Origin of the sequence: Paraflavisolibacter caeni (genome assembly GCF_025628885.1) — a bacterium.
Taxonomy (GTDB): domain Bacteria; phylum Bacteroidota; class Bacteroidia; order Chitinophagales; family Chitinophagaceae; genus Flavisolibacter; species Flavisolibacter caeni.
Genome location: NZ_JAOTIF010000001.1, coordinates 115343 through 230685, shown reverse-complemented (window position 1 = coordinate 230685; position 115343 = coordinate 115343). Strand labels below are relative to the sequence as shown.

General features: G+C 41.2%; 107 protein-coding genes and 2 tRNA genes (1 of these 109 cut by a window edge). 57 read left to right on the top strand and 52 right to left on the bottom strand.

The window, feature by feature from the left end; genetic code table 11:
* The 7 genes from ileS to OCK74_RS00975 form a co-directional block, all read right to left on the bottom strand.
* Window positions 1-1238, bottom strand: the start of a protein-coding gene (gene ileS / locus OCK74_RS01005) for an isoleucine--tRNA ligase (protein ID WP_279295111.1). Its footprint begins 2110 nt before the window's first position; only the first 1238 of its 3348 coding nucleotides appear in the window; it begins with the start codon at window positions 1236-1238; its stop codon lies off the left edge, out of view.
* A gap of 416 nt (window positions 1239-1654) precedes the next feature.
* On the bottom strand, window positions 1655-2383 hold the full coding sequence (locus OCK74_RS01000) for a DUF3826 domain-containing protein (protein ID WP_279295110.1): 729 nt from the start codon (window positions 2381-2383) through the stop codon (window positions 1655-1657).
* 452 nt (window positions 2384-2835) lie between these two features.
* Window positions 2836-3024, bottom strand: coding sequence for a hypothetical protein (locus OCK74_RS00995; RefSeq protein ID WP_279295109.1), 189 nt, complete (start codon window positions 3022-3024; stop codon window positions 2836-2838).
* Window positions 3025-3105: 81 nt separating this feature from the next.
* Window positions 3106-3789 carry a hypothetical protein gene (locus OCK74_RS00990; protein WP_279295108.1) on the bottom strand — a complete coding sequence of 228 codons (684 nt, stop codon included), beginning with the start codon at window positions 3787-3789 and terminating at the stop codon, window positions 3106-3108.
* Between the two features lie 35 nt (window positions 3790-3824).
* Window positions 3825-4196: a GntR family transcriptional regulator gene (locus OCK74_RS00985; RefSeq protein ID WP_279295107.1), complete on the bottom strand. Its 372-nt coding sequence runs from the start codon at window positions 4194-4196 to the stop codon at window positions 3825-3827.
* Window positions 4197-4224: 28 nt separating this feature from the next.
* Window positions 4225-5079 (bottom strand): hypothetical protein, encoded by an 855-nt coding sequence (locus OCK74_RS00980; protein ID WP_279295106.1) that lies wholly within the window; start codon window positions 5077-5079, stop codon window positions 4225-4227.
* Window positions 5063-5923: an ABC transporter ATP-binding protein gene (locus OCK74_RS00975; protein WP_279295105.1), complete on the bottom strand. Its 861-nt coding sequence runs from the start codon at window positions 5921-5923 to the stop codon at window positions 5063-5065. The genes OCK74_RS00980 and OCK74_RS00975 overlap by 17 nt, the downstream gene beginning before the upstream one ends.
* 395 nt (window positions 5924-6318) lie before the next feature.
* On the opposite strand from OCK74_RS00975, the gene OCK74_RS00970 reads away from it, so the two are divergent.
* Window positions 6319-8268 carry a S9 family peptidase gene (locus OCK74_RS00970; RefSeq protein ID WP_279295104.1) on the top strand — a complete coding sequence of 650 codons (1950 nt, stop codon included), beginning with the start codon at window positions 6319-6321 and terminating at the stop codon, window positions 8266-8268.
* A gap of 60 nt (window positions 8269-8328) precedes the next feature.
* Here the strand turns inward: OCK74_RS00970 and OCK74_RS00965 are convergent, their stop codons facing one another.
* Window positions 8329-8877 (bottom strand): CopD family protein, encoded by a 549-nt coding sequence (locus OCK74_RS00965; RefSeq protein WP_279295103.1) that lies wholly within the window; start codon window positions 8875-8877, stop codon window positions 8329-8331.
* A gap of 55 nt (window positions 8878-8932) precedes the next feature.
* The gene (gene hemH, locus OCK74_RS00960; RefSeq protein ID WP_279295102.1) at window positions 8933-9976 is read right to left on the bottom strand and encodes a ferrochelatase; all 1044 of its coding nucleotides are present in this window, start codon (window positions 9974-9976) and stop codon (window positions 8933-8935) included.
* 191 nt (window positions 9977-10167) lie between these two features.
* Here hemH and hemA point away from each other — a divergent pair, with 191 nt between their 5' ends.
* The 8 genes from hemA to hemL all read left to right on the top strand — a co-directional run bounded on the left by hemA (window position 10168) and on the right by hemL (window position 18479).
* Window positions 10168-11403, top strand: coding sequence for a glutamyl-tRNA reductase (gene hemA, locus OCK74_RS00955; protein ID WP_279295101.1), 1236 nt, complete (start codon window positions 10168-10170; stop codon window positions 11401-11403).
* A complete protein-coding gene (locus OCK74_RS00950) occupies window positions 11403-12392 on the top strand; it encodes a hydroxymethylbilane synthase (RefSeq protein WP_279295100.1) in 990 nt (329 codons plus the stop codon). The genes hemA and OCK74_RS00950 overlap by 1 nt, the downstream gene beginning before the upstream one ends.
* Before the next feature lie 10 nt (window positions 12393-12402).
* Window positions 12403-13077 carry a uroporphyrinogen-III synthase gene (locus OCK74_RS00945; protein ID WP_279295099.1) on the top strand — a complete coding sequence of 225 codons (675 nt, stop codon included), beginning with the start codon at window positions 12403-12405 and terminating at the stop codon, window positions 13075-13077.
* 70 nt (window positions 13078-13147) lie between these two features.
* A complete protein-coding gene (gene hemE / locus OCK74_RS00940; RefSeq protein WP_279295098.1) occupies window positions 13148-14179 on the top strand; it encodes a uroporphyrinogen decarboxylase in 1032 nt (343 codons plus the stop codon).
* Between the two features lie 2 nt (window positions 14180-14181).
* Entirely contained in the window at window positions 14182-15177 is a 996-nt protein-coding gene (locus tag OCK74_RS00935; protein WP_279295097.1) for an alpha/beta fold hydrolase, read from the top strand.
* 2 nt (window positions 15178-15179) lie between these two features.
* A complete protein-coding gene (gene hemF / locus OCK74_RS00930; protein ID WP_279295096.1) occupies window positions 15180-16109 on the top strand; it encodes an oxygen-dependent coproporphyrinogen oxidase in 930 nt (309 codons plus the stop codon).
* 89 nt (window positions 16110-16198) lie between these two features.
* Window positions 16199-17173, top strand: coding sequence for a porphobilinogen synthase (gene hemB, locus OCK74_RS00925; RefSeq protein WP_279295095.1), 975 nt, complete (start codon window positions 16199-16201; stop codon window positions 17171-17173).
* A gap of 25 nt (window positions 17174-17198) precedes the next feature.
* On the top strand, window positions 17199-18479 hold the full coding sequence (gene hemL, locus OCK74_RS00920) for a glutamate-1-semialdehyde 2,1-aminomutase (RefSeq protein WP_279295094.1): 1281 nt from the start codon (window positions 17199-17201) through the stop codon (window positions 18477-18479).
* A gap of 31 nt (window positions 18480-18510) precedes the next feature.
* Here the strand turns inward: hemL and OCK74_RS00915 are convergent, their stop codons facing one another.
* Window positions 18511-19128 (bottom strand): hypothetical protein, encoded by a 618-nt coding sequence (locus OCK74_RS00915; RefSeq protein ID WP_279295093.1) that lies wholly within the window; start codon window positions 19126-19128, stop codon window positions 18511-18513.
* Window positions 19129-19248: 120 nt separating this feature from the next.
* Window positions 19249-20205 carry a helix-turn-helix domain-containing protein gene (locus OCK74_RS00910; protein ID WP_279295092.1) on the bottom strand — a complete coding sequence of 319 codons (957 nt, stop codon included), beginning with the start codon at window positions 20203-20205 and terminating at the stop codon, window positions 19249-19251.
* Window positions 20206-20343: 138 nt separating this feature from the next.
* On the opposite strand from OCK74_RS00910, the gene OCK74_RS00905 reads away from it, so the two are divergent.
* The 3 genes from OCK74_RS00905 to OCK74_RS00895 are packed head-to-tail and all read left to right on the top strand — an operon-like array spanning window position 20344 to window position 23205.
* A complete protein-coding gene (locus OCK74_RS00905; RefSeq protein WP_279295091.1) occupies window positions 20344-21768 on the top strand; it encodes a bifunctional UDP-3-O-[3-hydroxymyristoyl] N-acetylglucosamine deacetylase/3-hydroxyacyl-ACP dehydratase in 1425 nt (474 codons plus the stop codon).
* Window positions 21765-22562 carry an acyl-ACP--UDP-N-acetylglucosamine O-acyltransferase gene (gene lpxA, locus OCK74_RS00900; protein ID WP_279295090.1) on the top strand — a complete coding sequence of 266 codons (798 nt, stop codon included), beginning with the start codon at window positions 21765-21767 and terminating at the stop codon, window positions 22560-22562. The genes OCK74_RS00905 and lpxA overlap by 4 nt, the downstream gene beginning before the upstream one ends.
* Window positions 22552-23205 carry an ABC transporter ATP-binding protein gene (locus tag OCK74_RS00895; RefSeq protein WP_279295089.1) on the top strand — a complete coding sequence of 218 codons (654 nt, stop codon included), beginning with the start codon at window positions 22552-22554 and terminating at the stop codon, window positions 23203-23205. Before lpxA ends, OCK74_RS00895 begins: the two co-directional genes overlap by 11 nt.
* Here OCK74_RS00895 and OCK74_RS00890 read toward each other — a convergent pair.
* Window positions 23162-23656: a MarR family winged helix-turn-helix transcriptional regulator gene (locus tag OCK74_RS00890; RefSeq protein WP_279295088.1), complete on the bottom strand. Its 495-nt coding sequence runs from the start codon at window positions 23654-23656 to the stop codon at window positions 23162-23164. The genes OCK74_RS00895 and OCK74_RS00890 overlap by 44 nt on opposite strands.
* 88 nt (window positions 23657-23744) lie before the next feature.
* Between OCK74_RS00890 and OCK74_RS00885 the strand changes: the two genes are divergently transcribed.
* The 3 genes from OCK74_RS00885 to OCK74_RS00875 are packed head-to-tail and all read left to right on the top strand — an operon-like array spanning window position 23745 to window position 27749.
* Window positions 23745-24800, top strand: coding sequence for an HlyD family secretion protein (locus OCK74_RS00885; RefSeq protein ID WP_279295087.1), 1056 nt, complete (start codon window positions 23745-23747; stop codon window positions 24798-24800).
* 9 nt (window positions 24801-24809) lie between these two features.
* A complete protein-coding gene (locus OCK74_RS00880) occupies window positions 24810-26393 on the top strand; it encodes a DHA2 family efflux MFS transporter permease subunit (RefSeq protein ID WP_279295086.1) in 1584 nt (527 codons plus the stop codon).
* 57 nt (window positions 26394-26450) lie between these two features.
* A complete protein-coding gene (locus OCK74_RS00875) occupies window positions 26451-27749 on the top strand; it encodes a TolC family protein (RefSeq protein ID WP_279295085.1) in 1299 nt (432 codons plus the stop codon).
* Between the two features lie 62 nt (window positions 27750-27811).
* Here OCK74_RS00875 and OCK74_RS00870 read toward each other — a convergent pair whose 3' ends face one another.
* Window positions 27812-29026, bottom strand: a complete 1215-nt coding sequence (locus OCK74_RS00870) for an alanine dehydrogenase (protein WP_279295084.1) — start codon at window positions 29024-29026, stop codon at window positions 27812-27814.
* 43 nt (window positions 29027-29069) lie between these two features.
* Window positions 29070-29513 (bottom strand): tRNA (adenosine(37)-N6)-threonylcarbamoyltransferase complex ATPase subunit type 1 TsaE, encoded by a 444-nt coding sequence (gene tsaE, locus OCK74_RS00865; protein WP_279295083.1) that lies wholly within the window; start codon window positions 29511-29513, stop codon window positions 29070-29072.
* A gap of 114 nt (window positions 29514-29627) precedes the next feature.
* Between tsaE and OCK74_RS00860 the strand changes: the two genes are divergently transcribed.
* Window positions 29628-31745: a heavy metal translocating P-type ATPase gene (locus OCK74_RS00860; RefSeq protein ID WP_279295082.1), complete on the top strand. Its 2118-nt coding sequence runs from the start codon at window positions 29628-29630 to the stop codon at window positions 31743-31745.
* 69 nt (window positions 31746-31814) lie between these two features.
* Window positions 31815-33716: a RecQ family ATP-dependent DNA helicase gene (locus tag OCK74_RS00855; RefSeq protein ID WP_279295081.1), complete on the top strand. Its 1902-nt coding sequence runs from the start codon at window positions 31815-31817 to the stop codon at window positions 33714-33716.
* 59 nt (window positions 33717-33775) lie between these two features.
* Here OCK74_RS00855 and OCK74_RS00850 read toward each other — a convergent pair whose 3' ends face one another.
* Genes OCK74_RS00850 through OCK74_RS00835 form a run of 4 tightly spaced genes read right to left on the bottom strand, consistent with a single transcriptional unit; the run spans window position 33776 to window position 41727 of the window.
* Window positions 33776-35128, bottom strand: coding sequence for a DUF4302 domain-containing protein (locus OCK74_RS00850; protein WP_279295080.1), 1353 nt, complete (start codon window positions 35126-35128; stop codon window positions 33776-33778).
* 48 nt (window positions 35129-35176) lie between these two features.
* Entirely contained in the window at window positions 35177-36517 is a 1341-nt protein-coding gene (locus tag OCK74_RS00845; RefSeq protein ID WP_279295079.1) for a zinc-binding metallopeptidase, read from the bottom strand.
* A 34-nt stretch (window positions 36518-36551) separates the two neighbouring features.
* Entirely contained in the window at window positions 36552-38018 is a 1467-nt protein-coding gene (locus OCK74_RS00840) for a RagB/SusD family nutrient uptake outer membrane protein (protein ID WP_279295078.1), read from the bottom strand.
* 16 nt (window positions 38019-38034) lie between these two features.
* On the bottom strand, window positions 38035-41727 hold the full coding sequence (locus tag OCK74_RS00835; RefSeq protein ID WP_279295077.1) for a SusC/RagA family TonB-linked outer membrane protein: 3693 nt from the start codon (window positions 41725-41727) through the stop codon (window positions 38035-38037).
* Window positions 41728-42209: 482 nt separating this feature from the next.
* Between OCK74_RS00835 and OCK74_RS00830 the strand changes: the two genes are divergently transcribed.
* The gene (locus OCK74_RS00830; protein WP_279295076.1) at window positions 42210-42374 is read left to right on the top strand and encodes a hypothetical protein; all 165 of its coding nucleotides are present in this window, start codon (window positions 42210-42212) and stop codon (window positions 42372-42374) included.
* A 469-nt stretch (window positions 42375-42843) separates the two neighbouring features.
* Here the strand turns inward: OCK74_RS00830 and OCK74_RS00825 are convergent, their stop codons facing one another.
* The gene (locus OCK74_RS00825; protein ID WP_279295075.1) at window positions 42844-43368 is read right to left on the bottom strand and encodes a hypothetical protein; all 525 of its coding nucleotides are present in this window, start codon (window positions 43366-43368) and stop codon (window positions 42844-42846) included.
* Window positions 43369-43564: 196 nt separating this feature from the next.
* Here OCK74_RS00825 and OCK74_RS00820 point away from each other — a divergent pair, with 196 nt between their 5' ends.
* Window positions 43565-44077, top strand: coding sequence for a hypothetical protein (locus OCK74_RS00820; RefSeq protein WP_279295074.1), 513 nt, complete (start codon window positions 43565-43567; stop codon window positions 44075-44077).
* A gap of 34 nt (window positions 44078-44111) precedes the next feature.
* On the opposite strand, the gene OCK74_RS00815 is transcribed toward OCK74_RS00820, so the two are convergent.
* Window positions 44112-46733, bottom strand: coding sequence for an MGH1-like glycoside hydrolase domain-containing protein (locus tag OCK74_RS00815; protein WP_279295073.1), 2622 nt, complete (start codon window positions 46731-46733; stop codon window positions 44112-44114).
* Window positions 46734-47167: 434 nt separating this feature from the next.
* Here OCK74_RS00815 and OCK74_RS00810 point away from each other — a divergent pair, with 434 nt between their 5' ends.
* A complete protein-coding gene (locus OCK74_RS00810) occupies window positions 47168-49297 on the top strand; it encodes a DUF5060 domain-containing protein (RefSeq protein WP_279295072.1) in 2130 nt (709 codons plus the stop codon).
* A gap of 38 nt (window positions 49298-49335) precedes the next feature.
* Here the strand turns inward: OCK74_RS00810 and OCK74_RS00805 are convergent, their stop codons facing one another.
* Entirely contained in the window at window positions 49336-49647 is a 312-nt protein-coding gene (locus tag OCK74_RS00805; RefSeq protein WP_279295071.1) for an HPF/RaiA family ribosome-associated protein, read from the bottom strand.
* Window positions 49648-49849: 202 nt separating this feature from the next.
* On the opposite strand from OCK74_RS00805, the gene OCK74_RS00800 reads away from it, so the two are divergent.
* Entirely contained in the window at window positions 49850-51631 is a 1782-nt protein-coding gene (locus OCK74_RS00800) for an AMP-dependent synthetase/ligase (RefSeq protein ID WP_279295070.1), read from the top strand.
* Window positions 51632-51668: 37 nt separating this feature from the next.
* Here OCK74_RS00800 and OCK74_RS00795 read toward each other — a convergent pair whose 3' ends face one another.
* The 6 genes from OCK74_RS00795 to OCK74_RS00770 form a co-directional block, all read right to left on the bottom strand.
* Window positions 51669-51860 carry a hypothetical protein gene (locus OCK74_RS00795; RefSeq protein ID WP_279295069.1) on the bottom strand — a complete coding sequence of 64 codons (192 nt, stop codon included), beginning with the start codon at window positions 51858-51860 and terminating at the stop codon, window positions 51669-51671.
* Between the two features lie 109 nt (window positions 51861-51969).
* Window positions 51970-52287, bottom strand: coding sequence for a hypothetical protein (locus OCK74_RS00790; RefSeq protein WP_279295068.1), 318 nt, complete (start codon window positions 52285-52287; stop codon window positions 51970-51972).
* A 396-nt stretch (window positions 52288-52683) separates the two neighbouring features.
* Window positions 52684-52920: a hypothetical protein gene (locus OCK74_RS00785; protein WP_279295067.1), complete on the bottom strand. Its 237-nt coding sequence runs from the start codon at window positions 52918-52920 to the stop codon at window positions 52684-52686.
* Between the two features lie 136 nt (window positions 52921-53056).
* On the bottom strand, window positions 53057-55435 hold the full coding sequence (locus OCK74_RS00780; protein ID WP_279295066.1) for a PAS domain-containing protein: 2379 nt from the start codon (window positions 55433-55435) through the stop codon (window positions 53057-53059).
* Window positions 55436-55575: 140 nt separating this feature from the next.
* Complete coding sequence (locus OCK74_RS00775) at window positions 55576-55998, bottom strand: OsmC family protein (RefSeq protein ID WP_279295065.1); 423 nt, start codon at window positions 55996-55998, stop codon at window positions 55576-55578.
* Window positions 55999-56122: 124 nt separating this feature from the next.
* Window positions 56123-57151 (bottom strand): asparaginase, encoded by a 1029-nt coding sequence (locus OCK74_RS00770; RefSeq protein WP_279295064.1) that lies wholly within the window; start codon window positions 57149-57151, stop codon window positions 56123-56125.
* A gap of 152 nt (window positions 57152-57303) precedes the next feature.
* Here OCK74_RS00770 and OCK74_RS00765 point away from each other — a divergent pair, with 152 nt between their 5' ends.
* Window positions 57304-57570, top strand: coding sequence for a hypothetical protein (locus tag OCK74_RS00765; RefSeq protein ID WP_279295063.1), 267 nt, complete (start codon window positions 57304-57306; stop codon window positions 57568-57570).
* Between the two features lie 27 nt (window positions 57571-57597).
* Here OCK74_RS00765 and OCK74_RS00760 read toward each other — a convergent pair whose 3' ends face one another.
* Both OCK74_RS00760 and OCK74_RS00755 read right to left on the bottom strand, forming a co-directional pair.
* Entirely contained in the window at window positions 57598-58530 is a 933-nt protein-coding gene (locus tag OCK74_RS00760) for a YihY/virulence factor BrkB family protein (protein ID WP_279295062.1), read from the bottom strand.
* Between the two features lie 357 nt (window positions 58531-58887).
* Window positions 58888-59043 (bottom strand): hypothetical protein, encoded by a 156-nt coding sequence (locus tag OCK74_RS00755; protein ID WP_279295061.1) that lies wholly within the window; start codon window positions 59041-59043, stop codon window positions 58888-58890.
* A 130-nt stretch (window positions 59044-59173) separates the two neighbouring features.
* Between OCK74_RS00755 and OCK74_RS00750 the strand changes: the two genes are divergently transcribed.
* Window positions 59174-59692, top strand: coding sequence for a thermonuclease family protein (locus tag OCK74_RS00750; protein ID WP_279295060.1), 519 nt, complete (start codon window positions 59174-59176; stop codon window positions 59690-59692).
* Window positions 59693-59734: 42 nt separating this feature from the next.
* Here OCK74_RS00750 and OCK74_RS00745 read toward each other — a convergent pair whose 3' ends face one another.
* Window positions 59735-60985, bottom strand: a complete 1251-nt coding sequence (locus tag OCK74_RS00745) for a DEAD/DEAH box helicase (RefSeq protein ID WP_279295059.1) — start codon at window positions 60983-60985, stop codon at window positions 59735-59737.
* 502 nt (window positions 60986-61487) lie between these two features.
* On the opposite strand from OCK74_RS00745, the gene OCK74_RS00740 reads away from it, so the two are divergent.
* The 4 genes from OCK74_RS00740 (at window position 61488) to OCK74_RS00725 (ending at window position 70549) form a co-directional block, all read left to right on the top strand.
* Window positions 61488-62258, top strand: coding sequence for a DUF3108 domain-containing protein (locus OCK74_RS00740; RefSeq protein WP_279295058.1), 771 nt, complete (start codon window positions 61488-61490; stop codon window positions 62256-62258).
* 652 nt (window positions 62259-62910) lie between these two features.
* Complete coding sequence (locus OCK74_RS00735) at window positions 62911-67893, top strand: S8 family serine peptidase (RefSeq protein ID WP_279295057.1); 4983 nt, start codon at window positions 62911-62913, stop codon at window positions 67891-67893.
* A gap of 51 nt (window positions 67894-67944) precedes the next feature.
* Window positions 67945-69936 carry an adenylate/guanylate cyclase domain-containing protein gene (locus OCK74_RS00730; RefSeq protein ID WP_279295056.1) on the top strand — a complete coding sequence of 664 codons (1992 nt, stop codon included), beginning with the start codon at window positions 67945-67947 and terminating at the stop codon, window positions 69934-69936.
* Window positions 69937-70012: 76 nt separating this feature from the next.
* Entirely contained in the window at window positions 70013-70549 is a 537-nt protein-coding gene (locus OCK74_RS00725; protein WP_279295055.1) for a GNAT family N-acetyltransferase, read from the top strand.
* On the opposite strand, the gene OCK74_RS00720 is transcribed toward OCK74_RS00725, so the two are convergent.
* Window positions 70546-71040 carry a VOC family protein gene (locus tag OCK74_RS00720; protein ID WP_279295054.1) on the bottom strand — a complete coding sequence of 165 codons (495 nt, stop codon included), beginning with the start codon at window positions 71038-71040 and terminating at the stop codon, window positions 70546-70548. The genes OCK74_RS00725 and OCK74_RS00720 overlap by 4 nt on opposite strands.
* Window positions 71041-71113: 73 nt before the next feature.
* Here OCK74_RS00720 and OCK74_RS00715 point away from each other — a divergent pair, with 73 nt between their 5' ends.
* From OCK74_RS00715 to OCK74_RS00635, 17 genes are all read left to right on the top strand, one after another.
* Window positions 71114-71692, top strand: coding sequence for a Crp/Fnr family transcriptional regulator (locus OCK74_RS00715; protein ID WP_279295053.1), 579 nt, complete (start codon window positions 71114-71116; stop codon window positions 71690-71692).
* Between the two features lie 146 nt (window positions 71693-71838).
* Window positions 71839-72501 (top strand): NADPH-dependent F420 reductase, encoded by a 663-nt coding sequence (locus tag OCK74_RS00710; protein ID WP_279295052.1) that lies wholly within the window; start codon window positions 71839-71841, stop codon window positions 72499-72501.
* Between the two features lie 6 nt (window positions 72502-72507).
* Window positions 72508-73389 (top strand): 4,5-DOPA-extradiol-dioxygenase, encoded by an 882-nt coding sequence (ygiD, locus tag OCK74_RS00705; RefSeq protein WP_279295051.1) that lies wholly within the window; start codon window positions 72508-72510, stop codon window positions 73387-73389.
* A gap of 36 nt (window positions 73390-73425) precedes the next feature.
* A complete protein-coding gene (locus OCK74_RS00700) occupies window positions 73426-74283 on the top strand; it encodes a pirin family protein (RefSeq protein WP_279295050.1) in 858 nt (285 codons plus the stop codon).
* Window positions 74284-74347: 64 nt separating this feature from the next.
* The gene (locus OCK74_RS00695; RefSeq protein WP_279295049.1) at window positions 74348-75301 is read left to right on the top strand and encodes a ring-cleaving dioxygenase; all 954 of its coding nucleotides are present in this window, start codon (window positions 74348-74350) and stop codon (window positions 75299-75301) included.
* Window position 75302: 1 nt separating this feature from the next.
* Window positions 75303-75938: an alpha/beta hydrolase gene (locus OCK74_RS00690; RefSeq protein ID WP_279295048.1), complete on the top strand. Its 636-nt coding sequence runs from the start codon at window positions 75303-75305 to the stop codon at window positions 75936-75938.
* 180 nt (window positions 75939-76118) lie between these two features.
* On the top strand, window positions 76119-76556 hold the full coding sequence (locus tag OCK74_RS00685) for a DUF983 domain-containing protein (RefSeq protein WP_341483170.1): 438 nt from the start codon (window positions 76119-76121) through the stop codon (window positions 76554-76556).
* A gap of 86 nt (window positions 76557-76642) precedes the next feature.
* Window positions 76643-77539, top strand: coding sequence for a LysR family transcriptional regulator (locus tag OCK74_RS00680; protein ID WP_279295047.1), 897 nt, complete (start codon window positions 76643-76645; stop codon window positions 77537-77539).
* Window positions 77540-77636: 97 nt separating this feature from the next.
* On the top strand, window positions 77637-78470 hold the full coding sequence (cobA, locus tag OCK74_RS00675) for a uroporphyrinogen-III C-methyltransferase (RefSeq protein WP_279295046.1): 834 nt from the start codon (window positions 77637-77639) through the stop codon (window positions 78468-78470).
* 59 nt (window positions 78471-78529) lie between these two features.
* Window positions 78530-80227, top strand: a complete 1698-nt coding sequence (locus OCK74_RS00670) for a diflavin oxidoreductase (RefSeq protein ID WP_279295045.1) — start codon at window positions 78530-78532, stop codon at window positions 80225-80227.
* A 92-nt stretch (window positions 80228-80319) separates the two neighbouring features.
* Window positions 80320-80958 (top strand): peroxiredoxin, encoded by a 639-nt coding sequence (locus OCK74_RS00665; protein ID WP_279295044.1) that lies wholly within the window; start codon window positions 80320-80322, stop codon window positions 80956-80958.
* A gap of 83 nt (window positions 80959-81041) precedes the next feature.
* Window positions 81042-82715, top strand: a complete 1674-nt coding sequence (locus tag OCK74_RS00660; protein ID WP_279295043.1) for an NADPH-dependent assimilatory sulfite reductase hemoprotein subunit — start codon at window positions 81042-81044, stop codon at window positions 82713-82715.
* Window positions 82716-82862: 147 nt separating this feature from the next.
* The gene (locus OCK74_RS00655) at window positions 82863-84230 is read left to right on the top strand and encodes a cytochrome ubiquinol oxidase subunit I (protein ID WP_279295042.1); all 1368 of its coding nucleotides are present in this window, start codon (window positions 82863-82865) and stop codon (window positions 84228-84230) included.
* A gap of 10 nt (window positions 84231-84240) precedes the next feature.
* Window positions 84241-85275: a cytochrome d ubiquinol oxidase subunit II gene (gene cydB / locus OCK74_RS00650; protein ID WP_279295041.1), complete on the top strand. Its 1035-nt coding sequence runs from the start codon at window positions 84241-84243 to the stop codon at window positions 85273-85275.
* A gap of 48 nt (window positions 85276-85323) precedes the next feature.
* Window positions 85324-85809, top strand: coding sequence for a GNAT family N-acetyltransferase (locus OCK74_RS00645; RefSeq protein ID WP_279295040.1), 486 nt, complete (start codon window positions 85324-85326; stop codon window positions 85807-85809).
* Between the two features lie 39 nt (window positions 85810-85848).
* Complete coding sequence (locus OCK74_RS00640; RefSeq protein WP_279295039.1) at window positions 85849-86409, top strand: AraC family transcriptional regulator; 561 nt, start codon at window positions 85849-85851, stop codon at window positions 86407-86409.
* Window positions 86410-86588: 179 nt separating this feature from the next.
* Window positions 86589-88994: a heavy metal translocating P-type ATPase gene (locus OCK74_RS00635; RefSeq protein ID WP_279295038.1), complete on the top strand. Its 2406-nt coding sequence runs from the start codon at window positions 86589-86591 to the stop codon at window positions 88992-88994.
* 24 nt (window positions 88995-89018) lie between these two features.
* Here the strand turns inward: OCK74_RS00635 and namA are convergent, their stop codons facing one another.
* The 4 genes from namA to OCK74_RS00615 form a co-directional block, all read right to left on the bottom strand.
* On the bottom strand, window positions 89019-90089 hold the full coding sequence (gene namA, locus OCK74_RS00630; RefSeq protein WP_279295037.1) for an NADPH dehydrogenase NamA: 1071 nt from the start codon (window positions 90087-90089) through the stop codon (window positions 89019-89021).
* A 48-nt stretch (window positions 90090-90137) separates the two neighbouring features.
* Complete coding sequence (locus OCK74_RS00625; RefSeq protein ID WP_279295036.1) at window positions 90138-91097, bottom strand: DUF1259 domain-containing protein; 960 nt, start codon at window positions 91095-91097, stop codon at window positions 90138-90140.
* Between the two features lie 165 nt (window positions 91098-91262).
* Window positions 91263-91424, bottom strand: coding sequence for a hypothetical protein (locus tag OCK74_RS00620; RefSeq protein ID WP_279295035.1), 162 nt, complete (start codon window positions 91422-91424; stop codon window positions 91263-91265).
* 363 nt (window positions 91425-91787) lie between these two features.
* On the bottom strand, window positions 91788-92063 hold the full coding sequence (locus OCK74_RS00615; protein ID WP_279295034.1) for a hypothetical protein: 276 nt from the start codon (window positions 92061-92063) through the stop codon (window positions 91788-91790).
* 279 nt (window positions 92064-92342) lie between these two features.
* On the opposite strand from OCK74_RS00615, the gene OCK74_RS00610 reads away from it, so the two are divergent.
* From OCK74_RS00610 to OCK74_RS00585, 6 genes are all read left to right on the top strand, one after another.
* Window positions 92343-92885: an RNA polymerase sigma factor gene (locus OCK74_RS00610; RefSeq protein WP_279295033.1), complete on the top strand. Its 543-nt coding sequence runs from the start codon at window positions 92343-92345 to the stop codon at window positions 92883-92885.
* A 9-nt stretch (window positions 92886-92894) separates the two neighbouring features.
* Window positions 92895-93227: a hypothetical protein gene (locus OCK74_RS00605; protein ID WP_279295032.1), complete on the top strand. Its 333-nt coding sequence runs from the start codon at window positions 92895-92897 to the stop codon at window positions 93225-93227.
* 156 nt (window positions 93228-93383) lie between these two features.
* Complete coding sequence (locus OCK74_RS00600; protein ID WP_279295031.1) at window positions 93384-93662, top strand: hypothetical protein; 279 nt, start codon at window positions 93384-93386, stop codon at window positions 93660-93662.
* Window positions 93663-93681: 19 nt separating this feature from the next.
* Window positions 93682-93897 (top strand): hypothetical protein, encoded by a 216-nt coding sequence (locus OCK74_RS00595; protein ID WP_279295030.1) that lies wholly within the window; start codon window positions 93682-93684, stop codon window positions 93895-93897.
* A gap of 20 nt (window positions 93898-93917) precedes the next feature.
* Complete coding sequence (locus tag OCK74_RS00590) at window positions 93918-94292, top strand: Hsp20/alpha crystallin family protein (protein ID WP_279295029.1); 375 nt, start codon at window positions 93918-93920, stop codon at window positions 94290-94292.
* A 108-nt stretch (window positions 94293-94400) separates the two neighbouring features.
* Window positions 94401-94859, top strand: coding sequence for a hypothetical protein (locus tag OCK74_RS00585; RefSeq protein WP_279295028.1), 459 nt, complete (start codon window positions 94401-94403; stop codon window positions 94857-94859).
* 32 nt (window positions 94860-94891) lie between these two features.
* Here the strand turns inward: OCK74_RS00585 and OCK74_RS00580 are convergent, their stop codons facing one another.
* From OCK74_RS00580 to OCK74_RS00570, 3 genes are all read right to left on the bottom strand, one after another.
* The gene (locus OCK74_RS00580) at window positions 94892-95257 is read right to left on the bottom strand and encodes a hypothetical protein (protein ID WP_279295027.1); all 366 of its coding nucleotides are present in this window, start codon (window positions 95255-95257) and stop codon (window positions 94892-94894) included.
* A 107-nt stretch (window positions 95258-95364) separates the two neighbouring features.
* A tRNA-Arg gene (locus tag OCK74_RS00575) sits at window positions 95365-95436 on the bottom strand.
* Window positions 95437-95594: 158 nt separating this feature from the next.
* Window positions 95595-96272 carry a sigma-70 family RNA polymerase sigma factor gene (locus OCK74_RS00570; protein ID WP_279295026.1) on the bottom strand — a complete coding sequence of 226 codons (678 nt, stop codon included), beginning with the start codon at window positions 96270-96272 and terminating at the stop codon, window positions 95595-95597.
* A gap of 208 nt (window positions 96273-96480) precedes the next feature.
* On the opposite strand from OCK74_RS00570, the gene OCK74_RS00565 reads away from it, so the two are divergent.
* The 4 genes from OCK74_RS00565 (at window position 96481) to OCK74_RS00550 (ending at window position 103569) form a co-directional block, all read left to right on the top strand.
* Window positions 96481-96903, top strand: a complete 423-nt coding sequence (locus OCK74_RS00565) for a hypothetical protein (RefSeq protein ID WP_279295025.1) — start codon at window positions 96481-96483, stop codon at window positions 96901-96903.
* A 1514-nt stretch (window positions 96904-98417) separates the two neighbouring features.
* The gene (locus tag OCK74_RS00560; protein ID WP_279295024.1) at window positions 98418-98900 is read left to right on the top strand and encodes a carboxypeptidase-like regulatory domain-containing protein; all 483 of its coding nucleotides are present in this window, start codon (window positions 98418-98420) and stop codon (window positions 98898-98900) included.
* Window positions 98854-101820: a SusC/RagA family TonB-linked outer membrane protein gene (locus OCK74_RS00555; RefSeq protein ID WP_279295023.1), complete on the top strand. Its 2967-nt coding sequence runs from the start codon at window positions 98854-98856 to the stop codon at window positions 101818-101820. Before OCK74_RS00560 ends, OCK74_RS00555 begins: the two co-directional genes overlap by 47 nt.
* A 156-nt stretch (window positions 101821-101976) precedes the next feature.
* Complete coding sequence (locus tag OCK74_RS00550; RefSeq protein ID WP_279295022.1) at window positions 101977-103569, top strand: SusD/RagB family nutrient-binding outer membrane lipoprotein; 1593 nt, start codon at window positions 101977-101979, stop codon at window positions 103567-103569.
* A gap of 359 nt (window positions 103570-103928) precedes the next feature.
* Here OCK74_RS00550 and OCK74_RS00545 read toward each other — a convergent pair whose 3' ends face one another.
* From OCK74_RS00545 to OCK74_RS00525, 5 genes are all read right to left on the bottom strand, one after another.
* Window positions 103929-104348 (bottom strand): ester cyclase, encoded by a 420-nt coding sequence (locus tag OCK74_RS00545; protein WP_279295021.1) that lies wholly within the window; start codon window positions 104346-104348, stop codon window positions 103929-103931.
* Between the two features lie 57 nt (window positions 104349-104405).
* Complete coding sequence (locus OCK74_RS00540) at window positions 104406-105239, bottom strand: SDR family oxidoreductase (protein ID WP_279295020.1); 834 nt, start codon at window positions 105237-105239, stop codon at window positions 104406-104408.
* Window positions 105240-105249: 10 nt separating this feature from the next.
* The gene (locus OCK74_RS00535; protein ID WP_279295019.1) at window positions 105250-106248 is read right to left on the bottom strand and encodes an alpha/beta hydrolase; all 999 of its coding nucleotides are present in this window, start codon (window positions 106246-106248) and stop codon (window positions 105250-105252) included.
* An 86-nt stretch (window positions 106249-106334) separates the two neighbouring features.
* Window positions 106335-107213: a helix-turn-helix domain-containing protein gene (locus OCK74_RS00530; RefSeq protein ID WP_279295018.1), complete on the bottom strand. Its 879-nt coding sequence runs from the start codon at window positions 107211-107213 to the stop codon at window positions 106335-106337.
* Between the two features lie 203 nt (window positions 107214-107416).
* Window positions 107417-107488 (bottom strand) — tRNA-Arg (locus OCK74_RS00525).
* A 142-nt stretch (window positions 107489-107630) separates the two neighbouring features.
* Here OCK74_RS00525 and OCK74_RS00520 point away from each other — a divergent pair.
* Window positions 107631-108284 (top strand): tetratricopeptide repeat protein, encoded by a 654-nt coding sequence (locus OCK74_RS00520; RefSeq protein WP_279295017.1) that lies wholly within the window; start codon window positions 107631-107633, stop codon window positions 108282-108284.
* A gap of 52 nt (window positions 108285-108336) precedes the next feature.
* On the opposite strand, the gene OCK74_RS00515 is transcribed toward OCK74_RS00520, so the two are convergent.
* The 4 genes from OCK74_RS00515 to OCK74_RS00500 form a co-directional block, all read right to left on the bottom strand.
* Window positions 108337-108819, bottom strand: coding sequence for an SRPBCC family protein (locus OCK74_RS00515; RefSeq protein WP_279295016.1), 483 nt, complete (start codon window positions 108817-108819; stop codon window positions 108337-108339).
* Window positions 108820-108995: 176 nt separating this feature from the next.
* On the bottom strand, window positions 108996-109496 hold the full coding sequence (locus OCK74_RS00510) for a glycine zipper domain-containing protein (RefSeq protein WP_279295015.1): 501 nt from the start codon (window positions 109494-109496) through the stop codon (window positions 108996-108998).
* 168 nt (window positions 109497-109664) lie between these two features.
* Entirely contained in the window at window positions 109665-110060 is a 396-nt protein-coding gene (locus OCK74_RS00505) for an ion channel (RefSeq protein WP_279295729.1), read from the bottom strand.
* Window positions 110061-110289: 229 nt separating this feature from the next.
* Window positions 110290-110970: a DUF4197 domain-containing protein gene (locus tag OCK74_RS00500; protein ID WP_279295014.1), complete on the bottom strand. Its 681-nt coding sequence runs from the start codon at window positions 110968-110970 to the stop codon at window positions 110290-110292.
* Window positions 110971-111026: 56 nt separating this feature from the next.
* On the opposite strand from OCK74_RS00500, the gene OCK74_RS00495 reads away from it, so the two are divergent.
* The gene (locus OCK74_RS00495; RefSeq protein WP_279295013.1) at window positions 111027-111191 is read left to right on the top strand and encodes a hypothetical protein; all 165 of its coding nucleotides are present in this window, start codon (window positions 111027-111029) and stop codon (window positions 111189-111191) included.
* 39 nt (window positions 111192-111230) lie between these two features.
* Window positions 111231-111443, top strand: a complete 213-nt coding sequence (locus tag OCK74_RS00490; RefSeq protein ID WP_279295012.1) for a hypothetical protein — start codon at window positions 111231-111233, stop codon at window positions 111441-111443.
* Window positions 111444-111716: 273 nt separating this feature from the next.
* On the opposite strand, the gene OCK74_RS00485 is transcribed toward OCK74_RS00490, so the two are convergent.
* From OCK74_RS00485 to OCK74_RS00465, 5 genes are all read right to left on the bottom strand, one after another.
* Window positions 111717-112244, bottom strand: a complete 528-nt coding sequence (locus OCK74_RS00485) for an RNA recognition motif domain-containing protein (protein WP_279295011.1) — start codon at window positions 112242-112244, stop codon at window positions 111717-111719.
* Window positions 112245-112471: 227 nt separating this feature from the next.
* Window positions 112472-112951 carry a hypothetical protein gene (locus OCK74_RS00480; protein WP_279295010.1) on the bottom strand — a complete coding sequence of 160 codons (480 nt, stop codon included), beginning with the start codon at window positions 112949-112951 and terminating at the stop codon, window positions 112472-112474.
* 170 nt (window positions 112952-113121) lie between these two features.
* On the bottom strand, window positions 113122-114072 hold the full coding sequence (locus OCK74_RS00475) for an NmrA/HSCARG family protein (protein ID WP_279295009.1): 951 nt from the start codon (window positions 114070-114072) through the stop codon (window positions 113122-113124).
* Between the two features lie 244 nt (window positions 114073-114316).
* The gene (locus OCK74_RS00470) at window positions 114317-114535 is read right to left on the bottom strand and encodes a hypothetical protein (protein ID WP_279295008.1); all 219 of its coding nucleotides are present in this window, start codon (window positions 114533-114535) and stop codon (window positions 114317-114319) included.
* A 33-nt stretch (window positions 114536-114568) separates the two neighbouring features.
* Window positions 114569-115330, bottom strand: coding sequence for an SDR family NAD(P)-dependent oxidoreductase (locus OCK74_RS00465; RefSeq protein ID WP_279295007.1), 762 nt, complete (start codon window positions 115328-115330; stop codon window positions 114569-114571).
* Between the last annotated feature and the right edge of the window lie 13 nt (window positions 115331-115343).

The window sequence follows — 115343 nt, the reverse complement described above, 5'->3', positions numbered from 1 at the left end:
TCTTTATAATCTTTTATATAGCGTTTGCTGAATTCGCCCAGGCCATCCACGAACTTTCCTTCGCGGTCTACCAAGGTTAAAATACCAATATTGAATTTCTTACCTACCTTAAAGTCATCCGCACCAAAGGCTGGAGCTGTATGCACGATACCAGTACCATCTTCGGTAGTCACGAAGTCGCCCAGCAACACCCGGAAAGGTTTAGCATCAGGCGTTACTGCCTTGATGGCTTCCAAAGAATTGGCCTCATATGGAAGTAATTGCTCATATTCCAGACCTTCCAGATCTTTTCCTTTGAATTCAGCCAGGATTGTCCAGGGCAGGTGTTTTGTTCCTTCAGTATATCCTTCAAAATCACCATTCTCTTCTTCGGGCTTAAAGTACTTGCCCAGGAGCGCTTTGGCTAATACAAGATTTACAGGAAGGTGGGTATAGGGGTTGAAGGTTTTCACCAAGACGTAGTCAATGTTGGAACCTACTGTCAGACCGAGGTTAGAAGGAAGGGTCCAAGGAGTGGTCGTCCAGGCGAGGAAGAATACTTCCGTGGTTGGAGCCGCATCGAAAAGGAACTTGCTCTTTTCGTTTTGCACCACCTTAAACATGGCAATGGCGCTGGTATCCTTTACCATTTTGTAGGTACCGGGCTGGTTGAGCTCGTGAGAGCTTAAACCTGTACCAGCGGCGGGTGAATAGGGCTGGATTGAGACGCTTTTATACAGCAATTCCTTTTGGTAGAGCTGTTTCAGGCACCACCACAGGCTTTCAATATATTCATTGGTAAAAGTAATATAGGGATCTTTCAGGTCGACCCAGTAACCCATTTTGGTGGTCAGGTCGTCCCACTTGTCCTTATAGCGCAAAACGGCTTCGCGGCATTTCTGGTTGTATTCTGCCACGGAGATCTTTTTGCCAATATCCTCTTTGGTAATGCCTAATTCCTTTTCTACTCCAAGCTCTACAGGTAAGCCATGGGTATCCCAACCGCCTTTGCGCTGTACTTTGAAGCCGCTCATGGTTTTATAGCGGCATACGAGATCCTTCAGGGTGCGGGAAATGACGTGGTGGATGCCCGGCATACCATTGGCGCTGGGGGGACCTTCGTAAAAGACGAAAGGCTGGGCGTCCTGACGGATTTCAATACTTTTTTCAAAAGCGTTTTCGCTCTCCCATTTTTGGAGGATCTCTTTTTCAATGGAAGGCAGGTTAAGATGCTTAAACTCTTTATAGCGATTGGCCATAAGGCAGATGACTTAAATTAAAAATGTTTGCAAAGGTACGAAATGGAGTTCACAAGTTGGGGGAGAGTAAGGCAGCTATGGCTTAGATACGCCTTAGGTACGGAGTGGATACGGAGTATATATGGAGTATCTAGGGAGTATGTACGGAGGATGTTTACTATAACTCTACTATAAGTTTACTATAACTTTACTGTAAGTTTTCTATAAGATTACTATAAGGTATAGGCTTGGAATGACGAATGGGGTAGAAAAGATGATAGAGGGTAGATGATAGAGGGGATTTCGGAGGTGGGATTTCGGATTTCGGGATTTTGAGGTTTGGGGTTGTGAAGGAGTTTTAGGGATTAACAAAAAGGCTGCTTTGTAATATAAGAGCAGCCTGTTCGTAAACTTTTATACAATAATTATTAGATGTGCTATTGAGCCGGTTTAGCGGCAGCTTTTTCGGCGGCCTTTTTGGCTTTTACAGCATCTGTATAAGCTTTATACATTTCTCTCCAATTACGGCCGTGTGTGTTGAAATACTGCTCGCACTGGGTTTTATAGATTTCAAAGATGGCTGAAATCTGATTCATGTTTTTGAAGTCAATTGCTTGTTCGCGAGCCAGTTTCAGGTTAGTCAAAACAAAAGCCTCTTCTTCAGGCGTCATGTTTGGCACAATAGCCTGATAGCCCTTCAATGTGAAAGCCACTTTGCCGACGGTGTATTTATCAAGAATAACTTCTACCTGCTCTTCGGAGAGGTCTTTGCGCAGACCAGCCATCAGGTCCTGGTGAACAGATTGAGGCATGGCTGAATTTGCGATGATCTGCCTATCCAATTCGCTCAGACGTTTACCTGTCACTGGATTAATACCAGCGGGAACAGTTGTAATAAGATGTTCGTTGTGCCAGTCGCGGATGGTTTTTAAATGAGTCGCAATCAGTGTCTTCAGGCGGTCTTCTTTTGAAACATCGTTCAGGTTGAGGGAAGACACCCACTCTGCAGCTTTCTTTTCCTGATCCACATCTGACTTTGCTTTGGCTTCAGCACTCATTGTAGAGATGGCCGCGGCCTGTGTTTGTGCATGGGCAGAAAAGGACATCGTAGTTGCCAACAATAAAACTGTACAGATCAAGCCGGGCTTCTTTGCATATTTTCTCATATAAAGCAAGATTTGAAACCTAAAGTACTTCAAGGCAGTCAATCAGCTTGATCCTCAGGTATATATTACATTATGTTGGTAAGATTTTACCAAATGGAGTAAGGTTAAGCGCTTTGAAAACAATGTCTTGTTGTTACAATCAATGATAGTGCATTGAGATGTAGGCTCATATTGACATTGCTATAAACATTGATTAATTTGGCAATGAATTAATTGAGATCAATAAAAAAAGCGATCTAGTAATTCTTATTTGCACAGTTGATTCAAATAAGCCAGTTTGGACAAGCCAGATAAAGGCCCGTTTCACTGATTCTGCCCTAAAAAATTCAAGACCCAATAATGAAGTGTGTCAAGTGTTGATTTAGGAAGAAGCCTATGAAAAACACCTTTTTATTATTTAAAATGAGATGATGAAGCAACAACCAGAGGATCATTTTATGTTTAACCGAACCTTAATCTCTCTCGGTTAATGCCTCTTTTCGCTGTTGTTCCAAGTCAGCTTCTTTCTGCTTGCGATCATCATTATTTTCTGCAGTTTGAGGCAATCCCGGAGTGCCATCGCGATTTACTTTTACGAATGCGCGATCTGTATTTTTCAGAGGTGCATCTTGTTCCTTCAGACGGTCTTTATTATTTTCCATAGTATTTTTTGAAAACAAGGATAAATTTTTATGCCAGTATAGGTTATAGTTGATTAGAGATACAATTAAATATAAACCACATCATTTCTGTTGCCTGGAGATACTGCTGCCTGAAAAGGACACCTGTGAAGACCGGTCATTCTTCAAATCCAAATGGCCAATCGTACAATTATGCAGATTCAGCCGGGAGTTCTCCAGCGAAATTTCAGCCCCAGAGGCTTCAACTTCACTCAACGAGATCTCTGAATTATTTCTGGCTGTGATTTGTAAACGATTATAGTAGACCTTTCCCTGGGCAGAATGGGGACGGGCATAAACACTGGAACTGTCTAACTCCAGGAAAAACGATGGAATAAAAGTACTGTCATTATCGTAGTTAAGGGACAGGCCTGAATTCGTAGCCCTTACCCTGGCATTTGGGTTTATATGCAATTGAACTATTCCCTCGAACTCGTTACTATGTGCAGGGGCAGAAATAAATAAACTATCTCCTCTCTGTACAAATTTGACTTTAAAATTTTCGTCTTTTCTTTTTGCGAGTTGTAAACTTGCCGAGTCTGAGCTATAAAGGGAAATATGGACGACATTCTCCAAAAACACGTAATCAACATTATGAAGTTGAAATACCCTTTTATCCCATTCTTTTGAATATTCTAAATTAAAATCTCCGGTTTTGTATTTGATGTATACGGCAGCGTACAGGCCACCCCAAAGGAGCAAGGCAGTTATAAAAGCTCCAAGCAGAATCTTATTACTTGTTTTCATTAGGAAAACTTTTTAGATTTAATGAGATTAATAATTCATGAGAAGTTTTGTAACACATAGTTCTCATATTCCTGTTTTAATTCTTCTATATTCATGTTCAGCAAGTAGAGGTTTCTGAACAATAGCGGCAGTTCTTTTTGCATGAATTCTTTTTTACGGTATTGAAGCGCTTGCTGTACCGCGTTGGATGAAACAAAAAGACCGATCCCCCGTTGGTTGTAAATAATTTCCTGCTGTTGCAAAAAATCGTAAGTGCGCATTACTGTATTGGGATTGACCTCCAGTTGCATGGCCAACTCACGCACAGAAGGAATGCGTTCTTCCACCATCCATTGCTGCAACAGGATCTTCTCACAGACATAATCTGCAATTTGTAAGTATATAGAACCAGATTCCCTGAATTGCATAATTGTGATTTTAAATGAAGGGAAAGACTTAAATTTCTTTTTCTTTAAGACTGAAATAAGTGGCGCACCATAAAATGGGAGGCACAGTATATCTGAAAAAAGATAGATACATTGTTGAATGCCATACAGGTAGTCGTACCTCATTTGCGCCACCTGGAGGCAGTGGTATCTCATCTATGCCACCTGTGTAAAGATGATATACCTGCATATCAACTGAAAAACGGCCACTTAGGATGTGCTCACTGAAATACGCTCCCCCTGAAAGAAAGAAAAAATATATAAGGACCAAAGCAATGGCTGTTTTAAGAAAGCTGTATCTCCTAAAATAAACTGTACCCAACAGGAAAGCCGATTGTATGACCAGGAAGGCTCGTATGAACAAAGATGCTTCATTGAGAGGATCATGATCCCGCACAAAAACATTAATTACTTTTGATGGGGTATAATTTAAGCCTAATGATTCAAAATTATTGGCATTGAATATATTGGCAAGAAAGTTCATGGTCGTATTCACAAAATAAAAGGACAGGGTGAACACAACAAAATAGAGAACAATTCCGAACAAGAGGCCGCACAACAACTTTTCCAATACCGATGCAGGCATCAAGAGGTAATTGATACCTCTAGACCTAGACCCCAATTCGCTGAAGAACTGACTGGCATAAATAGAACCCGCCAAAAGCAGGCTGATGAAATAGGTCCGTACCTGAAAGTCGGCCCCGAAATTATGATACCTCTTCTCTTCAAACAGCATTTGATACACAAACCATAAAAATAGCAGCCCGATAAAGGCAATGATGGATAATGAATACCGTTTTTTATTGTCAACCCAGTGTTTACTAACCAATAAAGCGAAGCGCTGAAAATTAAATACCTGATTCATGAAGTTGGTTTAAAGGATTAAAAACATCTTTGATCATGTCGCCGTTGACCATAATGGCCTTGTAAAGGAGTTCGAGGTCGAGCTTGCTTTCTTCCCCGCTTTCATTGCGGCTGACCATGGCATTTCCACGAAGAGAAGGCTCTACATAAAAAGCTTCCCTTGTTTCGCTTTCATCAAATGAAACATGGAAGGACAGTTTTTTGGAAATTTCCTCTATGTCCTTGTCAAACAATATTTTCCCCTCATCAATAATCGTAATGCGGTCAATAAGGTTTTCCAGATCCTTTACCTGGTGAGTGGAGATAATCATGCAACGTTCTTCGTCCAAGGCCTCTGCCAGCACTTTGCGGAAACGGCTTTTGCTCATAATATCCAGGCCATTTGATGGCTCGTCCATCAATACATAACGGGCATTGGTAGCAAGAGCGAAAGCAATCATCACCTTCTTTTTTTGTCCATAGCTCATACCCTGTAAAGTACTCCCCTGCGGAACGTCGAAATCTGCGCAATACTTCTCGAACTGCTCATGGCTGAACCGGGAATAAAACGGCGCATGATGCTTTAAAAATTTACGGATCGGCATATCGGGCAGGTGAAATTCTTCCGGCAATAGGAAAACATCCTGCAGGAAGCTGGGCAGTCTCTGTACAGGTATGTTTGTATCAACCGTTATCTTGCCATTTTGCGGATACAATAATCCTGCAATGATGCGCAGGAGGGTAGACTTGCCAGCCCCATTTTTCCCCAGCAAGCCATAAATGTGACCGGGCGAAAAATCGAGGTAAAGTCCATTAAATACTTGCTTCTTTTTGTAGCTAAAGTGAAGATCATGTAGTCGAATCATATTTAGTGTTTTGGTGTATTACTACAATAGTACACCGCTAATATATAAAGAGAACCGGAAAAACCAAAAGTTTTTTTAGAAAGACAATAAAAGATTCTACCAAACCCCAACTGCCCCCTAGTCCGAATAAGGCTGAGAATACCTTAATCCTTTAATTCTCCTAAATACTCATTTAGATTCTAACATTAGGATGAACGGTTACATTTTTTTATTTTAATTCTTTAACTTGTTTGTACAATTCAATTACCAATTGAAAATGCCGAAGCCATCCTTTTCCTAGTTAAAAACTACACTACCAGCTTACAATGAGGAGGTTTTCAAACCAATCCCTCTCTTTAATGTTGCTGGTGCTTCCCTGAATCTTCACACTTTTCCCTTATATAAACTTTAATGATATGAAACCATTACTTGCGATCGCTGTCTTATTGTTATGCTTACCGGGATTTACACAGACCAAAACTGCCAAATCCCGCCCGGTAAAGCAATATACCATTGAACAGTTTTATAAGAATACAAATTATGGTGGCGGAGCTTTTTCGACTGATGACCAAAAGCTACTTGTAAACAGCAATGAAAGCGGTATTTACAATGCATATGAAATCAATATTGCCACGGGCGAGAAAAAGGTATTAACGAAATCAACCAAGGAATCTGTTTTTGTAAATGACTATGTACCGGGCACGAATGATATTATTTATAGTGCAGATAAAGGGGGCAATGAAAACGACCATCTTTATCTACTCAAAAGCGACGGTACAGTCAAAGATCTCACACCCGGTGAGAAAGAAAAAGCTTTTTTTGGAGGTTGGAGCCGCGATCGTAAATGGCTTTATTACTTATCCAACAAAAGAGACCCCAAGTTTTTTGACTTCTATAAGATGGATGTAGCTACCTGGACGCCAACGCTTATTTATCAAAATGAAAAGGGCTTTGATGTGAGTGGCATTTCTGATAATGAACGCTACCTGGCACTAGTACAGCCTGTCACCACTACTTTTTCCAACTTATTTCTTTACGACCAGCAGACAAAGCAAATGACGAAACTGAATAGTGACGACAAAGAAAGCAACAACTCCCCCGCACAGTTTTCCATGGATAATCAATCGCTATATTATATTACCGATGCAGATAATGAATTTCAATATGTGGTGCGGTATGATATTGCTTCAGGACAAAGGGAAAAGGTCTTTGAATCTAAGTGGGATGTTATGTACATGTACACATCTTTTAATGAAAAATACCGTGTAATTGGTGTTAATGAAGATGGCCGCAATAAACTTTACCTGTTTGATCATAAGACCGGTAAAGAAGTAGAATTTCCTAAAGTAACCGGTGGCGACATCAAGTCTGTGAATATTTCCCAAAGTGAAAATAAAATGCGCCTCACCATTGGCGATTCTAAGTCTCCCAATAATTTATATGTATATGATTTCGGCACAAAGGAATTAAAGAGACTTACCAATTCATTGAACCCAGAAATCAACCCTGACGACCTTGTGAATGCGGAGGTAGTGCATTATACATCATTTGACGAACTGGAAATACCGGCCATTTTTTACAAGCCACACCAGGCTAGTTCCAGTTCTAAAGTTCCGGCTATTGTTATGGTGCATGGTGGTCCAGGTGGCCAGGCCAGGATCGGATACTTTTCCCTGATACAATTCCTTGTAAACCATGGTTATGCGGTGTTGGATGTTAACAACAGGGGCAGCAGCGGCTATGGAAAAACATTCTTCAAAATGGATAACCGAAACCATGGTGATAAAGACCTGAAAGATGTAGTTTGGGGTAAAAAGTATCTTGCCTCCCTACCCTATATTGATGCCAACAAGATCGGTATCATGGGAGGCTCATATGGCGGTTATATGACGCTGGCAGCTTTGACTTTTCACCCTGACGAATTTGTAACTGGCGTTGACCTTTTTGGTGTAGCGAACTGGCTACGTACTTTAAAAGAAATACCTCCTTACTGGGAATCGTTCAAAAAAGCTTTGTATGAAGAAATAGGCGATCCCAACACGGCTGATACAGTCCGATTGAAACAGTATTCACCATTACTCCATGCATCCAATATCAAAAAGCCATTGCTTGTATTGCAAGGAGCCAATGATCCGCGGGTACTTCAAATTGAAAGCGATGAAATAGTAGCGAAGGTGCGGAAGAACAAAGTGCCGGTTGAATATATTGTATTTCCTGATGAAGGACATGGATTTGTAAAGAAAGAAAATGAGATCAAAGGCTATGGGCAGATATTGACGTTTTTGGACAAGTACTTAAAGGGAGCCAATAATAAGGGCGCTTATAATAATGGCCAGGCGAAGTCTAATGAGAAAAAGCCTATGTAATATGCATGCTTACATTATTGCTGCAATAAAAAGGGATGCCAAGTTGTTTGGCATCCCTTTTTATTGGCCATGGCTATGAGTAGTTTCTTTATTTCTGATCTGTTTATAGATCTTAATTGCACTCATTAAAACTATAATGAAGCCAACCAGTCCTACGAGCCCCCACACAAGGCTAATGCTTTGTTTTACAGTTGCCAGCATGACAATGGCGATGAGGAATATGGTTGCAACTTCATTCCAGATACGGAGTTGTTGGGAAGTGTATTTGAAAATTCCTTTTGCTTGCTGTTTGTAAATGGTATGGAGGGTGAAGTGGTAAATATACAGGCCAAGTACAAAAGCCAGTTTTACCAACAACCATTCAGGGATAAAGCCTAACATGATCCACACCCATGGTCCAAAAACGAGAGTCAATATGGCTGATGGCCAGGTGATGCCCAACCACAAACGTTGGATCATAATGGAAAACTGTTTTTGAAGGATAGATCGTTCTGGTTCATTCTTTTCCTGCGCTTCGGTATTATAAATAAACAGGCGAACAATATAAAATATCCCGGCAAACCAGGTGACGACGAAAATAATGTGTAGTGCTTTAATATAGAGATACATGGTGGTGAATGATCAGTAAATCAATAATTAGTAATATTTAATAATTCTTTCTATTTTATTTCAACACCATCTCTTTGTTTCCCTGTGCGTATTCTTTAATCCACTTTGCCAGGGCGCTGACCCAGAGTGGGTGGACATTCAGGCAGGGGATCATTTCGAAGCTTTCACCTCCGGCATGTAAAAAGGTTTCTTTGCCTTCTTCGGCTATTTCTTCCAAAGTTTCCAAGCAGTCGCTCACGAAGGCGGGGCATACTACTAATACTCTTTTCACACCTTCTTTAGGTAATGCTTCCAGGCGTGCAGCTGTATAGGGTTGCAGCCAGGGATCGCGGCCAAGGCGTGACTGGAATGAAAAGCCCCATTTCTCTTTAGGGATTTGCAGACGCTCTGTCACTATTTTGGTTGTTTGCCAGCACTGATGGCGGTAACAATATTCATGTGCGGGCGAGGGTGTATCGCAACAATTTTCTACTTTGAGGCAATGCTTTCCGGTAATATCTCCTTTATATATATGCCGCTCCGGCACACCATGGTAAGAAAATAATATTTGATCGAAAGGCTGATCCAGGTAAGGCCGGATGCTTTCGCAAAGTGCATTTATATAATCAGGATGATCGTAATAAGGTTTAATTGTAGTGAGCCTGAATTTATAGCCACCCTTCTTATACTGCTCTTTAGCATATTCGACAGCCGTTTCGTAACTGCTCATTGCGTAGTGGGGATATAAAGGTACCAGGATCACTTCTTCCAGGTCGGGATTTTTTACCAGTAGTTCATCGAAAGCAGCTTTAGGAGAAGGATTGCCATAACGCATTGCAATCACTACTGGTTCCTCAATTTCTTTAGCCAATGCGTTTCTCAAATCTTTGCTGATCACAATCAATGGAGATCCTTTATCAGTCCAGATAGATTTATAGGCTTCGGCTGATTTTGGCGCGCGAGAAGGAATAATGATTCCTTTCACCAATAAAGCCCGCAGCAACCAAGGTTTATCAATTACCCTTTCGTCCATTAAAAATTCATCAAGATATCTTTTTACATCTTTCACTTCAGTAGAATCCGGTGAACCCAGATTCATTAAAACTACAGCTCGCTTCATGACAGAAATTTGAGAGAGCAAATGTAAATAGGCAGCGCCAACTGTGTATCGAAAGTGGTTGAATCGATCCAAATCAATTTCCAATATGACAAAAGTCAGTCACTTAAATGACACAGCAATGACAGAACTTTTTCACTCTTACGAGACCCTAGGGGTACTTTTGCAGTACGATTCTGATCTATTTATACTGAATGGAAACCAATTATCACAAGAACATATCTAATTTTTTTATAGCAGGAATCAATTACAAGAAATCTGACGCTTCTGTGAGGGGCCAATTTGCAATTGGCAACGAGCAATATGCCCAAGTTTTAGAATTGGCCAGCACTAAAGGGTTAAATGAACTTTTCATTCTATCCACCTGCAACCGCACTGAGATTTACGGCTTTGCTTACAACAGCAACCAGTTGATAGATGTATTGTGCTCACAAACTGCCGGCGATGCGGATACTTTCCATAAAATGGCTTACATCAAAAATGGCGCTGAAGCTATTGAACACCTTTTCAATGTAGGAGCAGGCCTGGACTCACAGATACTTGGAGATTATGAAATTGTGGGCCAGATGAAGATCGCAGCAAAGTTTGCCAAAGAACATGGCTTTATTGGTGCATTTACAGAGCGTTTGGTTAATTCGGTTTTACAATCTTCCAAGCTTATTAAAAATAATACAGAGTTAAGTGGCGGTACGGTTTCGGTTTCCTTTGCCGCAGTTCAGTACATCAGAAGCAACGTAAAAAATATCCGTAAGAAAAATATACTCTTGCTGGGTGTAGGCAAAATTGGCCGTAATACCTGCAAGAACCTGGTAGACTACCTGGAAACCAAAAATATTACACTGATCAACCGTACTGAAGAAAAAGCACAGGAACTAGCCACAGAATTAGGTCTGAAGCATGCGCCGATCGAGGCACTTGAAGAAGAAATTAAAAAAGCTGATATCATTTTGGTTGCTACCAACTCTTCAGAACCCACCATATTACATCAACATGTAAAAGACTGTGGTCAAAAACTGATCATCGATCTTTCTATTCCTTATAATGTAGAAGAAGCCGCTCAACTCCTTCCCAATGTTCAACTGGTAAATGTGGATGAACTCTCAAGGCTGAAGGATGAAACGCTGCGTAAACGGGAAGCCGAAGTACCTAAAGCGAAAGCGATCATCTCTGAATTAATGATGGAGTTCAAGGATTGGCACGAAATGCGCCGCCACGTTCCCCTGTTGAAAACAGCGAAACTGAAGCTGAAAGAAATTCACAAACATCCACAATTTGAAGCGGCCTCCATTTGCTGCAGTAAAGAAGCAGATATCCGTATTCAAAGAATCATTAACGAAATGGCTTCTAAAATTCGCGTGCAGAACCAAGGCGCCTGTCACTACTTTGAAGCTATCAACAACTTTATGGCCATTGGTGCCGTACATACATAATGAAGATTTTACGTATTGGAACAAGAGAAAGCCAGTTGGCTGTATGGCAAGCTACATTGGTGCAAACGCTTTTAAAGAATGCCGGAGTGTCTTCAGAACTGGTTTTCATCAAAAGCGAAGGGGATATTGACACTGTTACACCTCTTTATGAATTAGGCGTTCAGGGTGTTTTCACCAAAACCCTTGACGCAGCCCTGCTCAACGACCGTGTTGATATTGCTGTACACTCCATGAAGGACGTGCCAACACAACTTGCCAAAGGTATTCGCCAGGCCTCTGTGCTTAAAAGAGCTTCCTATAAAGATATATTTGTTTATAAAGACCCCGCTGACCTGGAAAGGCTAGGTTATGCGAATGGTAAATGGTCCATGATGAATAGTGCGTCTCCAACTAATAGCGCATTGACTAGTGACGATTTACCATTCACTATCGGAACGTCCTCTATTAGACGTATAGCCCAATGGCTCAACCGATATCCGGGCCACAGGATTGAAAACCTCCGTGGTAATGTAAATACCCGTCTGCGAAAAGTTGCGGAAAGTAACTGGAACGGAGCTGTATTTGCGGCCGCAGGAGTTGAACGTATAGAATTGCGGCCGCAAAACTCTGTAGACCTTGACTGGATGCTACCAGCTCCGGCCCAGGGCGCCATCATGGTTGTTTGCCGTGAAGACGATTCATTTTCATTTGAAGCCTGCCAGCCTTTCAACGATGAGGCGACTGCTTTATGTGCTAAAATCGAGCGCGATTTCTTAAGGACTCTTATGGGAGGCTGTTCCACACCTATCAGCGCCCTTGCTACAACCAGCAATGGTTCAGTCACGTTCAAAGGAAATATCATCAGTCCAGACGGTAAGCAGAAAGTAGAAATAGAAAAAGCATGTGCTACTTCTGATGCTGGCACTTTGGGAATTTTGGCAGCAAATGAGCTGCTCAGTGAACCATCTGGTGCCAAAATTGTCCAGGATATCCGCAATGCCAAGAAATAATCTGAACATATTGAGTACCCGCCCACTGGATGCACAACTTATAAAGGAAGCTGCATTAATGGGAGTTTCCATAGAATGCCAGTCATTTATTGAAACCCAGCCTATTGTTTCGCAGGACCAGCAGCTTTTGATCAAAGAACTGGCACGCACCCCCTTAACAGTGGTCATTACCAGTATGAATGCAGTTGAAGCGATCAAAGACCATACAGGAACAGAGATAAACTGGGAAATATACTCTATAGGCAATACAACACGTCAGCTTATAGAAAGTGTATGGGGTACTGGTAAAGTAAAGGGAACAGCAGAAAATGCTTCCGCTCTTGCGGATGTAATTATATATAGAGGTGTAAAAGAAGTTGTGTTCTTTTGTGGCGAACAAAGAAGAGAAGAGTTGCCTTTAAAATTAAAAGAGCAGGGGATCAGTATTAAAGAAATGGTTGTTTATCGCACCATTGAGACAGCAAAGCCTGTTTCTAAAAAGTATGACGGTGTTCTATTTTTTAGTCCTAGTGCTGTAAACAGTTTTTTTTCATATAACCAACCGGCTTCGTGTGGTGTGGCATTTGCGATTGGCAGTACAACCGCCTCTGCTTTAAAGGCAAAAGGCTGCGACAGCATTGTTTCTGCCGATACCCCTGGTAAAGAGGATTTGGTGAAGAAAATGCTGGCTTATTTCCGTTTTTAGAAAATCGATCAATAATTCCACTATAGATCCTTCAATGGTTTAAAGTCTTTGAAGGAGAAAAAAATTACCAATGAGCAATTTAAAAAATGATTTACTGCTTCGTGCGCTAAGGAAAGAAAAAGTAGAACGCCCTCCTGTTTGGATGATGCGCCAGGCTGGCCGTTACTTACCTGATTATATCAAATTGAGGAATCAATATGATTTCTTTACGCGTGTGCAGACGCCTGAACTAGCAACAGAGATTACCCTTCAACCTGTGGACCAGGTAGGTGTAGATGCAGCTATCATTTTTTCTGATATCCTGGTAATTCCACAAGCATTAGGTGTAGAGGTATTGCTTGAAGAAGGTAAAGGTCCAGTGTTGCCTAAAACCATTAAAACCCAAAAGGATATTAATGAGTTGCAGGTTGATGGAGCAGCAGATCGTTTACATTATGTGATGGATGCTCTTTCACTCACCAAGAAAGAATTGAACGGGCGAGTGCCACTAATTGGTTTTGCCGGCGCTCCTTGGACAATTCTCTGTTATATGATCGAGGGTAAGGGCAGCAAAACATGGGAGAAAGCCAAACAATTTGCGTTTACCGAACCTGAGCTAGCACACCAACTGCTTCAAAAAATTACTGATGCTACTATTAGTTATCTGCAAGCACAGGTAAAAGCCGGTGCAGATACCGTGCAGGTATTTGATAGTTGGGCAGGATCGCTTAGTCCTGAAGATTTTAAAACATTTGCACAACCTTACCTGCTGCAAATTGCAGATGCTGTAAAAGACCATGCGCCTGTGATCTTATTTCCGAAAGGCAGCTGGTATGCTTTAAAAGACCTGAGCGAAAGTAGCGCATCGGGCATTGGCCTGGACTGGTCGGTGACTCCCCAGATGGCAAGGGAAATGACGGGCAAAAGGATCACCTTACAAGGTAATTTCGATCCTGCTAAACTACTAGCGCCTATCCCTGTAATCAAGAAAGCTGTCAAGGAGATGATCGATGGCTTTGGCGCACAAGCCTATATTGCCAATTTAGGTCACGGCATTACGCCTAATGTTCCTGTTGATCACGCCAAGGCATTTGTGGAAGCGGTGAAGGAATGGAAGGAATAATTATGAAGAGGTGTCTGGCTATATTATTTGCAGGCTTGTTTTTAGGGATCAGCACGTTTGCACAGCTACGCCCGTTAGGATTGGAACTGGAAAACTTCTCTTATCCCTTCCCTGTACACTATATTCATTTACATATTCAAAAGCAAAATTTAAAGATGGCCTATATGGATGTGCAACCAGCACAGCCGAATGGGCAGACAGTTTTGCTTTTTCACGGTAAGAACTTTTCCGGCGCTTATTGGGACAGCACGGCAAAAGCACTTTTGGCCAACGGGTACCGCGTGATCATGCCGGACCAGATAGGATTTGGAAAATCATCCAAGCCTGCCATGTTGCAATATTCCTTTGCTCTTTTAGCTGACAATACCAAAAAACTATTGGATAGTCTACAAGTAAGAAAAGTGAATGTGCTCGGTCATTCAATGGGCGGCATGCTGGCAGTAAGGTTTACATTGATGTTCCCGGACATGGTGGAAAAGTTGATCCTTGAAAATCCTATAGGACTTGAGGATTATAAAACAAAGGTCCCCTACCAATCAGTTGATATGGTTTACCAAGGAGAGCTGAAGCAAAGCTTTGAAAAGATAAAAGCCTATCAAACCGAAAATTATTATGGAGGCAACTGGAAACCACAATATGAAAAGTGGGTAAACATGCTGGCCGGGTGGACACTCAACCCGCAATATCCTATCATTGCATGGAATGCAGCACTTACAACAGATATGATCATCAATCAGCCCGTTGTATATGAGCTGGACCGGATCACGGCTCCTACCCTACTCATTATTGGCCAGCGAGACCGTACTGCTTTGGGTAAAAACCTGGTTTCTGAAGAAGTCAGGAAAACAATGGGCAACTACCCGGAACTAGGAAAGAAAACACACGAACGTATTAAAAATTCAAGGCTTGTGGAGATTGATCATATTGGTCATCTGCCTCATATTGAAAATTTCAGTGCCTTTATCAAGCCACTATTAGATTTTCTCAAGCAATCATAAATATGAATTCAACAGAAAAGAGTTTACTTAAAGACCGTTTTCATCAATATATTTTGCAGTTGCAAAACTCAATTTGTACTGCACTTGAAAAAGTAGATGGGAAAGCGAAATTTGAAGAAGATCAATGGATACGTGAAGAAGGCGGTGGTGGAATCACCCGTATTATAACTGACGGGGCCGTATTTGAAAAAGGGGGTGTCAACACCTCTGCCGTATTTGGCAAACTTCCTGAAGCAATGCAGCAGGCGTTCAAAGTACCCGATAGTCATTTTTTTGCCTGTGGTTTGTCATTAGTAATTCACCCGGTTAATCCCTTTGTTCCCACTGTTCATGCTAACTGGAGATATTTTGAATTGTACGATACCAAAGATAATAAAATAGACTGCTGGTTTGGCGGCGGTTCAGACTTAACTCCTTATTATTTATTGGAAGAGGATGCGGTTCATTTTCATTCTACACTTAAGAATGCAATAGATCCATTCGGGGCAGATTTGTATCCAAAATATAAAAAACAGTGTGATGAGTATTTTGTGAACAAGCACCGTAATAATGAAAGGCGTGGCATTGGAGGCGTATTTTATGATTACCTACGCCCGGAAAATGATACGGAGGCTGAACGATTATTTGAATTTCAGCAGTCTAATGGAAATGCCTTTATACCAGCTTACGCGCCTATAGCAGAAAAAAGGAAGTTAACGTCTTATGGAACCAGGCAAAAGGAATGGCAGGAAATCAGGAGGGGGCGCTATGTAGAGTTCAACCTGATCCACGACCGGGGTACTTTGTTTGGTTTGAAGACCAATGGCAGGATAGAAAGTATTTTAATGAGTTTGCCAATGACTGCGCGCTGGTATTATAATTACCAGCCTGAAGCAGGCAGCGAGGAAGATAAATTGTTGCAGGTGTGCTTGCATCCCAGGGATTGGGTGTGAAATAAATCAGTACCCAATTAAAGGAATTAGGAAATTTGGCATCTGAATACCATTTCAAAATCACAATATCTCAAAATCAGAAATTCAAGATGTACTTACAAAGAAGAAATAGAATACTTAGGACAAACCCGTCTATCAGAAGCCTGGTAGCAGAAACTATATTAACTCCCAACGACTTTGTAGCTCCTTTATTTATTGATGAAGGTGAAAATGTAACTACTGAAATCGCCTCCATGCCAAATTACTTTCGCAGGTCAGTTGACTTAACTGTGAAAGAAGTAAAGGAACTCTGGAGTATGGGTATTAAGAGCGTTTTATTATTTATTAAATGTAAAGATGAGCTGAAAGATAATGAAGGTACGGAGGCAGTGAATCCTGACGGATTGATGCAACGCAGCATTAAAGCCATCAAGGATGCTGTTCCAGAAATGATCGTTATGACGGATGTGGCATTAGATCCCTTTTCCTCATATGGTCATGATGGCATTGTAAAAGATGGTGAAATTGTCAATGATCCCACTGTAGAGGTTCTGGCACAAATGAGCGTGAGTCATGCCCAGGCCGGAGCGGATATTGTTGCTCCCAGCGATATGATGGATGGCCGCATCGCTGCTATTCGTAATGCGCTGGAACAAAGTGGTTTTAGCAAAACCGGCATCATGTCCTATAGCGCTAAGTACGCCTCTTGTTTTTATGGTCCATTCCGTGATGCACTGGATTCAGCCCCGGGCTTTGGAGACAAGAAGACTTACCAGATGGACTATGCCAACCGCATTGAAGCCATCAAGGAGACTTTAATGGATGTAGAGGAAGGCGCGGATATTGTAATGGTAAAGCCTGCTATGGCGTACCTGGATATCATTCGTGAGGTAAAAAATGCAGTGACGGTGCCTGTAAGCGCCTACCATGTTAGTGGTGAGTACGCCATGATCAAGGCAGCTGCAAAAATGGGATGGCTGAATGAGGAAAAGGCCATTATAGAAAGCCTGACCTCAATCAAAAGAGCAGGCGCTGATTTAATTGCCACCTATTTTGCCAAAGATGCTGTTCGTTTAATTGGATAGTATAATAAACCCAACCAACTGATTTATGAAAATTTCAAAAAGCCAGGAATTATTTGAGCGAGCAAAGCAAAGCATACCGGGCGGTGTGAACTCGCCGGTGAGAGCGTTCAAAAGCGTAGGCGGCACGCCGATTTTTATACAAAGAGCAAAAGGAGCTTATTTATATGATGAGGATGGCAACCGCTATATAGATTATATCAACTCATGGGGACCGATGATCCTGGGCCACGCCCATGACTCGGTGGTGAAAGCCATTAAAGAAAAGGTCCAATATTCCACTTCTTTTGGCGCTCCTACAGAATTGGAAATTGAAATGGCCGAACTGGTCAAAAGCATGGCTCCCAATATTGACCTGATCCGTATGGTGAGCAGCGGTACTGAAGCCTGTATGAGTGCCATTCGCCTGGCCAGGGGCTATACAGGGAGGAATAAGATCATCAAGTTTGAAGGTTGCTACCATGGTCATGCTGATTCCTTCCTGGTAAAAGCTGGCAGTGGTGTAGCGACTTTTAATATTCAGACTGTTCCCGGAGTTACCGGCGGTGTTGCATCAGATACATTAACGGCCCCTTACAATAACCTGGATGCTGTCCAAAAACTGGTTGAAGAAAATAAAAATCAAATTGCGGCCATCATTATTGAGCCGGTTGCCGGCAATATGGGTTGTATTCTTCCTCAGCCAGGCTTCCTTGAGGGATTGCGTCTACTTTGCACCCAGGAAGATATTGTATTCATTTTTGATGAAGTGATGACCGGCTTTCGCCTTGCCCCGGGTGGTGCCCAGCAACGCCTGCAAGTAAATGCCGACCTTGTGACTTACGGAAAGGTGATTGGGGCGGGCATGCCTGTAGGAGCTTTTGGTGGGAAAAGAGCCATCATGGAGCACATTGCGCCATTGGGTAATGTTTACCAGGCTGGTACATTGAGTGGAAATCCCCTAGCTATGGTAGCAGGCTATGACTTGCTTACTGAGCTCAACAATCATCCATCTATTTACCAGGAACTGGATGAAAAAGCCATTTACCTGAAGGCAGGGCTGGATAATGTTCTTCGTGAAAGCGGTGTTCCTTATGTTATAAACCAACTTGGGTCTATGCTGAGTGTACACTTTAGCGAGCAGCCCGTCATTGACTTTGCGACAGCATCAGCTGCCGACAATTCTCTTTTCAGTAAATTCTTTCATCATATGCTCAGTAATGGCATTTACCTGCCGCCATCAGCTTTTGAAAGCTGGTTCCTGAGTAATGCTCTTACTTATGATGATCTGAATGAGACTATAGAAGTAGCGAGGAAATTCTTTTCTTAAAAACAATGCCGCTCGTTGAGCGGCATTGTTTTTAATGCAAAAAGTAACTTACAATTCCCACCAATATCAATACGATACCACTTATGCGTTTTTCATTATGCTCTATGAATTCTGCACTTAACAGGTTGGCTCCTTTATAACCCAGGTTTACCAGAAGCAAGATGCCTGAAATACTCACAACTGCATATACAACTGCCATTCCCATAACTACCCCCATACCATATACGCCAGCAGTTAGAAAAAGGCTCTCCACTTCAAGGCAGGGAGAAAGAAACATCATTACAATAAAGATCAGAATCCATTTTCTTTTAGATCTTTTATATGCAGCTACATCCTGCTGACCGCTATGGTGATGATGTGGAAGATTTACAGAAAAATAGATCAAACCAAATACTATAAGCAGGATTGAAGATGTAACATGAATGATTTGTCCATAATCCGACTCCAGTTCATTGCCGATATACCCAAGTACAAGCCCGAGTGCTACTGTGCCCAGTACATGTGCCAAAGCAGCCAGGAAAGTAATGCTGGTCACGTCTTTTGCCTTCCATTTCTCGGCACGGGCGACGGCAACCAGCGGCAGCCAATGGTTAGGAATGAGGGCATGGATGATTGCTAAGAATAAGGTACCAGCTAAAACGCTAAACATGGAGAATATAGAATATAAAATGTAAAAAGTAAAATGCAGATATGAAATGCAAATGTCAATATTTAAAATGTAACAGGGAAGAACTTACATTTTAAATATTGACATTCCAGACTTTATATTTTACCGGAATAGTAATTCACAAGGTTTCAGTCCTGTATGTTTTTTAAAGGCAGTTGAAAAGTGTGAAATAGAAGAATAGCCCAACATCAAGGATACTTCCGTTACGCTAAGCCCCTTTTCATATAATAGATATTTAGCATGTTCCATACGTTGACTTTGGTAAAACTCAAAAATGGTTGCCCCGAACATTTCTTTGAAACCTTTCTTCAAATAGCACTCATTCATCGCTACTTTCCGGCTTAGTTCCTTGATGGTAATGGGCTCACCGATTTGCAGGATGAGGATGTCCCTGGCCTTCAGAAGTTTTTCCTTGTCGGCTTCGTTTGACAGGAATCTGCAGGTAACAGTTTCAATTTCTTTTTCACCCAGTATGCAATCCATACTGTATAAGAGCAACATTTGTGTCTGGGCGTTCACAAAGATGTTTTCCAGCGTATCATTATAATTATGGTTCAACAGGCCATCCAGCACCAAGCGCATGCGGTTGCAAAGCGGAATGATCTTAGCAAAAGAAGAAGGATGCCGGAAAGAAAGAATCTCATCACTCAATTCGACGCTATTCTTACGCGGTTTTGCAAACTGGGATAACACTGTTGAGGTAAAAACAAAACTTAGAATGTTGATGCTGTCAAATTTATCATTGCAATTTACAGAGGTGTGCGCTTTGCAATGGCCACAGTCTGTTTCAAATTCTTTGCAATACATATTAGCAGAAATGCAAAAACGAAGCTCCAGATGGGCTTTCTCGGGTTCATTTTTTACCACATGGTATTTCAGCATGCCAGTATCTTCAGCCATCCAATCCTCGGGTTTTACAAATCTTCTAATTGAATAGTGCACAGAACCCGGGATTTGGCGACGGGTTTCAAAAACCAGTTGCTGGTGCATTTCTGGCCGTTCGGCAATTGCCTCAAATGTGGTTGCTGCTTCCTGCATGATCAGCAAAAATACGCTCAAATAGTCGAGTAAAGAGTCAAGGTAATGTCAAACACACATTTTAGCTGGTAACTGCCACTTGCCCATTGCACCGACCATTCAAAAATCTTTTCCGAAACTCCGTTTTAGGGGTTGATGGTATTTTCATACTTTCGCCGCATGCAATCGGAAAACTGTATAAATCAGGAATTTCAACAAACACTAGCTGCCGAAGTAAGAATCGATGGCATAGGCATTCATAGTGGACAAACAGTTGAAATCGTGTTAAAGCCTGCGGATCCCAATACGGGGATCGTTTTTCAAAGGGTAGACTTACCTGGAAAGCCAACTGTAAAGGCTGATGTCGATAATGTAGTAGAAACCACACGCAGTACCACCATTGAATCAAATGGAGCGAGGGTCAGCACCATTGAACACCTTATGGCTTCATTGGTTGGGTGCGGCGTTGATAACGTTCTAATCGAGATCAACGCGCCGGAAGTGCCTATCCTGGATGGCAGCGCTTCACCTTTCGTGGAAGTAATAGAAAAGGCTGGCATTCAAAAACAAAATGCGGTCAAAACATATTATATACTGGAGCATAACATCAGTTTTGTTGATGAAGGGAAGAAGGTGGAAATGGTAGCCCTACCCTATCACGAGTACCGGATCAACACGCTCATAGATTTTAATTCGCCGGTTTTAGGAACCCAGCATGCTGCATTAAAGCATATCTCTCAATTCAAGAATGAGATATCTCCATGCCGTACATTCTGCTTTTTCCACGAGTTGGAATACCTGCTCGACCATAATCTTATAAAAGGTGGTGATGTAAACAATGCTATTGTAGTTGTAGATAAGCCGGTAACTGAAGCCCAGGTTTCCCGATTGTCGAAGATCTTCCAGAAAGAAAATGTGCGGGTTACAGAAGGCGGCATTCTGAATAATCTTGACCTCCGCTTCCCTAATGAACCGGCACGTCATAAATTACTGGATGTCATTGGCGACCTGGCGTTAGTAGGCTTTCCATTTAAAGCCCATATTATCGCCAATCGTCCCGGACATTCTTCGAATGTAGCTTTTGCAAGAAAGATCAAGGAACATATCAAGAAAAACAGGCATAAACAGGGTATTCCCAAATATGATCCTGCAAAGGCGCCATTGTTGGATGTACATGCCATTGAAAGAAAGCTGCCACACAGATACCCGTTTTTGCTGGTAGACAAAGTAATTGAATTGACCGAAAAGGTGGTTGTCGCAGTTAAAAACGTTACTTATAACGAACCATTCTTCCAAGGGCACTTTCCAGGTAACTGTGTAATGCCTGGTGTATTGCAGGTAGAGGCTCTTGCCCAAACTGGTGGCATTTTGACCATTCCGGATGATCCGGAACATGATTATGACACTTACTTTTTAAAGATCGATAACTGCAAATTCAAGAATAAAGTTGTGCCAGGTGATACCTTGATTTTAAAAATGGAATTATTGAATCCGGTTCGCCGTGGCATTTGTGAAATGAAAGGAACTATTTTTGTCGGCGATAAAGTTGTTACCGAAGCTGACCTGGTTGCTCAAATTGTAAAGAAACCCAAAGTTAGATTATGATTTCACCGCTGGCGTCTGTTCATCCCAATGCAAAACTGGGCAACAATGTTACAATTGAACCTTTTGCAGTTATTCACGATAATGTAACCATTGGTGATGACACGCATATTATGTCTCATGCTGTCATAATGCCTTTTAGCCGGATTGGCAAAGGCTGTAAGATTTTTCCTGGTGCTGTAATTGGTGCAATTCCGCAAGATCTAAAATTCATAGGTGAAGAAACTACTGCCGAAGTAGGGGACTATACTACCATTCGCGAATGTGTTACTATTAACCGCGGTACTCAAGACAAATGGAAAACCGTTGTAGGGAGCCATTGCCTGATCATGGCTTATGCACATATTGCCCACGACTGTCATGTAGGCAACAACGTTGTATTGGCCAATAGCGTGCAACTGGCTGGTCATGTAGAAGTTGGCGATTATGCGGTTATTGGTGGTTTGACAGCCGCAAAACAGTTTACACGAATAGGCTCTCATACTTATATCGGCGGACAAAGTTCTATTCGAAAAGACGTTCCACCCTTTATTAAGGCTGGGCGCGAACCTATGAGTTACGCGGGTATTAATGTTATTGGTTTGCAACGCAGAAACTTCCAACCAGAACAAATACAAACGATTTCGCAGATCTATCATATCCTCTTTGTTCAAAACCTCATTACTTCCAGTGCATTGAAACGTATTGAAGAAGAGGTTGCTGATGGCGAGTTGAAAAAAAAGATCATCGATTTTGTATTACAGTCCAAGACTGGTATTATTAAAAGGTATTCAAAAAATAATGTGGATGAAGATTAAGCTTTCCGGAGCCGGTAAGCGGTTTAACCGCGAATGGATTTTCCGAAATGCTGATCTTGAATTTCTTTCAGGCATATCTTACGCCATTACCGGACCCAACGGGTCCGGTAAGTCCACACTTTTACAAAGCATAGCAGGCATGTTGCACCTAAATGAAGGTTCTATTAGCTATGCAAGTACCAACAATAATATTCCACCAGATGAGGCATTCCAATATATTTCTTTCAGTGCCCCTTACTTGGAAGTGATTGAAGAAATGACCCTGGTTGAATTCCTGAAGTTCCACTTCCAATTCAAAAACTACCTGGAAGGAATGAACGCTCAAGAAGTAATAGAAGCTATTGGTTTGCAAGCTGCTGCCCAAAAACAGATCCGTTATTATTCGTCGGGAATGAAACAGCGTGTAAAATTAGCTCAGGCCATTTTTACCAACACTCCGGTTGTTCTACTGGATGAGCCATGCAGCAACCTGGATATACAGGGCATAGAGCTGTATCATTCCTTAATTCAAAATTATTGTAAAGAACGGTTGGTGATTGTATGTTCGAATGATGAGGTGGAGTATAGTTTTTGCAAAGAACGTATAGCAATTACTAATTTTAAAAGCAACCTACGAGGCCGTGCTTTTCGTCGTGACACTTAATAATTGTAACCAATTGTTCTTTTAAAACTGCAAACTCTTCTTTTCCGAGCAGTTCTTCATACTCCTTGTCCAACTCACATACTTTTTGCCTGGCGTCAATTACCAGTTTTTTACCTTTCTCTGTTAAATGAATGATAGAGCTACGTTTATCGTGGCTATCGGTTTCTGTTACAACAAAATCCAGTTCAATTAATTCTTTGATTACTTTACTCATGGCCTGTTTGGTGACCCTTGCTTTACGAGCCAGCTCATTATTAGTAATACCGTCTGGGTGAATATTCATCAGTACAGGCATGTAAGCCATTTTGAACTCTTCATATCCTTGTTGCGTCAGCTCATGTAAAGCCCAATTGTCAAACTGTCGCTTTAAAAGCGAAATCACTTTTCCCCAAGTCAGAGGCCTGGCTGCCTGCAGTTCCTGCAATTGTGTATTTAATTCAGTTTTATTCATGCTCTGCAAAGATAAGAATAAGAAAGTAGTAAACTAGTTTGACTATTTAGTAAACTTAGTTTACCTTTGTGTCCACAAATTTTCACCGATGGAAAGCAACAATCAAAAAGTTCACAAATCCAAAAGACAGTTAAAACCAATCACCTTTATTCTACCGCTCATTTTGATCATCGGCGGATCGTTCGGCTACAAAAAGCTGATGCATTCAATACATTATGAAAGTACCGATAATGCACAGCTTGAAAGTAATGCAGTACCGGTCATCAGCCGAATTGCCGGGTATATTGATTCTGTGTATGTAGATGATTACCAGGAAATCAAAGCCGGACAATTATTGCTAGTACTTGATGACAAGGAATATCAAATAGCTGTATCACAGGCAGAGGCTGATCTTTTGCAGGCCGAAGCTGACCTGGCAAGTGCAAGAGCTGCTTATGTTAATGTGGGGGCCGCAGAAAAGGTAGCTTCTGCGAATACCGATGTGTTGCAGACCAAATTAGCAAAAGCCCAAAGCGACTTAACGAGGGATGAGGCCCTGTTTGCTGACGGCTCTATTACACGCAAACAGTTAGATGACAGCCGTTCTAATGTAGAAACAGCTCGTATGCAACTGATTGCAGGAAGTGAGCAAATCAAACAGGCATCTGTGCAAGGAGGAACGGCTTCGGCCCTTATCCAAAAAGCACAAGCAACGATAGCTACCCGTAAAGCTGCCTTAGACCAGGCAAAGCTAAGGCTGAGCTATACTCACATCTATGCTCCAAGCAATGGCCGTGTAGGTAAAACCAATCTTGAAAGAGGTCAATATATTCAACCGGGGCAATCATTGACCACAGTTGTTAACAATGAAACCTTCTGGCTGGTAGCCAACTTCAAGGAAACACAATTGAAAAGTCTAAGCATCGGACAGCCTGTTGAAATAACACTTGATGGTTATCCTGATAAAAAGTTCAATGGTAAGATCACTTCATTCAGTGAAGCTACCGGAGCCAAGTTTTCGCTTCTGCCCCCAGATAATGCATCCGGAAACTTTGTAAAAGTAACCCAGCGGGTTCCTGTAAAAATAGAGTTTGAGAACTCCACTGACCTTAAGCCTATTTTAAAGGCAGGATTGAGTGCGGAGGTGGATGTAAGGGTAAAATAAAAATAGTTTATGAATGCAACTAAAACTCCGAAGGGATTTGCCAAGTTTATCATAGTACTGACGACAGTTACGGCAGCTGTAATGGAACTAATAGACACGTCTATTGTCAATGTAGGTCTGAATCAGATTGCGGGCAGCCTAGGTGTAACGATAGAAGACATCAGTTGGGTGATCACCTCTTATGCCATTGCCAATGTTATTATAATACCGCTGACAGGATTCCTGGGAGAATATTTCGGACGGAAAACCTATTATATAGGTTCTATGATTTTGTTTACAGTAGCATCATACCTCTGTGCCGAATCGAATTCACTTGTAGAAATCATACTCTGGCGGTTTATGCAAGGTATTGGAGGGGGTGCACTTTTGTCAACTTCACAGGCTATTCTATTTGATGCTTTTGAACCAAAAGACCGGCCGTTAGCCTCTGGCTTGTTTGGTATGGGATTGATTCTTGGCCCTACACTTGGCCCTACTTTAGGAGGTTATATAATTGACAACTTTAGCTGGCCGCTCATCTTTACGATCAACATCCCTATTGGTATTATTGCTACAATATTGGCGATCTCATTCATTGATCGTAAAGAAGGAGAAGGCAAAAACAAGAAAAATATAGAAATCGATTATACTGGTATTTTACTATTAACAGTTGGTATCGGCTTTTTACAATATGTACTGGAAAGAGGCGAAGCTGAAGACTGGTTTAATAGTAACCTGATCAGGATTTCCTCACTCTTTGCTATTGTAGGCTTGGTTGGGTTCATCTGGCGGGAGTTGAGTATTCCCAACCCGGCAGTGAACCTAAGGGTATTGGGTAATCGAAATCTTGCATTTACAACCATCTTCACGTTTGTGATTGGTTTTGGGCTGTTTACTTCTGTATTTGTTTACCCTGTACTGGCACAACGTGTTTTAGGGTATACACCTTACGAAACCGGACTTTCACTTTTACCACCGACATTGATAGGTGTGGTGATGATGCCGATTATTGGTAAGCTAATGTCGAGAGGTGTTTCTCCTCTTCCTTTTGTCATTGCAGGCTTTTTACTATTTGCTTCTTACGGTTGGTTAAGCGGGTCGGTGAGCAATGATGTCAGCCGATGGGATTTCTTTTTTCCATTGATTTTAAGGGCTTTGGGTATTTCGATGGTGCAACTGCCACTGATCAACCAGGCGGTAGCAGGTTTGCGACCCAATGAATATGCTTCCGGTATTGCCTTGAACAATATGATCAGGCAATTGGGAGGTGCGTTTGGAATTGCACTGGCTAATAATTATGTCGCGCATGGATACGCCCAACACCGTACTGATTTGCTCAGTAATATTTCAGATAATAGTACAGCAGTAACACAGCGAGTAGCAGGCCTTACCCAGAATTTTCTGCCAAGAGCTTCTGATACTTTCCATGCCCAGGATATGGCTTATAAAGTATTGGATCTTACCATAGACAAACAGGCCTATTATCTATCCTACCTAGATACGTTCAGGTTGATCTCTATCTTTTTCCTGCTTGTTTTACCATTGGTAATCTTTTTAAGAACTAAGAACAAAAATGCCAAGCAGGCGATGGCAGCAGCAGCCGAAGCTCACTAGGAGCGATGATAGACAAAGATTTAATTCCCGGTAACCTTTATTATTAAAATTTGATTCATGAAAAAAATTAGCATAAGTATATTTTCAATATTGGTTTTGTTCCACGCCCAGGCTCAACAGGCCAATACTGAATTGAATAACATCATTCAGCAGTCGTTTTCTTATTTCCCCAAGATCAAGGAACTGCAACAGGCAGCTACTATAAGTGAGCAGAAGGTTAGCCTGGCAGAAAAAGGGAAACTTCCACTGGTTAGCGGAACAGCTTCTTATAATTATGTGGCTCCTGTTGCAGAAGCCCAGTTCCCTTTAGGAAATACATTAAAAGACATACAGTTTCAGCCACACAATAATGTGAATGCCGGTATTAACATTGTCCATTCAATTTATGACTTTGGAAAAACGCGGCTGAATATCGAAAGGGCGAAACTTGATCTACTGCAATCAAAGAACAATATTGAAAACACAAAGGCTCAACTGGCATCCCAGGTTGCAGGGATCTATTATACCATTATCTACCTTCAAAAAGCGATTGATGTACAGGATTCAGTGATCAGCGTACTGGAAGCCAATAAAAAACTGATGGAGAACAAGTTCAAAAACGGTGATGCCTTAAAAATTGACGTACTGACACTCCAAAACAATATTGATATTGAGCAGAACAGGAAAGTGGATTTGCAAAACAACCTGGAAAAACAATTTAACCTGCTGACCTATGCTACCGGCCAGGAAACAAGGGCACTGAAAACAACCCAGTTTGACTTTACAGCGAATGCTTCAGCTGTGAATGACGCTTTAAAATCAGCCCAAATCAATAACTATGACTTCATTATTGCGCAGCAACGCATCAAACAGGCTGAAACAGAACTTGCCCTAGTGAGACTGGAGTCCAAGCCAAGCATCAACCTGAATGGGAGTACAGGTTTCCGCAATGGTTACCAACCAGTGATACAGGATGTCCGTTTTAATTATGCAGTAGGCGCAGGTGTAAGTATCCCAATTTTCTCAGGTGGGAGGTTAAAGCAACAAAACAAAATTGCTTCAAGTGTTGTAAAGCAAAACGAATTGGTTGTAGAAACCCTGAACAACCAATATGAAAAAGACATTAAACAGGCGATCACAGATATCAAATCTAACCAGGAGCGACTGAAGAATTCGCACGAACAAATAACTATTGCAAAAGAAGCATTAAGACTGGCCCAGTCCAGGTACAACAACGGACTGAGCACCAATGTAGAATTATTGAATGCCAACACCAATGTACAAAAGGTTGAATTGGCAGCAATTCAATACCAGTATCAATTGACCCTAGCCAATATTGAACTGGCGAGACTTACGGGAACTGTTTACTGGGAATGACGAATGATTCAAGTGACGAATAAGTTTAGGTTGATGAGACTTTTGCTTATTCGTCATTCATATTAGCGCTGGCTGGCTATGAGTAAATTCAGATCTGTATATTTCAGACTAAAGCGTTCGCTCAGGTGAAAGTTGGTCAGGGCTCCTTTGAACAAATAAATGCCACTTCGCGCATGAATGTTATGCCAGATGAGTTTTTCAAACCCGCCTTCGTCTCCGGCCTTCAGCAAAAGAGGCATCAGCACATTACTAATGGCCTGCGAAGCTGTACGGGCAAAACCAGATGGAATGTTGGGGACACAATAGTGGATTACCCCATATTTCAAAAAGACCGGATTTTCGTGTGTAGTGATTTCAGAGGTTTCAAAACACCCACCCCTATCGATGCTTACATCGATGATCACGCTGCCCTTACGCATGCTGCTGACCATTTCGTCTGTTACAACTATAGGTGTACGACCGGTATCGGAACCCAGGGCGCCAACGGCCACTTCACAGGTCTTCAACTGTTTCGCCAGCATTCGAGGCTCGATGACGGAGGTCCAAAGCCGGTGACCAATGTTATTCTGCAATCGCTTTAAACGATAAATGCTGTTGTCAAACACTTTTACGGATGCACCTAATGCCAGGGCAGCCCTTGCGGCATATTCGCCTACAATACCAGCACCCAGGATGATCACTTTGGTAGGCGCAATGCCAGATATCCCACCTAACAATACGCCTTTACCATGGTTGGATGAGCTCAAATATTGAGCTGCGATCAACATGACAGCGCTCCCAGCAATTTCACTCATACTGCGTACAATGGGATAAGTTCCGCTATCATCTTTCAGATTTTCGAAAGAAATCGCGGTAATGCGCTTTTCCATCATCTTTTGCAACAATTCTGCTTTCAAGATGCTCAAATGAATGGGAGAAATGATCATCTGGTTGAATTGCAGCAGCGGGAGATCATCCTCGACAACTGGAGCGCTTTTTACAAGAATGGGGGCCTTATATACATCTTCACGGTTGTATACAACTTTAGCCCCGGCTTCGCTATAATCTTTGTCAGCAAAATGTGCTGCCTCACCTGCGTTGTGCTCAATAGTTACATGGTGGCCATTACTCACCAATACACTTACCGCATCAGGAGTAAGGGCAATACGATTTTCCTGTAAAGTGATCTCTTTAGGAATTCCAATATGAACTTGCGCACCTTTGGGTTTAATATCCAGTGTTTCTTCTAAAGTTTCAAAACTGAATGAGGTGCTGATAATGGGTTTTTGCTGGGACATAAGCAGGGCCTTGCTTCCGAATTTAGGGTTACAAATTACGATCTTATTTATAAAGCGCAGCAGATGGGATTTCCACTTTTATTTCACGCCGGCTTTCATTTACCACTTTTATGTGTAAATGAACGGTATTTTCATCAAAAAGCCATTCTGCTTTAGCGGGCCATTCCACCAGGCAGATTTCCCCACTGCCTATACAATCTTCGACACCTGTCTGTAGTATTTCTTCCCGGCTATTCAACCGGTAAAGATCAATATGGTAGATGATCTTTTCAATACCGTCTTCTTTAAAAACATACTCATTAATAATGGAAAATGTTGGACTACTTGCTGCAACCTGTACACCTTTTGCACGACAAAGAGCAGAAACCATGGTGGTTTTACCAGCTCCCATTTCGCCATGCAAGGCAAAAACTTTTGCATTACCCACGTGTTTCCAGAATGACAGGGCAAATTCATTTAATTGCTCCAAATTGATTTCCTGAACCATTTTGCAAAGAAAAAGGGATTTTTAACATTGTTTGCAACAGGGTTGAAAAGATAACAACTCCTGAATATAGCCACCCCGACAGGGTTGAATAAATTTGCATAAAAGACGAATAGCATGGAAAAAGTTCAATGGAAAGTGGAAGGCATGGATTGTGCCAACTGCGCCTTGACTGTTCATAAATACTTACAAAAGAATGGCGCGGATCATATTGCGGTGAACGCAATTGACGGTGATGTTTCTTTTGAGCTGGCCAAAGACAAAACATCCCTGGAAACTTTAGCCAAGGGAATAGAATCCCTTGGGTATAAAGTTGGATCTGTGCATCAAGAAACAAAAAAGAAAAAGCCATTCCTTTCTACTAACCTCAGCCGTTTCCTATTTTGCCTGCCTTTTACTGCGGTGCTACTGTTTTTGCACATGGTACCTGGCCTGCATTTTCACGCACTCATGAATCCGTGGGTTCAACTGGCCATAACATTGCCTGTGTTCTTTGTTGGCATGCGGCATTTTGGGCGCTCAGCCATTAAAAGTATCCGTAACAGGGTACCTAATATGAATGTGCTTATTACCGTAGGTGCATCTTCTGCTTTTATCTACAGCCTTATCGGCGCCATTTTCAATTTAGGAACTGATTACCTGTTCTTTGAAACGGCTGCAACCATCATCACATTGGTGTTTTTGGGAGAATACCTTGAGGATGCCTCCATTCAATCTACCCAACGTTCTTTAAAAGCTTTGGTGAAATCACAGAAAGTGATGGCTAATATGATTGCCTTTGATGATAAGCACCAGGAACATATCTTCCCTGTAGAAAACACCCAATTAAAGTCCGGTGACCTGATATTGATCCGAACAGGCGAACAGGTGCCCGCCGACTGTAAAGTATTGTGGGGTGAAGCCCAGGTAAACGAATCTATCATTACCGGGGAAAGTGTGCCCGTGTATAAGACAAAAAAAGATAAACTGATAGGCGGTAGCATACTGGAGGATGGCACCATAAAAGCCTACGTAACAGCAGCCGGCGACGATACGATCCTTTCCAATATTCTCAAACTTGTCAAGAAAGCCCAGGGAGAAAAGCCGCCGGTACAGCAACTGGCAGATAAGATCAGTGGGGTATTTGTGCCAGTGGTTTTATCCATTGCCGCCATCACTTTAGTGGCTAACTGGCTGATCTTAGGAGCCTTTACTCCAGCGCTCATGCGCAGCATTGCCGTATTGGTAATCGCATGTCCCTGTGCAATGGGGTTAGCTACCCCTGCAGCCATTGCAGTTGGCTTAGGGCGTGGCGCCAGGAATGGTATCCTGTTCAGGAATGCGAAAAGCCTTGAATTGTTCAGAAATGTCACACAAGTGGTTTTTGATAAGACCGGCACGCTCACCACCGGAGCATTCGTTATTGGTGATTGGAAAGCCATTGGCATTGATGAGGAAGCGTTTAAGAGGATCGTTTTTTCCCTGGAGAAGTATTCCAACCACCCATTAGCCAAGAGCATTGCAAAGCACTGGCGGACCAGCGAGGAGACCAGGTGGCAGCAAATTGAAGAAGTAAAAGGCAAGGGCATGCAAGCTACGGACAAGGAAGGAAATCATTACAAGGCAGGCTCTTATACGGTTGCGAAACATCTAACAACAGATCATACACACAACATTTATATTGTACGCAACAATGAATTAATTGGCTGGATAGACCTGGAAGATGAGTTGCGCCCTGAAGCAAAGGATGTAGTTCGTTATCTGAAATCAAAAAATCTTAAAACTATTTTGCTGAGTGGCGACCGTTTGAAAAAAAGCCAGCATATAGCAGAGGTATTAGGACTGGATGAAGTGATCGCGGAACAGACACCGGAACAAAAGCTGCAGACAATTACCGACCTATCAGCAAAGACACCAACTGTCATGATTGGTGATGGGATCAATGATGCTCCTGCCCTGGCTAAAGCGACTATTGGCATCTCCATGAGCGAGGCTTCGCAACTGGCTATGCAAAGCGCCCATGTAGTGCTGATGAACAGCGGCCTTAAAAAGTTGCCTACCGCACTTGGGTTGGGAAGGCATACATATATGACCATCAAACAAAACCTCTTTTGGGCGTTCTTATATAATATAATTGCCATTCCTGTTGCAGCTTTTGGTTTCTTAAGCCCCACATTTGGCGCCTTGGTCATGGGCTTAAGTGACGTGGTACTAGCAGCTAACTCGGTAAGATTATTCGTCAAAAAAGTCGATTGAATGACGAATGACGAATATGTTTAGGTTGTACTAATCAGTATTCTAATTTCGCACTTCTAACATACTTTTTTGACAGAGATTCATTCCATACTGCAGCAATATTGGGGTTTTGAGGATTTTCGCCCCTTACAAAAAGAAATCATAGATTCGGCATTAGAAGGCAAGGATACCCTGGCATTATTACCTACAGGAGGGGGCAAATCTATTTGCTTCCAGGTGCCGGCACTGGCCCTGGATGGCATTTGCATTGTGATCTCGCCTCTGATTGCACTAATGAAAGACCAGGTTGAAAACCTGAATAAAAAGGGGATACTCGCGGCGGCCATCTATTCGGGTATGTCGCGCAGGCAGATTGTGCAAACTTTGAAGAATGTTGCCTATGGGCCCTATAAATTTTTGTATGTATCGCCTGAGCGGTTAGAGACTTCCCTATTCCTTGAATACCTGCCAGCAATGCATGTAAACCTCATTGCTGTTGATGAAGCGCACTGTATATCACAATGGGGATATGACTTCAGACCTTCATACCTGCGTATAGCATCATTGAGAGACCACTTGCCAAATGTCCCAGTGCTTGCTCTGACGGCTTCTGCTACAGAAGAAGTGCAAAAGGACATTTGTAAGCAACTGCAATTCAAAACGCCCCACATTATCCGGCAATCTTTTGAAAGAAAGAATCTGAGTTACAGTGTTTTTAACGTGGATTCCAGACTGAACAAACTGGCGGACATCCTGTCAAAAGTTCCCGGAACGGCTATTGTTTATTGCAAGAGCAGAAGGCGGACAGTAGAAATCGCCAGCCTGTTGCAGATGCATGGGTTTTCAGCCCAGCACTACCATGCAGGCTTAACCAATGAAGAGCGGGCACAAAGCCAACAAGGCTGGATCGAAAATAAAATAAAGATCATTGTCTGCACGAATGCTTTTGGTATGGGCATTGACAAACCGGATGTGCGGGTTGTTGTGCATGTAGACATACCAGACTGCCTGGAAAATTATTACCAGGAAGCAGGGCGTGCTGGCAGAGATGGCAAGAAATCTTATGCAGTGTTGTTGCATGATGAAAGGGATATCCAGGAACTTTCGGAGTTGCATACCAAACGATTTCCCTCCTTTGAGCAAATTAGAGATGTTTATTATGCCCTGGTGAACTTTTTACAAATACCAGCTTACAGTGGCCTGGACATGAGTTATACATTCCGATATGAGACTTTTGTCAAGAACTTCAAACTTGACAGCTTTTTATCTTTGTATGCGTTAAAAGCGCTGGAACAGGATGGCTGGATCGACTACAATGAAAAGAGTTTTACGCCATCAACGGTTGTTTTCACTACTTCAAAACGACAGTTGTATGACTTTGAAAGAATCCACCCTGAATACGAACCCCTATTAACAACTATGCTGCGCACCTACGGAGGCATATTTGATTATCCATCCTTTGTTTCCGAACAGTTACTAGGCCGCTTGCTGAGAAAGCATGAAGATGAAATCAAACGGCTATTAAAAGAAATTACAGCCTATCATATTATTCAATACAACCCGCAGAATGATGAACCCCAGATCATCTTTAGAAGGAACCGTGTGCCAGCCAATGAGTTGACAATGGATCTTACTGCCTACAATAAACGAAAAGAGACATTTATCAGGCGAGCTAAAACAATGATTGATTATACCAGGTGTATTCACTGCAGAAGCAGTTTTATCAATCAGTATTTTGGAGACAAAGATAGCAGCGAGTGCGGTGTTTGTGATAACTGCCTGCGCCAGAAATCCTCAATTCTAAAAGCAGAAGAATTTGAGCAAATCACAGCTGTTATTATTAAGCATCTTTCCGATTCATCTTTAACATTGGCAGAATTAATGTTAAAGGTGGATAACATGAATAAGGAAAAGGTGCAGAAAACATTGCAATTTATGCAAAGAGAGCAAAGAGTTATAATAGACCCCAAGGGGCTGATATCATTAAACTAATAAAGAAGGAGCCCATTCAGTTCTGAATGGGCTCCTTCTTTATTAGTGATCAAAAGTGATCAAAATAAATTCCCTGAGAAGAAGAAATCTGGCCGTTCTTTGCTGGTATACTGGCCCAAAATAATTGTAGAAGTCAATGTACCTGTCAACCTGAAATTATCTGTCTCTAAATAGTCCAAAATCTCTCTCATACTTCCTTCTACCTGCCGCCCATATTCGTTTTGTCCTGTCCTTGTAAATTTAAAATACCCGTTGTTGTCTACTGTATAGGTATAATTATACTGAGCAGTCAACAGGTTGGTGCCCGGATAGGCATAAACATTCATATTCATTGTTCTATTTGTTGCATCAAAAACAAACTGCGTATAGGTTAAATCCAAATTATACGGTCCTGATTTCAGATTCGCCTTTACCGCATTGTATTTTGCAGTAAATGTAGCTGATTGATTAGGCAGTGGTTGTGGAGGAATGCTGATCACCTGGTAATCTGTCCCTCCTATCATACCTGCAAGAGAAAAAGAAACAATGGTAGAAGTTTCATTCGCGAACTCAACTCTCCTGCCACCTGAGTTGAAATAATAAAGCTGTTTTACATTATCCCATAAAAGGTCCTGAAAGGCATAAATTCCAATTGTAACCGTGTCTTTAAAGTGTAGGCCGGTCAAGGTATAACTAAATGGAGTTTCAATTATTGAAGAGAGGTTTCCACTTGCTGAGAAATTGTAGAAAACCACCTTTCTAAGGAAAAGGTTAAAAGAAGGAACGGATAATAAATTACTTGAAGCAACGAAATATAAATATTTATTCTTATCCAAATAATTCGATGTAAAATTTCTAATAGTTTTTAATCTTCCCTTGTTAAATGCAGAATCAATTTCTACCTGGGTTGCCTTTATCATTACAGCTTCACTTTTATTAAAGTTTCCTTTTAATATAATAGTGTCGCCTGGTGTAGTTTTTACAAAAGAATAATCAAAGTCGGTACCCCATCCAAATCCTTGTTGAAAAGTTGGACTGGTACTAACTTCAAAAGTTGGGTCGGCAGGAATATGTAGGTAACTGTACGTATCAAAATAAATGGAGGGGCGCTGAACTGCTTTCAATCGGTATCCGCTTTCCTTTGGCGTCGCAGACATTACTGAATCATAATCAGACACCATGGAAACTCTATTTGCATCGGTGAATTTCATAAAATAAGTAAAGCCTCCCACATCAATCTCCTCAGATTGCAAACCATGGGGGTAAACATACACTTTCCAACCCGGAGCTTGTGCTAACGCTTGTTGAAAACTGCTTAAAGTTTGAGAAAGCCGTTCGTCAGATGTTTGATCAAAAAGATTGTCTGTTTCTTTTGTACAGCTGCCAAAAACAACTGCTAATCCTAAGATATAGAACAGAATATATTTAGACATACAATGAGTTTATTATAAAAAATAATGACGTCTTTATTGCCATCATGATCATTCAAGTAGCAACCCAACAAAATAGGCAGAAGGATCTTGCTGTGGCGTAAATACCGATCGCAACTGAAAATCTTTATTCGGGTCTTTATACCAATCTATTCTGAATTTATTATTACTAAAATAATTGAGTAAAGGAGCAATGCCCGACTGAATAATCAGGCCATTAGAATTGGTTCCGACATATTTAAAGCTGTAAACATTGCCACCATCCTTTGTAATAGCATACACAAAATGTGCTGCTGATAAAGTATCCCGGCTTGCATTCCGATAAAGTGCAGCAAGAATTATCGTATCATCTGCACTAAAAAACATATAAGTTGAATCAAGTAGCTCACGTCCCCCAACTCCTTTTAGGCCTAATTTGGCCTGGTTATACACTTGTATAAAACCTGGAGATTGAGGCAAAAGTTTCGGAGATGAAATGCTTACGAGTGAAGAAGAATATGCCTTCTCAAAACCAAAATAAGCTTCAATAGCAGGTGGTGGACCAGCTAATTTATTAATAGCATTCTGGGTTCTTTGCTGTAAGCGATAAAAGTCGATATTCCATGACTGTTTGAAATAAGAAACCACAATTTCTTCTTTTCTGCGGAGATCTGCCTGTGCTTCGGGATTGGTGATCGAAGCAATCATTTCTTCGTAAACCTCCTTGCCATTAACTAACATTATAGATACCATCTCAACAAAGTCCTCGTCTGGTCCTGACATGGAATAAGCTGTTATGAACCCGTTCTCCCTGGCCTCTTCTTCGCTAATATTAAACCAGGTAGCAGTATATCCTGTCGAGATACTTTTATATTCAACAGGATAAAGTATATTCTGATGTAAGATATGGGCAAACTCATGCTCAATCGTATGCAACATTCTTCTCAACTCGATGATGTTACTTTGATCAAAATTGTTGATTGTATATAAAGCAATTTTGTTCCCACCTTCTGCCTGGCCCAAAAGTATCTGGCCAAAATCGTATTGAGGACTCCCTACCAGGATAAATTCCTTTGGCGCATATTTCTTGATAAATAAATCACTGCCTGTCTCCTGTGTATATGGATCAATCCATATTCGCTTTACAGCCGTCATTACCGGAATCACTTTGTTTTCATCGGGCGGCACTAAAGTTTTATCCAGTTGAACCTCCCAAGGATCCCAACGGTACTTTGTTTCAATGTTGTACGTTTTTGTAAGGCTGTCGTAAAGCCATTTGTCAATAGCGCCTTTCGTCCAGGTTTCCCCACCTAAGGTATCAGGTAGCGGACCATCCAGGTTTTCTTCTTTTTTGCAAGATGCAAGAACAAGCAGTACACAAAAAATGGCAGAAATTTTATTAATAAGTTTCATCTGTTTACTTTATTTTTCTAAATGTCAGATGGAATTAACGCGGGTTTAAAGGAATACCAGATAAACTCGCCTCCTGTGGTATTTGTAATACCCTTCTGAAATCATTGGCGCTAAGTGGAATTCTTAACCCATCATCTGTTGTATGTACAATTGGAATTTTTAACCGAAGAATATCAAACCATCTTAGCCCCTCGTGCATAAAGCTAACCCTTTTAAAGTCCAATCCTGCACGAACCAAGGCCCCCATGGTATCTGTTGGCATTTTGTAATAGTCCACAACCTTCTTTGCAGTAAGATCATGCTGGGCACTATTGTATGCTCTTATATTTTTACTTATCCAGGCATTTAAATCGGCTAATGCTGCAGGATAGTTTTTCAATCTTGCATAAGCTTCAGATCTATTAAACAAAACTTCTTCGGCAGTGAGCAACGGAATCGTATTATACGGATCGCCTATATCTGCATTGATACCGGCACGCACGAAATGTTCGTAAAATTTAGGAATGTTATAGTACTGAACGCTGCCATAGATATTATACCTAATTGCATAAGCGCCTCCTGTTACATTTTGACTAAGGAAAAGTTCATTCAATAAATCGCTTCCCAACCCGAAACGATATAAAGGATAACTACGACCCCAAATTGAATTAGCTTCCTGTAATAGAATATTGGCTCTTTCTGAGGATTTAGTGTAAATGGCCTGTAAGTCAAAATATTGCAAATCACTGTACGAAGTATTCCAAAAACGCAGGTTTTCAGCAGCACTCCCAGAAAAAGCCTGTTCGGCATGTGCTATTACCTGAGGATAGTTACGTTTAAAAAGGTAAAAACGTGATGCAAATGCGTGTGCAGCTCTTTTTGTAAAATGAAATTTCGGAGCATTGCCGTAAATGCGTTCGTCAATTAATGGAATGCCGTCCAACAAATCCTTTTCAATCATATCATAAACATAAGCGACTGTTTTGCGGTCATATTTAGCAAACACTTGCGTTTCGGGTGTAGTTACATAAGGAATGCCCTGATCGGAAGAAGCCGTCGCAGGGTCATAAGCCTTTGCAAATAGGGTCACCAGCATAAAATGAGCATAAGCTCTTGCTACCAGAGCTTCACCACGCTGCGCTTTAAATGAGTTTTGATCCGTTGCATCATTAATAATTTGCAAAGCCTGATTGGCTACAGCAATGGCTTTATAACAGGAATCCCAGTAAGCTTCGGGAGAATCTAATTCCTTGGATTGCACATCCTGAAACATATAAGACTGCCTATTGATCAAATCTGATGGATCGCCGGCACCTCCCCCACCCTTATCTTCTGCATTGTCTGACATAGCTTCGCAGAATAAAATATAATTAGCATGGGGGTAAGCAGTAGTCAATAACAAAGTAACCTGGTCGGGAGCTGTAACCTCAGTCCGGTTATCTGGCGGTTTTTCCAAGAACTTTTTGCAGCCTGCCAAAGGCAGCATGCTGATTAAAAAGATATATGTTAGTATTCTTTTCATATTGTTACCGGTTTTTTTAAATACCTACTTTTAAAGAGAGGACAAATTGCTTGTTTATTGGAAGAGCGACACCGCCTGCATTAAAAAATTCAGGATCCTGCCCTTTTAGTTTCGCATCCGAATAGATCAACCACAAGTTGTTTCCTACTAAGTTGACTGACAAAGAGTTCAGTTTGATCTTTTGCAAAACACTTGTGGGCACATTGTACATTAACGAAATTGTTTTCAGCCTAACATAACCACCGTCTACCACACGAGCTGTTGAAAAGTTGTAGTTATTGTAAGGATAAGCACTGGCATTATTCAAATCTCTCCTGGTATACAAATCTGTAATGGAAGGGATATTGGTTATTTTTTCATCACCAGGTAACGTCCATCGGTTTTTAAATTCTCCGGGCAAGGCACTTAAATCTGAATATGTGCTGCTGTATACAGGCGTTAACCTTATTTTATTTCCGAATTGATACGTAATTAAAAAATTCAGGGTGAAGTTTTTATACCGGAAAGTATTGCTGAACCCGCCAGATAAGGTAGGGTCCACAGGTCCTTCGTATTTTAAGTAGGATGTAGTATCACTCTGTAAATAAATAGCATAGCTGGTATCGCCTTTTTCGTTGGTTACAAACTCGGCTACGCCATTTTCGGGATTTAAACCAGCAAACTTTATAGAAAATAAACCACGCACGGGGTAACCTTCCTTAGCACCACCTTCGGGTTTTACCAGGTCAAAAATGGTAGGGTTGTTTTTTGCATTGGTAATTTCATTTTCATTATATCCAGAGGTCAGGTTAGTACTCCACCCCCAGTCGTTATAATTGAAAATTTTCCCGCCTATGGTCAATTCAAGCCCATGTGATTTTAAATCTGCAAAATTAGCAGCCTTATACACCTCACCACCTATACCTGATGTTTTTACCAAACTGATTAAATCAAAGCTATTCCGGTTGTATGCATCTGCAGTTATGTTCAGCCTGTTATTGAATAGTCCTATGTCGAGGCCAATATCAGCTTCATACTTCTTTTCCCAGGTAAGGTCTGCATTTTCCAGGTTCTGCAGGGAGATAGCGGCCTGTGCATCTGAAAGATAAGGCCTCTTAGTCAGATCTGATTTTAAAACTACTGTGGAGTTGGTGGCACTACCATAACTCGCATTTAGGCCATAGCTACCTCTTAATGTCAGATAACTAATCGAATTAACATTATCCATGAATTTCTCCCTGTCTACATTCCATTTTCCCGATACAGTCCAGGTAGGCAACCAACGTGCTGATTGTGACTTACCAAGGCGGTTAGAACCATCCTCCCGCACAGTACCATTCAATGTATATTTTCCCTGGTAAGAATAACTGGCATTAGCAAAAAAGCCTACAAAGCGATCGTATTCATTACCCATGCCATAATAGGCGAAATTATTTTCCAGTGTTTGTTTTAATATACGATAATCAACAAAGGGAACACCACCATTCTCGTATTGGTAACCATAACCTGTATTGGATGCGCTCTGCCTATCTGCATATTTAACCTCCTGACCAATTAACGCAGATACCTGATGGTCATTGTCATTAAAAGATTTTGAATAGTTAAGCACGTTTCTAAAAGTGTAATTCACTAACTGGTCTTCTGCACGGTTATAAAATCCACCATAGGGCAGCACCACTACTGGAGGCAGGCTTGGATTGTCCGGATCGCGGTAGAGGAATTTATTTCTTTCAGCTACAATTGAATTGGGTGCAGCACGGTAGGCTTCCGCCATGTTGGAGTTTTCCTTAATTTGATGTTCCCTGCTTGACTTTACAAAACGCATCGCACCAAAAAATTCATAGCGCAGATCGGGGGTAAATTTATAAGATGCGTCTGCCTGTAATTTAAGATCAAGTACATTCAGTTTGATATAATTATTATCCAGCTCATTAATGATATTAAAAGGCGCAAAATTCATTTTGAAATATTCCAGGTTTCCGTTTTCATCGTAGGGCGTTAAGGCACGACTTGTATTTAAGGCATAACTGAAAGGATTGATATCGAAATCACGGTCATATGCACCTTCCACAGGATTGCTCACCCTACTTACAGTGCCTGGTGCAGTTTGCTGCCTTACGGAACCTGTAATAATAAAGCCTGCAGCAAATTTGTTTGAGAAATTATAGTTGTTGCGGAAATTAGCCGTGTACCTGTTCACTTTATCTGCAATGGTCCAACCCCCATCATGATAAAAGCTGGTGGAAAAATAAGATTGGGCCTTTTCAGTACCGGATGAAATACTCAAAGCATGTTCCTGAGTCAGAGAGTTGCGGAACAATATATCAAACCAATCGGTATTAACTTTGGCGTACCGACTTAAAAAAGCACGCCTGCCTTCGGGGGTATTTTCCACTGCAAACCTGCCGGTGGAGTCGGGTGTACGGATCAATTCATCCATTTTACCATAAACTCCAGTATTCGGACTATTTACCAAGTCTGAAAAAGGCAAGAAACCTTTACGTTCGATTTCCGCATAAACCGACATCTGGTCTAATGAATTCATGATGTCGTAATTTTCATAAGTAGGCTTCAATTGATAGCTAAAATTGCCTGTGTAAGAAATGGAAGGCTTGCCGGCTCTTCCTTTTTTTGTAGTAATCACAATAACGCCATTCATTGCCCGTGCGCCATAAAGTGCAGTAGCCGCAGCGTCTTTCAATATGTCAAATGTTTCAATATCGTTTGCATTCAAACCGGCAACTGCTGAACCCAGCAGTGTGTTTGGATCGCCCGATGCCAATTGATCATTGGAAACATTCACCACATCTTCCAATACTACGCCATCAACTACCCACAACGGCTTGTTTTCACCAGAAATTGAGGTAGCACCCCGGATGCGTATTTTAGGTGCTGCGCCAAACGTACCAGACACATTTTGAATCGAAACACCTGCCGCCCTACCCTCCAGCATGCGACTCACATCGATAACTCCTTCAGTTTTTACTTCGCCAATTGTCAATTTTGTAGCTGCACCAGTAAACTGGCGCTTATTGATTCTTTGAAAGCCTGTAACCACAACATCCTGCAAGGTGCTTGACTCTCTTTGTAAAACGATATGCGGCCGAAGCAACTGTCCCCTGCTCAACTGAATTTCCTGTGTTTCAAAGCCAACACTACTGATTACCAATGTTGCATTTTGTTTTACACCATTTAAGACGAATTCGCCGGATGTATTCGTAATTGCTCCATTCTTTGTACCCTTTTCTGTTACAGAAACGCCGGATAAACCCTGGCCTATACTATCCGTTATCCTACCGCGGATAGTAGTATCTGCAAAAGCGGATTTCCAATTGATCTCTTTATTGAAATCATCAATTTCAGATTTAATCGATAAGCTACCATGCTGCTTTTCATGATTAACAAGTTTACGTTCCGGTGAATTGGAAAGCGCCTGCAAACCCCAAAAAACAAGAAAAGCTGAAAGCATTAGCTCAAATAAAATTTGCCGGTACGGCAGCCGGGGATTGGTTCCGCCCAATGCTTTTTTTGTCATAGCGTCATTAATTAGTAATGAATATAGTTTTTTAGTGTTCTCATTCATTAGCACATTGTATGCTGTAATAATATCTGAAGCAGGATTTATGGTTACGAGACAGTTTGCTTCCGGCACATCACTGTTTGCAGATTTTATCCAGGTGTCAACTTTCACCCAATCACACAACCATAACAGGCAAAGCAATTTATTCAAACATCATCCGTGTCTTTCCGGAAATCGCAATTGGAAAATGATATTATCCTGAATTCATTAGCTCCATAGAGGAGACAGGTTTTCATAACGGATCTCATGACAATAACCACTTTTCCCGGATCAATCTCAATATACGTTAGGTTATCAATATTAGTAAATTTTTAACCACTATTAATCATTGATTGCAAAAATGTTCTGCTTGATGACTTGTCTCAATTTTGATTGGGTGGAGCAGGGAGGCTGTAGGGGAAGAAAGTATTCTTTTGAAAGGTTTAGGAACGAAGGAGGCATACTGTTGTCATACTCTAGGTATACTGATGGTATGCTTCAGGTATACTTGAGGTACGAAGGATCCCTACTTGAAAACTGGAGCTGGGAGAGGACAAAAGCGGCCATTTCCTGCCATTTTCTGCCAAATCGGCCATAAGGTTTTTGCTTGTGGGTGGGGCGGAGTAGCTTTAGGGTATAAATGGATGAGCTATATGGAACAGGTCTATATCAATAGTAAAGAAAGGGTGGTGATCAAGGATGGCAAGAAGGTACCTAGACTCTTGTTGGGCATGATCCGGGGCTCGATTGGGAAGTGTTTTGTGGTGAAGCATTATGGGAGCAGAGGGGAGCCTGGAAGGGGGTATGGAAGGCAGTAGGCCATTTTTGTTGTCTTCAGTTGAGCATTACTGTTAGGCTCATGCAAATTGGCAACGGGTAGAACTTGAAAGTTTAAGAAAGATCAGGTAAATCAACAGGTTGAGATGCTCATAAGGAAAAAAAAAGCCCCTTGTAGAAACAAAGGGCGTCTAACGATTGCTTGCCATATGAAAAGAGATCAAAATAATTTTCAGGCTGGTTACACAGCTTTTGTAAAACGATCCGGGTTCTGTTCACTATATCTTTTCGCTCTCGTTTTGTTTCACAAATGTAGGTTCGAAATCAAGCCTGTAACCAACAACTTTTTTCCTATACAATCATGCCAAAAGCCACTGACTTCCTCTAAAACCCTTTGCTGTCTTCATTTTTACGGTCACTTTCTATTATATCCAACTCATTTTTTACACTCCTATCAACATAAGGGATCAATAATTTCTGTGCAAGAAAAGGTCATGAGCGGGGGTTAGTCTACCAATATCCATCTAAAGGTGCTGTAGTTTCATACCCCATATATTCATCGGTACGCTGCTCTCTTTCTTTTTGATCTTCCTTATCTGATTTTGTAAGTGCCTTTATGGCCGCTGCAGCTGCTAATCCGCCGATCACATACAAAGCAACAGAAAGCACTTTCGTTTTTGAACTCCGGTTTGAATAGCTATTATCAAGTCCCATATATTTAGGCAGGAACAAAGTACCTAAACCTGAAGCAGCCCCAAGGATGACACCACGAAGAAAGACATTCTTCGGTTTGCCCGCTCCTGCAAGGCTATAATAAAGGCTGTTCAATACAATATCACCGGCAAGAGCCCAATTGCGCAACTGTTTTTGTGAAGGCACAGGTTTATTGGCTTTGTGTAAAGTTTTGGCAAGGACCTGCATGCCCAGCTTGTCCTGACGGGGCGCCTGGCTGTCTGCTTTTCTTACCAATTCGTGTACAACGGTTAGTGCACATGCTCCAGCAAGTCCACCAGCGAATGCGGTTGATGTTTTCATTTCAAATATTTTATATTATCAACTGTCTGTTATCATATCTATAAATAAAATGCCAGCCAGCAGAGCTGGTCAAATAGAGCAATTTTTATGCTGAAAGCTGTTATTTAAGCAACAAACTTGGCAATTTGTAAATATTTATGCCCAGTTTCCTACTCTTATTGAAAAGTGGCACGCATTGTCAACTGTTGGCGCATGGATGAAAAGAGCAGGCCAGGAGGCAGTTGTCCGGTATAATGACACTAAACGGGATCCCGCCAGGACAGGAGATAAGCGAATCGTTTCTGTTTGGGTTTCCTATTTTTACCGCATGATCAAGGAACAAGAATTAAGACTCGGGAATTTTATACTACAAAAGATAAATAACAGGATCAGTATGGTACCATGCACTTTTGAGCATTTTGACCTGCTGTCGAAGGGGGACGCCAAATTGCTCTTCCCGGTAGTATTGAAATCTGAATTACTGGAGAAATACGGATTTATAGAAAATAAGGACTATCCACTTGCACCCAGTGCAAGGGAGTTCATTTTGACACTCCCCATTATTGGCAATAATAAAAACGAGATTTTTGCCTATATAAAAAGTAATGGGGAGTGCTTTGGCCGTGCAACTGTCAATGGCTTACCTGCCAGCAACAACTTTTATCACTTACATCAATTGCAGAATCTTTATTATTTCCTAACAGGTGAAGAACTTAAGACTGGCCGCTAAAAAGTAACTTTTTTAAGAAGGACAATTACACCTATTATTTGTATTCAGTTTGTAATCTATTGATCAACTCTGCGACCAGGGCAGTCCAGCCGGTCTGATGACTTGCACCAAGGCCAGAGCCCGTGTCGCCATGGAAATATTCATAGAATAGTAGCAGGTGCTGATTTTCTGGCTTTTGGTAGAAAGGGTTATATTTTCCATGTAAACGCCGATTTCCATTTTCATCTTTCTCAAATAAACTGATAATACGGCGGGTCAGTTCGTCTGAGATTTGTAAAAGATTCAATCTATTTCCGGAACCAGTTGGATATTCTACCATTAAACTATCCTGGTAAAATTCGCCATACCGACGCAAAGCCTGGATAATGAGGTAATTGATCGGTAGCCAAACAGGCCCACGCCAGTTAGAGTTACCACCAAACATATCAGAAGTAGAATCACCAGGTTCATATTGAATGGTATGAGTATAACCAGTCAGGTAAAAAGTGTAGGGATGCGTTTCGTGATACTTTGACAATGCCCTGATACCCCCAGGTGATAAAAATTCCTCTTCATTCAGCAGCCGTTCCAGAAGATGTAACAGGCGCTCTTTCCTGATCAGGGAAATCAATGTGCTTTCTTTTTTCCCATGTTCTTCGTATGGCCAAAAACGATTATTTTTTAAACGGTAATTTTCAAACCACTTAAAACGCTTTTTGAAATCAGAGAGCTTATCAAAGATCTTTTTTTCAATTATAGAAACTGCAAAAAGACTGATCAAACCTACAGCAGACTGGATGCGTAACTGTTGGGGCTCATGGCCTTCAATGAAAATGGCATCATAGAAAAATTTATCTTCATTGTTCCACATATAGTGAGCATTCAAGGCCTCGGCAATAAGCACAAAGTGTTCAAAAAACTTAGTAACGGAATCTTCGAATGAAATGTCGTGTTCCGCAATCTCCAGAGCGATATCCATCATGTTTAAAGCATACAGGCCCATCCAACCTGTACCATCGGCTTGCTCCAACTGCATGTGCTGAGGCAATTCCAGATTCCGGTTAAATACGCCAATGTTATCTAGCCCCAGGAAACCACCTTGAAAAATGTTATTACCATTGGAATCCTTCCGGTTGATCCACCAGGTAAAATTGATGATCAACTTCTGGAAAATCTTTTTAAGAAAAATAATATCGCCTTTCCCGGTTTGCTTTTTTTCCATATGATACACCTGAAGGGCGGCCCATGCCTGCACAGGAGGATTCACATCACTGAAGTGCCACTCGTAAGCAGGCAATTGCCCATCAGGTTTCATGTACCATTCCCTCATAATCAACTGCAATTGGTTCTTGGCGAAAGAGAAATCAATCATTGCCAGTGCAATACAATGGAAACCAAGGTCCCAGGCTGCGTACCAGGGATATTCCCATTTATCAGGCATAGCAATTATATCCTGGTTTTTCAGGTGATGCCAGTCCCAGTTGCGTCCATTTTGTTTCTGACGGTTTACCGGCGTAATACCATCGCTTGTATTTAACCATCTTTCAATGTCATAATGGTAATATTGTTTGCTCCAAAGCAAACCAGCTATGGCTTGCCGCTGTATATTGGCCAGGTCTTTTGAGCAACCTTTAGGACAAAGGGAGGCATAAAAGTCATTAGCTTCTTGCTTGCGGACGGAAAAGATGGTTTCGAAATGCGGTGGAAAAGGAACATCATGCATTTGCTTACTTAGCCGGAAATAAATTGTTTGGGTTGCCCCTCCTTTAATTTTTAAATGATAGACAGGAGAAAACTTTGTTCCTGATTTTTTCTGCTCCAGTATGTCCAAATTTTCGCCTTTGATGATAGCATTGTGAAAAGCATCTTTTGTAAAAAGCGACCGGTTGGTTCTTCCTGTAACAATCTCCGTATTGGTTTCATTTTCTGTGAACAGATAGTGTTGGGCCAGAGGGAAATAAAAATAGTATTCGCCCAATCGATGGTAAGTTGCTTTTACGGAATGCTCAGTTTGTAGTGTAATGGATGGTTTTTTTTCATTGGCGTTGTATTGCCACCGATTATAAAACCATAGTGTAGGCAAGACAGTAATTACAGCAGGCTTATGATAGCGATTCTTAATTTCTAACTTAATGAAAATATCTTCCGCATTTTCTTTTGCATAGGTAATCAGCACGTCAAAGTATTCGTTATTATCAAACAAACCGGTATCCAGAATTTCGTATTCAGGCTCAAACCTGGTACGATTGCGGTTTTCTTTGCGCAATTTGTGGTAAGGAAATTCCTGTTGGGGATATTTGTACAAATATTCCATATAATAGTGAGTAGGCAGATTATCGAGATAATAATACAATTCCTTCACATCTTCGCCGTGGTTGCCTTCACTATTTGCTAGTCCGAAGAGTCGTTCTTTTAGTATTTTATCTTTCCCATTCCAGAACGCAAAAGCAAAACAAAGGTTTTGAAAAAAGTCGGAGATGCCAGCAAGTCCGTCTTCGCCCCACAGGTAAGTGCGACAATGTGCATGGTCGAAAGGGAAGTAATGCCAGGCATCGCTATTGCTACTATAGTCTTCCCGAACTGTTCCCCATTGCCGCTCGCTCAAGTAAGGCCCCCAATGTTCCAAGGGAATTTTCTTATGATAATTGATTTCGAGCCGTTTATGTTCTTCAGTCATTTTTTGTAGTCTTTGGTTAACATTATCTTTCATACAAACACAGCAGTATGCTCGTGCAATAGTTGCAAGAGCAATAATGGAACCAATCTCAACTATACAGGAAAACACTCAGGAGATCCCAAAACGATCGGCCTGGCAAAGGTTAATCCTGGAATAAAAGATGATGATTAAAAATATCCCTGTTACCACAAACACATTGGCACAATCTTGCTGCTTGTTTTACTAAAGCATCATGCTTTTTATTCCACCAAAAGTGCATTTGAGTCATTCCAAATCAAATGAGCATTTAAATGAACAGGGATCTCCCATTTAAAGAACCAGGGCGCTTATTGATCTTATTGCTTTCACTTATTCTTGTCAATAGTTTATATAATCAATTTGCATCTCATCAAATTGATTATAGTACCTTAAAACGAGATGTCAAATCATCCGGAATGTTTCTGATAAAGCTAAATAAAGTAAGCAAAACACAACTTTCAGCTTTCCAGGCAATCTCAGTTACAAGTTTCACATTGGTAAATGCAGATAATGAACAGGACATTCAAACCTTAAGTAATGGAACAACCCTAAACCTGGCTACCCTGCCCAGCAGAAATTTAAATATACGAGCTAACACTAGCCCGGTTCAAGTACCAAGTGTAGTATTTAACCTGAGCGGCAGGCAAAGCACAACAAAAACTGAAAACATAATACCTTATGCATTGTTTGGTGATAATAATGGCAATTATAATTCATGGACACCATCAGTTGGCTCTTATACGTTGAAAGCTACACCCTATTCAGCAACAGGCGGAGGAGGAACGGCCGGCACCGCCTTAACCGTGAATTTCCAGATCGTAGATAATAACGGCGGCGTCATTACAGGGTCTCTCAAAAAATGGCAGCCAATTACAATTGATTTTACAGGTCCTCCATCGAGCCAAAGCAGTGTATCGCCAAATCCTTTTCTTGATTATAAACTTCAGGTGACTTTCTCGCACGCAGCTACCAGTAAAACTTACAATGTGCCTGGATTTTTTGATGGTGATGGAAAGGGCGGAGCAAGCGGTAATTGCTGGAGGGTGAGATTTAATCCTGATGAAAGCGGGACATGGAAATATGCTATTTCTTTTAGAAAAGGGACGAATGTTGCAATTGACCTCAACCAGTTGGCAGGATCGCCAGTCAGCATAGATGGTGCCACCGGTAACTTTACGATTGCTCCCGCAGATGCCACTGCTCCAGGCTTTCTCAGGCATGGCCGGCTTGAATATTCAAATGGACTCTATCTGAAATGCCAGGATGGTTCTTATTGGATCAAGGGTGGAACAAACAGCCCTGAAAATTTTATTGCGCTCCCGTTTTCCAATCATATTATAGATTGGAAAAGTGGCGACCCTGACTGGAATAATGGCCAGGGTAAGGGAATCATCGGAGCCCTTAACTATCTGGGCAGCTTCAATGTTAATTCAATCTATTTCATGCCCATGAATATTGGTGGTGATGCACAAGATACCTGGCCATTTGCAGGACCAATTGTTAAATCAGGAAGTTCGGGCAATGATAATGTACATTATGACATCAATAAGCTTGCTAAATGGGAACAAATATTTAGTCATGCTCAAAAGAAAGGCATCCTGTTGCATTTCGTCCTGAATGAAGCCGAAGCTGCAAACAAGCAGGAATTGGATAACGCAACACTGGGCAAAGAACGCAAATTGTTCTACCGTGAATTGATAGCCCGCTTTGGTCATCACAATGCCCTTGTATGGAACCTTTGTGAGGAATATAATTATCAGCTGCCCATACAGCCTTCTATGATTAAGTCATGGGCTCAGTATGTTCTGGATGTTGATCCATACAATCATCCTGTTACAGTACACAATTATGGGAATCCAAATACAGCCTGGACACCATTTTTAGGAGATTCCAGGTTCAGTGTAACCTCTTTTCAATATGCCGGGTCTACGGCCGGCAGAGGTGCCGAAGTGGAATCATGGCGTACAAAAACAAGTAATGCAGGCAGACCTCTTCCGATTTGCCTTGATGAATTAAGAGTAACTACAACCTCTAACATGATCATTCAGCGTAAGGAGATTCTCTGGCCAACCTATTTTTCAGGCGGCGCAGGACTCGAATATTATTTTGGAAGCCTTGATCAATCACTTCAGGACTTCAGGCCCTATGAACCGCTTTGGACGTGGACGTGGTATGCACGAAAATTTATGGAGGAAAATCTTCCATTTTGGCAAATGCAGCCAAATGACGGCTTATTGACCGCAGAATCAACCGCCTTCGGCGGAGGCCAGGTATTTGCGAAAACAGGCGAAGTTTATGCAGTGTACTTACCCAATGCATCACTTGGAGGCACCCTTAACCTTACGGGTGTTCCTGGCGTGTTTCAACAAAGATGGTATAATCCACGTACTGGTGCTTTTGAAGGATCCATGAAAACGGTAACGGGAGGAGGGAATATAAATATCGGGACTGCACCGAGCTCTAATACCGAAGATTGGGTCGTACTCCTTATCAATAGCGCTGTAATTGTTAGAAACAAAGAGATATTAAGAAATAAAGGCTCCTGATTGCTAATAACCAGGAGCTTTTTTGGTTTGCCCAATAACTATGCTTGTCCCTGGTTGCGGCCAACTTGTTTTTCTTTTGCCTTGCGCAATTGCTTTTGCAAAACTTCAACAGTATCTACAACAGCCTGCTCAAAAGAAGGGCTGCTTCTTTTTGCAAAGGGGTCATCGCCAGGCATTTCCAGTCTAATTTCACAATAATTACTTTCAGGGTTATTATCGGCGCCATGGAATAATACTACGTTGGCACGAATGATCTGATCCTTACTAATCAATTTATCCAGTTTTTCATGAATAAAGGCCTCCAGGTCGTTACTGGCCTTAAATCCGAGCGATTGAATAATTATGTCCATATGAAATTGTTTTACAGTTTAAGGTACAGAACTATTTTCGTACCAACAGGGGTGGCCGGGAATGATGAATTGGTTCTGGCGGAAGTGACAATAACTTATTCGTCAATCAAGAGAGTTTTACAAAAAATTAGGTTCCTACCTTTTATTTCTTTTTTTAAATAGTTAAATTGTATTATCGCAGATGTAATACAAAAATTAAAGTATGAGCAAGCCGCGCAGACTATTCGATTGTCTTGAAGAACAGCTAAACATGGGATCTGTGGAAACAGCGCTTGCCGCCAAGGAAGATGGCAAGTGGCGCAGATATAGCACAAAAGAAATCATCGACATTGTAGACAAACTGGCGGCAGGACTATTAGCATTGGGTATTAGCGGGAACGATATGTCTATTGAGGGACGGGATAAAATAGCCATTCTTTCAAAAAATCGCCCGGAATGGATATTTCTCGATCTTGCTGTACAAAAGACAGGAGCCATCCTGGTTCCGATTTATCCAACCGTACACATTAGTGACCTTGAGTTTGCATTGAATGATGCACAAGTGAAAATGGTCTTTGTCAATGATGCCGACATGCATCAAAAAGTTCAAAATGTACTCATCAAAACACCATCTGTTCGGGGCGTTTACAGCTTCGAGAAATTAAATGAAGTAAAGCACTGGAAAGATATTCTATCAGAAGGAAAGCATGAGCATTTTAAACATTTGACGTCTATATCTGAGCGTATTAATACTGAAGATTTATTTACCATTATTTATACTTCTGGCACGACCGGTACACCTAAAGGTGTTATGCTATCGCACCACAATGTACTCAGCAACGTAATGAGCACATTACCCCATTTTAATCTAAGCAAAAAGACCAGGGTGATTAGTTTTCTTCCGCTGAATCACATTTTTGAGCGTATGGTTACATACCTTTTTTTGTTTTCCGGCGCCAATATTTATTACCCTGAAAATCTCGATAATCTGGGTGATGCATTGAAGGACGTAAAACCTCACATGTTTACCACTGTACCCCGCCTGTTGGAAAAAGTTTATGAGCGCATTATGTCAAAAGCAGAAGCGCTTACCGGTGTCAAAAAGAAGTTATTCTTCTGGGCACTCTCGCTAGCCAATCAATATGACATCAAAAAACCAGGAAGTTATTCTTACCGCCTGCAGTTGCGATTAGCCAATAAAATTGTGTTTAGTAAGTGGCGGGAAGCACTGGGTAATGAAGTTCAGTTCATTGTTACAGGTGCGGCGGCCTGTCCTGTAAAAATGATCCGGATTTTTACAGCAGCAGGAGTACCGATACTGGAAGGCTACGGACAGACTGAAACATCCCCGGTTATTAGTGTAAATGGTTTGAAGCCTGAGCAAAGGATGTTTGGAACTGTAGGGCCAGTAATTGATGGTGTTCAGGTAAAAATTGCTGAGGATGGGGAAATCCTGTGCAAAGGCCCCAATGTGATGATGGGCTATTATAAAAGACCCGACTTAACAGAGGAAGCGATCAAAGACGGCTGGTTACATACAGGTGATATTGGCACCTTAGTAGATAATTTCTTTTTAAAGATCACCGATCGTAAAAAGGAAATATTTAAAACTTCAGGGGGCAAATACATAGCACCCCAGCCTATTGAAAATAAAATGGTGGAAGATCCTTTGATTGACCAAATCATGGTAGTTGGAGCAAATAAAAAATTTGCCGGAGCATTGATTGTCCCTGCTTTTCATGTTATGAAAAACTGGTGTAAAAGCAATGGCATAGATGCTCATAATAACGAGGATATGATTGTGCATCCGGCTGTAAAACAGCGCTTCAAAGAAATAGTAGATGAACTCAATAAGAACTTCAGCCAGGTAGAACAAATCAAAAAATTTGAACTCCTGCCTTATACCTGGTCGATTGAAGGCGGCGAACTAACACCTAATTTAAAATTGAGACGTAAAGTGATTATGGAAAAATATCACCTAATAATTGAACGAATTTATCAGTAATAAAATTTGGAGATTTGAAATCTCCAAATTTTATTCATCAAATTCCTCTTCCAAAATCATTGAATCTTTCCCGCTCTCCAGTATTATTTTCCTGGCGTTGAGGAATTTGGTCATCTTCCCTGTCATTCTGAACCTGTATGAATTCATCCTGGTTCTTTAACTGATGATCTGTTTGTGTAGGCTTCGGATATGCCTCAGGTCGTTGTTTTATGTCTTTATCTTCTTTCATAATTATTTTTTTAAGCAATGAATGGTTAAAGTCAATACGCCCCGGAACACATTGTTCGGGGCGTATTGAGTTGTCAATTAATAACTAATATCCGTTCTAAATCAACGGATTACATTCCGCCTTTGTCGCGTTTGGTGTCACTAGTTGTACTGCCTCTTCCAGCGTCTCCACTATCCATTCCTTTTCCACTGCCACCTTGCTGTGAACCCCAGCCAGAGCCAGAACCAGATTGTCTTCCACTTTGGTCACCGCTTTGAGTACCACTGGTACCTTGTTGGCTACCTTGCTGGCCCTGCTGAGAGCCACGTTGGGTACCCCCCTGTCCTTGCTGGGACCCCATGCCGCTTTGGCCAGATTGGGATTGGTCGCCTGTGTTAGAAGATCTGTTTTGATCTTGTCCTTGATTTTGATTTCTGTTTTCTGCCATAACTGTAGATTTTAAAGTCAAAAAAAATTAAGGGTAATGTTTATAATAAAAACATCGTGCCCAAATAAAAACATTGTGCCCATCAGCTTTTGACTTTAAGGCGGTTCAATTATTACAAATGCAGAGTTTTCATAAACTGCTTTAATGTAGAAGTAAATCAACAACTCACAAATAGTATATAAGGCATGAAAATCAACAGAAGAGTTTGAAAATCAATAGTGGAACCTAGTAAGCAAGTTGAAAAAACTGAACAAGAAGAACAAGCGATGTGCCTGTAAATATTTAAGAAATCACCTTACTCACGATCACACGCACTTGAAATAAAATCCTTTTAAACCTTCAAAAAAGCCCTTGTATATTCCTGTTTATACAAGGGCTTTTAATTTGTGTTCATTATTATTCAACAACATTCTGCCCGTCGTAATCACTGCCGCTTACACCTCTTTTAGTGGATAAACCGGAGCCTCTTGTTCTTACATTGCGACCAATAGATGCTCCAGATTCCAAATCAGAGATTCCCCTGTTTCCTGAAATCTGGTGTTTACTACCAGCATTTAAATCATCGCTGGTGGTTTTCATGTTTTTAGTTTTACGTTCGGGTTTTCTATTTTGATTTCTTGAATTTTCTGCCATAACCTATCATTTTAAAATGAAAAAAATATTGTTTTTCAAGTGAATGAATCATCAAGGTCACATTGAATTTACTACGCAAGCAGCCCAAAAAACTATGCCGTTTTGTACTATGTTTATCAAGTGAGGCATTAAATTCTTAAACCTCTTTCAGCTGCTGCAAAGGAAGGATAACAATAAATGCAGCGCCTTCATTTTCTTTACCTTCTGCATAGATTACTCCATTATGATTCTCTACAACTTTACGGCATAAAGCCAGCCCGATGCCTGTACCAGGATATTTGTCTTTAGTATGTAAACGCTTATAAATAGTAAAAATCTGCTCGGCGAACTCCTGGTTAAAGCCAATACCATTATCAGAAAAAATAATCTTACAGTAATCTTTACCTGCCCTAAGATTATGCTTCAACCGTTCATCTTCAGAAAGTACTGAGGTTTCAATTTTTATTACTGAGGGTCGATCCTGGGCAATGAATTTAAGGCTATTAGAAAGGAGATTATAAAACAACTGATTCATTTGAACTTCTACAGCTTCGACTATAGGAAGGTTATCCACCTGAACTGTTGCGCCCTTCTGTTGAATGACCACTTCAAGATCGGTCATTATGTGATGAACAACTTTATTGAGATCAACTGAAGTAAATTGTACAAACTCAGTTTTATTGATCAGTCGTGAATATTCAAGCAGGTCTTTGATCAGAATACTCATGCGTTTTGCTGAAAAACGAATCTTTTCAAGCCAAACCTGTTCATCAAATGATGACTTCGAAAAAATGCTGCTTTGCAGCTGATCACTGAAAATCAAAATTTTTCTAAGGGGCTCCTGCAAGTCATGCGAAGCTATATAGGCAAATTGCTCCAGTTCTGCATTTGACTTTTTTAAATTCTCATTTGCATTCTGCAATTCATGTGTTCGCTCCTGCACCATTTTTTCTAACATCTCTGCACTTTTTTCAAGTGTTTCCCGGGCCTGTTTCTGTTGGGTAATATCCATCATCATTCCAATCAAACGATGTGCAGCTCCATCATGGTTAAAAAATGACCTGCCTGTTGATTGTATCCAACGCAATTGTTTATCTTTTATACCAATAGCACGGAATTCTATAGTAAAATGGACATCAGCCCCTGGTGTCAGATGCTTTTGAAATTCTTTTAAAACGCTGTCACGATCTTCGGGATGAATTGCCTGCACAAAAAGATCATAATCAATGTGGTCATCCGTTGATAAGCCAAACATTTTCTTACAGTTGGCCGACCATATAAGGTCTCCGGTAATGGGGTAATAATCCCATGTACCCAAGGACGTTGATTCAACTGCAATACGGAGGCGCTCTTCACTTTCCAGTAAACTAGCCTCTGCTTGTTTGCGGTCGTGAATATCTATAGCTGTCCCAATGAAACCCTCAAACTGGCCGTTAGCCATTATACGTGGCACGCCTTTATAAAATAGCCAGCGATACTCTCCACTGGCAGATTTCATGCGGCATTCTAATTCATATGGCTTTCTTAACTCAATAGCATATGAAAAGACTTCGTTTACATATGCTTCATCTGCTGGATGCACCCTCTGCCGCCAGCTCTGACCAGTGAGTCCTATATATGATGTAAGACCAAAATAATCCAGCAAAGCCTTATTTGCATAAGTTACATTGGCATCTGCGCCTGCTATCCAAATAAACATCGGAGCCTGGTTTGCCAGTGAACGGAACCTCTCCTCGCTTTCTTTCAACTCCTGCTCTGCATTTTTTGCAGCTGTTATATCCATCATGCTACCCACCATCTTAACCGTTTGCCCATCTTCGCCTCTAATGGTATATCCCCGGTCAAAAATGTAAACATAATATCCATCCGCCTTCTTAAAGCGGTATTCAGCAGACCATTTGGTACCGCCATAATAAATGACATTATGAATAGAGTTGATCACCCTTTCTCGATCATCCGGGTGTATGTGGTTATACCAGAATTCAGCTCCTGTTTCTTCATTCTCGTACCCGAAAAGCTTCATAAATCCTGATCCCCACCATATAACATTCTTCTTCAAATCCCAGTCCCATACAGCATCATGCGTTGCATTGGCTACTGCACTGAACCGTTCGTTACTTTCCTTTAACCTTATTAAATTCCGATTTCTTTCGAAACTGTACTTTATGGATTTATATAAACGATCAGCCGTAATTTCTTCTTTCAGCAAAAAATCCTGCACGCCATTTTTTATTGCTTCAATGGCTATATTTTCATCATTCTTTGCTGAAAGAAGAATAACTGGTATGCTTTCAAATAAAGTCCGAATATTCAGATAAGAATCAATACCAGAACGCTCAGATTGGGGAAGGCTTAATAAAATAAGATCAATTGTGCTTTTATTCAGTTCATTTTTGGCTTCCTGAATGTCAGAAACGTTATATAAATGGCCAATTTTCAGCAGGCTAGACCGCAGCAACTTTCCTAGCAAATGAAAATCTGCAGGATTATCCTCAATAATTAGAATATTTATTGCATTTGAGTCAGTTGGCCTCATCTTCGTTTCTGGGTTACTTAATTATCTAACGAGGGCGAACAAAATTTAGCAATAAAAAACAAGCAGAAAAAAAGAAGTTTCCAGATACCAGGAAAGATTACCAGGAGCTGGAAACTTTTTTATTATTTAGCAATAACAAATTAAGATATCAGCTTAGCTTCTGAAGTAAGCTCCTGCAGCCCTGGTTTCAACAATTTAGAAATAGGGCAGTTTTGTGCTGCATTTTTTACATCTTCCTGGAATTTTTCTTCGCTGATACCAGAAACCCTTCCCTCAACAATGAGATGAGACTTTGTAACAGCACCGTTTTCGAAAGTAAGCTCGCACCTTGTTTGAAGATTCTCAGGTGTAATGCCGCTTTCCCCCAAAATAAATGTTAGTTTCATGGTGAAACAACCAGCATGGGCCGCCGCAATCAATTCTTCGGGGTTAGTACCTGAACCATCTTCAAAACGGTCTTTAAATGAATAAGGTGTATTGTTTAATACACTGCTTGGTGTTGTAAGATTTCCTTTTCCTTCTTTTCCTGAACCGTTCCAAACGGCTGTTGCTTTACGTATCATAAATTCTAAATTAAGAGTGTTATAAAAGGCTAAATTAAGTATTTGAAAGCTGGAATGTAAAAACAAGAACAAGTTTTCAAAGCTAAAGGCAACTAATAACAAACAGAATGAAAAAAGATTCAATCTATACATCAACCGGCCTGGTCAACTCCCCACTTAAGCTGGTCTCCAGGGAAGCTCTTAACTTATCATTCGACAGGCCCTTTCCCATGAGGTACATCAACTTCGTGACAGCAGCTTCAAAGGTCATATCATAACCGCTGACCACCCCCATTTCTTTTAGACTCCTGCTTGTATCATAACGTCCTAATTCAACTGAACCTGCCTTGCACTGAGAAATATTTACAATAGTTTTTCCATTATTGATCGCTGATTGTAAAGAATTCAGGAACCAACCTTCTGTACTAGCATTGCCAGAGCCAAAGGTTTCCATTACAATGGCATCAACATCTGAATGAAGTATAGCTTCCACAGTTTTTTTGGGAATACCTGGATACAGCTTCAGTACATTAATTGAACATTTCATCTCTTTATGCACGTTCAAATCACGGTTATTGCAGGCCATAATATTAGTATCATGAAATCGCAGGTGTACTCCGGCTTCAGCGAGTAAGGGGTAATTGGGCGAACGGAAGGCTTCAAAATTTGAAGAATTGTATTTGATGGTACGATTGCCTCGAAACAATTGAAAATCAAAATAGATACTTACCTCGGGGACTTTTGCTTTACCGCTTTCTTTTGCGGATGCAATCTCGAGGGCTGTAATCAAATTTTCCTTTGCATCTGTGCGTATTTCACCAATAGGTAGTTGAGACCCCGTAAACACAACAGGCTTGTTCAAACCTTCCAACATAAAACTCAAGGCTGAAGCGGTAAAAGCCATAGTATCTGAACCATGCAGAATCACAAAGCCATCAAACTGTTGGTAATTTTCTTCTATTTTACTAGCAATTTCCACCCAGATACCAGGGTGCATATCTGAAGAGTCAATGATCGGATCAAATGAATGAACAGTTATCTGGTAATCCAAACGCTTTAGTTCAGGAACATTTTCTACAATCTGACTAAAATCAAAAGGCCTTAGCACACCGGTCACCGGGTCATTAATCATCCCGATTGTACCGCCCGTATAAATGATCAGAATCCTGGTCATAGCTATTTTAACTTTACAATATCCGTTATAATTTATATACAGAAACACTTAACTTTGAAGACGTTCCTCTATTGCTGCGCTTTTCAGCCTTCCTCAAGGCAGCAGTAGTCTCCCAAAATGGCTGCACATATTTCCTTAAAAAAAATAAAACTATGGGAAGAATCTTTACAGTTGACTTTAATTACGGGAAAAAGGAGTATCCTGCACTGGTAAAAATATCTGCTGCTCATAACTTTTTTTCCGTTAGCTACCACATAGCCGATCCTTCCCTGCATCATTTACTTCCTGGTGGAAAGGTAAACTACAATAACGTAGATGGATTTACCAATATACAAGGCAACAATATAATTGTCCTTGACTTGATAGAATGTATCACCATCGCAGTTGAAAAATATTTGCATTTACCGCAAGAAGTGTAACCCATCACGCCTCACCCCTTGTCCAGCTCATTCTAGTCCGTCGGCTTCTACAATCTGGTAGTGTATGGCATGCGGCAGGGGTTCAATGGGACACCCCTTACTAATACCCCAAACTTTTGTAAAAGCAGCACCAAAATACAAGATCAGTGAAGAGTAAAATACAAACAATAAAAGCAGTACAATAGAACCAGAAGCGCCATACAAGTTATCTATGTTACTGTATGAAAGCAACCAATGCAGGATCAACCTTCCCAAATTGAACAACAGGCTCGTAACAAAAGCTCCTGTCAAGGCAACATGCCATTGCGGGCGGGCATCAGGCAGAAAGCGAAAAACAAACGCAAACCAAATAGTCACAATCACTACTGAAACCAAGTAATTCAATACACTATTGAAGTACCTGGCAGCATTAGGCAGTAGTTCTTTCATGTATCCCCACAAAAAAGCCTGCCCACCTTCTGCAATAAGACCTATTACAAAGAGAACACCGGCCAATACAATTACCATAATGGAAATAAGCCGGCTTCCTAAAACGGCCTTAAAGGGTACTCGTTCTACAGCCCTGATCTTCCAAACCTGGTTCAGCGAACTTTTAATCACTTTGAAAAGAGTGGTGGCCACAAAAAGCAGAAAGATAAATCCACCCAGGGTAATCAACCAGTTTTGTGCCATCCGCCGGAAAGCAGTCAGTGTAGCAATCACCTGCTGTGTGCTTGAAATACCAATAATATCTGATAAATGATCAAATAACTCCTTGCTGATCTTTTGCGGATCAAACACCAGACCTAGCACCTGTATCAGGATGATCAGGATGGGAGGAAGTGCGAATGTTGTAAAAAAAGCAGTCGCCCCGGCCATACGCAGGGGATCATTTTTTCCTAACTCGATATATGCCTGCCTAAAGAGTGTACCAATTTTTCCAGGGATGAATGTTCCCTGTTTAGCTTTTATTATTTCCATTTGGTTGTTTCTTCCATGTCTCAAAAGAGGACAAATTATAATATTTCAGAATTCAGTAAGGGAAACATACCGTTCAAGTAAAAAAAATCAGGCTTGGAAAGAATCTTTTTCCATTTATGAATGAGAAATACCAACTTGCCTTTGATACAATTTTTCTCATGTGCGTGGCCGCTGTTCTCAGCAATACCACAGAACTCCATTAAAGCATTTAAATTATACGCAGGTGGTCTTTACTACCTGCTTATTATTTTCAACCTGCTAAAGAATGACCTGTTATAAAATAGCCTGGGAGTGATTGCCCAGGCTATTCAACTATCTTTATTTTGGAATGAAGTTTCAAAAGATAGCAGAACTATGTTAGCTGCCCCTTTGCGTACCTCCGGTGTTAATCTTTTTAGTAAATCCTGTCGAGGTCTTTGAACCTTTGAGTATGAATTTAGACTGAGAACCGGTGTTTTTTGAGGCGCCATTCTTTTTATCGCCTTTTTTCCCTTTAGGTGTAAGCAATCCCATAGTGTATTGTTTTAGAGGAAACAAATGTAATTTATTTAAATGACGAATAATCCGATTGATGAATAACGAATAGGAGCAAAGTAGTATTTATTTCACTCCAAATTTTAATTTTATCCCTACAACCCAGTACATGAAACGATTCTACCTTTTTATTTTTCCTTTACTTTTTTTTATTAGCAGCTGCCGGCAACAGAACACTGAAGAAGGCCTACACGGAAAAGCAGTTAATATTCCAGATGGTGATACGTTCACCTTACTAACCAGTGACAATAAGACTATGCGTATAAGGCTGTATGGTATTGATGCGCCTGAACGGGGCCAGGATTTTTATCAAGCCAGTAAACAATACTTAGGAGACCTGTTGAGGGGAAAAAACATTACTGTGAAAGTACGTGATACCGACCAATACAAGCGAATAGTAGGCGAAGTATACCTAATGGATAAACGTAATGTCAACCAGGCTATGATTGAAGCTGGCCTGGCATGGCACTATAAGCAGTTTTCAAAAGACTATAACCTGGCAATTGCTGAAGAAAAAGCAAAGGAAAGACGTTTAGGACTATGGCAACAGCCCAATGCACAGCCACCATGGGAATGGAGAAGGGACAAACGGAATAAGAGTAAGCGAAAGGTTATGGATAAAAGCTAAACTGTATCCCTAAAAGAGTACAGTTTAGCCTGCATTGAAGATCTAAGCGCTTTTATCAGCAACCGGTCTATTGTTTTTCCTTTTGAAGTTCTTATTATAATGCTTTGAAGAACCGTTACTCTTAGGCCTAGGAGCTTGTTTCTGATCTGCCACAACTTTCATTTTGAATGGGTGCTCTTCATTGACCAGGATGGGCTTAGGAATCAACTTGTTGATATCCTTCAGGTAAGCCCTTTCTTCCCGGTCACAGAAAGAAAAGGTGATACCACTTGCCCCGGCCCTACCGGTACGTCCAATACGGTGCACATATGTTTCCGGCACATTAGGCAGATCAAAGTTGATAACATGCGTCAGGTTATCGATGTCAATACCGCGGGCGGCTATGTCAGTAGCGACTAACACTTTCAACCGGCCACTCTTGAAGTTCAACAATGCCCTTTGCCTTGCCTGCTGGTTTTTGTCGCCATGAATGGCATCAGCCTTGATATCTGCTTTCGAAAGTGCCTTGGCAATCCGGTCAGCACCATGCTTTGTGCGGGTAAAAACAAGTGTACGTGTAATTGCTTTCTCCTGTAAAAGGTGCACCAGCAAGGATTGCTTATCTTTCTTCTCGACCATGAATACCGACTGTTCAATGGTTTCAACAGGAGTAGAAACTGGCGTCACTTCCAGTTTAACAGGATTATTTAACAGGGAGGCTGCCAGGTCGGCAATTTCCCGTGGCATTGTGGCTGAGAAGAATAAAGTCTGCCTTTCCTCAGGCAGTTCTTTAATAATTTTCCTGATATCCCTGATAAAGCCCATGTCAAGCATACGGTCAGCTTCATCCAGCACAAATACCTCCAGGTGTGCCAAATGAACATATCCCTGGTTCATCAGGTCCAGCAAGCGGCCTGGCGTGGCAATCAAAATATCCGTCCCATTCCGTAATGCAAGGGTTTGTGTATTTTGCGAAACACCGCCGAAGATCACATCATGCTTTAAACCAGTATGCCTTCCATAATCATGAAAACTTTCGTCTATCTGCAATGCCAATTCCCTTGTAGGAGTTAATACCAACGCCCTGATATGTTTATAACCATTAGGATTCCTGTTTTCGGCGTGTAAGAGTTGCAGGGTCGGTATCGCAAATGCAGCTGTTTTGCCGCTGCCTGTTTGGGCACATCCTAACAGGTCTTTTTTTTCTAATACAACAGGTATTGATTGTTGTTGAATGGGAGTAGGCGTTGTGTAGCCTTGTGTCTTAACAGCTTTCAAAATGGGCTCGATAAGACCTAATTGTTCAAATGTCAAAATAATAACTAATTAAATATCAATAATATCAACTATCACTTGTTCATTAAAAATACAAGAAAGAAGTTGCTTTTTATATATACGCATCATCATTAGGACTTGACAATGCTTTGCAGGATGAAGTTAATCGAGCCTTAAGAAGAGAGCGGATATAATATAGGTAAAGATATGGAATGAAATACTAAGGGTTTGGTAAAACAGCCGTTCCTGGAGCCCCCTGTCCAAATCTTCACTTGCACATAACTTTAAAAGTTTTGTGCAACGCTAATGCATATGTTCCTGTCTATTGATATAAATAAAGCACAGAGTGAGCGTAAGATTTCTGAAAGATCAGACACTCTTCACTTTAAAAACACACAAAGTTTTAATAAAGGATTTGCATTAATAAATTTACAAATGCCTGAAAATTAACTATTTTCGATAAAGACATGTCTCCTGAAAACCAACGGATTGACTGGTAAAACACTCGGATTTCAAAATAACCTATTAACAGTCTTTTGCTATGAAGATGCTGCGTTTGATGATTTTATTTATTTTTTTTGGCCTACACTCAAATGCCCAGGATTTTGCGTTTAAAGCCGGCGAAAAGATCACCTATACCGTTTTTTATAATGTAATTGGATTATATATCAATGCTGGAACCGCTACATTTTCTACAACCAGGGTCAACTTTCAAAATTATGATGCCTACCATGTAGTTGGAGAGGGATCTACCAATTCTAAATATGACTGGATCTTTAAGGTCAGGGATCGCTATGAAAGCTATTTTGATGCAGATGACCTTAAGCCAATTAAATTCATTCGAAATGTAAATGAAGGTGATTATAAAAAGTATGAAGAGGTAGTTTTCGACCATGACAATAAAATTGCCATCACCAAAAAAGGTATGATCAAAATACCGCACCAGGTGCAGGATGTCATCAGCTCATTATATTATGCCCGGAATCTTGACTTTAATAACTATAAACCGGGTGATAAAATACCTTTCAACATGTTTTTAGGCGACGAAGTGTACAATATGTACATTCGGTATGTGGGTAAGGAATCGGTAAAAACCAAGTACGGCAATTTCAATGCAATCAAGATAAAGCCATTGCTACTGAAGGGCCAGACTTTCAATGGAGGAGAGAAAATGACCATATGGGTTACCGATGATCCGAATCACATACCGGTTCGTATTGAAAGCCCCATTGTGGTGGGGACCGTAAAAGTAGACCTGGTGGAATATCAAAATCTGAAGCATCCACTGACGGCGCTTACCAAGAAAAAATAATGCGTTTTTTGTCTACTATCACTCATCTATTAATCTTCAACTCAGCAAGAATTTCATATGATCGAAGCCGTGACCAATGATCATAGATCTGCGATATAATTATCAATTCAATTACACCTATCCCCTACAATAATGAAGTGACAATATGCAGAGCTTGCTCATCTGAATCTGCAGCTATAACATTGAAAGGCAGGTATCTAACTCTAAAATATCCTAAGGAAATTCGGCACCAGGTTGTATGATCTATCATATACTAGAAGCCCTTAAAAATGCAAAACTATCCCTGGATTGCTTATAGTTTTTTTATTAAATGTCGAAAATCTATGTATCAACATTATATTTTTTGATCACCCTAGAAATTCATAACTTCAATATCTTTAAAATATAGCTCTGTAACCGTCTTCTATTCCCTGAAAACTTCTAAATCCATAATTGTCAGAACTAATTGTTGAAGGCTGGTATTTTTCAATCGTATTGGCGTTTATAGCTGCTCCCATGCAGCAATCAGCAATTTAAAGTAGTTTTTGTACTCCCTGGAAATCAAAGAATCCACTTCTATGGAACAGCTGTGTACCTAGCTGTCAACGTCGAATCATGGAGCTGACACAGCCCAATAATAGCCATTTGCATATTAAGTCTGAAAATCAAGCACATGGGCCATAAGCTCTATTTAAAGTCCGGCAATGTCTGCAACATCTTTCTGTTGCTTATAGGCATCATGTTTACCTCTATCTCTTCCGCACAATTGTCCTTAAGAGATATGGTAATTATAGGTGGTGATGGCTCATGTCCTAACGGTCCTAACCAAACACCACCTTCTGGTTGCGGCGTGTTTATTTCCTCTTCAGCCATCGTACGTAGTGGTTCGGTGAGCAGTTATTCATTTATAAAAACCAATAGTGATGTTATTATTAATGGAAATATCCACAGCGGCGGCAGGGCTGATCTGGGTAATAATAACAATATAGGCGGCATTATTACTGTTGCCAATAGCAGTTCCCAATCAGGTTCAGCCTTATTAATTGGTAACAATGCAATATTGAATGGCAATATTGATGTGGCAGGAAATATTAACATCGGAAGTAGCCAGGTCAATGGCAAGGTTACTCACCCTTCTGGTACGACCTATACCGGTCCGGTACCAAAGGGAGGAGAAGTTATTGACACCCCGAGAATTCCGGCTTTGCCACAGATGCCAGCTATCACCAATTTCCCAAGTGCGGGCACAAAGGATATCACCAATTCAGGAGCAATCACACCTGATAAACCTTATCGGAATGTCAAACTAAATGGGAATAAAACCCTTACTTTTTCCGGGCCTGGAACTTATGTTTTTAATTCAATCAAAAACACAGGTTCTATAAATAAATTGGTTTTTGACTTCCAGAACAGCCCAACCGGTATCATCAAAATATACGTACATGGCGATGTGGATTTAGGCAAGTCCTCAATTGAGATCATTAGAGGCGGCAGCCCAAATCGTATTTATGCAGAAACACACGGTAACGGAGCTACCTCCGCCAACAAAACGACGGCCTGGAACATTGCCAATGGTTCTACAGATGGAACCTTTATAGCATGGCAAGGAACCATCTGGGCACCTTATGCGGCTATTAGTATTGGTGCGGGTACCAGTTCATCAAAAGCCATTGGCGCACTCTGGAGCGGTACTCAGGTAGTAATCAGCAGCGCGATTTCTATTGAGCATGCACCATTTGCAGAGCTGAAACTGGACTACTATCCTCCTGAAGTAACTGGTAAAACAGATTTGAAAATAGGCTCTCTATTAGCTTCACTTGGAGAGAACTTTGGAAATGTTACAGATTCTGCAAAGACTATCTACATGCTTAAAAATGATAGTGTTTATATCGATGCCATCGCATTTGAAGGCATGAAAGGTCAACTATATAATGAATTAATAAAACCAGAATATGGCCTTAACCCGGATACACTTCCCAATGGCCCATACAGCCGCACGATCACTGGATTATTCCCAATTGCCAATCTATTTAAACTGGACCAAATCCCCTATGCCCAGTACTATAAAGAACACACGCCTGCTATAGACAATGTTGGGATTACTCAAACCCAGGGCGATAGTGCGATGCAGACCAACTTTGTACGACAGGCTTACAATCTGAAAGGCACAGGCGTGAAAATCGGAATTATATCAGATAGTTACAATACTTTGGGAACAGCTTCAATCGGAGTTGGCAATAAAGACCTGCCAGGCACTACGAATCCTGACAATTCCACTCCGGTTCAGGTACTAAAGGAATATCCATTTGGAATACGGCCGGACGAAGGGAGAGCCATGGCTGAAACTATTTCCGATATTGCTCCCGGAGCCACACTTGCATTCGCTACAGGATTTATTACACCTGGCGATATGGCGAACCGGATCATACAGCTGCAACAGGCTGGCTGCGACATCATTGTCGATGATGTGACCCATCCTACAGAGCCTTTCTTCCAGGATGGACGGATCGCAAAAGCAGTTGAAAATGTTTCAAGTCTTGGTGTCACCTATGTTACCAGTGCTGGCAACTTTGGCGATAAGGCTATTGAAGGAACCTTTAACCCAAGCCCAGCCCCTGCACCACTTACAGGTCAATATGCGCATAATTTCGGCGGCGGAGATATTTATCAGGGAATCACACTGCCACCGGGCACTTACACTATTGTATTCCAATGGGATGACTTCTCTTACTCATCAGGCCAGCCCGGAGCACAGAATGATTTTGACCTTTATATGGTCAACAACCCAGCAAGCACACCGCTTCAATTGATCGGTTGGAACAGAAACAATCTAGGTGGCGACCCTATTGAATTCTTCCCGGTAACTGTTTCCACAACTACCCAGACCAACTTCATGATAGTAAGAGCTTCTGGTTCAGGAAATGTCCGATTCAAAATCATTGCGTTCAGAGGGAACCTGATTTTTAATGAGTACTGGCAGGGTAAATCTACCTGTGTAGCTCATGCCAATAGCAAAGACGCCATTACTGTTGGCGCCGTACGTTACTCTCAAACGCCACCTTATGGAGTAGCGGCTCCTGTTCTTGAACCATTCTCGTCCTATGGCGGTTTGGTAGTAAATGGTACAGATAGAATGAAACCAGATGTGGTAGCAACAGATGGCGGAAATACAACATTATATATGGGAAGTAACGATGTTGACGGGGATGGCTTTTTCAACTTTTTTGGCACCTCTGCTGCTGCACCACATGCTGCTGCCGCAGCAGCTTTACTGAAAGAAGCCAGAATAAGGTATTCCCTAACAACACCAACACCTGCGCAATTGAAAACTCTTTTAATAAATTCAGCACTGGACATGGGTGTATCAGGATATGATCCAAGCACGGGCAATGGTTTCATGAGACCTTATGTTGCCATCCAATCCTTTGCTGCCCCCAGAGCGTTTCTTGAAGAGCTATCCTACCAGGAAGGCGTAGTACCTGGCACACAACCCTTCACCTGCAAGGTGAAAGGAAAATTTATGAAAAACACTTCAAAGATCATTTTCAATGGCACGCCTTTGACGACCACATTTATCAATGAAAACGAACTTCAGGCCACTATACCAGCGTTTGCAGGCAATCCACCGCTACAGGTAACTACACCGTTCATTTCAGCCAGTCAATTAGATGGCGGCCTCTCCAATACGATCCGTTTCTTTGATGTTAAGCCAGTAGTTACCATTATTGCCGACGACACAACAAAGAAGTTCGCAGAAAAACTTCCGGCTTTCACAGTTACCGTTAAAGTAGATAATGTCTTATTAGAAAACACTGGCTATACATTAGATCAATTGGGCCTTACCCCATTACAATTGACCACACTGGCAACTTCTGCAAGCCAGGTAGGTAAATATGCTATTGTCCCCAAGAGAGATTTTGATCCTTCAAATCCAACTGATGTTGAATTACAGGCAACTTATGACTATGAGTTTGTCAATGGTATATTGACCATCAATAAACTTCCATTGAAGATCACACCAAAGAATAAAACTTTAACGTATGGACAGAAGATAACACCGTTCCAATTCACTTATGAATACAACCAGGCAAATATTGATAATGCAGTTGGATTACCAAATCTCCTGGTATCTCAACACCAGAACAACGTAATTGATACTGCAGTGATCCTTGTCAGCCCGTATGCTGTTGCTAATGGGGAAACATTAGATGATGCGGATTTATCAAATATGGGCGCGCTTGCAACGAAAAACACATTAGACAGCGCCAGCCAGTTGGTAAATCCCTATGCTGTTGCCAATGGTGTTCCTGCTCCGTTTTCTACCAGGATCATCGAATTAGCTCAGGAAGCTGTCTTTCAATACCTGGCAACACCAAATTCAACCTCACTAACCAATCCTTATGCTGTAGCGAATCCCTATGCGGTTGCGAACCCTTATGCTGTGGCCAATCCTTATGCTGTAGCCAATCCATATGCGGTGGCCAACGGTACTGCTGCAGTGAACAACATAACTCTCAGCAATGCTGCACCGATTCTCAATAGTGAAACCGTGACTACCACCAGCAACAATAAGCTGATATTGATCATAGACTCCTTAGATGTTTATAGTTCTAATGCCTCCATAACAAACATCGCTTCCGTCAATATGATTACAGGCTATACAGCAGGCGTATATAGGGTTGTACCCGGAGCATTTCTCAACGGCAACTTCGAATTATCCTATGGACTTGGTACACTTACGATCAATATCTCCGACCTTAACGTAACAGCAAAAGACACATTCATATTCCAGGGCGGCACCTTACCGAAGTTCACATCAACAATGACAGGTTTCCAATATTTTGACAACCAGCAGGTCACAATATCATCAGGCCCTCAATTTACACTCTCTCCTACTTACACTGGCAATGCCGGCGAATACACGATCACGCCTAAAAACGTACAGTTTGTATTTCCGGTTACATACAACCCTTTATATAAACCGGGAACTTTAATTGTAAATCCAAAAGGCAAAGGCGCCAAAAAGATCAAGCCATTCCTGGAATGTGTAGCCTACGTACCTGATGATCCATCAGGCTTTGACTATATTGCTTACTTTGGTTATACCAATGATAATAGATCAACAATATATGTTCCGGTTGGTGAGGATAACTTCTTTACAGCAGCACCAAATTCTTATATCGGTCAGCCACCTGTAAAGTTCCTGACTGGCACCCACAGGTTCCCAATACACTTTGATGGAACAAAATTGATCTGGACAGTTGCCACATTTGATGTGAATCAGAAAAGTTCAGTGGGTAGCAGCGCCAGTTCAACCTCTAATCGCTGCGGAGCCAACAATGTTATAACCAGTATACAAGCCATGCCGCCATCTGAGCGTAATTTGGAACAAACAAGCCCGGAAAGAAAGATTGCTTATCCAAATCCAGCCACCAATATGGTCATCATTGATGCGATCAGCGGAACGATCAGTACACAAGCCATCCAGGTATACGATGCTTACGGAAGAAGCTTTGGCGTTCATCATGTAAAAAAACTATCCGAACATAGTCTTGAAATCAATATATCAGGTTGGGCACAGGGAACTTATTTCATCAGGGCAAAAGTTGACGATAGATATGAAACATTCACTGTATTGAAAAAGGGTACACAATAACAGATCTTACCCTATGAATGCAATATAGATATCTATGTAAAACAGTAAAGTATGAGAAGTAAAATTATTGTTGCGTGCGTTTGTTGCTTTACATTGATCATTAAAGGTTCAGGGCAGTCTCCTTCAGACGTACAAGCTGATACATCTGCATTGAATACCCTATTGGCCAAAAGCAAAGAATTGGCTGGAAGCAATCCGGACCAGGCCATAAGCTACAGTTTGCAAGCAAAGAAACTGGCAGATCAAATTAAATTCCCTAAGGGTACTGCTTTGGCATTAAAAAACCTGGGATTTGTTTATTTCTACCAGAGCAAGCCCTTTGAAGCTATTCAATACTGGACTCAATCACTGGAGGTTTTTAAATCTATCAAAGACCTGTCAGGGGTTTCTAACATGTTAAACAACATAGGCGTTATTTATAATGCACAGGGCGACTATGAAAAAGCATTAGCAAACTACCTGGCTTCTTTAAAGGCAGGTGAACAATCTGGTGATCAATTAAGGATCGTTACAGCCTTGCAAAATGTCGGCAATGTGTATGCTCTGAAAAAGGAAACTTACGACAAAGCCCTGGACTACTACCTCAGGGCCCTGGACCTAGGCAAAACGGTCAAAGAATATAATGACATTGCAGGCACCTCCGCCAATATTGGTGAAGTATACTTTAATAAAGGCAAAGATTCTTTAGCGCTGCATTATTATGAAGAAGCATTAAAAGCTTACAGGGATGCAAAAGATGAAAGCAGCTTGCCTTTTGTATACAACGCTATTGGTAAGGTTTATAAAAAACAGGGAAAGTATGATGAGGCCTTGAGATTTCACACCAAGGCATATACTGCCGCCCAATCAGTTGAATACAACAGAAAGCAATTCATGGCACAATCACTGTTGGGACTGGCTAACACCTACAGAGCGAAAGGAGATTTGCCAACAGCATTAGATTACTTCAGTAAAGCAGAAGTCATTGGCAGAGAGATCAATGCGCTTGATGAACTGAAAGATATCTACCAGGGTTTATCTTCTGCTTATGCCAGTGCAAAGCAATATGATGAAGCCTTCAAGTACCAAACCCTTTTTACAGATGTAAAAGATACTTTGTATAACATAGAGACCGATAAAAAACTAACAAGAATGGAATTTGACTTCAACCTGCAGAAGAAACAGGGTGAAATCAATCTCCTTACAAAAGATAAGGCCATAAGAGAGCTGGAGGTGAAACGACAGAGACAGGCGAAACAGGCCCTTATGCTGGGACTTGTGATGTTGGGTGTCATAGCGTTTATTATTTTCCGCAACTTCCTGGCAAAGGTGAAAATCAACAAGATTCTTGACCGGCAAAAAGCTCAGATCGAACACCTGCTTTTGAATATACTTCCCTCCGAAGTTGCCAAAGAGCTGCAGGTTTCTGGCACTGCTACGCCAAGGCATTATGAAAATGTTTCAGTCCTGTTTACTGATTTTAAAAGCTTTACAAGTATTGCCGATAAAATGCCGCCGCAGGAATTAGTAGAAGAGTTGAACAGCTGCTTTATGGCCTTTGACAACATTATTGAAAAATACAACCTTGAAAAAATAAAGACCATTGGTGATGCTTATATGTGTGCCGGAGGCATACCCACCCCAGATAGCGACCACCCCATCAGGATTGTAAAAGCGGCTATGGAGATCAGAGAGTTTATTCACGGTTATAACAGCAAAAGACTGGAACTAGGACTTGCTGTTTGGGACATCCGTATTGGCATACATGTAGGCCCAATAGTGGCAGGCGTCGTTGGCAGGAAAAAGTATGCATATGATATCTGGGGTAGTACAGTTAATATAGCCAGTAGAATGGAAAGCAACGGAGAGCCAGGACAAATCAATGTATCAGCTGCTGCCTGCGAAATGGTCAAGCATAAATTCATCTGCACCCCCAGGGGAAAAATATATGCTAAAAACATTGGTGAAATAGATATGTACTTTGTTGAGAGCGAACGCGAAACTCCGGAAGGCGGATCTGTAACAGTGATTATGAGAGAGGATGCAAAAAATATAACGCAGTAATTTCATGCCTGCATAACCGCATTTTTATGCAAATTGCACCTCAATTTTCATAAAACAGATTAAAGTACCCAATTAAATGCAAGCAATTGAGCTCCGGAAATGTAACCTTGAAGATATATCCATTTTAAGGCAGGTAGCCTTACAATCGTACCAGGAGCATTACATGTATTTATGGACAGATGATCAATATGCATGGTGGTATATGGATCGCTCATTTGGTGAGCAAAGTTTACTGCAACAAATGAATGATCCGGATTCCACTTTCTATTTTGTATTGAATCATGACGAAATAGTTGGTTTTCTAAAAATAAATAGGAACCGTTCATTTAATGAGACATCCGCCGGGGAATGTATAGAATTGGAACGCCTTTACCTTTTGAAGAAGGTTACGAACAAAGGCATTGGAAGGGTGGCTGTTCAAATGATTATTGACAAGGCAAAAGAAGATCATGTAAAAACAGTCTGGCTTAAATCGATGGACACTAGTAAAGCAGTTCAATTCTATGAAAAAATTGGTTTTCATATTACCAAAACAGAAATCCTTCCTTTTGAAGGATTTAAAGATGAGTACCGTGACATTCATGTTATGCGCCTGGATCTAACCGCACATTAATCTGCGGACAGTTCTTTCAGGAGATCTGCTATATGTAAAGGCATTGTAACCATCTGTAACAAACCGTCCTTTATAGGCCACAATTCCTTCGGCCGGTCCCAATAGAGTTCAACGCCATTATTGTCCGGATCACGCAAATAAAGCGCTTCTGATACGCCATGATCAGAGGCGCCGTCCAATGGATACTGTGCATCTTTCAATCTCTTATAAATAATGGCCAGATCTTTACGTGTGGGATAAAGAATAGCTAAATGATAGAGCCCTGAACTATTGTGCGGTGCAGGTCCTGCACCTTTGCTATGCCACGTATTCAATCCGATATGGTGATGATATCCCCCTGCTGAAACAAAGACGGCATCTTCCCCATAGTATTGGGTCACTTCAAACCCTAAGAGTCCATGGTAAAAATCAAGGGCTCGTTTCAAATCAGCTACTTTTAAGTGCACGTGCCCAATTTTGGCTTGCGACGGGATCACATAATGGTCATCCATAAAATTACAGTTGCTAAAAAACTAATTAATTATTATGCCACGCTTCACGCTTTATTAGTTATTTTGAAGCGCTATGTATGAGTTGTTTTTCAAAAAGCTTAATGAAAAGGTTTCTTTTACCCAGGAAGAACAGGATATCATCAGGGATTATCTGACACCAAAAAAAATCCGTAAAAGACAATATCTTTTACAGGAAGGTGAGGTTTGCAAAATGATCGCCTTTGTGGAAAAGGGCGCATTAAGATCCTATTCAGTAGATGAGAAAGGTAATGAGCACATCATCCAATTTGCACTGGAGGGATGGACGATATCAGACCTTTATAGCTTCCTGACAGGAGAGCCGGCAACCTATAATATTGATGCACTTGAAGATTCTGAATTGGTATTGATCAGCAAATCTGCCCAGGAAGAGATCTTAAAAAAATGCCCTAAATATGAAACATATACCCGGCTCCAGGTTACAGGTGCTTATTTAGCCATGCAAAAAAGATTGACCTCAATTATCAGCCAGCCTTTAGAAGAGCGATACAACAGCTTTATCAATCTCTATCCCGACATTGTTCAACGTGTGCCGCAACACATGATCGCTTCCTATATGGGATTAAAGCCTGAAACGTTGAGCCGCTTACGCAAAAAAATTGCGGAGAAATGATCGGAATGGGTAATGAGTGATGAATATGGTCACTAACACTCACCACTCATTACATTTAATTGATTTCGGTCAATGTTTTTTCTTGCTTACACTCAATGGAGCAGGCCCTTACACTGGAGTAGTTTTGCATTATTAAAGACAACAAAATGCAAACAAAGCAAACCATAAATATAATTGGAGCTACAGGCAATATGGGCTCTGCAATTTCCCAAAACCTATCCAAGGGAAATTACAGGTTACTTCTTTATGCAAGGGATCAGGAGAAGATTGAGCCAATCGTTAATGAAATCAAAAATGCAAACCCTGCCGCAGACGTAGAAGCGATTGATAGCAACTATAATGGCTGTTGGGAAGCTGATATCATAATTGTGGCAGTTCCTTACGGGGCACAAAATGAAGTTGCCGAAAAAATCAGGGAGGTAGCTAATCAAAAGATCGTGATTAGCATCGCCAATCCTCTTAACGAAACTCATACCGGATTGGCAACAGCTCCGGACACAAGTGCAGCAGAAGAATTACAAAAATTACTACCTAACTCAAAAGTGATAAAGGCATTTAATACCACGTTTGCCGCCGACTTTTCTATGCCTGTAATTGACGGCAAGCAAGTAGATGCCTTTATAGCCGGAAACGATGCAGAAGCCCTGCAAACAGTTTCTGAACTGGTAAGTACTGTTGGGTTCAATCCAATAATTGCAGGCGACCTGACAGTAAGCAGAACCCTGGAAAACATGCAGCTGCTGCTCATCCAATTGGGCATGAAGTACAACTATAATTGGCTGGCAGGCTGGAAAATTTTACATAACTAATCAAAAGTGATACGAAAACAATTTATAAAAACAATCATAACAGGAGTAGTAGGCATGACATCTTTATCGGCCTTCAACAGGTTTACAAGCGATTTAAAAGAGGATGGGTATTTAATGCCTGTTCTCTTCATTGGGCATGGTTCTCCCATGAACGGAATAGAAGACAATGAGTTTAGCCAACGCTGGACGAAAATGGCAAAGGAAATTCCAACCCCCAAAGCTGTACTAGTGGTTTCAGCACACTGGCTGAGCAAGGGAACCCGCATCACTGCAATGGATTTCCCAAAAACCATTCACGACTTTGGAGGATTCCCTCCGGAACTATTTGCAGTGCAATATCCTGCTCCGGGTGATACTGCATTGGCAAAAGAAACAGCATCCTTGTTGAAGTCAACCCATGTTGAATTAGACCATGATTGGGGATTAGACCATGGAACATGGACAATAGTGAGGCACATGTACCCCGAAGCCAATATTCCTGTGCTTCAGTTGAGTATAGATTACGCAAAAGGTCCACAATATCATTACGACCTCGCTAAGGAATTGTACGCACTGCGCAAAAAAGGAGTGCTCATTATTGGGAGTGGCAATATGGTTCACAATCTCCGGATGGTTGCCTGGGATAAATTGGATGCCTCTTCTTATGGCTACGATTGGGCGCTGACTTTGAATGAAAAATTCAAGCAATTGATTGCTGATGGCAATCATACACCATTGATCAATTATGATAGTCTTGGCCGAGAGGCTAGACTCGCCATCCCAACTCCTGATCACTATCTGCCTCTTATGTACACATTAGGATTAAAAGGGAATAAGGATACAGTATCTTTCTTTAATGATAAAGCTGTGGGGGGCTCACTTACCATGACTTCAGTTAAGTTAGGTTAGTATCGCCACATTGTTTAAGGCTTAAAAAAACATTCTATGCAAAAGAAAATTGACCACCTGCTTGAGGGCAGGAAAAAAAGTATAGGTGAAGAAACCATTCTGCAATCTTTACCACACAAAGACTTTCGCTTTGCTAGTCCTTTTATCGTTTTGCACCATTTACCTCCCCACCTCTACCCAGCAGGATCACCTCCGGAGCGGATCCATCCCCATCCACACAGAGGCTTTGCGCCGGTAACATTCATGTTCCAGGGCGAAGGTTATCATAATGATACCAATGGATATAATGGAGTTTTAAAATCAGGAGAAGTGCAGTGGATGTTTGCCGGGAAAGGCTTGTTACATAGCGAAGGGCCAACAAAGAAATTGCTTGAAAAGGGGGGTAACTATGAATTTGTACAGCTGTGGGTAAATGTTCCTGCAAAATACAAAATGGAATCGCCCTATTATCAACAAGCAAAAAAAGATGACATGCCCCTGCTGTTCCAGGAGGAAGGCATTGACCTGAGGCTGGCAAGTGGATCTTATGATCACCTGAATGGCCCTATCAGGACCTTCACCCCTGTAATGAGCGCTTTCGGAACTGTAAAAGGAGAAAAGTCATTTCAATTAAAAGCGATTGAGGGTTACTGGACATTGTTGTATGTACTGGATGGAACGATCGTAGTCAACAACGAAATGGAAGTTTCAGGGCATCATTTATTGGTCTTTAGCAAGGAAGGGACAGAAATTCAAATTCAGACCAGAACAGATGCAAAATTGCTCTATCTATCGGCAGAACCCATAGAGGAACCTGTTGCAGCTAAAGGAAATTTTGTGATGAATACACAGGAAGAAATAGAGCAGGCTGAAAAGGATTTTGCTGAAAGGAAATTTGGCACATTGGATTTTTAGAAGGATTATCGACCTTTGAACGTGCAGGTATCACGAATCCACCATTAACCATTAATATTCCTTTATGAACCAATTGATCACTGGCATACATCATATCACTGCTATCGCAGGTGACACTCAAAAAAATATTGATTTCTATACAGGTATCCTAGGCTTAAGACTGGTAAAAAAAACAGTCAACTTCGATGACCCCGGCACATACCATCTTTACTATGGCGATGAAAAAGGTCTGCCCGGAAGTATATTGACGTTTTTCCCCTACGGGGGGCTTGTACAAGGAAGACAAGGAAAAGGCATGCTGAATACCACTGCTTTTTCGGTTCCTTTATCCTCCGCTAACTACTGGATGGATCGATTGAAACGTTTCGATATAAACTACAAACAACCTGTTGAACGGTTTGAAGGCGAGCAGGTAATTTATTTTGAAGACCCTGATGGCCTGGGGCTGGAATTAGTATTCACAGACAAGGATACGCGACCTGGATTTACCTATGGGCATATTCCAATAGAACATGCAGTTAAAGGTTTTTACAGCGCTGAAATCTGGGAAGAAGGATATGAACGTACCGCCGGTCTGCTTACAGAACAATTGAATCACAAACTCATAGCAGAAAAGGGCAACCGTTTCCGCTTTGCAGCTAATGACACGCCTGGCAATTACATCGACATTATTTGTTCGCCGGATAGCTTAAAAGGATTAGCCGGCAGTGGAACAGTACACCATATTGCATTTGCTACACCCGATGCATCAACGCAGGCCGAAGTACGTGTAAAAATTTCGCAAAGAATGCTGAACCCCACTCCGGTTATGGATAGAAGTTACTTTACCTCTATTTATTTCCGCGAACCAGGTGGGGTATTGTTTGAAGTAGCCACATCAGGTCCCGGCTTTGGAATTGATGAACCTGCAGAACACCTGGGTGAAGCCCTTAAATTGCCGGAACAATATGAAAAATACAGGAAGGACCTGGAAACTACATTAACACCTATTCAAATCAATCCAGACAAATACAAATAAGATGCACAAAAGGCAATTAATTACCGGGGGAAAAGACATTACAGAGGCTACAAAGGTTTTATTGATGATTCACGGTAGAGGCGGCAGCGCCCAGGACATTCTTTCCTTATCTTCTTATCTTGAGGTGGCTGATTTTACATTATTAGCCCCCCAGGCAACCAACAACACCTGGTATCCTTACTCTTTCATGGCGCCGCCAGCTCAAAATGAGCCTTGGCTCAGTTCTGCAATTGACCTCCTGAAAGGAATCGTCAACGAGATCATGAGTAATGGCATATCCACAGAAAATATCTATTTCCTGGGTTTCTCTCAGGGAGCCTGCTTAACACTTGAATTTGTAACGAGAAACGCGACCCGCTATGGAGGAGTAGTTGCATTTACAGGTGGCTTGATTGGTGATAAGGTCTATCCGGAAAATTATAAAGGCGATTTCAATGGCACACCTGTCTTCATAGGCACCAGTAATCCCGACCCACATGTGCCAGTAGAAAGGGTTTATGCAACCTCAAATATTCTAAAGGACATGAATGCCTCGGTGACGGAAAAAGTGTACAACAATATGGGTCATACCATCAACCAGGATGAGATCAGCTTAGCCAACAGCCTGATATTAAATCCTTCTTCCATACATACATGATCATCTTCAGTTGTAAGGCATTGATGAAATGTTAAAACCTGGAAAATCTGTTCAAATCGGTAAAAACTACCACAAAGACCATAATTTATCCAATAATAAGGCATGTACCTCTAGTACCTTTGCAGGCATCTCAAAAAAGGTAAAGCAATGATTACTGCTCAAAACGCAAAAACCAATGATATGGCTACAGATTTGAAGGAAGGAAAACCTGGTTTTTTCAACATTTTTGCCTGCAAATGCCCAAGGTGCAGACGAGGTGATATGTTCATTGATAAAAATCCCTGGCATCTGAGAAATACCATGAAGATGAGAAAAGAGTGCCCAGTGTGCGGTCAACCTTTCGAACCGGAAGTAGGTTTCTACTTCGGTGCGGGTTATGTTTCTTATGCTCTAACAGTTGCACTCTGTGTAGCCACACTTGTTGCATGGTGGGTTCTGATAGGGTTTTCATTTCAGGATAACAGGTTCTTTTACTGGATGATCTTCAATGCCGTTTTTTTGGTTGCGTTACAGCCATATTTAATGAGAATTTCCAGGACAGGCTGGCTGGCCTTCTTTACAAGATATGATCCCAACTGGAAAAACAACCCTACTCAAAAAGTGGAACGGGACAATTAAAGAACATCAGAATAATTGGTAATCATACTGCCCCAGAGAAAAACTGAGGCAAATAACTTTAATTTGCCGGTTTCAAAGAGGAAATCATGTTCGACTTCAGGTTTAAAGTATTTCATACAGTAGCAAAGCGGCTAAGCTTTACCAAGGCAGCCGCAGATTTGTTCATCACGCAACCTGCAGTCAGCAAACACATACAGGAGTTGGAGCAATATTTCCAGGTACCCCTGTTCAACCGAAAAGGCAACCATATTCAATTAACACCTCAAGGGCAGGTTTTATTACAGTATACAGAGCAGTTGCTGAATATCTACCGGAACATGGAGTTTGATATGAACAGCTTCTCCAATCTGCACAAAGGTTTATTGCACCTCGGCGCCAGTTCTACTATAAGTCAATATGTGATTCCTTCTGTACTGGCCGACTTTCATAAGAAATACAAGGAAGTCAATGTCAGGTTGATGAATGGCAACACGGAGCAGATTGAGCAGGCGCTCCTCAATAATGATATAGACATTGGCATTATTGAAGGCCAGTCAAAGAATAAAGACATAAAATATGTTGAATATGTAAAAGATGAAATTGTGCTGGTCAGCAATGTCCATCATGCCCTGGCAAAGAAATCTTCCCTTACCATTAATGAACTAAAAAAAGTTCCGCTCCTGGTCAGGGAAACCGGTTCCGGCACTTTGGATGTGATCGCCCATGCCCTCAAGCCTTTTGGAATTACGTTCTCTCAATTGAACATCGAAATGGAATTGGGCTCAACAGAAGCCATCAAAGCCTATTTAAGAAATTCTGACTGCATGGCCTTCCTTTCCATCCACTCAGTTTTCAACGAACTTTCCAGCAACTCATTTCGCATTATGGATGTAAAAGGGCTATCCATTGAACGCTACTTTTACTTTATTCAAAGGCAAGGCGCTTCCGAGCAGCTAGCCAATTTATTTATGCACTTCGCCCAACAGTATAACTTTAAGTTATAGCTCATAATAATTTACGATTTCCTTTCCCGGCTACATGCCTTCACCTTTGCGTTGCAATCAGCATTCATTTTAAAGAAGCACGCAAGCCCGAAGTATTATGCAGTATCAACAACAGAAAGGAAAGGTAGTCTTAGCAGGTGCAGGTTCTGGCGACCCTGAATTGCTCACCATCAAGGCATTTCGCTATTTGCAATTTGCAGATGTGGTCTTAACTGACCGCCTGGTGAGTGATGTCATCATCAATGAATATGTAAATCCTGAAGCGGAAGTGCTGTATGTGGGAAAACAATGCCGCCGTGGCGCTTCTACCCCACAAGCCACTATCAATGAACTGATGGTGGATTATGCAAGGCAGGGCAAGTTGGTGGTACGGCTGAAAGGAGGCGATGTTTCTATCTTTTCAAATGTGTTGGATGAATTGCAAACCCTTGTACAAAACCAAATACCCTACGAAATCATTCCGGGCATTACTGCGGCTTTAGGCGCTGCCGCATACGCGGGCATGCCACTAACAGCCAGGAATTATTCAACAGCAGTCCGCCTACTGACTTGTTATGATCCCAGCGTGATTACTGAAGAATACTGGAAAGAATTAGCAGCGACCAACGATACCCTTGTATTCTACATGTCTGCTGAAACATCATTTTATGTTGCTCAAAAATTAACCGAAAATGGTATTGAACAGGAAAAACAAATAGCGGTTATTGAACAGGCGACAACGCCTTTGCAGGAAATTCACACCAGCAGCCTCTATGAATTCAATGAAAATTACGGCCATGCACAATTCAAATCGCCATCACTGGTCATCATAGGAAAGGTAGTAGCACTGCACGAGCAATTCAAATGGCTGGAAAATCGCCCCAGCGATGTGGAATACTTTAAACCGGTGGATGTAAAAGCAGCCACTCACGTATTCGCCGAAAGAGCCTGATTCACCATTGATCATTCACAATCTCAATCATATCACAAAATCTAAATAAACGAAAGCCCATGATCGCATCCCTGAAAATGAAGTTAGTAGAAGAGGTAATGTCCAGCTTTACAAGAGAAGAGCTCATTTGGTTTAACGGCTATGTTGCAGGCGCCATTTCAGCGGGTGGCCAGGTACAGGTCCAGGAAGCTGTTCCGGCAAAACCTTCCGTTAATAAGATCACCATTGCTTATGGTACCGAAACAGGGAATGCAAAAAAGCTGGCAACAGATTTTGCTGCCAAAGCTAAAAAGTCTGGTATCAATGCGAAGTTGGTAAGCCTGGATCAATACCGTCTTACTGATCTCCCCAAAGAAGAACATTTTTTAACAGTGATCAGTACCCAGGGCGAAGGCGAGCCTCCGGCAGGGGCTAAGAAGTTCTATGATCATATCCATAACAACAGCCTTAAGCTGGATAAACTGAAATATAGTGTACTGGCTTTAGGCGACACCTCCTACCCTCTGTTTTGTAAAGCGGGCGAAGATGTTGACGCACAATTAGGAAAATTGGGTGGTGAAAGAATCGCCAACTTGCAGAAATGTGATACCGACTACGAAACTGATGCTACAATTTGGTTCACGCAGGTTCTGGAGGGTTTGAACAATCAAAGCAGCGGGACTGCGACAACAAAGGCACCAGCCATTAAGAAATCAACAGGTAAAAAAATATACAAAGGCAGCATTGCAACGAACATCAACTTGAACGACAGGGGTTCTAAAAAAGAGACCCACCACATTGAAATCATTGCTGAAGATCTGGAATACCTGCCCGGAGATGCATTAGGTGTGATCCCTGAAAACCCCGCACATCTGGTTGCAGCAATACTTGATCTATTGGACGTAGATAAAACATCCTCTATTACTTATAAAAACGAGCAGATTAGTACAGAAGAATTATTCAGAAAGAAACTGAACATCTGCTATCTGCCAGAAAGAGTGGTGAGTAAGTATGCAGGTTTGGTAAAGCAGGATATACCAGTTACAAGAATCGGTCTACTGGAACTACTGCGTATTTACCCGTTGAATGAGACGATTCAACTTGAAGATCTGGTGGAAGTATTGGAACCCATTGCACCCCGCCTTTACTCTATTGCTTCATCACCGGAAGCCCATAATGGTGAAGTGCATATTACTGTAGCAAGAGATAAATTCTATGTGAATGATGAAGCACATTATGGTTTGTGCTCCGACTATTTGTCGCAACTACAGGCTGATACCGAATTTGAATTTTATATCCATAAAAACAACCAGTTCCGCCTGCCTCAGGAAGACAAAGACATGATCATGATCGGGCCAGGCACGGGTATCGCCCCCTTCCGTTCTTTCCTGGCACACAGGGATGCAACAGGTGCCAGCGGACGCAACTGGCTTTTCTTCGGCGACCAGCATTTTGTTACAGACTTCCTGTATCAAACCGAATTGCAGAACTGGAAAGACACTGGTGCACTCACGAACCTGAATGTGGCTTTCTCAAGGGATCAGCAAGAGAAAGTATATGTACAGCATAAAATGCTTCAATATGGACAGGAGTTCTATGAATGGTTAACCAACGGAGCTTCTGTTTATATCTGCGGCGCTAAGGACCCAATGAGTTTCGACGTAGAGGATGCAATCCTTCAAATCATTCGCCAACATGGCAACAAAACCATTGAAGAAGCAAGTGAATTCATCTCACAATTAAAAGAAGAAGGCAGATTCCATAAAGATGTATACTAAAAAATTATTGGTTAAGAGTAAACGGTTCTCACTCAAAACTCATAGCCAATAACAGGCAACTCACTAATTTCTAACAAATAAAACCCATTGAAATGAGCTTAAGACTCGGAGACACAGCCCCCAACTTTAAAGCAGTAACAACAGAAGGTGAAATTGATTTCCACGAATACTTAGGTAATAGCTGGGGTGTACTCATGTCCCACCCTGCAGACTTCACGCCAGTATGTACCACTGAAATCGGAAGAACATCACAACTACATGAAGAATTCAAAAAGCGCAATGTAAAAGTATTGGTGGTGAGCGTTGACTCCGTAGAAGATCACTACAACTGGATCAAAGATGTAAATGAAACTCAGAATACCTCCGTTCAGTTTCCATTGATAGAAGACAAAGGACGTGTAGTTTCCGGATTATACGACATGATCCACCCCAATGCCTCTGCCACTGCAACTGTTCGTTCTGTATTCGTGATTGGTCCTGATAAGAAGATCAAGTTGACAATTACCTACCCTGCTTCTACAGGCCGCAACTTTGTGGAGATCTTACGTGTTCTGGACTCACTCCAGTTAACAGCCAATAACGGTGTAGCTACGCCTGCTGACTGGAAGGATGGTGAAGATGTAATTGTAGTACCTGCTATCAGTACCGAAGATGCAATTAAAAAGTTCCCTAAAGGAGTTAGAGTAGTAAAACCCTACTTACGCTATACTCCCCAACCCAATAAAAACTAATTAGCAACTGTTTAGCTCCTATGTGCTCATGATTTTTTTTCAATTGACAATGAGCATATATAAAAGACGATGATTGTACAACTATGGCAAAAAGTAATACGAACCTGTCTCCTACAGAGAAAATAAAGATGGCCAGTGACGGCCTGCGCGGAACCATCAAGGAAAGCCTGCAAAATGAGATCACAGGGAATATCTATGAAGATGATCACTCATTGGTGCGCTTTCATGGTATGTACTTGCAGGACGACCGTGACAGAAGAGAAGAAAGAGCAGCGAAGAAACTAGAGCGCCTTTATTCTTTCATGATCCGTTTGCGTTTAGCCGGTGGCTTCATGACACCAGAGCAATGGATAGCCCTACATCACATTGCAGGTGAAAATTCAACCGGGGTCATTAAGATTACAACAAGGCAAACAATTCAACTGCATGGTATTTTAAAGTCGAGGGTTAAACCAACACTGCAGGCATTTAACGAAGCAGGTTTAACCACGCTGGCTACCTGTGGCGACATCAACAGGAATGTGATCTGCACTTCCAACCCCAAGGAGTCGCCTGTACATGAACAGGTGTTTACAATTGCCAAACAAATCAGTGATCTGTTGCTGCCTAAAACAAATGGTTATTACGAAATATGGCTGGATGCTGAAAAATTAGCGGATAAACAACTGGAGGAAGATCCTCTATACCAGGATCGTTATATGCCTCGTAAATTCAAGATCGGGCTGGCGATTCCTCCGAACAACGACGCTGATGTGCTCACCAACGATCTTGCACTCATTGCAATTGTTGAAAACAATGAACTGAAAGGTTTCAATATTGCTATTGGAGGTGGTATGTCATCAACACATGGCAATCCCGATCATTATCCACGTCTGGCCTCAGTTTTGGGCTTTGTAGATACCGAAGAAAAGGTATTGAAAGCGGTGTATGAAATCCTGACCATTCAAAGGGACTACGGTAACCGTAGCGACCGCAAGCTGGCCCGCCTGAAATATACAGTTGACCGCCTTGGCATAGAATGGTGGAAAGAAGAATTGGAAAAAAGATGTGGATTCACCATTGAAAAAGCTAAACCTTTTGCTTTCAACAGGCGGAAGGATCATTATGGCTGGGAGCAAAACCATCAAGGCCTTTGGAATTATTCAGTATTTGTTGAAAACGGAAGAGTACTGGATGATGAAAAGGTAGCATTGAAAACAGCTTTGCTGGAGGTAGCTGAAACAGGGAAAGCTAATTTCCGTTTCACATCTAACCAGAATGTGATCCTTGCCGACATCAGTAAAGAAGACAAACCAGTGATACAAGAGATCCTGGAGCGTTTTAAGATCATCGAACATACCAATAATCCTTCTGCCCTTCGCAGCAATGCAATAGCATGTGTTGCCTTAAATACCTGTGCCCTAGCACTAGCTGAATCGCAGCGCTACTTGCCAACACTGATTTCCAGGATAGAGCCACTGCTTCAAAAGCATGGACTGGAAGATGAAGAATTAATCATGCGCATGTCCGGCTGTCCAAATGGCTGCTCCCGTCCTTTTGCTGCAGAAATAGCTTTTGTAGGAACGGCTTTAGGTCACTACAACATGCACCTGGGTGGCGACAGGTATGGCTTGCGTTTGAACAAACTCTATAAGGAAAGCCTGAACGAAAGCCAGATCCTATCCGAATTGGATAGCATATTCGGCGAGTTCAAGCAACAAAGAAAAGAGGGTGAAACATTTGGCGACTTTGCGAATGCCCGATATGTTAATGCATAATGCTTAACTTCCTAATTTACAAAAAGCTGCCCTTGAAAGGCAGCTTTTTTATTGAACGTCAATTTTCAATTTGAATACCTTTGTAGTCTCAGTCCAACGGTTGTTTCCCCTATCTATTTCACCATTTCCTAATTTCAATTATATATCATGGATGTAGAAATACTATCCCGTATACAATTTGCCTTCACCATTTCTTTTCATTATATCTATCCGCCTTTGAGTATAGGCCTCGGTCTCTGCATGGTAGCCATGGAAGGGCTGTACCTGAAAACTGGCAACAAGATGTACGAGGACATGACCAAATTCTTTACCAAAATATTTGCCCTGATCTTCGGCCTTGGTGTTGCTACTGGTATTGTGATGGAATTCGAGTTTGGCACCAACTGGGCAACCTACTCCAAATATGTAGGCGATGTCTTTGGCTCAGCCCTGGCTGCTGAGGGGATCTTTGCTTTTGCTTTGGAGTCAGGTTTCCTGGGAGTAGTGCTTTTTGGCTGGGGCAGGGTAAGACCTAAGGTCCACTTCTTTGCAACAGTCATGGTATTTCTGGGTTCCATGTTTTCAGCTATCTGGATCGTAGTGGCAAACTCCTGGCAGCAAACACCAAGCGGTTTTAAAATCGCAGGACAAGGCATGGAGGCAAGAGCAGAAATCACAGATTTCTGGGCCATGGTCTTCAATCCCTCTTCTGTTGAACGGGTTTTGCACGTTTGGGTGGGCGCATTCCTTGCTGGCGCTTTCCTGGTGTTAAGCATCTCAGCTTATTACCTGTTGAAGAAAAAGTATATTGAATTTGCTCAATCAGCTTTTAAGATTGCACTGGTCATTGCAACGATATCTTCATTGTCTCAATTGTTCCTGGGTCATAGATCGGCAGAAGTGGTGGCAGAACACCAACCGGCTAAACTGGCGGCCATGGAAGGCCATTTTGATTCGCTTGCAGTTGCTGATATGTATTTGGTAGGTTACGTGAATAAAGAAAAAGAAAAAACCTATGGCTTAAAAATACCAGGCGGACTTACCTTTTTAACCCACCAGGATTTTACCACTCCCATCAGGGGACTAAAAAGTTTCCCTAAAGAAGACCGCCCTGGCTCAGTGAACATAGTGTTCCAATCCTACCACATCATGGTAGCTATTGGCATGATCCTGATCGCCCTTACATTGTATGCGTCCTGGCTATGGTGGAAAGGAAAGCTGTTTGAAAAAAAGTGGTTGCTACAGATCTTTATGTTCTCTGTACTCTTACCTCAGCTCGCCAACCAGATGGGCTGGTATGCAGCCGAAACAGGCAGGCAACCCTGGGTGGTGTATGGCCTGCTACGGACTTCAGATGCACTTTCAAAAGCCGTAACGGCTAACCAGGTATTATTTTCGCTCATCCTGTTTACACTGGTGTACACACTTTTGCTCATCCTCTTTTTATACTTACTTAATAAAAAGATCCAACATGGACCGGATACCGACTTTGTACAACACAGTCCGAAACTAGAAGAAATGGCACAACAATTTTAAAATCAACTTTATGGGTACCTTCTTAAATATAGATTATTCCACATGGTGGTTCCTGGTAATTGGCGCAGTCTTTACCGGGTATGCTATTCTCGATGGTTTTGACCTCGGAGCCGGAGCCCTGCACCTGTTTTTCAATAAAGAAGAAAGCAGGCGTATTGCATTGAATGCCATAGGTCCGGTATGGGATGGTAATGAAGTATGGCTGGTAATTGGCGGGGGAACCCTCTTTGCTGGTTTTCCCAAAGTATACGCAGCGGTATTTTCTGCCTTCTATATCCCCTTCATGCTTTTCCTCACCATGCTGATTTTCCGTGCGATCTCTATCGAATTTCGAAGTAAAGAAACAATGCAATGGTGGCGTAAAACATGGGATGTCTCTTATTGTATTTCCAGCGCCATGATCGCACTGATGCTAGGCGTTGTCTTGGGAAATGTCCTTATCGGCATTCCTATAGATGCCAACGGGAACTTTACCGGCAGCGTTTTTTATTTCCTGAATCCATATGCCATCATGGTAGGTATCACCACCCTTGCGCTATTTATGATGCATGGTGCTATATTCCTGGTCATGAAAACAGAAAGCCGTTTGTATGCCAAGCTTACCGTCATGGTCAAGAATACGACAATCTTTTTCGCAATCAGCATCCTGCTGTTAAGCTTTTATACATTGTTGTATGTACCACATTTAACCAACACGATCCGGCACAATAGCTGGATGTTTGTAATACCTGTGATTATGGTTTTAAGTATTGCCAACATTACACGTCAGATCACCAAAAGGAAATATTTATATGCCTTCCTTTCATCTTCTCTTACGGTAAGTTTGCTGCTTGTAATTGTGGCCATTGAACTGTATCCGAAACTGCTGATTTCAACCACCAACCCGGCTTATACACTCACGGTTCTCAATTCAGCCTCCTCTTCCAAATCGCTGGAGATCATGCTGCTCTTTGTGGCCGTTGGGGTACCATTGGCCGCGTTATATACTTCATTTGTATTCTGGACCTTTAAAGGAAAAGTAAAACTGAACGAAATGAGTTATTAAGAAATATAGAAACAGGACACAATACTTCAATATCCATTAGCACACTTTATGAACACGATCACACTTAGAACCATAAAACAAGAGGACAACAAATCTTTAGCATCTATCATCCGTACCGTATTTGAAGAATACGATACCGCCAGGCCAGGTACTGTATATTTTGATCCTACCACCGACGATCTTTATAGCCTTTTTCAAACACCCCGCTCTGTATGTTGGGTTGCAGAAGTAGACGGGCAATTAGCAGGCTGCGCCGGCATATTTCCAACCCCAGGCTTGCCTGATGGCTGCTGTGAATTTGCAAAATTCTATTTAGCATCTTTTGCAAGGGGGAAAGGCGTAGGAAGGAAGTTGATGGAGCAGTGCCTAAATACAGCAAAAGAACTTGGTTACAAACAGGTGTATTTAGAAAGCCTGCCAGAATTTAATTCAGCCATCAGCTTATACGAAAAACTGGGCTTTCAACCGCTCAATGCCCCCCTCGGCAATTCAGGTCACTTTGGCTGTAATATCTGGATGTTGAAAAACTTGTAAACATATTTGTTTACTACCTTTAGTCATTTGATCCCTACTATGAAATTATTCATTAAAAACATGGTCTGCTCCCGGTGCATTATGACTGTAGAACAGATTCTGAAAGAACACGGAATAAAGACTGAGAAAGTAAACCTTGGCGAGGCCGAACTGGCAGAACCATTGAGTGATACAGAACGAGATCAAATTAACCAATCATTACAGAAAGTTGGCTTTGAATTACTGGATGATCTAAAGAAACAACAGATTGAAAAGATCAAAAGCCTGATCATTCAAAAAGTACAATCAGGAGAAATTGAAGAGCACTTTATCCTGAGTAACTTCTTAGCAGCCAGCATGTTCAAAGACTACTCCTACTTAAGCAAGCTTTTCTCCGAACAACAAGGCATTACTATCGAACAATTCTTCATTCAACAGAAGATAGAGAAAGTGAAAGAATGGCTGATCTATGATGAATTCGCTTTGAATGAGATCTCATGGAAGCTTGGCTACAGTAGCGTACAACACCTGTCAGCTCAATTCAAACGGGTAACTGGCATGACACCATCCACTTTCAAAAAAACAGGTAACGTCCACAGGAAAACCTTGGATAATATCTAACTCGCCCCTTTTTAAAAGTGTTATTTAGCATTAAATGTTTGCCTTGTGCTTTGATGCTCTCCGCCTTAGGCGGACTGGGGGCGTGCTGGGGATTGCCCAGGATATAACTTTTATCCATAATCATATAACAGTCACACCGACGCTTGTTAGGACCTTTGCAGTATACAAAATCGACAGAAATGGATACTACAAAGAACAATACTATAGAGTTACCACTGGAAGGAGTTGAAAGCGAACATTGCGCTTTGATCGTTGATAAGGGACTGGCAAGAGTTCCCGGCATCACTTCACATAAAATAGAATTGAATAATCATAAAGCAGTGATTACCGCAGACGACAGTGAAGCTGCTCAAAAGGCTGTCCATGCAATCAGGGACCTGGGTTATGGGGTATTTACTATCAAAAAGACATTCCCCGTTACAGGCCTGAGTTGCGCGTCCTGTGCAGCCAGCACAGAAAGTATGGTAAAGTCTCTACCCGGCGTCATCAATGCAGCTGTCAACTTCGCCAGCTCGTCACTGCAGGTTGAGTATTTACCCACTGTTGTTACACCACAGCAAATGCAATCAAGTGTTCAATCCATTGGGTATGACCTTGTCATTGAAGATACTGAAGAAGCAACAGAAACATTGGAAGATTTACACCACCAAAAGTTACTGTCATTAAAGCAATATACCCTCTGGTCTGTGGCTTTATCGGTGCCCCTGGTCATCATAGGCATGTTCTTCATGAACATTCCTTATGCAAATTATATCATGTGGGCGCTGGCAACACCTGTAGTCCTGGTATTTGGCCGCCAATTCTTTATCAATGCATGGAAGCAGGCAAAGCATCGTTCTGCCAATATGGATACCTTAGTAGCCCTAAGTACTGGTATAGCATACATCTTTAGTGTTTTCAATACCCTCTATCCTCAGTTCTGGCACAACAGGGGATTGCATGCGCACGTATACTTTGAGGCGGCTGCTGTTGTCATTGCATTTATCTTATTGGGCAGGCTTCTGGAAGAAAGAGCAAAGGGCTCCACATCATCATCCATCAAAAAACTAATGGGACTGCAACCCAAAACTGTTACGGTCGTTCAACATGACGGACGTATTCAGGAAATAGCCATTAGGCAGGTACAGGTAGGTGATGTGATATTGGTTAAGCCTGGCGAAAAGATCCCTGTAGACGGCACGGTGATACAAGGCGGATCCTACGTAGATGAAAGCATGATCAGTGGCGAACCTGTACCTGTTGAAAAGCAAAAAGACGCCAAAGTATTTGCAGGCACAATTAACCAGAAAGGCAGCTTTCAATTCAAGGCAGAAAAGGTGGGTGGAGAAACGCTTCTGGCGCACATCATCAAAATGGTGCAGGAAGCGCAGGGCTCAAAAGTCCCGGTTCAGAAACTGGTAGACAAGATCGCAGGCATCTTTGTTCCCATTGTCATCAGCATTGCCGTCATTGCATTTATTGCATGGTTTTTATTAGGTGGAGAAAATGGACTAACCCAAGGCCTGTTAGCCCTGGTAACAGTCCTGGTTATTGCATGTCCTTGCGCCCTTGGCCTGGCAACACCAACCGCCATCATGGTTGGCGTAGGTAAAGGAGCAGAAAACGGCATACTGATCAAAGATGCAGAAAGTCTGGAACTGTCACATAAAGTAAACGCCATTGTTCTGGACAAAACCGGAACCATCACAGAAGGCACACCGGAAGTAACAGATATATTGTGGGTAGAAGAAACCAGTGATAACAAGGCTATTTTGTATAGCCTGGAAAGAGCTTCAGAACACCCATTAGCAGAAGCAGTAAGCAAACATTTAGCATTATCTGGTTCAGTGCAGCTCTCCAACATACAAGCCATTACAGGCGCTGGTATTGCAGCCTCTTTCAATGGTGAAAAATACATGGTAGGCACTTCAGCATTACTTCAGCAAAATGGTATACAACCAAATGAAGGTGTAACTAAATGGAGCCAGCAAAAACGGGCAGAAGCAAAAACTGTGGTATTTTTTGCCAACAGCAAAAAGGTGTTGGCTGTCATAGCAATTGCTGACAAAGTAAAACCTTCCTCACGCCAGGCCGTTCAGCAATTGCAGCAGTTGGGCATAGACGTTTATATGTTCACAGGAGACAACAGTCAAACAGCGGCGGCAGTAGCCGCGCAGGTTGGTATCAAAGCGTTCAAGGCAGAAGCTTTGCCTCAGGATAAAGCAGAATTTATAAAAGACTTGCAATCAAAAGGTAGAATCGTTGCAATGGTAGGCGATGGTATCAATGACAGCCATGCACTGGCCCAGGCCGACGTGAGCATTGCAATGGGCAAGGGAAGCGACATCGCTATGGATGTAGCCAAAATGACGTTGATCTCTTCCGACCTGTCCCGCATACCTGCTGCGTTGAAACTATCCCGCAATACCGTACGTACGATCAGGCAAAACCTCTTCTGGGCTTTTATTTATAACATCATTGGTATTCCCATTGCAGCTGGTTTGCTCTACCCCATTAACGGTTTTCTGCTCAACCCGATGATTGCAGGCGCAGCAATGGCCCTGAGTAGCGTGAGTGTTGTAACCAACAGCCTGAGGTTGAAATGAAAGAGACTTTAACCTTGAGCCTTACTATAATCTTGGTTTCGCCCTCACATACTGGTCCGGCCATGGAATATCCTCTCCTAATTCAATAGCGGCATGCAGAGGAAAATAAGGATCACGCAATAGCTCCCTGGCCAGCAAAATGAGATCGGCCCGGTCATTCTGTAAAATAGCCTCTGCTTGTTGTGCTTCAAGGATCAACCCAACAGCACCAGTTAAAACTCCAGCCTGTTTACGCACTTCTTCTGCAAAATGAACCTGGTATCCTGGTCCTGCGGGGATCTGTGCATGAGGTACATTTCCCCCGGATGAGCAGTCAAAAAGATCTACCCCTTTATCCTTCAATACCCTGGCCAACTGCACGGTGTCTTCCAGTGCCCATCCACCTTCAGTCCAGTCCGTAGCTGAGACCCGCACAAATAGAGGGTAATCATCAGGCAACAACTGTCTAACGGTCTCCACCACTTGTACCAGCAACCTGATCCTGTTTTCAAATGAACCACCATATTCGTCTGTCCGATGATTACTTAAAGGAGATAAAAACTGGTTCAACAAATAACCATGAGCAGCGTGTATTTCAATCACTTTAAAACCTGCATCCAGTGCACGAACAGCAGCCCGCCTGAAATCAATAATTACCTTTTGAATCCCTTCTTCATCTAATTCCAATGGAGTATCTGTGCCTTGAGAAAAAGGAATAGGACTTGGCCCTACTATCTGCCAGCCTCCTTCAGCTGCACTTAGAAACTTACCGCCCTTCCACGGCTCAGTATGACTGGCTTTTCTTCCCGCATGAGCCAATTGAATACCTGCCACAGAGCCATGTGCATGAATAAAGTCTACAATTCTCTTTAAGCCAGCAATATGCCCGTCTTCCCAAATACCAAGGTCTAATGGCGAGATCCTCCCTTCTGGAGATACAGCCGTTGCTTCAAAGATCACCAACCCGGCACCACCTATTGCCCTACTTCCCAAATGCACAACATGCCAGTCATTTACAAAGCCATCCGTACTTGAGTATTGACACATAGGAGAAACTACGATCCTGTTCTTCAATGTTACACTGCGTATTTGCAGTGGACTAAATAGTTTAGACATGTCTTTTCCTTAGTTAATAAATGAAACAATAAAACTCTCCAATCAATTTCAATGAGCAGCAGTATTACTCTTTCGATTCCCGGTTTTATCTAATGCAGCTCTTAGTCCTTTTGCCAATTGTTCAGCATTTCCTATTCCCCAATAATGCAGGAAAAATATCCTTGGTTGCTCATGCACCATATGATTATGAACAGCAACTACTTCAATACCACTTTCTACCAATGCTTTAATCACTGGCGCGACTTCATCTTCCTGCATCGTAAAATCTCCGGCAACAGCAGCTCGCTCGGCTGTACCCTGGAATGCAGCCCAGGTATTAAATCCAAGAAATGAACTTACCGCCACACCATGTTCACGTAGCTGCACATCAGGCCTGCCAATCGTGTACTTATAAACGCCCTTACTCATTTCAGCTTTGTATCCTAAAATATCATCCAGCATCTTCGTATCAAGTGTATTCGTAACAAATTCAGCTGAGCCAGTGCCCTTTGCCGGATCAATGCCTCTCGCTTCTTTTACTTTATCTAAGACAGCCTTTACCTTCTGAGCCATTTGTTCTGTATTTCCTGCACCACCTAAATGCATATACAAAACATTAGGATGATTACGAACAAAGTGATTATGAATAGCAGTTATGGTCAATCCCTGCCTGATTATTTCCTGCTGCACTGGCTTCAAGTCATTTTCTGTGACCACAATATCGCCCATCACCATAGCTCCGTTATGAGAGGGGGTAAAGGCAATCCATGTCCCTAACCCCATTGCAGGAATAATTTTAAAGCCATCTACAATGACGCTCAGATCATTTTGCGGAATCGTTATTTTGTACTCACCATTATTTGATTTTCCTTTCAATCCTGTAATGCGTTCTATGGCTGTGGTATCCAATGGAAGAAAAGCTTTCATTTTATCCTCTTTTACATTAGTCTTATGTTGTGCTGCAGCTGGAAGACAGAGTGTAATAGAAAGAATAATCAGAAGTAGATGAATAGATTGGATAGGTTTCATATAAAAAGAGTTAAAGGTTATCTACAATTTGGATTGTAATTTATGAATTGCAAATAACCAGGCAAAACTGCATAAAAAAACACCTTATCAAATAAGATCGACAAGGTGTTTGTGCAAGTTGAAAGATGACCTTCTTACTTCCATCTTCTATTTTCATTTTCAAGCTTATGCAGCTTGCAGGTATTCCTTCAATGTAATCCTGCCACTCATCAACTGGTTATATAAATGGCCTTTATTGACATTTGCTTTTTTAATCGACCTAACCAGTTTACGGTCAAAGAACAGGTCTTTAATCATTGTTTTCATGTTGTTCATCGTTGTTTTCATGGTTTTATATTTTAGCGCTCTGCACGGGAATCGAACCCATAATAAACTCAAAACTGTATTGTCCCATTAATGACATCAGAGCATAGGCTCAGATGGCAAGCTTTAAGGGGAATGGCAGGCTTTCAAATATTCAAAAAGCAAACAATCCGCGAGCAGGCAGCTCAATATATTGAGATAGAATACAAAATCAATTTTATAAATGGTCAGCTAACTTCTAATACCATCATTGTAGTCATACAAAGATAGTAAAAATTTGTCACAAAGTGTACCAAACACACATTTGGTGAGCTATTTTATGAAGCCTTTAAAAGTTTGCTGACCTTTTAGAATAACTAAAGGATCAACAACAACCGACAGAAAAGACTACTTCATTGTTTCAGTCTTTTCCTTAAAAATCTCAAACTTTTGCCTGATAGACACCTTCATACTGTTGATTAATGACTGGTGTTGAATGGAATAATAATGTGGCGTTTTGAACTTTCCGTTGTAGATTAGAAATAAAATACAATTCTTTCCCAGGTCTTCTATCAATTCAGGGTCACTTAAATAACACCAGAAATAATTAGGTTCTTTATGTAAGGAATATTCTATCTCACTCTCGAAAGTTTTGCCATTGTAGCTGAAAGAAATTGTATTCATACACTTTGCCTTTAAAATTGTTACATGACTGACTTCAATAATATTTATTTGCTAATATGACAAGCCGAGAAGAATATTCAAAGGATACGCAAAAATGTAGCTTTCAAAAGATATGCTAATTTATTTAATTTCTCTTGATTAACCCAGAGCATAGAAACTCTAAAGGCAAAAATGTTAGTTCGATGTACTATGCAACAAAATTGGCAGGATTATGAAACAGAAAAATATGGACAGTGTAAGGTAAAAATCCGGTTGAATCGTCATATTGATTATTAATAAATGGAGCGTCGGTCAAATACAGTTACTGATTCATTTAAAGAATATAGTAAACGGCTTTTTGCCTTTATAAGAGGCAAAGTGCGTACCGATGAAGACGCCGAGGATATTTTGCAGGATGTATGGTTCCAGTTATCGAACACCACAGAGATCATTGATCAGATAGGTGCCTGGCTTTACCGGGTAGCCCGCAATAAAATAATCGACCGGTATCGAAAGAATAAGCCTGAAGCGCTGGAAGATTATATTTATGAAACCGGGGAAGGGGAATGGGAATTCAAAGAGATCCTTTTGGCAGACCCCAGTAATCCTGAAGTAGAATACCTGAAAAACCTATTCTGGGAACAGCTTAATGAGGGACTTAGTGAGTTGCCTGAAGAACAAAGAGCGGTATTCATTCTAAATGAATTGGAAGGCCAAACCTTTGCAGAAATAGCAGCAACAACCGGAGAGAACATCAAAACACTCATATCCCGTAAAGGATATGCTGTAAAACATTTACGCATAAAACTCCAAACCCTTTTTGAAGAATTTTTAAATTATTAAATTTCTGATATGGAAAAGAAAAGGAGACGCTTTTATTTCATTCCAATCATTATAGTGACTGTAGTTCTAATCATAAGTGGCGTCATCATGCTTTTATGGAACAACATTCTTACAGATGTTTTGAATGTAAAATCAATTACGTTTGGACAGGCAATTGGCATGTTCATTCTGAGCCGGATACTATTTGGTTCCTTCCGTCCGGGGCCACCAGGTGGTTTCAGACGAGGAGGACCGCCCTGGAAAACCAAGCTAATGAATTTAACCCCGGAAGAAAGAGAGCAGTTCAGAAGAGAGTGGCAACAACGAGTACAAGCTAAAAATGAGGATGAGAAAGCTGAATAAAACAGATATTCAAACAAATTAAGAGGCTGTATCAAAAGTATGATATAGCCTCTTTTTTATTGGAGGAAGTTTAAAAAAAATAAAACCAATAAAGTAAAAAAATAAGTTGGCCGTCTACTAGAGAAAGGAACATCATTAACACTTAAAATTAAAACTATGAGATTTCCAATAAAAGCAATTCTGGCAGGCTTAATTATAGGAGCTGCATTGTTCTTTATACCATTTGGTTTTCCATTCCTGTTCTTTTTCTTCTTTATATTTTTTATTGCCAGGTTTTTCTTTTGGAGACCCTGGGGGATGTGGAGTTATGGATACGGACCTCGTTGGCCATATCGGGGTAGCCGCTTCCGCGACGACATTATACCCATTGATGGACAATTCCCAGGACAAGCAGGCGTATCCAGAGAAGGTGAAAAACGAATAACTATTCAATAACACTTTTAACCATTCAACTATGAGACAAAGAAACTTCTTGATTGGAGCGCTGGTTGCTCTTACAACATTTATTGCCTTATCTGCATTTGTTGGTCGCAGAACCTGGGGTTGGCAACGTGGATGGCGTTATGACCGTTGCAATAATGAAAACAGGCGTCTTTACAATAATGAAGATCCTAATCGCAGACCATTACGTGAAGTACAACCTTTTGATGATTCAAGCTCATTTAGATAACATGCATCAATGATTCAACCATGGAAAACAGACCATATCATTACCATTACGGGTTTGCGGCAACGCGCCACTCCAATGAAACACCTGTGAATATTATAGAAACGGAGCGTGCGTATATCCTCTATTTATACGCGCCCTCACTAGCAAAAGAAAATATCATTGTTGCTACAAAAAATGATATTCTTTCTATTCGTTATCAAGGTGAGAAAGATACTCTAAACAGGCGCTATACCAGAAGAGAATACAGGCCAGAAGAGATAGAACGATCTTTCGATTTAAAGGGTAAAATAGATGTAGACAGCATCAAAGCCTCTTATGCAGAAGGCATTCTGACTATTGAATTACCCAAAACGGATACAGCTATAAGACAACTACAAGAAGTCTCTGTTCGTTAAGGGCATTATGCCTACTACATAATTGTAATAAACTTTCATTTTTACATTAAGAGTAGGGGATCAATACCATGCAGAAATGCAGATAAATCCTTATATTGTAAAAAAACTATGAAAAAGATATCTCTGCTGTTATTGGCTGTGAGCTTCTTTTTCTTCTACTGTACAGCCAATGCGCAACAAGCGCCGTCTAAGAAAAAAACTCAAAAAGAAAGTAAAAGTCAAAGTTCTTCTCCCGCATTCAATGGAGCATGGCAATCTGTTGACGATAAGGAATTTGCCATTGTAAATGATGGTTTCTTTTCGAGTGTTGCACAGGATTCAACAGGCATTTGGAGAAATACCCATGCGGGCACATACACTGTTGAAGGAAATAACAGCATTACATTCAAAGTTTTGTATTCTTCTTTCCCCGGACGAATAGGATCCTTGCAAACTGTGGATTATGAGTTAAATGGTGATACACTCATCATAAAGTGGTTTAAGAAATTAGTGGATGCAAGAGAGGGAGACATCACCAATCGAATGCCAAAAGGACAGCAAACAAAATACGTACATGCAAAACAATAAGCAAGTAGATATTATTATCATTCAATATTGAATCAAAGAGGCGTTTGAGGGGGATCACCTATAACCAGTTCTATTGAACCGGCAGTGGTGTCGTCACCTGAGCTAACTTTTTCCGCCATAGATGTAAGCAGTGTTTTTACAGATTGGTCATAATCGGGAGAGTCTATTACTTCTTTCAGAGATTCAGGGTTCTTCCTGATATCGAAGAACATCATTTCTAAATTATGTGCATCTTCCGGAATTAAAAGGCATACATATTTGCCGGCAATGAATACTGGGGTGTCTTTGTCATATGCCTTATCCAAAACAAGAAGGTTATAAGATACAGTCTCTTTATCCATGGAAATGGCCATAGCTCCATCATTGCTGATATGGTTTACGTAAAGTTTTGTACTCATGGTTATTTAGTTTTTAGATACCGCCTTTAAACAAAACAATATGATGTGCACTGCAAAAATAAAACCGCCCCATAAGTCAGGAACTTATGAGGCGGTAATTTCTTTAGTAGCCCGGACAAGAATCGAACTTGTATCTAGAGTTTAGGAAACTCCTATTCTATCCATTGAACTACCGGGCCGGCGGTCAACATCTACAGACAGGAATCTGCCTGTGTGGGGTCGCAAATATAAAGGATACGGTCTTTATGACAATACCCCTGCCCTTCTTTATTGTCGATTATAACTAAAAGTACATTGATTTTTACCCTTATAAATCAAGAGTTGAATAAAAGATGAGTTATTCTGAAGTTGAGTTCTGGATACATGCGAAAACCCTGTTCACGATCTCAGTACAATAAATTAAGTTGAACTCGTACAAGTCCCCGGAAGAATAGAATTGCTCTAATTGCTTTTGCAGCATGGCTTTTGCCCTATTCAGCCGGACTTTTACATTAACTGGCGTAATATCTAATAAATCAGCAGTTTCATTAACGCTAAACCCTTCAATTTCCCGTAAAACGAAAACGGTTCTATAGTGTATAGGAATCTGTTGAAGACTTGCTTCTAAAGCATTTAGAAGTTCCCTGTTTACAATGATCTTTCCTAAGTCAGCCTGCTCCCTCCTTGAAAAAGTAGGCACTACATTTTCACTGATCAGGTCGCTGTTCTGAACTTCATACTTGAAATGTCCATATTTCAGTTTGTACAGACACTTATTGATGAGGATCTTTGAGAGCCAGGTTTTATAGGTTGCCCGGTGCTCAAAGTGCTGTAATTGTTGAAAGCCAGTCACATGGGTTTCCTGCATCAGGTCTTCTGCGTCCTGATGGTTGAATCCGTAACCCCTGGCTATTTTATAGAGTATGGGGTTATATCTTCTAATGAGGATCTCAAACAAGGCTGTCTCACCATCCAAAACTCTTTGAATGATTTCTTCATCACTGCTAATGCCTATTTTCTTGAGGAGATGATCCATAAAAAGCTCAGTTAATATTACTTATTATAAACTTACTCTGCAGTGCATACACACTTCCCAGAGCATGTTTATATATTATAGATTTACTATCATCACCAAAGGTTACAATTTATCTATATTTTTTTAGTAAAAACATCTGCATTAGACTATTTACAAGTTCTTGTAACCAAAAGAGCTGCCAGTTCATCTATCTATTAAATCTACAACTATGAGTACTATAACAGCAGATTATGCAAGTCAAGCTCCTGCAAAAGCAACAAGTCAGGTGGAAAGGGTGATTTCCATTTTAAGATGGACCTATGGATTGGTTCCCATTGCGGCCGGAGCAGATAAGTTCCTCCATCTATTAACGGATTGGGATCAGTACCTAGCCCCTGCAGTAACGGATATAATTCCTCTCCAGCCACATACTTTTATGAGTATAGTCGGAATCATAGAAATTGTGGCAGGTATAGTCTTGTTAATTAAGCCCAAAATTGGAAGCATTATTGTGAGCTTGTGGCTGATTGGCATAGCCATCAATCTCTTATTAACTGGAAAGTATTTTGATATTGCGGTAAGAGATATTGTAATGGCAATAGGGGCTTTTTCACTATATATGCTTTTAAGTGACACAAGGTACCATGAATAGAAGGAACAAACTTCTGAATTCAACATTGACTTAGCAGACAAGAGAATCACAAATAATAAGGGCCCAGGACTAGTTAATCCGGGCCCTTATTATTTTGTAGCATAAGGAGCTATCAGGACTAGACAATGCTGCTGGAATATATTAATCCAAGGTATAGGTTGGGGGATCAAATGCTGTTTCGTGCTTCAGGTATGCTGTAAGTATGCTTCAGGTGTGCTTCAGGTATGCGGAAGGCATGGTCGGTTAGATAAAGGGGATAGTAAGTCGTGGGTATATGGTAGATACGGAGTGGTCGAGGAGTATACAGGGAGGATGTACTTAGCATGTACGGCTGATGTTTACTATAACTCTACTATATGTTTACTATAACTTTACTGTAAGTTTTCTATAAGATTACTATAAGGTACAATTGGAATGACGAATGGGGAGAGGGAAGATGATAATGATAGAGGGGATTTAGAATTTTGGAGGCGGGGTTGGGGGATTAGGGATGTTGAAGTAATTAAATTTTAGACGGATAGCCCAGGTACGGCTTAGATAAGGAGGTTGAAGTGCAGTGTTTTCATTAGGTGGGGTTACTTCAAAAGTTAATAATCAATGTATTAGCGGTTTTATCTGAGGAATTATACATTAAAGTTTATTTAGTTGTTTTGCAACTTTTTAAATAAATTATTATTTCATTTGTTGTTTTTAATTTTTTTATAAAAGTTTGTGAAATTATTCCGATCTTGCTGTCCTAATTAACGAGATTGCTAAAAACATTGAACGAACGAAAGCTTATGCCATATAAAAATCCCTATTGTCGTAGAAAGCTAATACGACAGCCCTATTTTGAGCAAGCGCTCCTCAGCACGTCTACAAGCGAACAAATTGAAAAAAGCATTCCGTCAACGACCAGGGTATTGAAAAAGCCATTCAAATACGAATATGTAATTGGAACCGGCTTTGCTCACTCCGCCAATGGCTACATACAAATAAAAGTTTCCTTTAAACCAGATAATAACAAATAGCAACTGTTGCCATGTACTAGCCTGTTAGCGGGTTGTTATTCCAGATATTGGGACTAGCATGCCCGGCTTGATGGTATTAGGAAAGTCATTTAGTGAAGCGGGCAACAAAGCATCACAGTTTAATCATCGAAAAATTTAAGGATTTCAGTACGCATCAATAATAGCAATGGCCTTATTGTACTGGCCGAGCTACATTTTGATGTTGCTTGAAACAAGCTGTTATACTCAAACATATAAAAAATCCGGAAGTGACTATAAATGGTAACAGGAGTGAGCCGGACGCATTTGGCAGGCACCTTCCAACAATTTATCAGCGTGTATTAAATGCCACGACTAACCGAAAAAACAGTAATGGAATTATCAGATCCAGAGCGTTGGATAGAGTTCAATGGAGTAGTGGCGCTAGCAGTAAATGAACATAAAAACTCAATAAAAAAGAATTATAACACTTAAGATCCTGTGCATTTTAATAAGTGTAAACTCTGTACTATAAAACAAAACGACATGATCAAAACAACAAAACGACTACTGCTTGTCATGCTATTCAGTGTTGGAGGCATGCTTGCATATGGACAAAAAAAACTAACCGTAACGGGTATAGTTAAAGACAACCAGGGTAATATTATACCCGGTGCAACAATTAATGTGAAAGGCACCAAAAAATCAGTAGCAGCCGATGTTAACGGACACTTTGAACTACAAGAGGTTGCCGATAATGCAGTCCTGATTTTTAGTTCGATTGGTTTCGCAGCACAGGAATCGGTAGCTTCCGGAAACCCAATTACGATCATTTTACAAAATGATGAAAAAATCAATGAGGCCGTAGTAGTAACCGCATTGGGCATTAAAAGAGAAGCCAAAGCTGTTGGTTATTCAGTACAAAAAGTGGATGCAAAGGATTTGGTTAAAGTTGCTCCCCCCAAACATCTCTCAGGGGTTAATGGGCAAAGTAGCAGGCTTAAATATTACAGTACCCAATGGTGTTGAAGGTAGTTCTCAAAGAGTTGTGATCAGGGGAAACAATGTTCTGTTTGGTAACAACCAACCGCTTTATGTTGTGGATGGTGTTCCCCTCTCAGATGGGCAAATGGGCTTAAAGCAAAGCGACGGTACAGGTTTTAATGTAGCAACCGCATCTTATGGTACTCCGGATGTAGGTGGTACTCAAACTGACTGGGGTAGTCGGTTGAACTTTATCAACAGTGAAGATATTGAAGATGTGAACGTTTTGAAAGGACCCACAGCTGCGGCTATGTATGGCGCCCGTGGTGCAAATGGTGTGGTATTAATTACAACCAAAAAAGGTTCAAAAAAATCAGGATTTGGTGTTGAATATTCATTCTCTACCAGGTTTACAAAAGCTTATTTGTTCCAAGACTACCAGGATCAGTATGGTAGTGGTGGTGCCATTGGGCTATGGACTGCCGATGAAAGTAAAAAATTACCCAAAGATGCTAATGGCAATTATCGCTACCCCGCAGAAGCTCCATGGTCAGGCTCTGGCGTAAATGATAAGTTTACCCAGTTTGGTCCTTTGCCTGGTGGTAAAAACTATTGGGATTATTTTAGTTGGCCAGGAGCCGGACTTTCCTGGGGTGCAAAGATGAATGGCCAGGAAATTATATGGTGGGATGGCCAAAAACGACCTTATTCCCCCGATCCAAATGCAGCCAAATCATTTTTCAATACCGGAAATACAACAACACATAACGTTGCTTTTTCAACCGGTGGGGATTTGGGTGCTTTGAGGGTTTCACTCAATCATTCTGAAAACAAATCCATTATTCCCAATTCCGGATACAAGCAATCTTCTATTAACACGGGTTCAAATTTGAATATTTCGAAAAAGTTAAAAGCTGAAACTGTTGTTACGTATACCAACTATTCCAGGAAAAACACGCCAAGTTTGGGTGATAACAACAGTATTAGTAAGTTCCTGACGTATGGTTTCCCTGCAGATTATACACAGATTGAACGCAATGTGTACAAAAATGCTGATGGGTCTAAGAATAAGTTTGATAACTCTCAATATCCTATGAGTTATCCTTATAGCAGTTATTCAAATTTGTGGTGGCACACATTTGAGGAAAATACAACACTGAACAGGGATCAGCTAATCGGTTCTTTAAAACTGAATGCCGAAGTAACTCCCTGGTTGAATTTGATGGGAAGAACAGGTATTGACATGTCTACCAATAAATTTGAGACAAAGAACACTCCTATTGATGCAGCCGGGTACCAAGGAAGCTACGGCTTAGAAATGAACAAGGACTATACTGTTTCTGGCGAATTTTTAGCTACTGCTCACAAAAATGGTATCCTGCCTGACTTAGATGCCAATGTAAGCGTAGGTACAAGTACATGGTCTAACAAGTTTGAAGGCTCATCTGCTAATAACGCAGGACCTTTTGCCAATCCCAATTTGTATTATTTAAGCAATACTACAGCTACGGTTAATGCTGGCTGGTTGCCTACTTATTACAGGCTGGAAAGCAAAATCAATTCTGTTTACGGTTTGATGAACCTGGCATACAAAAACTACCTGTTTTTGGAAGTAACTGGCCGTAACGACTGGTCATCTACATTGCCAATCAAAAGCGCCTCTTATTTTTATCCTGCAACCAGTTTGAGCTATGCATTTACTGAACACTTAAAATCGGTTCAAAACTGGCTAGACTACGGTAAATTACGCGTTGCTTATGCAGGAAGTGCCAACGGTACTACACCTTATAACACGACAGCTTTATATAATTCCGGCACATTTGGTGGGGTAGTAACAAGATACCTCGAATCTAATTTGCGTCCCATTAACCTGGAACCCCAGCGTTCAAAATCAGTTGAATTTGGTACGCAGTTAGCTTTCTTAAAAAACAGGCTTTCTCTTGACTTTACCTATTACAGGATTAAATCAACCAGTCAAATCTTAAGTGCACCTTTAGCGCTTTCTTCTGGTTTCCAGAACAAGACATTCAACACAGGTGCGATGCAAAACAATGGTATAGAGTTCATCGTGAGAGCAACGCCTGTTCGCAGTCGTGACTTTGAATGGATGCTTACTTTGAATGGAGCCCATAATAACAACAAAGTGCTTTCTCTATCAGAAGGTATTGATAAATATTACCTGGGAACAGTATTTGGCTCCCGCACAGGCGCTGTTATGTATGCCAAAGTGGGAGATCAATTTGGTACTATTTACGGTCTGGATTATAAATACCTGAATGGTCAAAAAGTTGTAAGAAGACTGATGGATAATACGAATACCACTGTAGTGGGTACACAATATGTTACCACCAATGATGTTGTTCCTATTGGTAATGCTACTCCTTGGCTTACCGGAGGATTGGGTAATAACTTCAAATACAAAAATTTCAGTCTGTCTTTCCTGACTGATTTCAAATTGGGTGGTGATGTTTATTCATTTGATTATGCTTCTGCTATGGGAGAAGGTAAAGCTCCAGAAACGCTAGTTGAAAGAAATGGCGGCGGCTTGCCTTATACGTATCCTGATGGAACTAAAGCCAATCATGGTGTAATTCTGGATGGCGTTTTCGAAGACGGCAAAAAGAATACAGATGTCGTAAACTATATGTTTAAATATGCAGGCCAGTATGCTGCATGGTCTAACGTGGATATGCCCAGAAGCAATGCCGTGTTTGAAAATACCTGGGTGAAGCTGCGTGAATTGTCATTAACATATGATATGCCAGCTCAAATTGCCAAGTCTTCCAAATTCCTGCAAGGCATGAGCGTTTCTTTGATCGGCAGAGACCTGTTCTATTTTTACAAAACACTGCCTGATAATTTAAATCCTGAAGGTGTTTCTGGTACTGGTAATATGCAAGGTTTCCAATGGGCTTCACTGCCTGGAACAAGGTCTTTTGGCGCTTCAGTCCGTGTGAAACTATAAGCCAGGGAATTTATAACGATCAAATGAGTTATTTGAAAATTTAAAATGTTGCAGGAGGATTTGCTTCAGAATTGTTGATGAAATTATTTCCATAATTAATTGTTGTCGATTACAGTTTTGATGCAAGCCACCTGCTTTATATCAAAAGTCAAAAAAATGAACATAAAAACTTTAACCTTGGGTGTAATGGTTGCTGTCGGTATCAATACTCTTTCGTCTTGTACCAAGGGGTTTGAAGAAATGAACAAACCATATAATAAACCCACTTCAGCTTCTATAGGAGATTTGTTTAATTATAATATTTCCACTTGCCAAAATTCTTATCAGGAGCAGGCAACTTACCATTCCTTTATTTATGAAATAACCCAGCAAGCTACCCAGTATGCAAGTTCGGGTTACAGAATGGAAAATGCTTCGAACGAAATGTGGGATTCGTATTATAAAATGCTGGTCAATTCCAGGCAAATTGATACCCTTATTGCAGCAAGTCCCGATAAAGCTAAAATGACCAATATTTTGGCTATGAATAAGGTGATCCGTGCTTTCAGAACCATCAAAATGACTGAAAATTTTGGAAGCATTCCTTATTTTAACGCAGGTAGAGGACAGTACGGAACAGGAAATTACAAGCCCGCTTATGACAAGCAGGATGTAATTTATAAATCCTGTATCAATGATCTAAAATGGGCCGTTAATAATTTCAGTACCAGCGCGGACCAGATTTCTTTAGGAAGCAGTGAAACATTGTTAAAGAACAATATTGCCCAGTGGACGAAATTGGCAAATTCACTCAGGCTGCGTGCGGCAGTTACTATGTATGACAAAGACAATGCCTTTGCATCTGCTCAAATTACAGATGCCCTGAATAAGCCTTTACTCGTTGATGGCGAGGATATAGGATTGTGGCCTTCAAAAACTCCAGGTTTGGTATTTGAAATGCATGCATGGTCTTTTTCTGCCAACCAGTATATCAGGCTTGGTACCACCATGTGGAATCAAATGTCAAATAACAATAACGATGATGGCAGTGGTATTTTTGATCCACGTTGTAAAGTTTTCTTCGAAGGAAATAATGCAAGTAAATGGGTTGCGTATCCTCAAAACCCTACTACCAGCACACCATCTGAAGGCGGGGGCCCATACGATCAGGGACGTTTTACCAATTGGGCAAACAAAGGCACCGGATGCATTTATTCTCCTTTCAACTTTTACCATGAAGATAAAGTGTATATGCCGGAGCTTTGGATTACAGCAGCCCAGGTACATTTCTACCGCGCAGAAATTTACAACAGAGGTTTAGGTGTAACAAAAAATTCAGCAACTGCCAAAAATGAATATGAAGCCGGTGTAAAAGCCTCTTGCAATTTCTGGATTCAACAGGCAATGAATTGCGGCATCTGGACAGTTAACAAACCCGCCGCACTTCCTACGGCTACTGAATTTGCTACACTGCTAGCTAACCCAAAAGTTGCCTACAGCCTTACCGACGAGGCTGCAGCATTAAAGAGCATTTATACACAACTTTGGATTGATGGTTTGCGTCAGCCCAATGACATCTGGACTTTGTTTAGAAGAACCGGAGGCAACTTGCCAAAAGATCTAAACAATAATGCTTATTGGCAAAATAATTACGGTATTTATCACCGTTACACTTATCCTACTTCGGAACAGGATTATAATTTCGAAAATTGGAAAGCAGAAATTGGTGCTTCTGACTCTTATGGCACTAAAATCTGGTTAGAAAAATAATTTACTCCAGTTTGTTTATGAAAAAAGCCGTCTCAAAAGTGATTTTGGGACGGCTTTTTATTTTCTGTTTAAGGATGAACAAGAAGGTTTGGTGGATGAAATAAGCAATTACATATAGTTGAATAAAAAGAGAGACCGCCTCAGAAATGGGGCGGTCTCTCTTTTTTGGAGGTTATTTTAGTAGCCCCAAGGGTTGAAAACTCGAACCTTTTACTTCAAGATTTACGGGATTTATGTCCCTTACTGGGCATTTCTGGGTAAATCTGACCCATGCAACGTTCGAGGTTTTCGAGGTCTATTCTTGAAAGGTGTAGTGTGACAGAGCATTTAACTCCATCACACATTCTAAGACATTTCATCTATACTTGTGGTATTGCTCCAATTTGTTGAAGTAATCCAAGCATATCCGGTTGCCCATATTCTTCAACGATCTGTCCATTAGAAAAGCGATAGAAGTTTATAGCCTGAACCGTTATAGTCTTTCCTGTTGGTGGCACGCCAAAAAATATTCCATTGTGTGTTCCCCTCATAATAAAACGTGCAGCAACTTTATTCTCCTCAACAACCTTATCTTCCAATGACCATTGAATATCACTAAATCCGCTTCTCATCATACCAATAATGGAAAGATAGCCACCAGGTCCGTGCATTGGCTCTGGCTGACCCGGAACATAAAATTTCGCATCCGTACTAATAAGTTCTTCCGCAAGTTTTTCGTTTGCAGTATTGATGAACGCTACAAAGCGTTTTATCAATTGTATGTTGTTTTCTATTGACATAATGATTTAAGTTATTTGGACAAAAAATTACCTTCCACACACCTCCCTTTGCTTCAATTAAGCAAATGCCATAGAACTGGATAGTTCACGATAGGCATTCGCTTGCTGTTGAAGGGTTGTAGCTACCTGCTCGGCTGTGCCTACGGCATCAGCACCTGCAAGGAAACGTAGCGGCGGCTTTTCCTCATTTGCAATCGTTACCAATGCCCGCGCCAATTTTGCCGGGTCACCTGGCTGCTGACCATTTGCACCTTTCCAGAATTGCATTAGCTGTTCTCTTTTTTCGCTGTAGTCTGCTATTGGATTATCAGCATACTTTGTTGACTGCTCGGTAAGCAACTCTGTTCTAAAGAAACCAGGATTTACAATCGTGGTATTTATGCCAAATGGTGAAACCTCTGTTTGAAGTGCCTGTATAAATCCTTCCAATCCAAACTTGGATGCCGAATATGCGCTACAGAACTCTAAACTGGTTAGACCAGCAGTAGAAGAAATTGCTATGATATGCCCTGAACGTTGCTTACGCATAATTGGCAAAACGGCACGGGTTACAATCATAGGACCAATTAAACTTGTCTGTAATTGTTGCCCGATTTCCTCTTGTGTTAATTCCTCAAAGAAACCTGCAATAAAGTTTGCAGCATTGTTTACCAATACATCAATCCTACCAAACTTTTCAACCGCTGCATTCACGGCAGCATCGGCATCTGCCTGCTTAGTAACATCCAGCTTTACAATCAAAAGGTTTTCGTCTTCACCCAATGCTTTAGCAACACTGTCAATATTTCGACCAGTTGCCACCACTTTATGACCTGCTTTCAAAGCAGCTTTTGTAATATCTACGCCCATACCACGACCTGCACCGGTTATGAGCCAAACTTTACTATCCATGATTTTTATTTTAAAGATTTTTAGCGAAAAACCCTGTCAACTTCTTTGTTACCTGTGGTACATACTGTTTGCCATCATACAAGTCCATGTGAGTTGCACCTTTTATGATAAACAATTCTTTGTCTTTAGAAGCAGCCTTTGTGATAAGTTCCTGGCTGTGCCATAAAGAACCTGCTTCACTTCCGGCAATTAATAACAAAGGTTGTGTTAGTAGCTGGTCTGCCCCATCGAAACCGTTGAATGAAACAAGGTAGGGAAGGCTCGTTAGCAGCATCTTGTTTTGTGAGTTTGGATGCCCGCCCCGAGAGGTACGATAATAGTCGGCAGCTTCTTGCAAGTCCAGAGGTGCTGTTTTGTCTCCTACTTCCGGCACATAGGGCACATAAACGGGTGCAGTTCCTGTTGCTTCTGCTGTACGCTGCTTAGCAACTGCTTCAAGTATCGCAATCTGTTCTGCCGCTGACGCCTTACCATCCCAGCCTTTGCGAGTTGCTGCGCCTACATCTACAGCACTTACAGTTGCAAGAGCTTTGATGCGGCGTTCAGTCATTGCTGCTTTTACTGTTGTTCCACTGCCGGCACAAATACCCATGCCACCGATGCAAGCCGCATCAACATAAGGAAGGGTAACAAGATAATCCACTGCACTGTAAATGTCTCCTACACGGTTCATAGGGTTGTCGAGAAAACGAGGTAATCCCTCACTTGCTCCTTGATGTGAAGCATCAAAGGCAAGTGCCACAAAACCATTTTCTGCAAGCTGCTGTGCATACAAACCTGCTGTTTGTTCCTTTACGCCACCACCTGGGTGTACAACTACGATAGCAGGATACTTTTTGTTTTTATCAAATCCAGCCGGTAAGTAAACATTACCTGCCAAGTTCAAATTGTCTTTTTTGAATGTTACAGCCTGAACGGTTGTATTCTTTCCTGCCGATGTTTGTGCGGTTGCTTTTAATCCTGCTGTTAGCGTAGCTAAAAGTGCTACTAAGAAGATTTTTGATTTCATATTTATTGTTTTATCTGATTAATGATGCAAAGCTCACAATAACCCTGACCAATAAATAATGAAAAACAAAGGAAAAAGTATAAAAATCAAAGGTGGGCTAATCGTACAGACTTTGGTATTTCACCTGTTTTCTTTTTAAAGAAGTTGTTGAAGTAGGTAGGATATTCAAAACCAAGGGCATAAGCAATTTCAGCAATGCTCCAGGTCGTATGTTGCAGCAGTGCTTTTGCCTCGCTGATAATTCGGTCGGCTATGTGAGCCGTGGTAGGTTTGCCGGTGACTTCCTTTACAGAACTGTTTAAATAATTAACGTGAACAAACAAGGTCTTTGCAAAATCCTGTGCTGTCTTTAACTCTAATGGACGCTCTGTAGTTTCAATTGGAAACTGGCGTTCCAGCAATTCAAGAAACACTGCTGTAATTCGCTCCGAAGCAGTTGTCTTTTTTGAATGGCTTTCTGATGGCTGCAGTTTAACCGCCTCATGAATTATAAGGTTAATATAGTTGCGTATCAATTCATCTTTGAAAGCGTAATCATTTTCCTGCTCTGTAAGCATTCGCTTGAACACACGAATAATAAAATCCTTTTGCTCTTCATCTAACTTCAAAATAGGTGTGCCGCCGAGTTTAAACAAGGGAGACTGCAGAAGGCTTTCGGAGCGGTCGCCTAACTTTAAAAACTCCTCCGTAAAGAGGCACGTGTAGCCACTGAACTTCGCTGAAACTGCCTCACAAGAGTAGGGAATATTGGGATTGCCAAAAAACAAAAAGGTGTCGTCTGTCTCTAAACTCTTATCTGCATAATGAAAAATAAACTTTCCTGTCGTCAGGTTGATTTTACAAAAATCCTTCCGACTATAGGTGTGGCCAGTATGAGCCTCGTTGTCAATTTCATAGACTTTGAAGCCCTTCAGCTTTAATTCGGTATTGAAAGCTGAGGTTTGAGACCTTTCCTGATTGTTCATCAGGCAAAGTTAAGAAAATCAAATGTGTCTTTTTGATAGATATTATCTCTGAATATTACGATCATTTGATGAGAAGATCATTTATTAACGTGAAGGTTCTATTGGCAACTCGAACAAAACAGCAGGGTATTATTGACCCTTTTTAACCATTACCGTCCCAAATCTGCCCAAACCTTCCCGTTTCTGACCAAATGGGACATTTGTAGCCCGGACAAGAATCGAACTTGTATCTAGAGTTTAGGAAACTCCTATTCTATCCATTGAACTACCGGGCCGAGGGGGTCAAGACCAAGGAAATACAGAACTTTGAATAATGGAAATTCATCAAGCGGCTATAACCCTGGCTGAAACGAAGGGCAAAATAACAAAGATTTGTTCAAACCCTGCCTTATCTTTGCAAACCTTTTAAAATTTTATATGAAATTCTACAATTGGCTTATAAAATACCGCCTTTATATCGGGATTGCCCTGATTGTTGCGGGCATTTTGCTCAATGTTACCGTAAGTGGCTTCTGGCCTGTGTTTCCGCTCTATTTTATTGGCCTTATATTGATTGCCGGCCATTTCTTTTTTGGCCCTTTACGGCTTATCCAGGAGCACATGGAAAGTGGTAATATGGAAGAGGCCGAAAAGATTGTCAATTCCATAAAATATCCCAACCTTTTATACAAGCCGATCCGTTCTGTTTATTATACCCTTAAAGGTAATATGGCTATGATGAAGCAGGATTTTGATACGGCTGAAGTGAACATGAAAAAGGGCCTTGACCTCGGTATGCCGATGAAGGAAGCAGAAGGCGCCTCTTTATTGCAAATGGGGATGCTGGCTCTGCAGAAAAACGACCTGAGAAAAGGCGAAAACTACATTCGTGAAGCCCTGCGCAAAGGTCTGCCTGATAAAGAAAACCAGGCTGCCGCTTACCTGCAGATGTGTAGCATTATGTTGAACAAACGTGAGTTTCGGGCTGCCAAGGATTTCTTCCGCAAGGCTAAAGGTTTAAAGCCTACAACGCCCCAGATCGTAGACCAGATCAAACAAATTGAGAAATATATATCAAGAATTCCTGGTTAATTCCAAGCAATTAATCATAAAAAAGCTATCTCATTCAATGGGATAGCTTTTTTTATTGCCCCTCTCCTTTCCACACACCAAATAACTCCTGCACTTTTAAATACCGGTAATTAAATATCTTGTTCAGTTGACTTTTAACGGTAATTGCATGGGCTATATTTCCCAAGAGACCAAAAGGAAAAGCATAATGCACAATGTCCGTCATTTCTACGCCACCATCAATAGATTTAAAATGATGCTGGTGATGCCATAATTTGTATGGCCCTTTGCGCTGTTCATCTACAAACATTTTCAGTCGTTCAACATGCGTAATTTCTGTCAACCAAAAAATTGGTATGCCGAGCAGCGGTTTCACTTTATAGGTGATGATTTGTCCTGTATATATTTCATCGCCATACACCTGGTTGGTGATCTTCAGATTCAAGAAGGGAGGTGTGATGGTGAGTAAATTATTGGGGTTAGAAAAAAAATTCCATGCCTGTTCCAGGCTGACAGGTATTCTTTGTACGCGTTTCAAATGATAGATCCTGCTCATAATTAAAGAACAACTAAGCGGTATTATTGTTGGCTCATAAAAAGAATTTAGAAGCTACTTAGCAATAACAAAAATAAAGGGCAACTGCATCTGCAGTGCCCCTTATTTCACATAGGGTTTATGATGCCGGGACCCTATAACCCGTTTTCTTTATAAATTTCTGCTTATCGTTTGTATTAGAAACGACCATCTCTTTTATCCATACCACGGCCAATGGCATAACCACCACCAGCACCTAATACACCACCGATGACAGCGCCAACAGCACGGTTCTTCTTATTGATGACCGCACCGGCTACGGCACCCGTAGCACCACCAATTACAGCACCCTTAGCAGCTTTGCTCCAACCTCTTCTGGCTTTCGCAGTATTGCCGGATGAAGATGACATAGAACCGCTTTGATAACCATTCGAACGGCTTGAATAACTTCGGCTTGAAGTTCTGCGAACAGGTGCGGATGAATAGGCTGCAGTACTTGCTTGCGGAGCAACTAATCCAGCGTTCATATTCTGCATTTCATACATCTTCATCATTGCAGCTTGTTGCTTGAACGCCTGGAATTCTGCCAGTCCAGCGGTATCTACAGTCGATACAGATTTCGTCGTATCTGTAGACGGGTTGTTGGAGCAAGCAGTCATAACTACAGCGATGGATAATGCAGCTAAAATTTGTTTCATAGTAGAATGTTTTTAATAGGCGAAATAATTTGGTTTATACCGCTCAATTTGCTAAGACTGTGCCAGTGAAAGCAATTAATTGTTAAAGGAATCAGGGAGTTATAGCATTAACAATTTCTTGATTGGGAAGAAACATTACGTTGATACAAGCGTGTAAGAAAGAACGAACTACAATTTTGTCCCACACCATTTGCAATATTCAGCATCGAGGTCATGGCCTTCTTTTCCGCAGCCCGGACAAACCTCATTTTTTTGATCTCGTTTTCTCATTGCCAATGTCACTTCAGTTGTAATGATACCGGTGGGAACTGCAATGATCCCATAACCTAATAGCATAATCAAACTCGCAACAAACTTTCCAAGAGGTGTAACCGGAGATATATCGCCATAACCTACTGTAGTAATGGTAACAATGGCCCAATAAACGCTGTCCGGAATACTGGTAAAACCATTCTCTCCTTTTTCGATCAGGTACATTAAAGAACCAAGTATAATCACAAGAAATAAAACTGTCAACATGAATACGCTGATCTTCTTGGAACTTGCGCGAATTGCGGCTCCCAGAAATTGCTGATTAGGGTAAGTTGCTCATCGCCTTCTTAGTGCAAGTTAAACGTTAAAGGATCAAAGTAAATGCCCAAGAGGCATAGGTTACAAAGAGCGATAGGAAGTAAACTTGAATCTGAAACCTATTGAATAGTCCATAAAAAAAATGAGTGATCAGCCTTGAGCTGGAATGCTCATTACTGATCACTCATCATACTTTATTAGATATAGGGATACTTAGATGGAATTAACTCCAGTTTCTTGAAAATACCTTTTGCAATAGGGTGGTCGTTCTTGCAGAAGCGTTATTGCGCACTTCGATCTCTTTCTCGGCCATTTTTCTAAACATCGCTTCACTTACTAGTCCTGCCATCAGGTTGGCCATATCGAGATTAAGCCTGTTGCCAGCAATCCCCTTTACAGGTTTAATCAGCTGCTCCCACTGAGCATTCAACTTGTATTCATCTAAAGCAGCCTGCATAATAGGCGTAATAGAACGACGGAGACTATCGCCAGCCGAAGTCCTCAAATAATCCGTAGCTGAAGTACCACCACTTTTGATAATACGCATCGCATCATTGAACTTCATGTTGTTTATGCTACGGGTAAAAACGGGGACTGAAGCAGCGGCCGTCTTTTCTGCAGCCATACTCAAGGTTGTAGTAAAGCGGTCAACTTCGGAAGTTAACCCCAGGGTATTTAACGTGGTGAGTACTTTCTTCACCGGTTCAGGAAATATAGTTGTCATGATCGCGTCTTTACTGAAAGAACCGGCCAGAGAGCTTTCACTTGCCCCCAGTTGCAATAACTGGCGTACAGCGGCAGCGGCGTCGTTTTCATTGAGACGGTAACCTGATAAGATACTACTACAGGAAAACAATAAGGGTAATACTAAAGTCAATAATGTCGGGATAAAGATTTTTTTCATATTATCATTTTAAGTGAACTAAAAAGCTAGAACCATGAGTTACAGACTAAAAAAACATGCAGAAGTTTTACTGCATATTGTTAAAAAATCGCAATAGCTTTATTTATAAGATCCAGATGTATTGGATCGCTATTCCTGAGGTGCCGAAGGTATTGGATATTATTGATGAGTATAAAACCATACAACAAAAAGCTGAGATGTTTTCATGGTTTAAAAATTGATTGTTAGTTACATTTGAAAAACTAAAACAAATCACAGATATGGATATTGATCAATTTAAACAGTTGACTCTAGAGCAAAAGCTTTCGGAATTGAAGTTTAATGGCAACCTGCTGGGTCCTTATGAGCGCAACAGTGAACAAGGGAATAAGGTTCCTGGAGATATTTATGAGCTACATGACTTTTGGGTTTATTTGAGCGAAGACGAGAAAACCGTCATCCCATCGAGAAGAAATCCTTTACAGGTTTCTTAACCTGAATGTATTGACTATCAATAAGAACATCTTTGTCCGACGTGCATCTTTATGATGCAATAAATAGCAAAAGCCAAACCTGGAAAGTAAATATTACTTTGCAGGTTTGGCTTTTGCTATTAAAAAGATAAAAGTTGAACTATTGCACAGGGTACTAACTGACTACTGCGCAGTAAACCAGATGCACCATCTGAACAATGGGACAGGAAGTATAGTAAGCTTATGCGTTCTTACCAACAAGAGAACATAGTAAGAACGCAGATCTGTCAAATATTAGTACCTGTTGCGAGGCTTGTAACCACCATCGTCGCTTTTGTTATAACCACCGCTGCCACCGCTGCCGCCGCTGTTATAACCACCGCCACCTTTGTTGTAGCCACCGCCACCACTATTATAACCGCCGCCCTTGTTGTAGCCACCGCCACCGCGGTTTCCGCCACCCTGGCCTCCACCTTTATTGTAACCGCCGCCACCATAGCCGCCACGGTTTCCGCCGCCGCCATAGCCGCCGCCACCATAACCACCGCCTCTGTTGCCTCCGCCGTAGCCACCGCCACCTTGCTGGTCGCCAGCTTCTTTAACGACTAACGGTTTTTTCCCGAGTGAGATATCATTTAAATGCTCAATGGCATCTTTTGCATCTTGCTCGTTTTCCATTTCCACGAAGGCAAATCCTCTGCTTTTGCCGGTTTCTTTGTCCATCGCAACTTTGGCAGACACTATTTTTCCGAATTTCTCAAAAATTTCAACCAGTTCATCGTCGTATAAATCATACGGAAGGCCTGCAACAAAAAGTTTCATAAAAAAAAGTTTATAAGAATTTACACTAAAACAGGGGACAGGTTTTTCATATATGTAACAACTGAATGTCTATATAATTTCACTGACCTCCTCAATTAATACAACGTGACGTTTGTTTATCAACGCTTCGCCACAGTAATTTGTTTACATAGTTTACGAAAGTAATAATTTCGTTCCGTTGGCAATTAACACCAAAAAATTGATTTCTAAATTGACTTACAGAAATTTTACCAAAATAGGTTATTTCCAAATAAATTATTCCCCAAATGTGCAATTACTGTAAACAACAAACAACGATTTAGAATACCAATACTGCACCAAATCATTAGTTTCCTAACTGATCCATTCAAACCAAGGCCAACTGCCACGCTTGCCGGCGCCCCAACAGTCAGGGTGCCTAAAATTCCTACTCCTATAACGCCGTACTTACGCCAAATCTTATCAATCAGGCTATTTCGAGGTTTATTTTCTTTCAATTCTTTCTTTTTTGAAAAATACAGCCTGAGTCTATCACCAAGAAATGCGGTTAATATTAATCCAAGTAAACTACCTGAAACACTTGACAGGAAAATGGCCAAAGGAGATAGGTGAAAAGCAAAACCAGCAGGAATCGCCGCGTAAAATTCAAAACTCGCCAAACCCACCACGGTTAAAACTTTCAGAAGCATTGGATTCGTTTCAATTAAACGAGTGAAGGTAAATGCCATGGCCTATATATGAATCATATGGATATGTTATAGTTTTCTAAAAAGCGTACTAAATGACGAATGATTCGAATGACTAATGAGGTAGATAGAGAGGAAATGAGCAAAGGAATGTGTAAACACTTCCCTTTGCTCATTAATTTGTTTGAAAGTTAATATATTTCACTAAAAAACTATTCAAGTGGGATGCGCTGTGCGTTTTTGGCCAGCCATTGATCAAAAGATTGCAGCTCAGGGTTTAATTGGCGGGAAAAAGTCACATCACGCACTTTGTTCAACTCCTGTTCAAAGTCGCGATAGAACTGAAACATGTTTCCCAAGTCGTCGGCTCCGGGAAAGCCAAACCCACGATATGTTTCAGGAGACACGCTATTAAAGCGAATACCTTTGGATAATGCTTTTGAAAGTTTGGCAGCCATTTCCTGGCCGGTTAACTGATCGCCAGCAACGCCTATTAATTTGCCAATCATTTCTTGTCCACGTTTAAAAATTCCATAGGCGCATTTTCCAATATCCTCTGCAGCAATACCAGCCATTTTCTTATCGCCAATAGGAAAAGTAATAGAATAGTTTCCATCTAATTCTTTCTTAGGCCCCATTCCAAAATATATCATATTTTCCCAGTAAAAGGAAGCCCTTAAAAAAGTTGCAGGCACACCCATGTCTATAAAGCATTTATCTGACTCTCCTTTAGCATCAAAATGCGGCACTTTATATATACCCTTCAAAGTTGGCATATGGTCATTCTCCAGGGGAACATATTCGCGGGTATCTTCCAAGGTAGACCAGATTACATGTTGCAATCCGGTTGCTTTAGCAGCTTCGGCCATTATTTTTGCTTCAGCCGCTTCTTTTTCGGGTGAAAAATGAGCCCAATAAAATGTAACAAAATAGGCTCCGTATGCTCCTTCCAATGCTTTATGAACAGTGGAAGGAACATCAATATCCGCAGTTACTAATTCTGCTCCCATCTGTGCCAGTTCCCGGGCTTTATCAGAGTTCACGTTCCTTGTTGAAGCACGAACAGCAAATTCGCTATTAGGATCATTTAAAATTGCTCGAGCTAATCCGCCGCCCTGGGCGCCAGTTGACCCAAAAATGGTAATGATTTTCTTTGAAGGCATAGAATCTTGGTTTGTATGTTAATTATGAAGAATAGGGATACGAAAGAAGAAAAATAGTTTGCTTTCAAAAGGTAGGAAGTTGAAAATTACATAATCCAGGTCAAAGTTGGAACATCTAATTTTCATGAGGCAATATTAAAAGTAAATGAAGAGCCTGGAAATGGCTAAAGGGATACAAGCCCCACCAGTTTCATCAAAATATCTTTTCATTGGCACCAAGACCATTGATACCAATGAAAAGATATTATGGTTTAGGGATAGAGTGGAACTCCTCTCTTTTGAACAACTTTTTCGAGGGATCGAGCGTGGGCCACCCTTCTTCGTCTATATATAAGGGTTTGATGTTGAGCAAGGAGGCGCCATTGGCAGCACGGGTATAGGCATGGTAAACAAAAAAATGGGACTGAGCGCTGATGTAAAAGCAGCAAAGAAACAGAATAGCGTACATTGGTTTTGTAATCACGGGCAGTGAAGTTATAATGTGAAGACAGAATCATTAAATATTGATGCCACCACTTACTTCTAGGCGCTGGCCATTGATCCATTTGGCATCATCGGTACAAAGGAAGGCTACTACCCCACCAATATCATCGGCATTACCTACACGACCTAAGGGAGATAGGCTGCTGAGGCGCGCTTTCATATCGGGGTTACTGCGGATTGCGGCTTTATTGAAGTCTGTTTCAATTGGTCCGGGCGCTACTACATTTGCACGAATACCTTTCACCCCCAACTCTTTTGCAACATATTTAGTAAATACTTCTATTGCGCCTTTCATTGATGCATAGACAGAATAACCGGGATTGGAAAACCTTGTTGTACCAGTAGAAATATTAATGATGGCGCCACCGGGATTCATGAAAGGCACCAACTTTTGCGTTAAGAAATATATCCCCTTGAAATGTACATTCAGGAAATTATCAAATAGTTCTTCTGTTACTTCCATAAAGGGTACTGTAGCACCCATGCCTGCATTGTTCACCAGGAAGTCGAATGAGCCCGTACTGAATTGGGTGTTTAAAGTTTTCTTTACTTCTTCTACAAAGTTGTTCAACGACTCAAAATGAGACATATCCAATTGCAGGACTACTGCTTTTTGTCCTAATGTTTCTATTTCCTGAGCAACCTTTCCCGCTTCTTCTTCATTGGTGCGGTAAGTCAGAATTACATCTATTCCTTTACGGGCAATACTCAATGCCATATCTTTTCCAAGGCCACGACTCCCACCCGTTACGAGGGCAATCTTTGCTTTTAGCATAATGGTTCAATTT

Coding starts and splice junctions, on each gene's coding strand:
- OCK74_RS00885 (WP_279295087.1), top strand. CDS start 23,745: ATGGAAAGCAACAATCAAAAAGTTCACAAATCCAAAAGACAGTTAAAA.
- OCK74_RS01000 (WP_279295110.1), bottom strand. CDS start 2,383: ATGAGAAAATATGCAAAGAAGCCCGGCTTGATCTGTACAGTTTTATTG.
- cobA (WP_279295046.1), top strand. CDS start 77,637: ATGCAGTATCAACAACAGAAAGGAAAGGTAGTCTTAGCAGGTGCAGGT.
- OCK74_RS00615 (WP_279295034.1), bottom strand. CDS start 92,063: ATGAATACAATTTCTTTCAGCTACAATGGCAAAACTTTCGAGAGTGAG.
- hemB (WP_279295095.1), top strand. CDS start 16,199: ATGTACTTACAAAGAAGAAATAGAATACTTAGGACAAACCCGTCTATC.
- OCK74_RS00850 (WP_279295080.1), bottom strand. CDS start 35,128: ATGTCTAAATATATTCTGTTCTATATCTTAGGATTAGCAGTTGTTTTT.
- OCK74_RS00570 (WP_279295026.1), bottom strand. CDS start 96,272: ATGGATCATCTCCTCAAGAAAATAGGCATTAGCAGTGATGAAGAAATC.
- OCK74_RS00640 (WP_279295039.1), top strand. CDS start 85,849: ATGAAATTATTCATTAAAAACATGGTCTGCTCCCGGTGCATTATGACT.
- OCK74_RS00485 (WP_279295011.1), bottom strand. CDS start 112,244: ATGAAACTTTTTGTTGCAGGCCTTCCGTATGATTTATACGACGATGAA.
- OCK74_RS00860 (WP_279295082.1), top strand. CDS start 29,628: ATGGAAAAAGTTCAATGGAAAGTGGAAGGCATGGATTGTGCCAACTGC.
- OCK74_RS00740 (WP_279295058.1), top strand. CDS start 61,488: ATGAAGATGCTGCGTTTGATGATTTTATTTATTTTTTTTGGCCTACAC.
- OCK74_RS00840 (WP_279295078.1), bottom strand. CDS start 38,018: ATGAAAAGAATACTAACATATATCTTTTTAATCAGCATGCTGCCTTTG.
- OCK74_RS00895 (WP_279295089.1), top strand. CDS start 22,552: ATGAAGATTAAGCTTTCCGGAGCCGGTAAGCGGTTTAACCGCGAATGG.
- OCK74_RS00625 (WP_279295036.1), bottom strand. CDS start 91,097: ATGAAACCTATCCAATCTATTCATCTACTTCTGATTATTCTTTCTATT.
- OCK74_RS00875 (WP_279295085.1), top strand. CDS start 26,451: ATGAAAAAAATTAGCATAAGTATATTTTCAATATTGGTTTTGTTCCAC.
- OCK74_RS00800 (WP_279295070.1), top strand. CDS start 49,850: ATGAGCAAGCCGCGCAGACTATTCGATTGTCTTGAAGAACAGCTAAAC.
- OCK74_RS00935 (WP_279295097.1), top strand. CDS start 14,182: ATGAAGAGGTGTCTGGCTATATTATTTGCAGGCTTGTTTTTAGGGATC.
- OCK74_RS00580 (WP_279295027.1), bottom strand. CDS start 95,257: ATGAGTACAAAACTTTACGTAAACCATATCAGCAATGATGGAGCTATG.
- OCK74_RS00500 (WP_279295014.1), bottom strand. CDS start 110,970: ATGAAAAAAATCTTTATCCCGACATTATTGACTTTAGTATTACCCTTA.
- OCK74_RS00670 (WP_279295045.1), top strand. CDS start 78,530: ATGATCGCATCCCTGAAAATGAAGTTAGTAGAAGAGGTAATGTCCAGC.
- OCK74_RS00730 (WP_279295056.1), top strand. CDS start 67,945: ATGAGAAGTAAAATTATTGTTGCGTGCGTTTGTTGCTTTACATTGATC.
- OCK74_RS00540 (WP_279295020.1), bottom strand. CDS start 105,239: ATGGATAGTAAAGTTTGGCTCATAACCGGTGCAGGTCGTGGTATGGGC.
- OCK74_RS00770 (WP_279295064.1), bottom strand. CDS start 57,151: ATGACCAGGATTCTGATCATTTATACGGGCGGTACAATCGGGATGATT.
- OCK74_RS00685 (WP_341483170.1), top strand. CDS start 76,119: ATGGCTACAGATTTGAAGGAAGGAAAACCTGGTTTTTTCAACATTTTT.
- OCK74_RS00550 (WP_279295022.1), top strand. CDS start 101,977: ATGAACATAAAAACTTTAACCTTGGGTGTAATGGTTGCTGTCGGTATC.
- OCK74_RS00725 (WP_279295055.1), top strand. CDS start 70,013: ATGCAAGCAATTGAGCTCCGGAAATGTAACCTTGAAGATATATCCATT.
- OCK74_RS00475 (WP_279295009.1), bottom strand. CDS start 114,072: ATGCCTTCAAAGAAAATCATTACCATTTTTGGGTCAACTGGCGCCCAG.
- OCK74_RS00645 (WP_279295040.1), top strand. CDS start 85,324: ATGAACACGATCACACTTAGAACCATAAAACAAGAGGACAACAAATCT.
- OCK74_RS00620 (WP_279295035.1), bottom strand. CDS start 91,424: ATGAAAACAACGATGAACAACATGAAAACAATGATTAAAGACCTGTTC.
- hemH (WP_279295102.1), bottom strand. CDS start 9,976: ATGAAGCGAGCTGTAGTTTTAATGAATCTGGGTTCACCGGATTCTACT.
- OCK74_RS00545 (WP_279295021.1), bottom strand. CDS start 104,348: ATGTCAATAGAAAACAACATACAATTGATAAAACGCTTTGTAGCGTTC.
- OCK74_RS00965 (WP_279295103.1), bottom strand. CDS start 8,877: ATGTATCTCTATATTAAAGCACTACACATTATTTTCGTCGTCACCTGG.
- OCK74_RS00585 (WP_279295028.1), top strand. CDS start 94,401: ATGAAAAAGATATCTCTGCTGTTATTGGCTGTGAGCTTCTTTTTCTTC.
- hemF (WP_279295096.1), top strand. CDS start 15,180: ATGAATTCAACAGAAAAGAGTTTACTTAAAGACCGTTTTCATCAATAT.
- OCK74_RS00665 (WP_279295044.1), top strand. CDS start 80,320: ATGAGCTTAAGACTCGGAGACACAGCCCCCAACTTTAAAGCAGTAACA.
- OCK74_RS00760 (WP_279295062.1), bottom strand. CDS start 58,530: ATGGAAATAATAAAAGCTAAACAGGGAACATTCATCCCTGGAAAAATT.
- OCK74_RS00830 (WP_279295076.1), top strand. CDS start 42,210: ATGGAACAGGTCTATATCAATAGTAAAGAAAGGGTGGTGATCAAGGAT.
- OCK74_RS00795 (WP_279295069.1), bottom strand. CDS start 51,860: ATGAAAGAAGATAAAGACATAAAACAACGACCTGAGGCATATCCGAAG.
- OCK74_RS00530 (WP_279295018.1), bottom strand. CDS start 107,213: ATGAACAATCAGGAAAGGTCTCAAACCTCAGCTTTCAATACCGAATTA.
- OCK74_RS00805 (WP_279295071.1), bottom strand. CDS start 49,647: ATGGACATAATTATTCAATCGCTCGGATTTAAGGCCAGTAACGACCTG.
- OCK74_RS00490 (WP_279295012.1), top strand. CDS start 111,231: ATGGATATTGATCAATTTAAACAGTTGACTCTAGAGCAAAAGCTTTCG.
- OCK74_RS00495 (WP_279295013.1), top strand. CDS start 111,027: ATGCAGAAGTTTTACTGCATATTGTTAAAAAATCGCAATAGCTTTATT.
- tsaE (WP_279295083.1), bottom strand. CDS start 29,513: ATGGTTCAGGAAATCAATTTGGAGCAATTAAATGAATTTGCCCTGTCA.
- OCK74_RS00515 (WP_279295016.1), bottom strand. CDS start 108,819: ATGAGCAGGATCTATCATTTGAAACGCGTACAAAGAATACCTGTCAGC.
- OCK74_RS00610 (WP_279295033.1), top strand. CDS start 92,343: ATGGAGCGTCGGTCAAATACAGTTACTGATTCATTTAAAGAATATAGT.
- OCK74_RS00590 (WP_279295029.1), top strand. CDS start 93,918: ATGGAAAACAGACCATATCATTACCATTACGGGTTTGCGGCAACGCGC.
- OCK74_RS00465 (WP_279295007.1), bottom strand. CDS start 115,330: ATGCTAAAAGCAAAGATTGCCCTCGTAACGGGTGGGAGTCGTGGCCTT.
- OCK74_RS00890 (WP_279295088.1), bottom strand. CDS start 23,656: ATGAATAAAACTGAATTAAATACACAATTGCAGGAACTGCAGGCAGCC.
- OCK74_RS00695 (WP_279295049.1), top strand. CDS start 74,348: ATGAACCAATTGATCACTGGCATACATCATATCACTGCTATCGCAGGT.
- OCK74_RS00765 (WP_279295063.1), top strand. CDS start 57,304: ATGGGAAGAATCTTTACAGTTGACTTTAATTACGGGAAAAAGGAGTAT.
- lpxA (WP_279295090.1), top strand. CDS start 21,765: ATGATTTCACCGCTGGCGTCTGTTCATCCCAATGCAAAACTGGGCAAC.
- OCK74_RS00825 (WP_279295075.1), bottom strand. CDS start 43,368: ATGAAAACATCAACCGCATTCGCTGGTGGACTTGCTGGAGCATGTGCA.
- OCK74_RS00775 (WP_279295065.1), bottom strand. CDS start 55,998: ATGATACGTAAAGCAACAGCCGTTTGGAACGGTTCAGGAAAAGAAGGA.
- OCK74_RS00970 (WP_279295104.1), top strand. CDS start 6,319: ATGAAACCATTACTTGCGATCGCTGTCTTATTGTTATGCTTACCGGGA.
- OCK74_RS00690 (WP_279295048.1), top strand. CDS start 75,303: ATGCACAAAAGGCAATTAATTACCGGGGGAAAAGACATTACAGAGGCT.
- OCK74_RS00995 (WP_279295109.1), bottom strand. CDS start 3,024: ATGGAAAATAATAAAGACCGTCTGAAGGAACAAGATGCACCTCTGAAA.
- OCK74_RS00810 (WP_279295072.1), top strand. CDS start 47,168: ATGTTTCTGATAAAGCTAAATAAAGTAAGCAAAACACAACTTTCAGCT.
- OCK74_RS00655 (WP_279295042.1), top strand. CDS start 82,863: ATGGATGTAGAAATACTATCCCGTATACAATTTGCCTTCACCATTTCT.
- OCK74_RS00820 (WP_279295074.1), top strand. CDS start 43,565: ATGAAAAGAGCAGGCCAGGAGGCAGTTGTCCGGTATAATGACACTAAA.
- namA (WP_279295037.1), bottom strand. CDS start 90,089: ATGTCTAAACTATTTAGTCCACTGCAAATACGCAGTGTAACATTGAAG.
- OCK74_RS00535 (WP_279295019.1), bottom strand. CDS start 106,248: ATGAAATCAAAAATCTTCTTAGTAGCACTTTTAGCTACGCTAACAGCA.
- OCK74_RS00880 (WP_279295086.1), top strand. CDS start 24,810: ATGAATGCAACTAAAACTCCGAAGGGATTTGCCAAGTTTATCATAGTA.
- OCK74_RS00600 (WP_279295031.1), top strand. CDS start 93,384: ATGAGATTTCCAATAAAAGCAATTCTGGCAGGCTTAATTATAGGAGCT.
- OCK74_RS00700 (WP_279295050.1), top strand. CDS start 73,426: ATGCAAAAGAAAATTGACCACCTGCTTGAGGGCAGGAAAAAAAGTATA.
- OCK74_RS00980 (WP_279295106.1), bottom strand. CDS start 5,079: ATGAATCAGGTATTTAATTTTCAGCGCTTCGCTTTATTGGTTAGTAAA.
- OCK74_RS00790 (WP_279295068.1), bottom strand. CDS start 52,287: ATGGCAGAAAACAGAAATCAAAATCAAGGACAAGATCAAAACAGATCT.
- OCK74_RS00595 (WP_279295030.1), top strand. CDS start 93,682: ATGAGACAAAGAAACTTCTTGATTGGAGCGCTGGTTGCTCTTACAACA.
- cydB (WP_279295041.1), top strand. CDS start 84,241: ATGGGTACCTTCTTAAATATAGATTATTCCACATGGTGGTTCCTGGTA.
- OCK74_RS00915 (WP_279295093.1), bottom strand. CDS start 19,128: ATGTTTAGCGTTTTAGCTGGTACCTTATTCTTAGCAATCATCCATGCC.
- OCK74_RS00985 (WP_279295107.1), bottom strand. CDS start 4,196: ATGCAATTCAGGGAATCTGGTTCTATATACTTACAAATTGCAGATTAT.
- OCK74_RS00990 (WP_279295108.1), bottom strand. CDS start 3,789: ATGAAAACAAGTAATAAGATTCTGCTTGGAGCTTTTATAACTGCCTTG.
- OCK74_RS00905 (WP_279295091.1), top strand. CDS start 20,344: ATGCAATCGGAAAACTGTATAAATCAGGAATTTCAACAAACACTAGCT.
- OCK74_RS00780 (WP_279295066.1), bottom strand. CDS start 55,435: ATGAGGCCAACTGACTCAAATGCAATAAATATTCTAATTATTGAGGAT.
- OCK74_RS00975 (WP_279295105.1), bottom strand. CDS start 5,923: ATGATTCGACTACATGATCTTCACTTTAGCTACAAAAAGAAGCAAGTA.
- OCK74_RS00560 (WP_279295024.1), top strand. CDS start 98,418: ATGATCAAAACAACAAAACGACTACTGCTTGTCATGCTATTCAGTGTT.
- hemL (WP_279295094.1), top strand. CDS start 17,199: ATGAAAATTTCAAAAAGCCAGGAATTATTTGAGCGAGCAAAGCAAAGC.
- OCK74_RS00785 (WP_279295067.1), bottom strand. CDS start 52,920: ATGGCAGAAAATTCAAGAAATCAAAATAGAAAACCCGAACGTAAAACT.
- OCK74_RS00555 (WP_279295023.1), top strand. CDS start 98,854: ATGGGCAAAGTAGCAGGCTTAAATATTACAGTACCCAATGGTGTTGAA.
- OCK74_RS00710 (WP_279295052.1), top strand. CDS start 71,839: ATGCAAACAAAGCAAACCATAAATATAATTGGAGCTACAGGCAATATG.
- OCK74_RS00480 (WP_279295010.1), bottom strand. CDS start 112,951: ATGGCATTTACCTTCACTCGTTTAATTGAAACGAATCCAATGCTTCTG.
- OCK74_RS00715 (WP_279295053.1), top strand. CDS start 71,114: ATGTATGAGTTGTTTTTCAAAAAGCTTAATGAAAAGGTTTCTTTTACC.
- OCK74_RS00950 (WP_279295100.1), top strand. CDS start 11,403: ATGAAGATTTTACGTATTGGAACAAGAGAAAGCCAGTTGGCTGTATGG.
- OCK74_RS00605 (WP_279295032.1), top strand. CDS start 92,895: ATGGAAAAGAAAAGGAGACGCTTTTATTTCATTCCAATCATTATAGTG.
- OCK74_RS00750 (WP_279295060.1), top strand. CDS start 59,174: ATGAAACGATTCTACCTTTTTATTTTTCCTTTACTTTTTTTTATTAGC.
- OCK74_RS00720 (WP_279295054.1), bottom strand. CDS start 71,040: ATGGATGACCATTATGTGATCCCGTCGCAAGCCAAAATTGGGCACGTG.
- OCK74_RS00510 (WP_279295015.1), bottom strand. CDS start 109,496: ATGAAACAAATTTTAGCTGCATTATCCATCGCTGTAGTTATGACTGCT.
- hemA (WP_279295101.1), top strand. CDS start 10,168: ATGGAAACCAATTATCACAAGAACATATCTAATTTTTTTATAGCAGGA.
- OCK74_RS00520 (WP_279295017.1), top strand. CDS start 107,631: ATGAAATTCTACAATTGGCTTATAAAATACCGCCTTTATATCGGGATT.
- OCK74_RS00635 (WP_279295038.1), top strand. CDS start 86,589: ATGGATACTACAAAGAACAATACTATAGAGTTACCACTGGAAGGAGTT.
- hemE (WP_279295098.1), top strand. CDS start 13,148: ATGAGCAATTTAAAAAATGATTTACTGCTTCGTGCGCTAAGGAAAGAA.
- OCK74_RS00565 (WP_279295025.1), top strand. CDS start 96,481: ATGAGTACTATAACAGCAGATTATGCAAGTCAAGCTCCTGCAAAAGCA.
- OCK74_RS00735 (WP_279295057.1), top strand. CDS start 62,911: ATGGGCCATAAGCTCTATTTAAAGTCCGGCAATGTCTGCAACATCTTT.
- OCK74_RS00870 (WP_279295084.1), bottom strand. CDS start 29,026: ATGTCCCAGCAAAAACCCATTATCAGCACCTCATTCAGTTTTGAAACT.
- OCK74_RS00755 (WP_279295061.1), bottom strand. CDS start 59,043: ATGGGATTGCTTACACCTAAAGGGAAAAAAGGCGATAAAAAGAATGGC.
- OCK74_RS00680 (WP_279295047.1), top strand. CDS start 76,643: ATGTTCGACTTCAGGTTTAAAGTATTTCATACAGTAGCAAAGCGGCTA.
- OCK74_RS00815 (WP_279295073.1), bottom strand. CDS start 46,733: ATGACTGAAGAACATAAACGGCTCGAAATCAATTATCATAAGAAAATT.
- OCK74_RS00845 (WP_279295079.1), bottom strand. CDS start 36,517: ATGAAACTTATTAATAAAATTTCTGCCATTTTTTGTGTACTGCTTGTT.
- OCK74_RS00660 (WP_279295043.1), top strand. CDS start 81,042: ATGGCAAAAAGTAATACGAACCTGTCTCCTACAGAGAAAATAAAGATG.